The sequence below is a fragment of the Opitutus sp. genome (assembly GCA_024998815.1).
Taxonomy (GTDB): Bacteria; Verrucomicrobiota; Verrucomicrobiia; order Opitutales; family Opitutaceae; genus Rariglobus.
This window is the reverse complement of sequence record JACEUQ010000002.1, coordinates 1,205,524-1,318,058: the sequence shown is the minus strand read 5'-3', so window position 1 is coordinate 1,318,058 and position 112,535 is coordinate 1,205,524. Positions and strand designations below refer to the sequence as shown.

The 112,535-nt window shown below is 61.4% G+C and carries 116 protein-coding genes (2 of these 116 only partly in view); 45 read left to right on the top strand and 71 right to left on the bottom strand.

Going from position 1 to position 112,535, the window contains the following annotated elements; all coding sequences use genetic code 11:
• The 4 genes from H2170_13605 to H2170_13590 all read right to left on the bottom strand — a co-directional run.
• Positions 1–308 carry the 5' portion of a low molecular weight protein arginine phosphatase gene (locus tag H2170_13605; protein MCS6301109.1) on the bottom strand. Its footprint begins 181 nt before the window's first position, so only the first 308 of its 489 coding nucleotides appear in the window; its start codon is at positions 306–308; the stop codon falls past the left edge of the window.
• A 55-nt stretch (positions 309–363) separates the two neighbouring features.
• On the bottom strand, positions 364–1,020 hold the full coding sequence (locus tag H2170_13600) for a hypothetical protein (protein ID MCS6301108.1): 657 nt from the start codon (positions 1,018–1,020) through the stop codon (positions 364–366).
• Positions 1,017–2,324, bottom strand: a complete 1,308-nt coding sequence (gene purD, locus H2170_13595; GenBank protein MCS6301107.1) for a phosphoribosylamine--glycine ligase — start codon at positions 2,322–2,324, stop codon at positions 1,017–1,019. The genes H2170_13600 and purD overlap by 4 nt, the downstream gene beginning before the upstream one ends.
• Positions 2,325–2,480: 156 nt before the next feature.
• A complete protein-coding gene (locus H2170_13590; protein ID MCS6301106.1) occupies positions 2,481–3,365 on the bottom strand; it encodes a hypothetical protein in 885 nt (294 codons plus the stop codon).
• Between the two features lie 267 nt (positions 3,366–3,632).
• Here H2170_13590 and H2170_13585 point away from each other — a divergent pair, with 267 nt between their 5' ends.
• Positions 3,633–4,424: a phosphate ABC transporter substrate-binding protein gene (locus H2170_13585; protein MCS6301105.1), complete on the top strand. Its 792-nt coding sequence runs from the start codon at positions 3,633–3,635 to the stop codon at positions 4,422–4,424.
• A gap of 24 nt (positions 4,425–4,448) precedes the next feature.
• Complete coding sequence (locus H2170_13580; GenBank protein ID MCS6301104.1) at positions 4,449–6,209, top strand: hypothetical protein; 1,761 nt, start codon at positions 4,449–4,451, stop codon at positions 6,207–6,209.
• A gap of 418 nt (positions 6,210–6,627) precedes the next feature.
• On the opposite strand, the gene H2170_13575 is transcribed toward H2170_13580, so the two are convergent.
• Both H2170_13575 and efp read right to left on the bottom strand, forming a co-directional pair.
• The gene (locus H2170_13575) at positions 6,628–6,816 is read right to left on the bottom strand and encodes a hypothetical protein (protein ID MCS6301103.1); all 189 of its coding nucleotides are present in this window, start codon (positions 6,814–6,816) and stop codon (positions 6,628–6,630) included.
• Between the two features lie 421 nt (positions 6,817–7,237).
• The gene (gene efp, locus H2170_13570; protein MCS6301102.1) at positions 7,238–7,795 is read right to left on the bottom strand and encodes an elongation factor P; all 558 of its coding nucleotides are present in this window, start codon (positions 7,793–7,795) and stop codon (positions 7,238–7,240) included.
• Positions 7,796–7,946: 151 nt separating this feature from the next.
• On the opposite strand from efp, the gene H2170_13565 reads away from it, so the two are divergent.
• Both H2170_13565 and lpxA read left to right on the top strand, forming a co-directional pair.
• Positions 7,947–9,275 carry a bifunctional UDP-3-O-[3-hydroxymyristoyl] N-acetylglucosamine deacetylase/3-hydroxyacyl-ACP dehydratase gene (locus tag H2170_13565; GenBank protein ID MCS6301101.1) on the top strand — a complete coding sequence of 443 codons (1,329 nt, stop codon included), beginning with the start codon at positions 7,947–7,949 and terminating at the stop codon, positions 9,273–9,275.
• Between the two features lie 50 nt (positions 9,276–9,325).
• Entirely contained in the window at positions 9,326–10,114 is a 789-nt protein-coding gene (lpxA, locus tag H2170_13560) for an acyl-ACP--UDP-N-acetylglucosamine O-acyltransferase (GenBank protein ID MCS6301100.1), read from the top strand.
• A gap of 258 nt (positions 10,115–10,372) precedes the next feature.
• Here the strand turns inward: lpxA and hisI are convergent, their stop codons facing one another.
• Both hisI and H2170_13550 read right to left on the bottom strand, forming a co-directional pair.
• Positions 10,373–10,831: a phosphoribosyl-AMP cyclohydrolase gene (gene hisI, locus H2170_13555; protein MCS6301099.1), complete on the bottom strand. Its 459-nt coding sequence runs from the start codon at positions 10,829–10,831 to the stop codon at positions 10,373–10,375.
• Between the two features lie 69 nt (positions 10,832–10,900).
• The gene (locus H2170_13550; protein ID MCS6301098.1) at positions 10,901–11,206 is read right to left on the bottom strand and encodes a DUF971 domain-containing protein; all 306 of its coding nucleotides are present in this window, start codon (positions 11,204–11,206) and stop codon (positions 10,901–10,903) included.
• Between the two features lie 91 nt (positions 11,207–11,297).
• Here H2170_13550 and H2170_13545 point away from each other — a divergent pair, with 91 nt between their 5' ends.
• Positions 11,298–11,600, top strand: coding sequence for a Dabb family protein (locus H2170_13545; GenBank protein ID MCS6301097.1), 303 nt, complete (start codon positions 11,298–11,300; stop codon positions 11,598–11,600).
• A gap of 65 nt (positions 11,601–11,665) precedes the next feature.
• Here H2170_13545 and hisF read toward each other — a convergent pair whose 3' ends face one another.
• The 5 genes from hisF to rplU all read right to left on the bottom strand — a co-directional run bounded on the left by hisF (position 11,666) and on the right by rplU (position 15,505).
• Positions 11,666–12,427 (bottom strand): imidazole glycerol phosphate synthase subunit HisF, encoded by a 762-nt coding sequence (gene hisF / locus H2170_13540; GenBank protein ID MCS6301096.1) that lies wholly within the window; start codon positions 12,425–12,427, stop codon positions 11,666–11,668.
• Positions 12,428–12,546: 119 nt separating this feature from the next.
• The gene (locus H2170_13535) at positions 12,547–14,289 is read right to left on the bottom strand and encodes a hypothetical protein (protein MCS6301095.1); all 1,743 of its coding nucleotides are present in this window, start codon (positions 14,287–14,289) and stop codon (positions 12,547–12,549) included.
• Between the two features lie 219 nt (positions 14,290–14,508).
• Complete coding sequence (locus H2170_13530; protein ID MCS6301094.1) at positions 14,509–14,817, bottom strand: hypothetical protein; 309 nt, start codon at positions 14,815–14,817, stop codon at positions 14,509–14,511.
• A gap of 100 nt (positions 14,818–14,917) precedes the next feature.
• Complete coding sequence (gene rpmA / locus H2170_13525) at positions 14,918–15,157, bottom strand: 50S ribosomal protein L27 (GenBank protein MCS6301093.1); 240 nt, start codon at positions 15,155–15,157, stop codon at positions 14,918–14,920.
• A 33-nt stretch (positions 15,158–15,190) separates the two neighbouring features.
• Positions 15,191–15,505: a 50S ribosomal protein L21 gene (rplU, locus tag H2170_13520; GenBank protein MCS6301092.1), complete on the bottom strand. Its 315-nt coding sequence runs from the start codon at positions 15,503–15,505 to the stop codon at positions 15,191–15,193.
• A 304-nt stretch (positions 15,506–15,809) separates the two neighbouring features.
• Between rplU and H2170_13515 the strand changes: the two genes are divergently transcribed.
• A complete protein-coding gene (locus tag H2170_13515) occupies positions 15,810–16,064 on the top strand; it encodes a hypothetical protein (GenBank protein ID MCS6301091.1) in 255 nt (84 codons plus the stop codon).
• Positions 16,065–16,138: 74 nt separating this feature from the next.
• Here H2170_13515 and H2170_13510 read toward each other — a convergent pair whose 3' ends face one another.
• The 15 genes from H2170_13510 to H2170_13440 form a co-directional block, all read right to left on the bottom strand.
• Positions 16,139–18,484, bottom strand: a complete 2,346-nt coding sequence (locus H2170_13510) for a molybdopterin oxidoreductase family protein (GenBank protein MCS6301090.1) — start codon at positions 18,482–18,484, stop codon at positions 16,139–16,141.
• A 107-nt stretch (positions 18,485–18,591) separates the two neighbouring features.
• On the bottom strand, positions 18,592–19,368 hold the full coding sequence (gene hisA / locus H2170_13505) for a phosphoribosylformimino-5-aminoimidazole carboxamide ribotide isomerase (protein ID MCS6301089.1): 777 nt from the start codon (positions 19,366–19,368) through the stop codon (positions 18,592–18,594).
• Positions 19,369–19,445: 77 nt separating this feature from the next.
• Entirely contained in the window at positions 19,446–21,146 is a 1,701-nt protein-coding gene (locus tag H2170_13500; protein ID MCS6301088.1) for a dimethyl sulfoxide reductase anchor subunit, read from the bottom strand.
• 53 nt (positions 21,147–21,199) lie between these two features.
• Positions 21,200–22,930: a sulfite reductase subunit alpha gene (locus H2170_13495; protein ID MCS6301087.1), complete on the bottom strand. Its 1,731-nt coding sequence runs from the start codon at positions 22,928–22,930 to the stop codon at positions 21,200–21,202.
• 150 nt (positions 22,931–23,080) lie between these two features.
• Complete coding sequence (locus tag H2170_13490) at positions 23,081–24,814, bottom strand: NirA family protein (protein ID MCS6301086.1); 1,734 nt, start codon at positions 24,812–24,814, stop codon at positions 23,081–23,083.
• A gap of 193 nt (positions 24,815–25,007) precedes the next feature.
• Positions 25,008–26,690, bottom strand: coding sequence for a bifunctional protein-serine/threonine kinase/phosphatase (locus H2170_13485; GenBank protein MCS6301085.1), 1,683 nt, complete (start codon positions 26,688–26,690; stop codon positions 25,008–25,010).
• 149 nt (positions 26,691–26,839) lie between these two features.
• Positions 26,840–28,045, bottom strand: coding sequence for a NarK/NasA family nitrate transporter (locus H2170_13480; protein MCS6301084.1), 1,206 nt, complete (start codon positions 28,043–28,045; stop codon positions 26,840–26,842).
• Positions 28,046–28,188: 143 nt separating this feature from the next.
• Positions 28,189–28,632: a cyanase gene (gene cynS / locus H2170_13475; GenBank protein MCS6301083.1), complete on the bottom strand. Its 444-nt coding sequence runs from the start codon at positions 28,630–28,632 to the stop codon at positions 28,189–28,191.
• 174 nt (positions 28,633–28,806) lie between these two features.
• Positions 28,807–30,450, bottom strand: a complete 1,644-nt coding sequence (locus H2170_13470; GenBank protein MCS6301082.1) for an alginate export family protein — start codon at positions 30,448–30,450, stop codon at positions 28,807–28,809.
• Between the two features lie 59 nt (positions 30,451–30,509).
• Positions 30,510–31,331 carry an ABC transporter ATP-binding protein gene (locus H2170_13465; protein ID MCS6301081.1) on the bottom strand — a complete coding sequence of 274 codons (822 nt, stop codon included), beginning with the start codon at positions 31,329–31,331 and terminating at the stop codon, positions 30,510–30,512.
• A 15-nt stretch (positions 31,332–31,346) separates the two neighbouring features.
• Complete coding sequence (locus H2170_13460; protein ID MCS6301080.1) at positions 31,347–32,237, bottom strand: ABC transporter ATP-binding protein; 891 nt, start codon at positions 32,235–32,237, stop codon at positions 31,347–31,349.
• A gap of 6 nt (positions 32,238–32,243) precedes the next feature.
• Positions 32,244–32,891 carry a nitrate ABC transporter permease gene (gene ntrB, locus H2170_13455; GenBank protein ID MCS6301079.1) on the bottom strand — a complete coding sequence of 216 codons (648 nt, stop codon included), beginning with the start codon at positions 32,889–32,891 and terminating at the stop codon, positions 32,244–32,246.
• Positions 32,892–33,226: 335 nt separating this feature from the next.
• On the bottom strand, positions 33,227–33,481 hold the full coding sequence (locus tag H2170_13450; GenBank protein MCS6301078.1) for a hypothetical protein: 255 nt from the start codon (positions 33,479–33,481) through the stop codon (positions 33,227–33,229).
• Between the two features lie 30 nt (positions 33,482–33,511).
• A complete protein-coding gene (locus H2170_13445; GenBank protein MCS6301077.1) occupies positions 33,512–34,801 on the bottom strand; it encodes an ABC transporter substrate-binding protein in 1,290 nt (429 codons plus the stop codon).
• Between the two features lie 15 nt (positions 34,802–34,816).
• A complete protein-coding gene (locus H2170_13440; protein ID MCS6301076.1) occupies positions 34,817–35,872 on the bottom strand; it encodes an ABC transporter substrate-binding protein in 1,056 nt (351 codons plus the stop codon).
• A gap of 30 nt (positions 35,873–35,902) precedes the next feature.
• On the opposite strand from H2170_13440, the gene H2170_13435 reads away from it, so the two are divergent.
• Complete coding sequence (locus tag H2170_13435) at positions 35,903–36,904, top strand: LysR family transcriptional regulator (protein ID MCS6301075.1); 1,002 nt, start codon at positions 35,903–35,905, stop codon at positions 36,902–36,904.
• Positions 36,905–36,984: 80 nt separating this feature from the next.
• Here the strand turns inward: H2170_13435 and H2170_13430 are convergent, their stop codons facing one another.
• The 4 genes from H2170_13430 to glmS form a co-directional block, all read right to left on the bottom strand.
• Positions 36,985–37,725 carry a hypothetical protein gene (locus tag H2170_13430; protein MCS6301074.1) on the bottom strand — a complete coding sequence of 247 codons (741 nt, stop codon included), beginning with the start codon at positions 37,723–37,725 and terminating at the stop codon, positions 36,985–36,987.
• Positions 37,701–37,907 (bottom strand): hypothetical protein, encoded by a 207-nt coding sequence (locus H2170_13425; GenBank protein ID MCS6301073.1) that lies wholly within the window; start codon positions 37,905–37,907, stop codon positions 37,701–37,703. Before H2170_13425 ends, H2170_13430 begins: the two co-directional genes overlap by 25 nt.
• A gap of 303 nt (positions 37,908–38,210) precedes the next feature.
• Positions 38,211–39,713 carry an anthranilate synthase component I gene (trpE, locus tag H2170_13420; protein ID MCS6301072.1) on the bottom strand — a complete coding sequence of 501 codons (1,503 nt, stop codon included), beginning with the start codon at positions 39,711–39,713 and terminating at the stop codon, positions 38,211–38,213.
• 165 nt (positions 39,714–39,878) lie between these two features.
• Positions 39,879–41,732 (bottom strand): glutamine--fructose-6-phosphate transaminase (isomerizing), encoded by a 1,854-nt coding sequence (glmS, locus tag H2170_13415; GenBank protein MCS6301071.1) that lies wholly within the window; start codon positions 41,730–41,732, stop codon positions 39,879–39,881.
• A 119-nt stretch (positions 41,733–41,851) separates the two neighbouring features.
• Here glmS and H2170_13410 point away from each other — a divergent pair, with 119 nt between their 5' ends.
• Positions 41,852–43,138, top strand: a complete 1,287-nt coding sequence (locus H2170_13410; GenBank protein MCS6301070.1) for a glucose-1-phosphate adenylyltransferase — start codon at positions 41,852–41,854, stop codon at positions 43,136–43,138.
• A 308-nt stretch (positions 43,139–43,446) separates the two neighbouring features.
• Here the strand turns inward: H2170_13410 and H2170_13405 are convergent, their stop codons facing one another.
• Complete coding sequence (locus H2170_13405) at positions 43,447–44,385, bottom strand: serine acetyltransferase (protein MCS6301069.1); 939 nt, start codon at positions 44,383–44,385, stop codon at positions 43,447–43,449.
• Positions 44,386–44,489: 104 nt separating this feature from the next.
• On the opposite strand from H2170_13405, the gene H2170_13400 reads away from it, so the two are divergent.
• The 5 genes from H2170_13400 to H2170_13380 all read left to right on the top strand — a co-directional run bounded on the left by H2170_13400 (position 44,490) and on the right by H2170_13380 (position 50,574).
• Positions 44,490–44,810 (top strand): hypothetical protein, encoded by a 321-nt coding sequence (locus H2170_13400; protein MCS6301068.1) that lies wholly within the window; start codon positions 44,490–44,492, stop codon positions 44,808–44,810.
• A 61-nt stretch (positions 44,811–44,871) separates the two neighbouring features.
• The gene (locus H2170_13395; GenBank protein ID MCS6301067.1) at positions 44,872–45,768 is read left to right on the top strand and encodes a helix-turn-helix domain-containing protein; all 897 of its coding nucleotides are present in this window, start codon (positions 44,872–44,874) and stop codon (positions 45,766–45,768) included.
• Positions 45,769–45,866: 98 nt separating this feature from the next.
• A complete protein-coding gene (locus H2170_13390) occupies positions 45,867–47,345 on the top strand; it encodes a carbohydrate kinase (GenBank protein MCS6301066.1) in 1,479 nt (492 codons plus the stop codon).
• Between the two features lie 209 nt (positions 47,346–47,554).
• The gene (gene xylA / locus H2170_13385; protein MCS6301065.1) at positions 47,555–48,898 is read left to right on the top strand and encodes a xylose isomerase; all 1,344 of its coding nucleotides are present in this window, start codon (positions 47,555–47,557) and stop codon (positions 48,896–48,898) included.
• Between the two features lie 419 nt (positions 48,899–49,317).
• The gene (locus tag H2170_13380; GenBank protein MCS6301064.1) at positions 49,318–50,574 is read left to right on the top strand and encodes a sodium/solute symporter; all 1,257 of its coding nucleotides are present in this window, start codon (positions 49,318–49,320) and stop codon (positions 50,572–50,574) included.
• A 740-nt stretch (positions 50,575–51,314) separates the two neighbouring features.
• Here the strand turns inward: H2170_13380 and H2170_13375 are convergent.
• A complete protein-coding gene (locus H2170_13375; GenBank protein MCS6301063.1) occupies positions 51,315–53,063 on the bottom strand; it encodes an Rne/Rng family ribonuclease in 1,749 nt (582 codons plus the stop codon).
• Between the two features lie 102 nt (positions 53,064–53,165).
• Positions 53,166–54,401: a rod shape-determining protein RodA gene (locus H2170_13370; protein ID MCS6301062.1), complete on the bottom strand. Its 1,236-nt coding sequence runs from the start codon at positions 54,399–54,401 to the stop codon at positions 53,166–53,168.
• Between the two features lie 191 nt (positions 54,402–54,592).
• Between H2170_13370 and H2170_13365 the strand changes: the two genes are divergently transcribed.
• Positions 54,593–55,498, top strand: a complete 906-nt coding sequence (locus tag H2170_13365; GenBank protein MCS6301061.1) for a PocR ligand-binding domain-containing protein — start codon at positions 54,593–54,595, stop codon at positions 55,496–55,498.
• Between the two features lie 84 nt (positions 55,499–55,582).
• Here H2170_13365 and H2170_13360 read toward each other — a convergent pair whose 3' ends face one another.
• Positions 55,583–56,002, bottom strand: a complete 420-nt coding sequence (locus H2170_13360; GenBank protein MCS6301060.1) for a hypothetical protein — start codon at positions 56,000–56,002, stop codon at positions 55,583–55,585.
• Positions 56,003–56,224: 222 nt separating this feature from the next.
• On the opposite strand from H2170_13360, the gene H2170_13355 reads away from it, so the two are divergent.
• From H2170_13355 to H2170_13320, 8 genes are all read left to right on the top strand, one after another.
• Positions 56,225–56,539: a hypothetical protein gene (locus tag H2170_13355; protein ID MCS6301059.1), complete on the top strand. Its 315-nt coding sequence runs from the start codon at positions 56,225–56,227 to the stop codon at positions 56,537–56,539.
• 18 nt (positions 56,540–56,557) lie between these two features.
• Positions 56,558–58,867: a cytochrome-c oxidase, cbb3-type subunit I gene (gene ccoN / locus H2170_13350; protein MCS6301058.1), complete on the top strand. Its 2,310-nt coding sequence runs from the start codon at positions 56,558–56,560 to the stop codon at positions 58,865–58,867.
• A gap of 24 nt (positions 58,868–58,891) precedes the next feature.
• Positions 58,892–59,077, top strand: coding sequence for a hypothetical protein (locus H2170_13345; protein ID MCS6301057.1), 186 nt, complete (start codon positions 58,892–58,894; stop codon positions 59,075–59,077).
• Positions 59,064–59,609, top strand: coding sequence for a c-type cytochrome (locus H2170_13340; GenBank protein MCS6301056.1), 546 nt, complete (start codon positions 59,064–59,066; stop codon positions 59,607–59,609). Before H2170_13345 ends, H2170_13340 begins: the two co-directional genes overlap by 14 nt.
• A 99-nt stretch (positions 59,610–59,708) precedes the next feature.
• Positions 59,709–61,145 (top strand): cytochrome c oxidase accessory protein CcoG, encoded by a 1,437-nt coding sequence (ccoG, locus tag H2170_13335; protein MCS6301055.1) that lies wholly within the window; start codon positions 59,709–59,711, stop codon positions 61,143–61,145.
• 9 nt (positions 61,146–61,154) lie between these two features.
• A complete protein-coding gene (locus tag H2170_13330; GenBank protein ID MCS6301054.1) occupies positions 61,155–61,313 on the top strand; it encodes a hypothetical protein in 159 nt (52 codons plus the stop codon).
• 3 nt (positions 61,314–61,316) lie between these two features.
• A complete protein-coding gene (locus H2170_13325; protein MCS6301053.1) occupies positions 61,317–61,991 on the top strand; it encodes a sulfite exporter TauE/SafE family protein in 675 nt (224 codons plus the stop codon).
• The gene (locus H2170_13320; protein MCS6301052.1) at positions 61,982–64,483 is read left to right on the top strand and encodes a heavy metal translocating P-type ATPase metal-binding domain-containing protein; all 2,502 of its coding nucleotides are present in this window, start codon (positions 61,982–61,984) and stop codon (positions 64,481–64,483) included. The genes H2170_13325 and H2170_13320 overlap by 10 nt, the downstream gene beginning before the upstream one ends.
• A gap of 45 nt (positions 64,484–64,528) precedes the next feature.
• Here H2170_13320 and H2170_13315 read toward each other — a convergent pair whose 3' ends face one another.
• The 3 genes from H2170_13315 to H2170_13305 all read right to left on the bottom strand — a co-directional run bounded on the left by H2170_13315 (position 64,529) and on the right by H2170_13305 (position 67,418).
• Entirely contained in the window at positions 64,529–65,809 is a 1,281-nt protein-coding gene (locus tag H2170_13315) for a glutamate-5-semialdehyde dehydrogenase (protein ID MCS6301051.1), read from the bottom strand.
• Between the two features lie 134 nt (positions 65,810–65,943).
• A complete protein-coding gene (locus H2170_13310) occupies positions 65,944–66,957 on the bottom strand; it encodes an adenosine kinase (protein MCS6301050.1) in 1,014 nt (337 codons plus the stop codon).
• Positions 66,958–67,034: 77 nt separating this feature from the next.
• Positions 67,035–67,418 carry a hypothetical protein gene (locus H2170_13305; protein MCS6301049.1) on the bottom strand — a complete coding sequence of 128 codons (384 nt, stop codon included), beginning with the start codon at positions 67,416–67,418 and terminating at the stop codon, positions 67,035–67,037.
• Positions 67,419–67,572: 154 nt separating this feature from the next.
• On the opposite strand from H2170_13305, the gene rny reads away from it, so the two are divergent.
• Together rny and queF are read left to right on the top strand one after the other, a co-directional pair.
• Entirely contained in the window at positions 67,573–69,132 is a 1,560-nt protein-coding gene (gene rny / locus H2170_13300) for a ribonuclease Y (protein ID MCS6301048.1), read from the top strand.
• A 121-nt stretch (positions 69,133–69,253) separates the two neighbouring features.
• Entirely contained in the window at positions 69,254–69,622 is a 369-nt protein-coding gene (gene queF / locus H2170_13295) for an NADPH-dependent 7-cyano-7-deazaguanine reductase QueF (protein MCS6301047.1), read from the top strand.
• A 68-nt stretch (positions 69,623–69,690) separates the two neighbouring features.
• Here queF and H2170_13290 read toward each other — a convergent pair whose 3' ends face one another.
• Positions 69,691–70,452: a hypothetical protein gene (locus H2170_13290; GenBank protein ID MCS6301046.1), complete on the bottom strand. Its 762-nt coding sequence runs from the start codon at positions 70,450–70,452 to the stop codon at positions 69,691–69,693.
• A gap of 62 nt (positions 70,453–70,514) precedes the next feature.
• Positions 70,515–71,288, bottom strand: coding sequence for a histidinol-phosphatase (gene hisN, locus H2170_13285; protein ID MCS6301045.1), 774 nt, complete (start codon positions 71,286–71,288; stop codon positions 70,515–70,517).
• Between the two features lie 98 nt (positions 71,289–71,386).
• Between hisN and H2170_13280 the strand changes: the two genes are divergently transcribed.
• Genes H2170_13280 through H2170_13270 form a run of 3 tightly spaced genes read left to right on the top strand, consistent with a single transcriptional unit; the run spans position 71,387 to position 74,445 of the window.
• Entirely contained in the window at positions 71,387–72,061 is a 675-nt protein-coding gene (locus tag H2170_13280; GenBank protein MCS6301044.1) for a 3'-5' exonuclease, read from the top strand.
• A 9-nt stretch (positions 72,062–72,070) separates the two neighbouring features.
• Positions 72,071–72,814 (top strand): glycerophosphodiester phosphodiesterase, encoded by a 744-nt coding sequence (locus tag H2170_13275; GenBank protein MCS6301043.1) that lies wholly within the window; start codon positions 72,071–72,073, stop codon positions 72,812–72,814.
• Positions 72,815–72,816: 2 nt separating this feature from the next.
• Positions 72,817–74,445, top strand: coding sequence for a glycerol-3-phosphate dehydrogenase/oxidase (locus H2170_13270; protein MCS6301042.1), 1,629 nt, complete (start codon positions 72,817–72,819; stop codon positions 74,443–74,445).
• Positions 74,446–74,495: 50 nt separating this feature from the next.
• Here the strand turns inward: H2170_13270 and H2170_13265 are convergent, their stop codons facing one another.
• On the bottom strand, positions 74,496–75,143 hold the full coding sequence (locus H2170_13265; GenBank protein MCS6301041.1) for an HAD-IA family hydrolase: 648 nt from the start codon (positions 75,141–75,143) through the stop codon (positions 74,496–74,498).
• Positions 75,144–75,281: 138 nt separating this feature from the next.
• Between H2170_13265 and pepF the strand changes: the two genes are divergently transcribed.
• Positions 75,282–77,129, top strand: a complete 1,848-nt coding sequence (pepF, locus tag H2170_13260; GenBank protein ID MCS6301040.1) for an oligoendopeptidase F — start codon at positions 75,282–75,284, stop codon at positions 77,127–77,129.
• 87 nt (positions 77,130–77,216) lie between these two features.
• The gene (locus tag H2170_13255; protein ID MCS6301039.1) at positions 77,217–77,954 is read left to right on the top strand and encodes a hypothetical protein; all 738 of its coding nucleotides are present in this window, start codon (positions 77,217–77,219) and stop codon (positions 77,952–77,954) included.
• A gap of 184 nt (positions 77,955–78,138) precedes the next feature.
• On the opposite strand, the gene H2170_13250 is transcribed toward H2170_13255, so the two are convergent.
• From H2170_13250 to H2170_13120, 27 genes are all read right to left on the bottom strand, one after another.
• Complete coding sequence (locus H2170_13250; GenBank protein MCS6301038.1) at positions 78,139–78,678, bottom strand: hypothetical protein; 540 nt, start codon at positions 78,676–78,678, stop codon at positions 78,139–78,141.
• A complete protein-coding gene (locus H2170_13245; GenBank protein ID MCS6301037.1) occupies positions 78,675–79,091 on the bottom strand; it encodes a hypothetical protein in 417 nt (138 codons plus the stop codon). The genes H2170_13250 and H2170_13245 overlap by 4 nt, the downstream gene beginning before the upstream one ends.
• Positions 79,088–80,206, bottom strand: a complete 1,119-nt coding sequence (locus tag H2170_13240) for a hypothetical protein (GenBank protein ID MCS6301036.1) — start codon at positions 80,204–80,206, stop codon at positions 79,088–79,090. Before H2170_13240 ends, H2170_13245 begins: the two co-directional genes overlap by 4 nt.
• A 27-nt stretch (positions 80,207–80,233) precedes the next feature.
• Positions 80,234–83,092: a hypothetical protein gene (locus H2170_13235; protein MCS6301035.1), complete on the bottom strand. Its 2,859-nt coding sequence runs from the start codon at positions 83,090–83,092 to the stop codon at positions 80,234–80,236.
• Positions 83,093–83,148: 56 nt separating this feature from the next.
• The gene (locus H2170_13230; GenBank protein ID MCS6301034.1) at positions 83,149–83,361 is read right to left on the bottom strand and encodes a hypothetical protein; all 213 of its coding nucleotides are present in this window, start codon (positions 83,359–83,361) and stop codon (positions 83,149–83,151) included.
• Positions 83,343–83,789, bottom strand: a complete 447-nt coding sequence (locus H2170_13225) for a C40 family peptidase (GenBank protein ID MCS6301033.1) — start codon at positions 83,787–83,789, stop codon at positions 83,343–83,345. The genes H2170_13230 and H2170_13225 overlap by 19 nt, the downstream gene beginning before the upstream one ends.
• A 32-nt stretch (positions 83,790–83,821) precedes the next feature.
• Positions 83,822–85,894, bottom strand: coding sequence for a phage BR0599 family protein (locus tag H2170_13220; GenBank protein MCS6301032.1), 2,073 nt, complete (start codon positions 85,892–85,894; stop codon positions 83,822–83,824).
• Positions 85,895–85,922: 28 nt separating this feature from the next.
• The gene (locus tag H2170_13215; protein MCS6301031.1) at positions 85,923–88,475 is read right to left on the bottom strand and encodes a hypothetical protein; all 2,553 of its coding nucleotides are present in this window, start codon (positions 88,473–88,475) and stop codon (positions 85,923–85,925) included.
• 339 nt (positions 88,476–88,814) lie between these two features.
• Entirely contained in the window at positions 88,815–89,246 is a 432-nt protein-coding gene (locus H2170_13210) for a hypothetical protein (GenBank protein MCS6301030.1), read from the bottom strand.
• 60 nt (positions 89,247–89,306) lie between these two features.
• Complete coding sequence (locus H2170_13205) at positions 89,307–90,119, bottom strand: hypothetical protein (GenBank protein MCS6301029.1); 813 nt, start codon at positions 90,117–90,119, stop codon at positions 89,307–89,309.
• Positions 90,120–90,154: 35 nt separating this feature from the next.
• Positions 90,155–90,604 carry a hypothetical protein gene (locus H2170_13200; GenBank protein ID MCS6301028.1) on the bottom strand — a complete coding sequence of 150 codons (450 nt, stop codon included), beginning with the start codon at positions 90,602–90,604 and terminating at the stop codon, positions 90,155–90,157.
• A 10-nt stretch (positions 90,605–90,614) separates the two neighbouring features.
• Positions 90,615–91,190 (bottom strand): hypothetical protein, encoded by a 576-nt coding sequence (locus H2170_13195; GenBank protein ID MCS6301027.1) that lies wholly within the window; start codon positions 91,188–91,190, stop codon positions 90,615–90,617.
• 133 nt (positions 91,191–91,323) lie between these two features.
• Positions 91,324–92,526, bottom strand: coding sequence for a hypothetical protein (locus H2170_13190; protein ID MCS6301026.1), 1,203 nt, complete (start codon positions 92,524–92,526; stop codon positions 91,324–91,326).
• A gap of 2 nt (positions 92,527–92,528) precedes the next feature.
• Entirely contained in the window at positions 92,529–92,978 is a 450-nt protein-coding gene (locus tag H2170_13185) for a hypothetical protein (protein MCS6301025.1), read from the bottom strand.
• 78 nt (positions 92,979–93,056) lie between these two features.
• Positions 93,057–93,986 (bottom strand): hypothetical protein, encoded by a 930-nt coding sequence (locus H2170_13180; protein ID MCS6301024.1) that lies wholly within the window; start codon positions 93,984–93,986, stop codon positions 93,057–93,059.
• Positions 93,987–94,003: 17 nt separating this feature from the next.
• A complete protein-coding gene (locus H2170_13175; protein MCS6301023.1) occupies positions 94,004–94,399 on the bottom strand; it encodes a hypothetical protein in 396 nt (131 codons plus the stop codon).
• Between the two features lie 34 nt (positions 94,400–94,433).
• On the bottom strand, positions 94,434–95,444 hold the full coding sequence (locus H2170_13170; protein ID MCS6301022.1) for a hypothetical protein: 1,011 nt from the start codon (positions 95,442–95,444) through the stop codon (positions 94,434–94,436).
• Positions 95,445–95,447: 3 nt separating this feature from the next.
• Positions 95,448–96,929, bottom strand: coding sequence for a DUF935 family protein (locus tag H2170_13165; protein ID MCS6301021.1), 1,482 nt, complete (start codon positions 96,927–96,929; stop codon positions 95,448–95,450).
• A gap of 122 nt (positions 96,930–97,051) precedes the next feature.
• A complete protein-coding gene (locus tag H2170_13160) occupies positions 97,052–98,488 on the bottom strand; it encodes a hypothetical protein (GenBank protein MCS6301020.1) in 1,437 nt (478 codons plus the stop codon).
• Positions 98,488–99,039 (bottom strand): DUF3486 family protein, encoded by a 552-nt coding sequence (locus H2170_13155; protein MCS6301019.1) that lies wholly within the window; start codon positions 99,037–99,039, stop codon positions 98,488–98,490. The genes H2170_13160 and H2170_13155 overlap by 1 nt, the downstream gene beginning before the upstream one ends.
• Positions 99,040–99,457: 418 nt before the next feature.
• Positions 99,458–99,712 carry a hypothetical protein gene (locus H2170_13150; GenBank protein ID MCS6301018.1) on the bottom strand — a complete coding sequence of 85 codons (255 nt, stop codon included), beginning with the start codon at positions 99,710–99,712 and terminating at the stop codon, positions 99,458–99,460.
• A gap of 2 nt (positions 99,713–99,714) precedes the next feature.
• The gene (locus H2170_13145; GenBank protein ID MCS6301017.1) at positions 99,715–100,164 is read right to left on the bottom strand and encodes a hypothetical protein; all 450 of its coding nucleotides are present in this window, start codon (positions 100,162–100,164) and stop codon (positions 99,715–99,717) included.
• Positions 100,161–100,532 carry a hypothetical protein gene (locus H2170_13140; GenBank protein ID MCS6301016.1) on the bottom strand — a complete coding sequence of 124 codons (372 nt, stop codon included), beginning with the start codon at positions 100,530–100,532 and terminating at the stop codon, positions 100,161–100,163. Before H2170_13140 ends, H2170_13145 begins: the two co-directional genes overlap by 4 nt.
• Positions 100,533–100,638: 106 nt before the next feature.
• Positions 100,639–100,938, bottom strand: a complete 300-nt coding sequence (locus H2170_13135) for a hypothetical protein (protein ID MCS6301015.1) — start codon at positions 100,936–100,938, stop codon at positions 100,639–100,641.
• Positions 100,939–100,941: 3 nt separating this feature from the next.
• Complete coding sequence (locus H2170_13130; GenBank protein MCS6301014.1) at positions 100,942–101,199, bottom strand: hypothetical protein; 258 nt, start codon at positions 101,197–101,199, stop codon at positions 100,942–100,944.
• 9 nt (positions 101,200–101,208) lie between these two features.
• On the bottom strand, positions 101,209–101,430 hold the full coding sequence (locus H2170_13125; protein ID MCS6301013.1) for a hypothetical protein: 222 nt from the start codon (positions 101,428–101,430) through the stop codon (positions 101,209–101,211).
• 60 nt (positions 101,431–101,490) lie between these two features.
• Positions 101,491–101,820 (bottom strand): hypothetical protein, encoded by a 330-nt coding sequence (locus tag H2170_13120; protein MCS6301012.1) that lies wholly within the window; start codon positions 101,818–101,820, stop codon positions 101,491–101,493.
• A gap of 71 nt (positions 101,821–101,891) precedes the next feature.
• On the opposite strand from H2170_13120, the gene H2170_13115 reads away from it, so the two are divergent.
• Positions 101,892–102,305: a hypothetical protein gene (locus tag H2170_13115; GenBank protein MCS6301011.1), complete on the top strand. Its 414-nt coding sequence runs from the start codon at positions 101,892–101,894 to the stop codon at positions 102,303–102,305.
• A 311-nt stretch (positions 102,306–102,616) separates the two neighbouring features.
• Here H2170_13115 and H2170_13110 read toward each other — a convergent pair whose 3' ends face one another.
• Together H2170_13110 and H2170_13105 are read right to left on the bottom strand one after the other, a co-directional pair.
• Entirely contained in the window at positions 102,617–102,964 is a 348-nt protein-coding gene (locus H2170_13110; GenBank protein ID MCS6301010.1) for a hypothetical protein, read from the bottom strand.
• Between the two features lie 212 nt (positions 102,965–103,176).
• Complete coding sequence (locus H2170_13105; protein MCS6301009.1) at positions 103,177–103,842, bottom strand: hypothetical protein; 666 nt, start codon at positions 103,840–103,842, stop codon at positions 103,177–103,179.
• A 29-nt stretch (positions 103,843–103,871) separates the two neighbouring features.
• On the opposite strand from H2170_13105, the gene H2170_13100 reads away from it, so the two are divergent.
• The 15 genes from H2170_13100 to H2170_13030 all read left to right on the top strand — a co-directional run.
• A complete protein-coding gene (locus H2170_13100) occupies positions 103,872–104,081 on the top strand; it encodes a hypothetical protein (GenBank protein ID MCS6301008.1) in 210 nt (69 codons plus the stop codon).
• 49 nt (positions 104,082–104,130) lie between these two features.
• On the top strand, positions 104,131–104,859 hold the full coding sequence (locus tag H2170_13095) for a hypothetical protein (GenBank protein MCS6301007.1): 729 nt from the start codon (positions 104,131–104,133) through the stop codon (positions 104,857–104,859).
• Positions 104,860–104,864: 5 nt separating this feature from the next.
• Positions 104,865–105,074, top strand: coding sequence for a hypothetical protein (locus H2170_13090; GenBank protein ID MCS6301006.1), 210 nt, complete (start codon positions 104,865–104,867; stop codon positions 105,072–105,074).
• Between the two features lie 3 nt (positions 105,075–105,077).
• Entirely contained in the window at positions 105,078–105,446 is a 369-nt protein-coding gene (locus H2170_13085; protein MCS6301005.1) for a hypothetical protein, read from the top strand.
• The gene (locus H2170_13080; GenBank protein ID MCS6301004.1) at positions 105,443–105,676 is read left to right on the top strand and encodes a hypothetical protein; all 234 of its coding nucleotides are present in this window, start codon (positions 105,443–105,445) and stop codon (positions 105,674–105,676) included. Before H2170_13085 ends, H2170_13080 begins: the two co-directional genes overlap by 4 nt.
• Positions 105,677–105,805: 129 nt before the next feature.
• On the top strand, positions 105,806–106,537 hold the full coding sequence (locus tag H2170_13075; GenBank protein ID MCS6301003.1) for a hypothetical protein: 732 nt from the start codon (positions 105,806–105,808) through the stop codon (positions 106,535–106,537).
• A gap of 60 nt (positions 106,538–106,597) precedes the next feature.
• Complete coding sequence (locus H2170_13070; protein ID MCS6301002.1) at positions 106,598–108,775, top strand: hypothetical protein; 2,178 nt, start codon at positions 106,598–106,600, stop codon at positions 108,773–108,775.
• A gap of 104 nt (positions 108,776–108,879) precedes the next feature.
• Entirely contained in the window at positions 108,880–110,046 is a 1,167-nt protein-coding gene (locus H2170_13065) for an AAA family ATPase (protein ID MCS6301001.1), read from the top strand.
• 4 nt (positions 110,047–110,050) lie between these two features.
• A complete protein-coding gene (locus tag H2170_13060) occupies positions 110,051–110,383 on the top strand; it encodes a hypothetical protein (protein MCS6301000.1) in 333 nt (110 codons plus the stop codon).
• Positions 110,380–110,526 carry a hypothetical protein gene (locus tag H2170_13055; protein MCS6300999.1) on the top strand — a complete coding sequence of 49 codons (147 nt, stop codon included), beginning with the start codon at positions 110,380–110,382 and terminating at the stop codon, positions 110,524–110,526. Before H2170_13060 ends, H2170_13055 begins: the two co-directional genes overlap by 4 nt.
• Positions 110,523–110,756, top strand: coding sequence for a hypothetical protein (locus tag H2170_13050; GenBank protein ID MCS6300998.1), 234 nt, complete (start codon positions 110,523–110,525; stop codon positions 110,754–110,756). Before H2170_13055 ends, H2170_13050 begins: the two co-directional genes overlap by 4 nt.
• Before the next feature lie 19 nt (positions 110,757–110,775).
• Positions 110,776–111,312, top strand: coding sequence for a host-nuclease inhibitor Gam family protein (locus H2170_13045; protein MCS6300997.1), 537 nt, complete (start codon positions 110,776–110,778; stop codon positions 111,310–111,312).
• 235 nt (positions 111,313–111,547) lie between these two features.
• Positions 111,548–111,910, top strand: coding sequence for an ASCH domain-containing protein (locus H2170_13040; protein MCS6300996.1), 363 nt, complete (start codon positions 111,548–111,550; stop codon positions 111,908–111,910).
• Between the two features lie 18 nt (positions 111,911–111,928).
• Positions 111,929–112,399, top strand: a complete 471-nt coding sequence (locus H2170_13035) for a hypothetical protein (protein MCS6300995.1) — start codon at positions 111,929–111,931, stop codon at positions 112,397–112,399.
• Positions 112,400–112,401: 2 nt separating this feature from the next.
• Positions 112,402–112,535 carry the 5' end (the start) of a hypothetical protein gene (locus H2170_13030; protein MCS6300994.1) on the top strand. It continues 250 nt past the right edge of the window, so only the first 134 of its 384 coding nucleotides appear in the window; it begins with the start codon at positions 112,402–112,404; its stop codon lies beyond the right edge, outside the window.

The window sequence follows — 112,535 nt, the reverse complement described above, 5'->3', positions numbered from 1 at the left end:
ATGGTGACTTGGATCATCGCCCGGTGGCTTTCGGTCATGCAAAGGATCGCCACGGCCTCGTTGATCAACTCGCGGGTGAGCGGCTGGCTCTGGTGGTTTTTGATGTCCATGCCCACTTTTTTCAGTGCGGTCACGGAGTTGGTGGAGACGGGCTCGCCGGAGCGGGCCGCTACGCCTGCGGAGACCACTTTCCACGATTTAAGCGGCTCGGGCTGGGCGCTGAGCGCGTGGCGCAAGAGCGCCTCGGCCATCGGGCTGCGGCAGATGTTGGCAGTGCAAACGGTGACGATGGTTCCGGGGGTGGCCATACGAAAGGTGAGTTGAGGGGATAGCGTTGGGTTTGAAAGGCAATCCCCGGTTTGGCTAGAGCTTCTTTAAAGCAACCAAGCCGAGGTAGATGTGCACGGCGCGTAAAAGCACCGCATCGGTTGCGGCGGCGGGTTCGAGCGGGGTGACTTTGTCGCCGGGTTGCTCGCTGGGGGATTTCTTCACCGCCATCCTCGGCTCGCCGCTGTGTTCGCGCATCAGTGCGCTCTCATCGTAGCGTTTTTTGTCGAGCCGGTCGGCGAGGAGTTTTTCGGGAGTCGTGCCGCTGGCTAGCGCGGCGAGGGCGAGTTGGGCCGCCTCGGCAGTGGTGTTGACCCCGAGGTCGGTTTTGAAGTCCGGTGCGGTGCGGCCAAGCGTGAGACAACGCGGTAATTGCGTCAGTCGGGTTCTCAGCGCGGGTGCGGTTTCGGGTTCGACGAGCGCGAGGATGAGCCGGTGCGAAGTGGCGCCAGCGGGCTTAATCGCGGTGAGCAGGGCGTTGGCCGCGTCGGCATCGGCCGGGGTGATGTGGCGCAGGTCGATGACCACGGCCGGGGTGTCCACAGGGATGGGGGCGGACTCAAGCTGGGCGGTGGGGCGCAGGTAGAGCAGTCCGGGCGCGAGCTCGGGAGCGGCCGTTGCTCGCGCGCACAGGGTGAGCACGCACAGGACGATGGCGGCTAACTTGGGGTGGCTGCCGCAGCGCAGGTTCATCGGCGGTTAAGCTGTTTGGCGCCGATGTCGCGGCGGTAAACTTTGCTCGTGCACTGGATCTGTTCGCACACGGCATACGCCGCATCAGCGGCGGCGCGCAAGGTGGGCGCGAGCGCGGTGACGCCGAGCACCCGGCCGCCGGCGGTGACCACCTGGCCCGCGGGGTTTCTGGCTGTGCCGGCGTGGATAATCTGCACGTTATCCGGCAGCTTTGCCGGGAATTCGATGGCGTCGCCCTTCGCGTAAGCATCCGGGTAACCCTTGGCGGCGATGACCACGCAGATGGCGTGACCCGGTTTGGTTGCAACGGGCATGCCGGCGAGTTTGCCCAGGGCGGCGGCCCAGAGCAGGGCGAGCACGTCGGTGTCCAGGCGCGGGAGCACGACCTGCGTCTCCGGGTCACCGAAGCGGGTGTTGTACTCCAGTACGCTCGGCCCGTTCGGGGTGAGCATGATGCCGATGAACAGCGTGCCGCGGAAATCGATGCCCTCGTCGGCGATGGCGTTGACGGAGGGGCGCACGATCTCGTTTTCGATCTGGGCGAGCAGCGCGGGGGTGACGACATCGGCGGGCGAGTAGGTGCCCATGCCGCCGGTATTCGGGCCGGTGTCGCCGTCACCGATGCGTTTGTGGTCCTGCGAGGTGGGCAGGATAACGTAGTCGCGGCCCGAGGTGACCACGAGGATGGAGGTCTCTTCGCCGGTGAGGCAGTCCTCGACGAGGATCTGGCTGCCGGCGGCGCCGAATTTGTTGCCCGCGAGCATATCGATGGCGGCGGCCTCAGCTTCGGCCAGGGTTTGGGCGACGATCACGCCTTTGCCGGCGGCGAGTCCGTCGGCCTTAATGACGATCGGTGCGCGGCGCGAGCGTAGGTAGGCGAGTGCCGGCTCGATCTCGGTGAAAATCCCGCAGGCGGCCGTGGGGATGCCGTACTTAAGCAGAATCTGTTTGGTGAATACCTTGGACGCTTCGAGGCGGGCGCCGTCGGCCTTCGGGCCGTAGGCGGGTATGCCGACTTGGGCCAACGCATCGACTAGGCCGAGAGAAAGCGGGACTTCGGGGCCGACGATGACGAAGTCGATTTTCTCGCGCTGAGCCAGCGCGACGAGGCCGGCGATATCGTCGGCGGCAACCGGGAAAACGGGGACCTCGGCGGCGATGCCGGCGTTGCCCGGGGCGACGATCACGCGCGGGCAGGCCGGGGAGGCGAGGACGGTTTTGACCAGCGTGTGCTCGCGGCCACCGGCGCCGACGATGAGTACGTTTTTAGGAAGGGGGGAGGAGGCGGGAGACGCGGAAGACACGCTGGAAAAGAGAACGAGTCGGCTTAAGAGAACGAGAACGAATTTTCCCCCGGCCCCTGTCCCACGCGGGATCGAGCGGATTTTGGGGCGCAAAAAAGCCCCCGCCGGGGTTGCCGGAGGGGGCGGGTGAACCCGTGAAGGGTTAACGCGTGCGGTTTAGGCGCGGCGGGCTTGGGCGCGGCGGGCTTTAACCGCTTCGTCGGCTTTACGGTCGAGCCAGCGGATGAATGCGAAACGCGGGACCGGGCTGTTGAACTCGGTAGGGCAAACGCTTTGGCCGTGTTTGTAAAGGGTCTCGGGGTCGACATAGGTGCCGAGAGCGAAGTCCACCAGAGGAAGGCCGAAAATGCCCGAGATGCCCTCGTTGCAGCGGATGTCGGCGTGGTGGCGCAGGTGGAACGCATAGGCTTTGCGCCACATGCGGCCAAAGCGGGGGTGGGCGATGAGGCGGTCCCAGGTGTCTTGCGGCCAGTGTTCGACGGCGTGGACCAGCTCGTAGAGCGCGAGTGAGAAGGTGACCGCGATGTAGCCCGCCAGCATGACCGGAGCGTTGGGCAGCAGCCACTGGCCGAGGATCAAAAGCGGGGTGATGCCCATGGAGAACAGGGTCAGGGTGTACCAGGGGAAGTAGGAGGCCTCGTGCTGTTTTTCCACCTCGATGGGGAAGGTGTTGCGGGCGATCGGCTCGTTGTCGATCAGGCCGGGGACGTCCTCGTTGGTTTGTTTGGAACGGTGGTAGCCGATGTGGGTAAGCGCGTGGTGCAGCGTGTGCTGCTTGTAGTAATAGCTCAGAAAGGGGATGAGCGGGGAGTGCAGGACGTAGCGGTGGAAAAAGTACTCGAAGACCCCTGCCACCGCGTGCACGGCTGCAAAGCAGAGGAAAAAAGCCATGCCACCAGCAGCCAGTTGCTTCTGCCAGACGCTGGGGGCGACCCACGCCAGGATCGTCAAAATGCCGGTCAGCGTTACGCTGATCGTGAAGATGAAGAGCAGCGGGGAGAATTTCTCCTCGTGTTTACCGCCGATGGTTGGGTCTGACATGGTGAGAGTGGGATTGGGTTCGGGGGTGGCGTGGGCGGAGAAAGTAAAAGTGCATCAGCAAAATATGCGCCCGCCGAGCGTATTTTCGGGGATTAACCCCATTGCAGGATTCCGGTGCGCGAGTGCGCGCTCATGCCTAGCGGCAGCGTGGCGCGACTCCGCATTGGGCCGCTGAAGAATTTCGAATTTCGCCTAAAGTTAATCAATCCCGTGCCGATTAATGACACAGCAACCTCTTTTTGCGCAACTCCCCAACAACCCCTAATCATGTTCATTAAAAAAGCTTCCTGTGTCCGTTCTCTTGTTCTCCTGAGTTCTGTTGTGTTAACAACGACCCATAGTTGGGCCGCCTTCACAGCGCGCGGCTCCGATAGCACCATCGAGGTCGTCAAAGCCTTGGCGGCGTCCTATAAAACCAAAGCTGGGGTGGATATCCAGGTAGAGGGCGGCGGTTCGGGTGCTGGTGCCAAGGCCTTGATCGCGGGCGAAGTCCAGTTGGCGTTTTTGAGCCGCGGGCTCGATGCGAAGGAAAAAGACGGCGGTCTGCAGGGCGCCGCGTATGCCTCGGATGCCGTCGTGGTGATTGTTCACAAAACCAACCCGGTCGCGGATTTCACGATCGCTGACTTGAAGGACTATTTCACCGGCACCAAAACAGAATGGGCCGGCGGCCTTCCGGTGGTGCTTTACAACCGCAATGCGGACTCGGGCACGCGGGAGATTTTTCAGGAAAAAGTCCTCGGCAAGGGCGTTGCTTTTGCGGCGACGGCGGCAATCAAACACGATGGGGTGTTGTTGAGCGCGGTCGCCAAGCTGCCCGGCTCGCTGGCCTATGATGGTTTCGGTCACGCCGACCCAAAACTTGTCAAGCTATTGAGCGTCAGTGGGATCGCGCCAACGCCCGAGACCATACGCGGTGGGACTTACCCGTTGACGCGTACGCCCACGCTAGCGACCAAGGGTGAGGCGACGGGTGAGGCCAAGGGCTTCATCGACTATGTGTTGAGTGCCGAGGGACAAGCGGTGGTGACCTCCCATGGCCTATTGGCTGTGAAATAAGGCGGTGGAATCACCTAAAGTGCTATGAAATCGATTAAATGGACGATTCGGACGCGGCTGATCACCGGTTGCGTCCTGTTACTCGCGGTCATCGCCGCTGCCTGCTCCTACGGGGTGCAGCTCATGACCAAAGCCCAACAGAGTACCAGCGCTATCGCTGAGAATAATGGAGCCAATATTAAGCTCATGAGGGCCGCGCAAAAAGGTTTGTTTGCGACTGAGGTAGGCCGGCGAGATTTCCTCCTGAATAAACAGCAGTCCTCGGTTGAGGGTGTCCATAAAGGGCTGAAGCTGGTTCGCGAGGAACTCGGGCAATATATCGAGAAACACGCCGATCAGCAGGCCGTGGCGCAGAGCGCAAAGGATGCTCTGAGTTGCGTCGACCGTTACGAAAAGGCGTTTGGTCGGTTGGTGGAACTCATGACCCAGCGCGGTCTTACCCCGGCAGACGGTCTGGAGGGCCAGATGCGCAAAGCAGCGCATACCGTGGAAACCCTCACCAATGAACAGGGCTTGGCCGAGCTATCCGTGTTGCTGCTGACGTGTCGCCGTAACGAGAAAGATTACCTCATGCGACTCGATCCTAAATATGTCGCGGCAAATGCCAAAGTCATCGAGGAGTTTGCGGGCCAAATGAAGCAGTTTTCGCTGTCGACCGATGTTCAAGCCAAGGTCAATGCAGCGTTTAAGACTTATTTCACCAGCCTGCAGGCAATGGCGGCCGTGGATGCGTCGATTCAGCAGACGGTCGCCGAAACCGTGGTCGTCGCGACGGACTATAATAAGGCCATTGAGTCGATGAATGAGGCGGCGATGGCGACTATTCATGAAGCAGAGTCTAATTCAATAAAATCGGCGGAGAAAGGTCGTTTGGCCATGCTGGTGTTACTCGGTTTAGGTTCAGGCCTAGGCCTCGTCGTGGGCGTGGTTTTAGTCCGTTCCATCTGCCCTGCGCTCGAAGCAACGGTGCGCTCACTGCAAGCCGTGTCCCTGCAGACCAAAGTGGTGGCGGACAGTATCTCCCATTCCAGCCAAAGTTTGGCAGAAGGAGCCAGCGAGCAGGCGGCCTCGGTGGAAGAGACCAGTGCGTCGTTGGAGGAAATGTCGAGCATGACCAAGCGCAATGCCGAGGCCGCGAAAAACGCACAAAAAGTGGCCGGTCAGGCCCGGGGTATCGCGGAGAAGGGATCCGTCGGTATGCAGCACATGACCACCGCGATGGAGGGCATCAAGACGTCCAGCTCCGAAATCGCCAAGATCATCAAGACGATCGATGAGATCGCATTCCAGACCAATATCTTAGCCCTGAATGCCGCCGTCGAAGCGGCGCGGGCAGGGGAGGCGGGGGCTGGGTTTGCGGTGGTGGCCGACGAGGTCCGCTCCTTGGCCCAACGTTCCGCCGCGGCAGCCAAGGAAACTGCCGGTAAAATCGAGACGGCCATGGCGAAGAGCGAGGAAGGGGCACGGGCCAATGCCGAGGTGTCGACCTTGCTCAGTGAAATTGTGGACCAAGTCCGTAGTATGGACACCTTGGTCGGGGAGATTGCCACCGCCTCCAATGAACAGTCGCAGGGTATCGAGCAGTTGAACTCGGCTGTTTCGCAAATCGACAAGGTGACGCAGAGTAATGCCGCCGTTGCCGAGGAATCGGCCACTTCGGCCAATGAGTTGATCGTCCAATACGGACATCTCGTGGTGCAGGTGGACACCCTCAGCATCATGGTGGGTGTGAAACCGCAGAGCGCCACGGACACCCCGCAGGGCGACACCGTCAAGGGCGCGTGATACCGATCGGGATCTGACTGTGTCACGGGGCGAACCTCGTGACACGGCCCCCGTGTGACCCACCGCGCGGCCACAAGACGCAGCCGCTTAATTCCGACTACCCTATTTCAGCTTCGGACTGAAGTTGACCCTTAAGACCAACGAACAGGGTTAGCTTACCCTCAAAGGCCGGGTCCAGTCCCAGTTCGTGGCGCTCGGGACCGATATCGATACTACCTCCGGCCGATCCTGCGCGACGAGTGCGCCTCCTTTGATCGCCCACGGCCCCACTTGGTTCACCGCGGCCGACCCGGTTTGTAGCAACACCGGCAACAAACGCCCGCCGATGGCAGTGATTTCGCTTAATACGGGAACGTGGAATGCGCCGATTGAGTTGGGCGCTGCAAGGCCGTCCCATTCGCCCATCCACTTGGCAGAATCAAACTCGGATAGGCCGGTAGGCGGAGAATTCGGATTTGCCGGGTTCACGGCGAATGCGGCTGCTTGGCGTAAACGGATGTCGCGCACCGCGAAGCTGCCCGCCGTCGGCCCCGAGATTGGCCAGCGCGTAGGTACCGTCAAAAAGCGCCACACCCGGGTCGCTGGCGGAGCCGATGGAGGTTTCCATCCACGGCTAGGGCAGGGGAGTGGACGGCTTGAGTGCTGAATCCGCGGAAGCGAGCGCGGTGGAGGCCAGCAGGCCGAGGCACGCGACCGAGATGCCGCGTGCCGCGTGCCGAGTGAGCGAGCGCGCAGGCCAAATGGGAGCCTACGCCGCTTCCTTTTCTGACTAACAGGTTCGCGCTAACAAAGTGGATACGGGGGCGGAAGTGCATGGGCGGTTCGGCCTGCACTGACACCGCACGTGCCGATTGGTATCGCCGAACGGGGGCGCTTTTTTGGGGCGAGGCGCCCGGTCGGTGCGTTCCGGGCGGCGTTCACTTGGGCGCACGGGGGATACCCGCAGCACCGCATGCGGCGGCTGGCGCTGGGCACAAAAAAACCCGCGATACACGATCGCGGGTTTTGATTTTCCAGGGCTTCTGAAATCAGGCGCGGCCCATATAGGTGCCGTCGGCAGTGCTGATGCGGATGATTTCGCCTTCCTTGATGAAGAGCGGCACGTTGACCACCAGGCCGGTTTCGAGGGTGGCGGGCTTTTGCACGTTGGAGGCGGTGTCGCCCTTGATGCCATCGGAACTCTCGGTGACTTTCAAGTTAACCGAGGAGGGCAGTTCAATGGTGAGGGGTTTCTCGTCGACAAACAGCACGTCCACTTTGCCGTTGGCGGTGAGATAGTTTTTCGATTCGCCGATGAGGGTCTCGGGCAGTTCGATCGTTTCGAAGGACTCCGGATCCATGAACGCGTAGGTGCCGCGGTCGACGTAGCTGAACTCGAGGGTCTTCTTCTCGGTGGGCAACACTTCGATGGTGTCGGTGGAGGCGAAGCGCTGGTCGAGCGCCTTGCCGTAGCGCAAATTGCGCATTTTGACCTGAACGAAGGCGCGCAGGTTGCCCGGCGTACGGTGCATCGTTTCCATCACCAGATGGGGTTCACCGTTGAACTTGATAACTTGTCCTTTGCGAATGTCGTTGGCTGCGGGCATGACGAGGTGGGCGGATTTGAGTTGTAGAAAGGTTAGGTGGTAACGCTGCGTGCGCAGGGGTGTCAAGTGCGCGGAAACCGGACTCCGCCTAGAGTGACTCGGCGCTTGCACTGGCTGCCCCGTGTTTGGCAGGGTGTCGGATTAAATCTTTATGAAACAACGCACGCTCGCGCGCGCCGTGTCCGTCCAAGGCAATGGACTGCACACCGGCAACCCCGTCACCCTGACCCTGAAGCCCGCCCCTGTGGGCCATGGCATCGTGTTTAAGCGCATGGACCTCAGTGGTCAGCCTGAGATCAAACCCCGTATCGATCTCATCGGCGATCTCGTCCGCAACACCACCGTTCAGGATGGTCACACCAAAATCCACCTCGTCGAGCACGTGCTGAGCGCTCTGAGCGGTTGCGGCGTGGATAATGTGCTCGTTGAAATCGATTCATCCGAACCCCCGATCATGGATGGCTCGGCCAAGCCTTTTGTTAATCTCATCCTCGAGGGCGAACCAGTTGAGCAGGACAAGGACCGCGAGTATTTCGTTTTGGAGGAGGCTGTATCGGTCACTCGGGGCAACTCCTCGGTCATCGCGCTGCCTTGCGATGAGTTCAAGATCACCTGCACTTCGGCCGATGATCGGGGGATCCACACGCAGCATCTCACGCTCACGATCGACCCCGATGTTTACCTGACCCAGTTGGCAGCTTCGCGTACCTTCGTCGTTTACGAGGACATCGAGGAACTGCTTAAGTTGGGTAAGATCAAGGGTGGTTCACTGGACTGCGCCGTGGTCATCAAGGGCGACAAAATTCTCTCCAAGGAGGGCCTGCGTTTTAAGGACGAGTTCGTGCGTCACAAGATTCTCGATATCATCGGCGACATCGTGCTGCTGGGCATGCCGCTCAAGGCGCACATCATCGCCACGCGCCCCGGCCACGCCATCAACGCGGAACTCACCAAGCTGCTCTTCGCCAAGCTCGAAGAGAAGCGCAAGGGCCCCAAGAAAAAGCCGCGCCCGTCCAAGGTGCTGCCCTCCGAGACTGAGCTCGATATCCGCCGCATCCTCGACACGTTGCCGCACCGTTATCCGTTTGTGATGATCGACCGCGTGGTCGAGTTCATCGGTGAGGACGAGCTAGTCGCGATCAAGAACGTGACCATCAATGAGCCGTTCTTCCAGGGCCACTTTCCCGGCAATCCGGTGATGCCCGGCGTGCTGCAACTGGAGTCCATGGCGCAGGCCGCCGGCATCCTCATGCTTCGCCGTGGTAGTAGTGAGGGAAAGACCTCGTTGTTCATGAGCGCCGACCGGGTGAAATTCCGTAAACCGGTGCGTCCTGGCGACCAGATCATCATCAACGCCAAGCTGACCAAGTCGCGCGGCGCTAAACTCGCCCAAGCTGAGTGCAACTGCACCGTTAACGGTACGGTCGTTTCCTCGGCTGAGCTGATGTTCGCCATCATCGATTCCAGCGAGGTGGATTAAGTCCTCCGCACTTTCGCGTCCGCCTGACCGACCTTCGTTGCGTTTCCCCCATGTCGTCGAAAATCCATCCCTCCGCCATCATTGAGTCATCAGCCGAACTCGGCGCCGATGTCGAGATCGGCCCCTTCGCTTACGTCGGGGCTGGTGTGCGGCTTGGTGCGGGCACCCGGTTGCACCACCACGCCTCGGTCGAGGGCAACACCGTTCTAGGCGAAGCGTGTGAGATTTTCCCCTACGCCAACATAGGCGGTAAAACGCAGGACTTGAAACACAAGGGTGGCAACCCCGGCGTGCGCATCGGCGCGCGTAACGTGTTTCGCGAATACTTCACTGTCCACGCCGCCACCAACGACGGCGACTTCACCACGGTGGGAAACGATAACACCTTCCTCGCCTACGGGCACATCGCTCACGATTGCGTGCTTGGCAGTCACATCGTGGCGAGTAACGGCATGATGCTGGCCGGTCATGTGGTGATCGAGGATCATGTGGTGATCGGCGGCTATGGCGGCGTGCACCAGTTCTGCCGTATCGGCGCGCATGCCATGCTTTCGGCCACGGCTAAGCTGGTGCAGGATCTGCCGCCTTTTTTCATCGCCGACGGTACGCCGGCGGTGGCGCGAGCCTTCAACAAGGTCGGGCTTGAGCGCCGTGGCTACTCGGCGGAACAACTCGAACGCGTGAAGCAAATCTACCGCGTGTTGTACCGCGATGGACTCAACCGCAGCCAGGCTCTGGAGAAGCTTCGCGGGCACGCCAACGCCGAGACTGCCGAGTTTAAGCTGCTGCTGGAGTTCGCAGCCAAGAGCGAACGCGGCATCGTCCCGGGTGCCGCCTGAGTGTTTCCCTCGATTGGCCCTGTTTGGGCCGGACATAAAAAAGGCCCGACAACTGAGTCGGGCCTTTTTTTCGGACTTTGGAAGCCGGGAGCTTAGGGTTCCAGTTGGGGTTTACGGTATCCTTGAGCTCACGCTCAAGGCCACACGCTTCGCGAACACACTCCTCGTGGCCCTGAGCGTGAGCTCAGGGTGTTTGCCCAAAGGTATCAGCGCCCCAGAAACCAGGTGAGTTGAGCTCATCTTGAGCACGAATTGGTATCACTTCTTTTTGTAGACCACCGCCGGATCAAAGAGCGGCTCGGAGTTGAACGTGAGTTTGAAGCTGGTGCCGGCGGCCGCTGCATCGAGGCAGTCGAGCTTACGGTAAAAGCAGCTCTTGTAACCGTTGTGGCAGGACGCGTTGGCCGAACCGCTTTGTTCAACTTTGATCAAGACCACGTCCTGGTCGCAGTCGGTGTAGAGCTCTTTAACCCACTGAACGTTGCCGGACTCCTCGCCTTTGCACCAAAGCTTGTTGCGGGAGCGGCTCCAGTAGGTGGCTTTTTTGGTCGTGAGCGTGTGTGCGAACGACTCGGCGTTCATGAAGGCGAACATCAGCACCTGGCCTGTGCTGATATCTTGGGTGATGCAGGGAATGAGTCCGTCGGAACCGAATTTAGGCTGCAGGACGGCGCCGAGTTCGATCTCGGAGGAGGTGGTGCGGGCTGGAAGTGCCATGTTTTTTAAAGTAGCGAGTGGTGAGTAGCGGGTAGCGAGTAGGGCGAGCGTGGCGTCTGAGCGTGCTGCCTATCGATGTCGTTTGGCCAGTTTCAGCAGGTAGTCGTAGCTGTAGAGGCCGGTGCGGTGGCCGTCGCTGAAATCGAAGCGGAGGGCATAATTGCCCACCTGTTCCCACCCCGTGACGGTGACGCCCGGGAAGTGCTTCGGGCCATCGCCACCGTACTTGTTACCGAGGATATCGCGTTCGCCGATGTTCTGCGCGCTAGGCGAGGCCGCACGCAGGGATTCCATTGGATAATAGGACTCCGTTTGGTCGGCCCACAGAATGGCGACCTCGTTGCCGATGAGTTGGATGTTGGCGGGAGTTTGCACGGTGCGAAGGGGCAACGTGCCGGCCGATCAGGTCGGGGTAAATCAATTTTTGCTCGCCCTGATTGCGTGCAAACCCTGCTTTGGCCGGATTATGTTCGTCCACACGGTTATTTTTTACCTGCGCCCGGATCTCTCCGAAGCGCAAAAACAGGAGTTTCGCAGCGAAGGCCTGGAGTCGCTCCGGCAGATCAAAGCGGTGCAGCAACTTCACGTGGGTGCGCCCGCCGCCATTCCGCCTCGGCCGGTTGTTGATCTGAGTTTCAGCTTCGCGATCACCGCGCTTTTTGCCGATGTAGCGGGCCACAACGCCTATCAATTCGATCCCTTGCACTTGGCCTTTTTGGCCCGTTTCAAGGGTTACTGGACGCGGGTTCAGATCTACGACGCGGAGTAAGCCGCGCACCTGAGCATTAGCTCAACTCGCACTGCCCGGACCGGGAGTGCGGTGGGGCTTCCGGGTTAGCGGCGCACCGGAATGTTGCGGGTGGCGAGGTGGTCTTTGACTTGCGACATCGTCAGTGTGCCGAAGTGAAACAAGCTGGCGGCCAGCACGGCGCTGGCGTGCCCTTCGATGATCGCATCGGCAAAATGGGAGAGCTCGCCGGCTCCACCGCTGGCGATTACGGGAACACTCACCGCGTCGCTGACGCCGCGGGTCAGTGCGCAGTCATAGCCGATCTTGGTGCCGTCGCGATCCATGCTGGTGAGCAGGATTTCACCCGCGCCGAGTTCCACCGCCTGCCGGGCCCAGCCGATGGCGTCGAGTTCGGTGGGATTGCGTCCTCCGTGGGTGAATACACGCCACGATTTGCCGTCGGGTTCGCGGCGCGCATCGATGGCGACCACGATGCATTGGGCCCCGAAGCGGTTCGAGGCGGCGGCGATCAACTGCGGGTCTTTGATGGCTGAGGTGTTGAGCGAGACCTTGTCTGCGCCGGCTTTGAGCATGCGCTCGATGTCTTCGATGGAGCGCAGTCCGCCGCCAACGGTGAGGGGCATGAAGCATTGGGCCGCAGTGCGGGCAACGACGTCGTGCATGATGCCACGGCCGTCGCTGGAAGCGGTGATGTCCAGGAAGACCAGTTCGTCGGCACCCTGGGCGTCGTAGGCCTTGGCTGACTCGACGGGATCACCGGCGTCACGCAGTTCCTGGAATTTCACGCCCTTGACGACCCGACCGTTGGTCACATCGAGGCAGGGGATGATTCGGCGGGAGAGCATCGGTTAAAGCAGTAAAGTTGCGTTATGAAAAATGCCGAATGGCGCCTGCTCCAGCGAATGGGAAAGTTATTCGTTGGTGGGGAGACGTCATTCGGCATTCCTGCGCGAGGGCGCTGGGATCAGTTTTCCGTGTGGGCGATGTGGGGATCGAAGTTGACGATCAAGCGATAGCTCTGGCCCGGGCGCATGACTAGCGGGTGGTCGCGCACGAGGTGCTGCAGGTAGTGGATCTTGCCGTAGTTGGTGCGGTAGGTCGGGTCGTTGGTGACGACCTCGGTGTCCTGCCAGACGCCTTGGAAGTCGTCTTTTTGCACGGTGCAGCGGTGGCCTTCAGCCCCGAGTGCGATGGCGCTGCCGACGTGGTACTTGGAGTGCGGCGCGGCAATGGCCAGCATGTAGCGGAACTTGGTCAGCTCGACCTGCTGCTTCACCGTGTAGGTGAACTCAGCGCTGATCTTCGAGCCGGAGAAATTCCACTGAACTTTCACGGTGCCCAGACCCTTGAGGATTTCCTCCTTGGTGTTGATCAGGTCGGGCTGCTCGTAGCGGAAGTAGAAGCTGTTGCGCTGGCCGAGGCCGGTGACGCAGTTTTTCCCGTAGAAGGCCGGAAGCGTGACCTGCTCGACACCACCAACATTGAAGGTGAGCTCGGGGATCATCACTGGCATGTAAACGTTGTTGGGCCAGTCGAACACGCCGGGGCAGTGAGGGAAGGTCAACGAATCGCTCGTGAGGCTGGTGCCGGAGCTGATGAGCGGGATTTGCGCATGCAGGCCGCTCTCGGCGTCGCGGTAAAGGAACAGGCCCTGTTCCTTGCGGTTGGATTTGTCGAAGATGACGAAACGGCCGACGGTGCGGGCGGTGTCAATCTTGGGTCCACCGACAGGCATCTGCACGGCCTTGGCGAGGCGGGCCCATTGGCACAGGTAACGGGCGGCGTCGAAGTTGGCCATGCGGGTCGTGTGGTGACCGTAGGCGGTGCGTTCCTCGTCGCGCAGATCAACAAACCCGTGCTCTTGGTCGAGGTAGGTTTGGTAGAAAAATACAAAGAGGCGGCGGAGCAGATCGAAATACTTCTGCTTCTGGTCTTCGAGGATCCAGCCGTCGCGCAGTCCTTGAAGGACCAGGCTGATGCAATGCATCTGGCCGTAGGCGCCAGCGGCGCGACCGAAGGCCCAGCCCAGACCGTCCTGGCGGACGAGGTCGGGCATGATCTTCAGGTACTTCTCGGCGTAGGTACGCAGGGTGGGCAGCTTGCGGTCACGCACGCCGCTGTTGGCATGGAGCTGCAAAGCGGAGCGGACGAACACAAAGGTCATCACGCCATAAAGATTGAAGTTACCGCCCAAGCCCTCGGTGGAGTCATCGAAGAATCCGGTGGAGCTGGTCTGGTTGATACGATCAACCATGCGCTCGATGAGGCGGGAGGTTTCGTCCTTTTTGGAGAGGCCGAAGGAGTAGCGGGCGACCGCCTTGGCAACGTTGAACGCCTGCCAATGATTGTCGTGGTCGCTGCGGTGCAGGAGTTGCTTGTCGATGCGCACCTGGGTCTCTTCGACGAGGCGCTCCCAGACGGGGTTGCGCTCCTTGGACGGACCAAAGCACAGGAGGCCGAGGGCGGCGTAAGCGAGGCCGTTCTCGGTGGCTGGTTCAGTGAACATCTGCGCTGTCACGCAGCGGGCGGTCAGGTCCACGAGATCGTAGCCCTTGAGCGTGGTTTCACCGGTGGCGCGGTAATATTCACCCAGTGTGTAGGCAACGTGACCGGGTTCGTCGGCACGGGGCTCCTCGCCGGGAGCGGGCAGAATGCTGCCGTCGGGTTGGATGGAATCCAAGTTGTGGCCGAGAATCGATCGGGCCATGTCGAGACATTGCTCGGAAAAACTATGCATGCGTGGTGGTGTGTCTGCCTGAGTCTGTCGTGCGCACCGGGCGAACGACGAAAAAGTTAGAATGTTCCGGCTTTGGTCCGGAGGCGCAAGAGGGAATTTCCTCGTTTTTGAAGTTCAGGCGTTGGCGGTATCGTCTTACCGCATGATATGAGCCATTCCTGTATCCGAATTAGCGGACTCGGGGTCGTGTCAGCGGTATCGCAGCCACCAAACGCCCACGATCAGGAGTGCAAACAGGGCGAAGGCCCCGAGGAAAAGGAGCAGGCAGCCCCTGCGAATGTCGGCGGGCTGCTGCCGTTCTTTTCCGGCGTAACGCTCGATGAGCGCATCGGCGTCAATCGGCTCGTTTACCTCGGGCGTTGTCCGCTGCCATGGGGTCGGACGCGTCGCGACGTTTTCCGTTGGTGCGGTTTCCTGGGCGATTTCCGCTTCGATCCAAGCCAGGTGTTCGCGCAGGATGATCTGCTGGCGCTGAAGGTTTCGGAGGCGCTCGCTCATGGTTTCGTTCTAAAGCGGGGGCTGATCGGCGAGAGGGCAAAACAAAAAAGCGCCGGGGCTTTGGAGCCACGGCGCTGGATGAAAGCGAAAACGAACGACCTTAGACGATGTTCACCTTGCGGTGGATCTTATCGAATTCGACCTTGCCGTCGGTGAGGGCAAACAAGGTCCAGTCGCGGCCGATACCGACATTCTTGCCAGCGTGCAGCTTGCTGCCGCGCTGACGGACGATGATGTTACCGGCGATGACGGCCTGGCCGCCAAACTTCTTTACGCCGAGACGTTTTGAATGGCTCTCGCGACCGTTGGACGTGGAACCTGCACCTTTTTTATGCGCCATGGAATAGTTTCTCCTTTAAGAGTTAATGAATGATTAGGCCTTGATGGTTTCGATCTTGATGACCGAAAGCTCTTGGCGGTGGCCGCGCTTCTTTTCGTGGCCCTTACGCTTCTTCTTTTTGAAGACGATGACTTTTTTGCCGCGCTTGTTTTCGAGGACCTTGGCGGTGACGGTTGCGCCTGCGAGGGTCGGGGTGCCGATTTTGAAGTCAGCGCCTTCACCGAAGGAGAGCACGTCGGTGATTTCGACGGTGGAACCGGCTTCCGTGTTAGGGTAACGGTTTACGATGAGAATGTCTCCTTCGGAAACAGCGAACTGCTGGCCTTGGGTTTTGATGGTCGCTTTCATAAATAAAACGGCGAACTAAGAGGTTTTGGGTGGTCTCATGCAAGGAGATATTTGGGGAAATTATTGTTCCTGTCGGTTGTGGTTTTTTGGAGGGGTTCACGTTGCCCTCATTCAGGTGGTGTTTTCCGCGTCCGTTGCTCGGGGACTTTAGGCCCCTGAGCAGGGGCTCTTCAACCTGCGGGCTCCTTCCCGCAGTATGCCGCAGGGGCAAAACAGGGGCACATTCACGGTTCAGCTTAACCCGGAAATTCCAGCTCGCCGTTGAGCGGGTTACTGCCGACGCTCATCGCTTTCATTTACACCTATGTCCACTCCAACCAACTACCGCACACTAGCCGAATTCTATATTCGCGGCCTCACCGAGGGCTTCGTCACCGCCGCCGAGGTGATTAAATGGGCCGACGAGGTGATCGTCGCCGAACCCAAGACCGCCGACTGGATGCTCGATATCTCCACCTCGAGTGAAGACGACCGCATGGGCGTGTTGCACCACCTGCACGCCGTCGAAGGCGTGGTCGATCAGGTTGCACTCGCCGCCTTGATCGCCGCGCGCAGCTAAAGTAGCGCTCCGCAAACTGACCGCTGTTTTGAGAGAGGGCAGACTGGAAGTCCGCGCTACTTTTGAGGCGGGGTTTAGGCTAAGGAAATCTGCACCGCGCAGGCCTTGTACGAAGGCTGCCGCGAGTGCGGGTCGAAGGCCGGAAATGTGAGCCGGTTAACTGCGTCAAAATGCATCGGCATGAACAGTTGGCCGGGCTGTAGCGTGCCGGTAACCACGGCAAAGGCGGCCGCTTCACCGCGCCGTGACGAGACAATCACGGGTGCGTTGGCTGCGATGCCGAGGCGGTCCGCATCGGCGGGGCTAATTTCCACGTAGAGGGAGGTCGGCGCGAGTTTGCGCAGGACGTCACTTTTGTTGGTGCGCGAACCGGTGTGCCACTGGGCCGAGGACCCCCGGCCGGTGTTGAGCAAAAACGGATACGCGGCATCCGGTAGCTCGGGCATGGGGCGCGGCTCGTCGAAGAGGAAAATCGCGCGCTGGTCGGCGGTGAAGAATTTACCGTCGGCGAAGAGGCGACGCTGGCGTTGAGCTGGGAGCTGGAAGCTAGGAGCTGGAAGCTGCGAGCTAGGAGCTGAGAGCTGGAAGCTAGGAGCTGGAAGCTGCGAGCTAGGAGCTGAGAGCTGGGAGCTATTAGCTATTAGCTCTGAGCTCGCCGCTTCCGCAAACGGCCACTGGATGCCGCCTTCGGCTTGTATGTGGTCGTAGCCTTCGATGCCGGTGAACTCGCAGGGTTGCCCCCGGGAGAGTTCGCGCAGCAGGCGAAAGGTCGCCTCGGGCGACTCCCAGCGGCGGAACAGCTCGCCGCAGCCCCAGGCCTCCGCCACGAGCTTGAAAATCGCGAAATCCGAGAGCGCCAGGCCGGGCGCGCGAGAGACTTTGCGCGCCACCCCGAGACGGCGCTCGCTGTTAATGAACACGCCGTCTTTTTCACCCCAGCCGGCGGCGGGTAGCACCAGGTCGGCCATCTGCGCGGTCTCGGTGGTGCCGTACATATCCTGCACCACCAGAAAATCGAGTTTGGCGCGGAGTTCGGGGAAACGCTTTTGGTTGATCCACGAGTGGGCGGTGTTGGTGGCGATCACCCATAGGCCTTTGATCGCGCCGGTGTCGATGCCGTCGATGATCTGGTCGTAAGCCCAGCTTTTGCCCGACGGGATCACGGCGGGATCGATACCCAAAACACCGGCGACATGGGAGCGGTGCGCGGCGTTGGCGAAATCGTAGCCGCCGAGCAGCGAGCTGGCGTTGCCAAATAAACGCGAACCCATGGCGTTGCACTGGCCGGTGATCGAATTGGCGCCGGTGCCGGGGCGGCCGATGTTCCCGGTCATCAGCGCGAGGTTGATGATCGCCTGGGCGGTGCGCGTGGATTCGTGGCCTTGGTTCACGCCCATGGTCCACCAGAACGAAACGCGTTTGCGGGTGGCGATGATCTCGACGATGCGGTGCAGCGTGGCGACGGGTAGGCCGGTGGCGGCGGCGACGCGCTCGGGAGTAAAGGCGGCGACGAAGGCGGCGAACTCGTCGTAGTTGCGCGTGTGGGCGTCGATGAACTCGCGTTTCACTGCGCCGCGCTCGATCAGCAGGTGAGCCAACCCGTAAAGGAGCGTGAGGTCGCTTTTGGGCAGGAGTGGGACGTGGAGCGTGGCGGCGATGGCGGTCTCGGTGCGGCGCGGGTCGACGACGACAATCTCGGGCGCGTTTTTGTTCATCATCACCCGCTGCCACATGATCGGGTGGGCGATGCAGGGGTTGGCGCCGATGAAAATGAGCGCGTCGCTTTCCTCAAAATCGGCGTAGGTGAACGGCGGCGCGTCGAAGCCAAACGACTGTTTGTAGGCAACGTGTGAGGTGGCCATGCACTGGCGCGTATTGGAGTCGATGTGCAGCATGCCCATGCCGAACTTGGCCAGCGCGCCGAGCAGCGCCATCTCCTCCATCACGATCTGGCCGGTGGAGAGAAACGACAGGCTGTGCGGGCCGTGGGCGGCCTGGATACCCTTGAAGTTTTTGACGAAGGCGGCGAGGGCGGTTTCCCACGAGACCGGCTCCAGTTGGCCGGTGGCGGTGTTGCGCAGCAGCGGAGTTTTGAGGCGGTCGGACGCGGCGAGCGGGGTGAGGGCTTCCCAGCCCTTGGGGCAGGCCATGCCGAGGTTAACGGGATAAGCGGGGTCAGGGCTGAGGTTAATCGCCTGGCCATCGGCGTCGCGGTGGACGGTGAGCGAGCAACCGGTGCTGCAAAATCCGCAGATCGAGCGCGTGGTGGAGGTGGGCGCGAGACGGCTGGGGATTTGCGCCAATCCGAGGCCGTGGTCGGCAGGGTGGCGCACCAATTCACTGGTCATCGGGCCCGTGCGCGCGCGCAGTTGGATGAGAGCGGGATCAAGCGAGGCGCGGAGCGATGAAAGGGTGGGCATGGGGTCGGGCGTAAAAGCGTAACGAGTACGAATAGTAAGCAAAGCGACTGCCAGTGGCAGCCGGTTAACTCGAATGCGGGTGAATCGTTTTTAGGGAATGGATGAGTTTATTTTGTGGCTGAGCGCTGATTCCACGCCACCAGATCGGCATAACGCACGCCGGTGCCGCCGAACAAGTCGAGGGCGCTGCCCACCGTGATGTCCACATGGCCTTGGCTGAGCGTTTCGACTAGGCTGACGTCTTCCATGTTGGCGACGCCACCGGCGTAGGTCATTGGACAACCGCCCCAAGCGCCGAGGTGGGTGACCAACTCTTGGTCGATGCCGCCGCACAAGCCTTCTACGTCGGCGGCGTGGATGAGGAACTCGGCGCAGTTACCCGCCAGCCGGTCGAGGGTGGCGGGGGAGATGTCGAGGTCGGTGAGGGTTTGCCAGCGGTTCATGGCGACGGTCCAGCCGCTCGCGGTACGGCGGCAACTGAGGTCGATCACGAGGCGGTTTTGGCCGATGCGTTCGACGAGGGCGGCGAGGCGGTCGGGCAAAAAACGGCCCTCAGCGGAAAACAGCCACGAGGTGACGATCACGTGGCTGGCACCGGCAGCGAGCCAGTCGGCGGCGTTGTCGATCGTGATGCCGCCGCCCAGTTGCAGTCCGCCCGGCCAGGCGGCGAGGGCGTCGCGGGCGGGTTGGTCGTTGCCACTGCCGAGTTTGATCACGTGGCCGCCGGTGAGTTGATCGGCGCGGTAGCGAGAGGCAAAGGCGGCGGGGGCTTCGTCGCTGACGAAGTTTTCACGCGGGCCCGGGCCGTCGTCGCGGAGGGTGCCGCCGACGATTTGTTTCACTTTGCCATCGTGGAGATCGATGCAGGGCCGGAACTGGGTCATGTGACGTGGGTAGCTGCCGAGCGCCGTGTGGCAATTTTTAATCAGCGTGGCGGCCGGTTCGTGGGCGGCAGGCCGGCTTAACTGGCGGGCACGCCGGGCATTTTCGGGGAATCGACGGCACGGAAAAACAGCGTACGTTCGAGGATTTCACCGATGCCGAACAGGATCACGGCGGCGGCCGGGGGTAACATAAAAAAGCCGGCGAAGGCCAAACCGGCCACTGCAAGGCGTGCAAGCACCAGCGGGCTGAGCAGGCCGCGTTGTAGACGGGCCGAGGTGCTGGTGCCGCGCAGCGTCGAGAGTTCGAGCGCGAGTTTGGCGACAAGCACCACCGCTGCGAGGGGCGCGGAAAACGGGATCAGCGCGGCGATCGCGACGGTGCCGCCCATGCGGCCGAGGGTTTGGGAAAGACGCCAAAATTGGCGGCGGGTGTCGGTGTAGATCATCGCTGAACAGAATACGCCGAGGCCGGCGATAACGAGGCCGCCAATAGGCGCGAGTTCGATGCCGCCTTGGAGCAGGGGCGGTAGCGGAGGGGCGTATTTAGCGAGCAAACCTGCTGCCACCTCGCTGGTGAGAAGTGCGGCGGCTAGCAGAGGGAAGGCCATGCCAAGGAGCACGGCTTCGCGGCTCAGCCACGAGGTACGCAGACCGAGGAAGATACGCCATGCGCGCAGCGGTTGCCCGAGGTGGGCGATGCTGGCAACCAGACCGGTGGAGTATAGGCCGAGCCCGAGCAGAGTTAGGAGCTGGAAGCTAGGAGCTAGGAGCTGGGAGCTGAGCAGCAGGCCGATGCCGAGCTGGGTCAGGACGAGTAAAAGTACGAGAGCGTAGTGCGCGTGTTGCGGGCGCAATGTGTGGGTGTCGGCGGCGTACAGGCCGGCGGGCAACGGTTTTTTGGATACGTAACGGGTGGTTGGCCGGGTGTAGGCAGAGTCGGTGCCGCTGAACGCGGTGAGGGCGGGGTTGGGGCTATGGGATTTGTGCTCTGCGCTTTGGGATTTGGAGTCGGCGTTTTGTGATTTGGGATTTGCGATCGGCGAGGCCGTGACCGCGACGGTGACAATCGAGATCGCTTGGGTGGGGCAGGCTTGGGCGCAGGCGGGGGCTTCGCCGGCGGCGAGGCGGCCGTGGCACATGTCGCATTTACGCACGATGCCGAGGCGTTCGTTGAACTTGGGCACGTCGTACGGGCACTTCAGCACGCAGTAGCTGCAACCGATGCACTGGTCGTCGAGGTGGACAACGATTCCGGTGATCGGGTCTTTTTCATAGGCCACCACCGGGCAACCGTTGAGGCAGGCGGGGTCTTCGCAGTGGTGGCAGGCGGTGGTGACCGTCTGCGCGAAGGGTGCGGCGCAGGAGGCAGAGCCGAGCTGGAGCTCAGCGTTCCGTTCGGAGGCGTGGCTGTCGGAGGTTCTGTGAAGGGGGCCGGCGGTCCCAGCGAGGGCTGCGAGCGAGTCGCGCCCGTAAACCAGGCCGACGTCGCGCCAGGTTTCCTCGTCGTCGAGGCCGTTGAGCGAATGGCAGCCGGAGACGCACGCTTTGCAACCCGTGCAGGAGTCGAGGTCGACCTGAAAGGCGTACTGTTCGCCGGGGCCGGGAGCGGAGAGCGGGATGAGTTGGGCACCTAGGGACGTTCGTGAACCGGGGGCATGCGGCGCGTTATCCGCAGCCGCATGGGCGGCGGCAAAGCGCGCGACGGGGGTATCGAGACGGCGTTGCGACTCGATGAGTTCGTCGATGAGCGTGCGGACGGGGTCGGGCGAGGCAGGCATTGGGGAATAGATCCTATGTGGGTTTGGACTATATAGGACCCAACCGAGGTGAATTAGTAAACATCGCGCTGGTAGCGCTTGGCGGCTTTGAGCGCCTGGATGTAAGCGGCCGCTTGTTCGGCGGATTTACCGCCGGCGATTTCGACGACTTTATGAAGGGCGGCGTCGACGTCCTTGGCCATGCGGCTGGCGTCGCCGCACACGTAGAAATACGCACCCTGTTCCAGCCATGCGTAGAGCTCGGTGGCGGCTGCGACCATACGCGTTTGCACGTAAATTTTTTCCGCCTGATCGCGGGAGAAGGCGACGTCGAGGCGGTTCAAAATACCGGCGGCCTGCAGTGCTTCGAGTTCCTCGCGATAGAGGAAGTCCGAGGCGGCTTTTTGGTCGCCGAAGAACAGCCAGTTTTTACCCGGCGACTGGGTCGCGGCGCGTTCTTCCAAAAAGGCGCGGAATGGCGCGATACCCGTGCCGGGCCCGACCATGATCATGGGCGCAGCGGGGTCGGCCGGCGGACGGAAGGCTTTGTTGCTGTGGACGAAAACTCCGGCGGTGCCGTGGGCGAGGGCGCGCTCGGCGAGGAAGGTCGAGCACACGCCTTTGCGGGCGACACCGCCCACCTCGTAGCGCACCGCCCCTACCGTCAGGTGCACCTGCCCAGGATGCGCCTTGGGGGAGGAGGAAATCGAGTAAAGCCGCGGTTGAAGCTTTCGGAAACAACTCACCCATTGTGTTAGTTGTTTCTCGGGGGAGAGGGGGGCAAAACGCAGGGCGTCGAGCACGTGGTGGAGGGGGGCGCGGGCTTCGGTGGGGATCGCGAGGGCGTCGAGTAGCGCGGGGGCGGGTTTGCCGAGGTCGTAGTGTTGCGTGAGCGCTTTGCGTAGGGGCATATCACCTTCGGGGGTTGGCACGGCTTCTTCGCCGTCACAGCCGAGCGCCGTAATCACCGCCGTAACCAGCTCGGGACAGTTTTGCGCAATCACCCCGAGCGCATCTCCAGCTTCATAGCTCAAACCGGAACCGTTGAGGTCAAACTCAACGTGGTTAACTTCCTTGGCTGAGCCGGGGGCGTTGAGGTTGCGCACGGTGAGCACCGGCGCAGGGAAGGGGTTTTTCTTGGAAAAACCCGTTTCAGCTTCGTCGCCGTGAGCTGCGGTTGGAGGACTGACTCCGGCACTGGGCGTTGAGGCGGTCGGCGCCGCCGAACTGAACGAACCGAGCGCGGTGTCGAGCCAGCCGATGAACGCGGCTTCGTAATCAACGTCGCAGTCCACTCGTGAGCTAACACGTTTGGCTCCGAGTTTTTCGAGGTGGAGGTCGAAGTCTTTGCCGGCTTGGCAGAACAGCGTGTAGTTGGTGTCACCGAGCGAGCACACGCTGAAGTTCACCGAGGCGAGCTGCGCGGAGGGCGCGGCGGCGAGGAGGGCGGAGTGGAGCGCCTTGGCGTTGTCGGGTGGTTCACCTTCGCCGTACGTGCTAGTGATGAGCAGCAGGTTGCTGTGGGCGGGCAACTGCTCGACGGTGACCGCCGCGAGGTCGAGAATCGTCGCCGCGAAACCGCGTTTGCCGGCTTCTTTGGCGGCTTGTTTAGCGAGGCTTTCGGAGGTGCCGGTTTGGCTGCCGAAGAGGATTGTCAGCGGGGCCAGAGCTAGGAGCTGAGAGCTAGGAGCTGCGAGCTGGGAGCCGGGGGCGCGGCTGAAAATGCCGGCGAGGAAGCCGTTGAGCCAGGCGCGTTGCTCGGAGGTGAAGGGGGCGGATTCGGGAATGAGAGGGACGGTGCTCATGTGGGCGGGAGGCGGAGGCGGAACGGTCGGAGGACGGATGGCGGAAGGCAGAGGTCAGAAGTCAGAGATCAGAGGGCGGAGGGCTCAGGAGAGACGCTCGGAGGACGGAATGCGGAGGGAGAACGAGTCGGAGGGACGCGGGGGGCGGGCTTAGGCGTTGATGAGCTCTTGCAGCTCTTTGACACTGTGGCGGCGGCTCCACTCGACGAAGGTTTCGCCGCTGGTTTTGCGGGCTTGATAGGTGCGCAGGATTTTCGCGGTCAGCGCGTTGACCTCATCGGCCCGGACTCCGCGAAACACTTCGCGGGCGATGCCTTGCTCCAGGTCGAGCCCGCCTCCGAGAACAATATGGAAACCGTCGGTGCCGTCGGGTTGTTTGGCTCCGATGTAGCCGATGTCGCCGCAGTAATGTTGGGCGCAGGAGTGCGCGCAGCCGGTGAAGTGCAGGTTGACGGGCTGCTCGACCCCCAGACCGGATTTTTCGAGGTATTTGCCGAGGTGCGCGGCGGCACCTTTGGTGTCGGCGGCGGCGTATTTGCAGCCGCGACTGCCGGTGCAGGCCACGATGCCGCTGGTGGTGCTCGACGCCTCGGTGGTGAAACCGAGGTTTTGCAACTGGCGGCAGGCCGAGGTGACCAGCGCGTTGGGCACGTGGGGAATGATCACGTTTTGCCAGATGGTCAGGCGTAGTTCGCCTTTGCCAAAGTTGGCGGCGAGGGACGCCAGGCTGTGCATTTGTTTGGACGACATGCGCCCGATGGGGATGCCGACGCCGATCGAGGTGAGCCCCGCTTGAGCTTGTTTGAAGGGACCGATCCAGCCGTGTTTGATGAGCGGTTGGCGCGGTTCGCAGGCGGCCAAGGGAACGCGCACGAGCGGGAAGGAGAGTTTCTTCTGCGTCTCGTCGAGGAAGCGCTCAAAGCCCCATTTATCCAGGAGGTACTTGAGGCGGGCCTTTTTGCGGTTGGTGCGGTCGCCGTTTTCGGCAAATACACGGACCATCGCGGCGGACACGGCGGTGGCTTCGGTGGGTTTGATCAGCAGGCCGGTGTCGCGGGCGAAATCCTGGTGGCCGGTGATGCCGCCCAGTTGCACGCGGAAATAGATGCCAGGGGCGGGGGCGGAGGCGCTGGAGTTGGGAGCGGCGGAGGCAGACTGGAAGTCTGCGCTACTTTTTTCGGAGACGCGGGTGGCGATGAAGGCGATGTCGTTGGTGTCGGCGGCGACGGTGAGGCCGCCGCCGTTGTCGAAGGCGATGTTGAACTTGCGCGGCAGCCCGTAGCAGTCGCGGTGGTTCATGATGTAGTGGTGCACGGCCTTGGCGTAGGGGCGCACGTCGAGCAATTCCTTGGGGTCAAAACCGCTGTTGGGCGAGGCGGTGACGTTGCGGATGTTGTCGGCGCCGGCGCCTTGCGAGGTCAGGCCGAGTTCACGCACACGGGTAAGGACGGTCACCAGGTCGCGCGGGCGCAGTTCGCGCAGCTGCAGGTTACCGCGCGTGGTGAGGTCGACGTGACCATTGCCCACGTCGGCGGCGAGTTCGGCCAGGCCGTGGAATTGGTGGGCGCTGATTTCGCAGGCGGGAACCCGCAGGCGAATCATAAAACTGTCCTGCGCCGGGGCGACGTAGAACAGGCCGTGGGTTTTAAACCGGTACATGTTCTCCGCATCGGGGAACTTGTCGGCGGCGGAGTGAGCGAGTAGGCGCTCCCAGGCATCGAGCGGGTTCTCGTCGTGTTTCCATTTTTCCTCTTTGCAGAGGTCGGCGAGCGCGGTGCCGTGCACGGTGGGTTCGGCGACAGGGGCTGGTACGGATGCGGACGACACGGAGGGCACCCCGCCCGATGACATCGGGAATTGGCCGGAGGCGGCGACGCCGGCCATGAAGCCTTGCAGGTATTCCTTCTGGTCAGGCCGGAAGGCGGCGGGCTCGCCGATGGGTGAAGAGGGGGAATGCAGTGTGGTGCTCACGGGTACGATGTAGGCTTTTTAATTAGCAACTCGGGTGCCATGAGCACTGCCTGAATGCATGAATGCTTTGAATTATATTGGGTTTAAACATTAAAATTACTCATGATTATCTGCTGTGGAAATGAACCCATAGTTGGATGAAATTGAGCAACAGAAGTAGCGCGCAGAGGGTTTTATAGACACGCAGGGGGTTGCGAACCAGCAGCGGGGCGTTGGCGGGATGGAACGGTGCGATTGACTGGGGGTTGGCCAGGTCGTGGGCGAATTCGGAGTAATGCGAGTAGCGTTCTTCGGGGCTGGCGGCGAGGGCGCGCAGGACCAGTGAATCAAGCCAAGCTGGCACCGCCGGATTGAGGGCCGAGGGCGGCTTGGGTTGGGTGGCGAACGACGGGGTTTGGAAGCGCTCGATTTCGCCGTAAGGCAAGCGGCAGGTAAGACTTTCGTATGCGGTCGCCCCGATGGCGTACATTTCGGTGCGTTCGCTGACGGGCGCGTTGGCAAAGCGTTCGGGGGCGAGGTAACTGGACGTGCCGGCGCGAGTGGTCACGGCGTAGAGTTCGGCCGCTATGCCGAGGTCGATGAGGCGGAAATCCCAAGTCGCCGAGGGTTCGGGCGAGCGCAGGACGAGGATGTTTTCCGGTTTGATATCACCGTGGGCGAGGTCGAGGCGCACGAGGTGTTGGGCGGCGCGGGCGAGAAAGGCGCCGAGTTCAACCGCACGTTCCACGGGCAGGGGGCCGGCGCGTAACAGGGTGCGCAGGGTGGGGGCCTCGATGTAGTCCTGCACATAATAGCGCAGGATTGGGGTGGCGGGAACGCGCGAGGGCACAAACTCGGGGCCGAGCAAGCGCGCGGCTTGCCAGGCTTCGCGCAGAAAGCCGTCGGTGCGCGTTTCGTCGTCGGCGGCCTCGGTCGGCGGGAATTTGAGCACGATGCGGTCGGCGGTCGTATCGGCGGGTTGGGCCAACCAGACTCGGCGGGAGTCGTCGAGCGGGCTGAGCAGCGTGCCGTCGGGAAAGGTGTCGCCGGCCTTGAGCGGGGGCGCAATTTCGAGGGTTTGGCCGGGAGTAGCCGAATCGTCGCGTCCACTCACTTCGAGCACCACAGCGGTGGCGTCGTCGGGTTGGCTGCGCTCTTCGTTAATTGGCAGTTCGGGGTCCTGGGCAGAGGTAACCAGGGAGCGTGCGGTGGCACCTTGATCGAGTTGTTGGCTAAGGCGGGTATCGCCGAGCGGGACCGCGACTCCATCGGAGCAGAGAATCAGAGAGTCGCCTATCTCTAGATCGAGTTCGTGGAACCACGGGTTGGAATCGGCGTTGAGGCCGAGGGCTTGGGTGAGCGCATTTTCCTGCCCGCGCAGGCCGGAGAGATGCAGTTCGGAGAGGCGGGCAAGACGACCGGCCCGGCGCAGGTAAATCGGTGAATCACCTAGGGCGGCGAGGTAGGCACGCGCTCCTACGATTAAGACTACGGCGAGGGTGGAAACGAGTTCGGTGCTCTCGAAGCGGGCGAGGCTTTCTTGGTAGAGCTGGCGATTGAGGCGCAGGATGAATTCCTGCAGCGCGCGGCGCGGGCTCCATGCGGGGGTGCGCGCCGAGCAGTAATCAGCGAGCATCTCCACCGCGCGGCGGGCGGCCTCGCCTCCGGCGCGTGCCGAGCCCACGCCGTCGGCGAGGACCGCAAGCACAGACTCGTCTTTAAACGTCCGATACAGGCAGGCGTCCTGATTGGCGCGGGTGGGCGAACCGGGGGCGGAGTGGGCGGTGATTTGGAGTTGGAGGCGGGGCACGGGAGACGTTTTCTAATCGAGGAAAACGGATTTTTAACCGCTAATGGCCGCTAATGAACGCTAATCTGAACATAGTTCCTGTTCGGAATTAGCGTCTATTAGCGGCCATTAGCGGTTAAAAATCCGGGGTGTGGGTGTTACGGGTTGGCTCAGATGCGTGCGGCGGCGGTTGCGCCCCAGGTGGTGCGCCAACGCACTTTGACTAGTTTCAGGCCCAAGAGAGCCACGATGCACAGGGCTGCAAAAAACAGGATGCCTGTGGTGTAGGTCCCTGTGTGTTGCTTTGAGGCACCAAAAAGCATGCCGAGCAGGAAGCCGCCGAGACCGCCGCCGCAACCGACCAGACCGGTCATCACCGAAATGTCCTTGGCGAAGCGCTGCGGCAGGAGCTGGAACACCGAACCGTTGCACATGCCAAAAGCACCCGAGGCCACAAAGAAGCCTGCACCGCACATCCAGAGGTTGCTCGACAGGGCAGCGAATACGAGGGCTACAGCGGCGATGGAGTAAAAAATGGTGAGGGCGCGGATGCCGCCGAGCTTGTCCGCCAGCGCTCCGCCACCGGGGCGACCGAGGGCACCGACCAGGGTGCAAAAGGCGGCCATTTCACCGGCGTGAATCGGGGAGAGGTGGAACTCGTCGCGGAAGTAGATGGCAAACGCGGTGGCGAGGCCGACGAACCCACCGAAGCTGATGGTGTAAAACAGGCAGAACCAGTGGGAGTCGCGTTGGCCGAGTAGGCGGGCGTAGTCGGAGAGTTTTTTCTTCTTCACTTCACCGGGGGGCTCCTTGGAGAAAATCACGTAAAGGATGAACGCCAGAATCAGCGGAATGAGGGCGGCGCCGAAAACCGCTTTCCATCCCCAGGCGGCGGCGATGCGCGGCGCGGCAAGGTGATCGATGACCACCCCAATGTTACCTGCACCGGCGAGTCCCAACACCATGCCCTGCATGTGGGGTGGGTACCAGCGACCGGATTGCGGAAGCGCGACTGCGAAGCTGGCTCCAGCGACACCGAGCACCACGCCCAGTAAGAGGGCCTGATTGAGGGTGTGAATACCGGTCTGCCATGCGATCGCCAGACCTGCAATGACGACGAGTTGGGCAACAATGCCGGTGCGTTTGGCACCGATACGGTCCACCATCATCGATAAAACGATGCGTAAAAAAGCACCGGCGAGAATTGGGGTGGAGACCATCAGGAACTTGTCCTGAGCATCGAGGCCAAGGTCGGGCGCGATGTAGGCACCGAGCGCGCCGAGGAGCGTCCATACCATAAAGCTGACGTCGAAATAGAGAAACGACGTGAAGAGCGTGGGCCAGTGACCGACGGAGCGGAGTTGAGCGAATTTCATGCTTAGGAGTACATGCTTGAGCAGCTTTCATGCACAGTCGGGGTCCAAAGCCTGAATTATGAATAAAATTTATGGGTTGGTTTGATTAAAGGAATTCATGGGTGCGGGGCGCTTTGAGGGAGCGAGGACGATGCGGACTGCGCTCACCAGGTTTTGTATCCCAAAAACTTGCCGCACATTTCAATTTTGACGCGGTCGCCCTTGGGATCTGCCACGCGGTCCACCGACATGGTGAAGTCGATGGCACTCATGATTCCTGGACCGAACTTTTCCTCGATGAGGGCCTTCAACGTGGGGCCGTAAACGTAGATGATTTCCTGGAAACGGTATTGGAGCGGCTCCTTGGTGACGGAGGCGGCGGCTTCGCCCTTGTTGCAGTACTCGGTGAGGGCTTCGGCGATGTCGGGCCCGAGTTCGAGGGCGGCGGCGAGGCGGGCGGCGGCGTCGGGCGGCAGGGCGTTTTCGCCCAGGCAGGCTGAGGTGGTGTAGACCTCGGATAGGCCGGCGGCGTTGGCGAGGGCGGCCCAGGTGAGTTGTTTGGACTTTTTGGCGACGAGGATGGCGGCGGTGAGCGCGGTTTTGGTCATGGTGTTTGAGGGGAAAACGTGGCGGGGGCGGAGGGAGTGAGGGGTTGACCGCGAAGTTCGCGTAGAGGCGCGAAGGGCGGAATGGGGCTTTAAAAATAGGCGTAAAAAAGCGGCGTGACGTCCGGTGAAGGGCTGTCACGCCGCTGCGTTCAGGTTTACCGAGCTGGGACGAACTCAGAGGTTCAGGGTGACTTGGATGTAGGCGTAGTTGGCGTCATCGGAGCCGCCGTTGTTGGCCCACGTTTGTTTGATGTAGTCGCCGTGGAAGTAGTGGCTGACGTTGGCCTCGATGTTCAGGTAGGGCACCGGTGTGTAGCTGATGATTAAGTCAACTTCCTTACCGAGACTATTACTGAAGCTGGAATTGATGCCGTAGGAGCCATTATTATTAGCGGTCGTAAAGCCGGAGCCGTCGGGGTTGATGGTCTGATTTCCGCCGACACGAGCAACGCCGCCGACGTTGTACCAATAATCGTTGGTGGTATCGAGACGCTGGAGATGGCCTTCAATCGCCACACGAAGTTTCGGGGTCGGTTTGGCTTCGAGCGCCAGGCGTAGATCGTGCAAGTTTTGCAGGCTGTTCAGGTCGGAGTAACCGTAGAAGAAGTGCGTGGTGGCGAACTGATTCTGGAAGGTATTCGATTCGCCGTCTTTGGCGTTCTTGTCACCGGAGGCGTAGCTGTACATGAGCGAGAGGCGCGGCTGCCAAGCGAGATCATACCAAGTGTAGCCAATCTGACCGATGGCCGAGTAGGCGTCTTGGTCGAGTTCCCTAGCGGAACGATGAGCTGCTGCGTTGTTAACGACAGTCACCGCGGCACCGGTGGTTGCGTTGCGGTTGTTGATGGTGCCGAACTGATACATGCCCTCGCCGCTGTAGTCCCAAGGATTAGAGGTGTTGGGTTTTGACTTCACCCGCAATCCCACGGTGTAGAGATCCTGAATGGGCGGGTTACGGAATGGAGCCGCGATGCCACCCCAGTCTTCGTCAAGGCTGCCGGCCTCGACGTTGCGGTTGAGCAAGTAGGTTTCAACGATGTGGTTCTTACTGACGACCGGAATGGTGGTCAGATTAAAGTACGCACCGGAGAACTTATCGTTGTCGTAGTGTGATTTATCGAACGCACCGTTGTCGTGGTAAACGACGCTGCCAGTGAACAAGTCGACTCCACCCAGCGAATTTTGGTACCGGCCCTTGGCTGCGTCAAAACTACGGCCGTTGTTATTCCAGAGGAAATTACCGATCTGGCGCTGGTCGCCGTAAACGAGTTCCTGACGGCCGATCTTGGCGGAGACGGGGTATTCCTTGTGGTTGCCGACCGCTACGTAGGCCTGATGGAGGCTGAGATCGCGGTTGTTTTCCTGCTCACCTTTGCCTGCCAGGACGCCAGGGACCGAGTTGCTAGTATTAGGGTTGGTGGTGCCGTTGTTGCCGCGTTCGTCATCGAAGGAGGCGCTGGAGCGGCCCTGAACAAACACCTGATACCATTTATCGGTGTAACCGATGCGGGGCATGATCCGCAGCAGCGAGTAGTTGTTATTGTTGTCGGTGAGGTCTTTGTTGGCGGCAGGTGTTTCACCGGCGCGGAAGTCGTTGTTCTGGCCGCCTGAGGTGAAGCTGGCGTTGTCCTTGTTTTCAAAGCGTCCGCGGATGTTCACGCCGATGTCCCACTGGTTCATGTAGGGATTGGCGCCACGGAGGTTGAAGTTGGTCATGCCCGGGTACGCGGGCGGGGGTGGCGGGTAGAACTGCGCGGAGGCGGAGGCGGCCGCGACGACGAAGCCGAGGCTGGCGAGGGAGGTGTGGAGGCGATTCATGGTGGATGTGGTGCGGTTGTTTGTCTGGTTGAGGCGGACGGCTGGGCGGAAAGTGGGTCTCAGTGGTGAGTCGCGAGGGCGGGCTGGCCGGCTTGGCCGGGGCGGTGGTGCGAGCGTTCGTTGAGGAAGGTGAGCAAATACTCGCGCAGGCGGTAATACTCCGGGTCTTCCAGCAGCTGCTTGCGGGTGCGGGGACGCGGGAAGTTAACCTCCAAAATGTCGCCCACGGTGGCTTCGGGGCCGTCGGTCATCATCACCACGCGGTCGGAAAGGTAGAGTGCCTCATCGACGTCGTGGGTGACCATCAGCGCTGTTTTCTGGTCGCGCTGCCACAGGTTGAGCAACACGTCCTGCAACTCGTATTTGGTTAACGAATCCAACATGCCGAACGGCTCGTCGAGCAGCAGCATCTTGGGCGAGAGTGCAAACGCGCGGGCGATGCCGCAGCGCTGGCGCATGCCTTGCGAGATCTCGCCGGGGCGCTTGTGCATCGAGTCGGCCAGGCCGACCAGCGACAGGTAGTATTCGGCGATCTGCGTGCGTTCGAGTTTCGAGGCGGTGTAGTACACCTGATCGATTCCGAGCATGACGTTTTCAAACGCGGTGAACCAGGGCAGCAGGCAGGGCGCTTGAAATACCACGCCTCGGTCAGGGCCGGCGCCGACCACTTCTTTACCTGCGAGAACAATGACCCCGCTGGTCACGTCGCTTAGGCCGGCGATCATGGACAACACGGTGGATTTACCGCAGCCGGAGTGGCCGATGAGGGTGATGAACTCGCCCTTCTTCACTCCGAGATCAAAATCGCGCACGACGGTGAGCGGGCCCTTGGGCGTGGGGAAGGTTTTAACGAGTTGGGAGATTTCGAGGAATTTACTCATGGTGCGTGGCGGCGCTTAGGAGACGCTGACGGTCTCGTCTTTTTCCTCGTTGAGGCGGCGGGGCGGACGGTTGACACGCGGGGCATCAAGGTTTTCGGGGAGGATGTTGGGCAAAATAAGTTTGCGGGTGACGGCGGTCTGGCGGGCGGCGTTGAAGCCGAGTAGCTGGTTGGTGACCAAGGCGCGCAGGCGCTTGAACTCGGGATCGTGGTTGAGGCCGGTGCGGTTGCGCGGACGGGACAAGTTAACCGGTACGGATTCTCCCAGCGTTGCGCCCGGCCCGATGGTGAGCGGGATGATGCGGTCGGCCAACAGCAGGGCTTCGTCCACCGAGTTGGTGATGAGCACCACGGTTTTTTTGTCGGCCTGCCAGATGCTGGCGATTTCGTCCTGCAAAGTGGCGCGGCTGAGCGCGTCGAGGGCACCGAGGGGTTCATCCAACAAAAGGATACGCGGGTCGATGGCCAGAGTGCGCGCCACCGAGACGCGCTGGCGCATGCCGCCGGAGAGCTGCTTGGGCAGGCGGTCTTTGGCGTGGCTGAGTTTGACCATCGCGATGTACTTATCGACGTGGGCCTGGCGCTTGGCGGCGTCCCAGCTGGGGAAAACCTGGTCCACGGCGATGGCGATGTTTTCGTAAACGGTGAGCCAGGGCAGCAGGCTGTAGTTTTGGAAAACAAGGCCGCGGTCGGGACCGGGTCCGGTGACGACTTTGCCTTCGAGGGTGACCTCGCCGGAGTCGGGTTTGGTCAAACCGGCGATCATCGAAATGAGCGTGGTTTTACCCTGGCCGGAGTAGCCGACGATGGCGACGAATTCACCCTCGGCGATCGACAGGTTGACGTTCGAGAGAACGCTGTGGCCGTCGAAGGACTTGGAGACGTTTTTGAGTTCGAGGAAAGCCATGACGGGTTAGCTGATGGCCTTAAAGCGGGCTTCGATCAGCGACATGAGGCGGTCCAAGATGAGGCCGACGACGCCGATAACGAGGATCGAGAAGATGATGTGTTCGTAGATCAGGGCGTTGTACTCCTGCCAGAGGAAGCCGCCTGCGCCGGGACGACCGGTGAGCATTTCGGCGGCGACAATCGCCAGCCAGCAGATGCCTAAGCTCAGGCGGAAGCCGGTGAACATGTAGGGAAGGGTGGCGGGAATGAGGATCTTGGTGAGCATCTTCCAGCGCGAGAGCTTCAGGACGCGGCCGACGTTTAGGTAATCCTGCGGCACGGCACGCACACCGACAGCGGTGTTGAGCACGGTCGGCCACATGCCGCACAGGGCGATGGTGAACAGCGCGGCGTAGGTGCCGGCTTCAGGACCAGCGCGCATGAACAAAATCAAACCTAGGGGTAACCAAGCCAGAGGGGAAACCGGGCGCAGCACTTGGATGAGCGGGTCGAACATTTTGGTAAACGTGGGCGACAGGCCGAGGAAGAAACCGATGGGTACGCCGATCAGCAGAGCGATCGCATAGCCCTTGGAAACGAGCACCAGAGAGTACCACGTAAAGCGCAGGATGCCTTGGTCCATTTCGCCGCGTTTGGCAAAAGGCTCTTTCATGTAGGGAAGGCTGGAGATCCACGTTTCGGCGACGTTGGGCAGATCAGGGATCAGGCCGACGCGTGTTTCCTCGTAGGAATCCTTAACCGCCGCCCAAACCGCAGGCGGCAGGCTGGTAGCTGTGGCTGCTTCGATTTGTTTGTTTTTCAACTGGGCAGCTACCGCGTTCCACTGGGCGGTACCCTCGGGTAGGGCAACGACGAGCGCGCTCAGATTCTCGTGGCTGATGCTGTCGCTGAGCTTGAAGACCTTGCGGCCGGCCAAGCCGTGCCAAGTGAGGAGCACGATGACCGCGCCGATAATGGGCAGGATCAACCAGTCGAATTTAAATTTGTTCATAAGGGAGGTGTAGAGCGGAGGGTGTCGACCCGAGTGGAAGCGGAGGCGAGCAGGACAACGAGAATAGCGAAAAGGAGTGAGGATGCGGATTTAACAACAACGAGGCGGGTGATGTGGCCTTGGGCCCAGTGGTCGCCCTGATTAAGGGCGACTTGTACGAGTCCGACAGCGACCCCGAGTCTCGCCGCCCGCTTCCACACAGCTGGCTCGCGCAGGGCGCGGGCGTAACAGCCGATCAGAGAAGCATGCACGACGAGAACGGGGCGCGGATAGTGAACGGCTTAGCCCTTGAGGTTTTTGACTGCAAAACCCTTGGCGTAGGCCTCGGGATTGGCCGGATCGTAAACGACGCCGTCGAACAGGGTCTCGGGGGTGTTATCGAGGCCACCGTGGGTGACGCCGATTTCCTTCATCGCCTCTTCGTAGATGTCGTTACGGAGAACCTTTTTGTTGATCGCGGCGTAGTCGGGGGCACCGGTGACCATGCCCCAGCGGCGGAACTGCGAGAGGAACCACGAGCCGTGTTTGGGCTGCGGGTAGTTGCAGTTGCGCTTGCTGAAGTGCATGGGGAACGCATCGGTGACCTTGCGGCCGTCACCGTAATCGAGTTCGCCCATAAGACGGGCGAGAATGATTTCGGGAGCGCAGTTGATGTAAGTCGGTTTGGAGACGATCTGGCACTGCTCGGCGCGGTTGGCCATGTCGTCGAGCCAGACGGAGGCCTCATGAAGGGCTTTGAGGACGGCCTTGACGGTCTTGGGGTTCTTGTTGGCGAACTCTTCGGTGAAGGCGCAAACCTTCTCGGGGTGGTCCTTCCAGATGTCCTGAGTGGTGATGGCGCTGTAGCCGATTTTGTCGGCGATGGCACGGGATCCCCAAGGCTCGCCGACGCAGTAGCCGTCCATTTTGCCAATCTTCATGTTGGCCACCATCTGAGGGGGCGGAACAACGATGAGGTTAACATCCTTGTCAGGGTGGATGCCACCGGCGGCGAGGTAGTAGCGCAGCCACATGTTGTGGGTGCCGGGAGGGAAGGTCATCGCGAAGGTCATGGGCTCGCCGAGGCTGTTGGCCGCATCGACGAAGGGCTTGAGGGCCTTCGGGTCGGCACCGACTTTGCCCTTCAACTCGTTTTTCATCGTGATGGCCTGGCCGTTGCGGTTGAGCACCCAGGGGATGATCATCGGTTTCTTAGGCGAGCCGGCTGGGCCCATGGTCGAGGCGAAGGGCATGCCGTAAAGCATGTGCGTGGCCTGGATCGAGCCGCTGGAGAGATTGTCGCGGATGGCGGCCCAATTGGCGCCCTTGGTCACCGTGGAGTTGATACCGTATTTTTTGAACAGGCCCTTTTCGTGGGCGATGACGATGGGCGAGCAGTCGGTGAGGGCGATCATGCCGAAATTGATGTTCGGCGATTCGGGGGCCTCGGAGGCCCCCACATCGGGAGCAGACCAGCCCTTGGGCAGGTTCGAGAGCAATGCGGCGGCACCGAGGCCCTTGGCGGCCGTGGTGAAGAAGGCGCGGCGGTTAAGGCGGCCTAGGTTGAGGGAATCAGGCGTGGATGAACTCATGTGTTGATGTCGATTTCAGGCGGTTTGCAGTGCGAGATGGTGAAGGTCGGAACGGAAAGTTTTTTGGCCCAAGTTGGCCGGAATCGTCACGCCGGCGGGCAGGAAGCGATTGCGTTTGAATCCCTCAATGAGCCAGGCGGCCTTGGCGGCGGTGGGGTCGTTGGCGCCGTTACGGTGGAAATGGATAAAGTCATCTGCGGGAAATGAGGTTTTGTGGCCGGCGTCAAAGGGGCCGACCAAACTCGACTGGATCACGCGTGATGGAACGTTGAGGTATTCCTTGCGGGCGAGCAGGTCGCAGAGCTCGGGGCGGAAGTCGGTGCGGTCGCAGAGTTCGGCGGCTTCACCTAGTGCAGAAATCAAGGCGAGGTGTTCGTCAGCGCGGGTGTGGGCAAAATCGCTCAGCACCATCAGGACCTTCTCTGCATGCTCGGGTGCGCGGGTGAGGCTGGGATCGGGGCACCAGCCGATGTTTTCGCGCACGGCGAGGGAGTTCCATGGGTCGCCCACGCAGTAACCGTCGATGGTGCCGGCGGCCAAATTGCGGAAGAGTTGGGGAGGGGGGACGACGACAATGCGCACGTCTTTTTCGGGATCGCTGCCGCCGCTGCGCAGCCAATCGCAAAGCTGGATACGCTGGGCGGAGTGGGCAAAAACGACACCGAAGACATAGGTGCGCTCATGGCGGGAGCGGATGATTTCATCGCGCAGGGTAGCGGCGTTGCGCACGCCTCGGCGCCAGAGTTCTTCCGAGAGGGTGATGCAGTTGCCGTTGGTGTTGAGGACGAAGGCAGTCAGGCACTCGGTAGGCAGGCAATTGATCCCGAGCGGGGTGCTGATGAGCATCGCGCCGAGGGCATGGGCTGCATCCAGTTCCTGGTGGATCACTTTATCGCGGATCGTCGCCCAGCCCACTTCGCGGCTGAGGGTGACGGACAGCCCGTGTTTCTTGAAAAGCCCGTGTTCCTGAGCCACGATGATGGGCGCGGCATCGTTAAGCGCGATGAAGCCGATGCGCAGCGCGGCGTGCGCTGAGGCGGGTCGGAGGTTTTTTCGGCTAGGCGAAGGCATCGGTGGATGACCGATACTTTAGCTGATGACATGCCAAGTTTGGGGGATGGCCTAAGAAATGCTTCTGTTTGTTTTAATGAAAATAGTGAAAGCGAGTCATGTATGAGCACAATCGATAGCCGGCAGATATTGGCCTTTGTCACCTTGGCGCGCCGGGGGAGTTTCACCTTGGCGGCCAAGGATCTCTTCCTGACCCAGTCGGCGGTGAGTCATACGATCAAGACGCTCGAACGGGATACCGGCGTGCGTCTTTTTGATCGGGTGGGAAAACGGGTGCATCTGACGCAGGGCGGCGAGCAGTTAATGCCCCATGCTGAGCGTATCCTGCGGGAGATGCAGGATGCGCGCACCGCCCTCGCAGAATTGCAAAACTGGGGGCAGGGGCGCCTGCGTGTGGGCGCCAGCACGACGGCCTGTCACCACATTCTGCCTACGGTGTTGCGCGAATTTAAGCAGAGTTTCCCCAACTGCGTCATCAAAATCGAGTCGGGCGATCACCCTCGGCAAATGGAGCTGTTGCGCAGCAACCAGGTGGATATCGCTCTCACCTTGGAGTCTGAGTCTAACGCGGCGGATTTGAGTTTTCGGCCGTTATTTGACGACGAGCTGAAGTTTTTGGTTTCGCCGATGCACCCGTGGGCGGCCAAGCGGCGCGCCCCCGCCGAGGAAATCGGCGTGGAGAGCCTGATTCTTTACAACAAGAACAGTTACACCTTCCGGTTGGTGGATAAATATTTCCGCGACGAGGGTATTGAGCTCAAAAACGTGATCGAGCTGGGCAGTATGGAGGCGATCAAGGAGCTGGTGAAGATTGGCATGGGGGCCGGGGTGCTGGCGCCGTGGATCGCCCGCGATGAGTTGGCCAAGGGCGTGTTGGTGTCGGTGCCACTGGGGAAGCGTAAGCTCAAGCGCCGCTGGGGCGTGTCGTTTCTCAAGGGGCGCAAATTACCGCTGGCCGAGGAAACCTTCGCGGGTCTGTGCGAGGCGGTTACGGAAAACTTCGGGCAGGTGGAGGAGCGGGGCGGGGCGTAACGCGCCGTCGCGTTGCAGTCGTGTTGATGCAGGGGCGCGGCAGCACCCGGCCGAGCTGGTAATGGGTGCTGGCGCGCCCGTTACCGGGCGGACATGGCCCGCATGCGCGCCTTAAAAAAAGTTCGACTGGGAATTGGACCTGAAACGGTGCAGACGGCCGCCGAAATCTCACAGGCCACGCTTGCGATGTGGGCGAGTGGATCGCCCCGAAGTAACCCCAGAACGAGCGAGGCGGAAAACGCATCGCCGGCTCCCACCGTGTCGCAGACCTTAACTTTAAAGCCGGGTTGGCGCACGGTCTGGGTTGCGGTGACGATCAGTGCGCCCTCGGGACCGAGGGTGAGGACGACGACCTCGAGTTGATAACAAATGAGAAGTTCACGCAGCGCCGTTTCCGGCTCAATGGTGCCGCCGCAGGCGATGCCGCACGCATTCATGACAGTGGTGAATTCGTCGTCGCTGAACTTGAGCACCGAGGCCAATTCAATCGCTTCACGCAGCAGCGCATCGGTGAAGTAAGGGCGTCGCAGGTTGACGTCGAGCAGGCGAAGCACGCCTTGATCCTTGGCACTGCGCACGGCGCGCAGAATCGTTGCGCGTGAGCATTCGTTGCGCAGGGCAAGGGTGCCAAAGTAAACCGCGTCGCCGCAGTCCAGCCTCGGTAAATAAGCTTCAAGCGCCGGACTCCAGCCGATGTGGTCCCACGCCACGTCGCTTGGAACATCAAAGGTGGGTTTGCCCTCAGCATCGAGCACGACGCCCACGGTGCTGGTGGGGAATTCATTCAGGTGTTGAATCAGCGAAGTACGGACCCGAGGCACTCCAGATGGGCTCGGGCTGCAGCCCCACGGGTGTCTTTACCTACCGCACTAACCAAGGCGACTTCACACCCGAGTAGTGCGACATGACAGGCGAAGGTCGCGGGGGCCCCACCGAGGCGCGGGCCTTCGGGAAAGAGATTCCAGAGTATTTGCCCGAACGCTAGAATGGTGGGTTCAGCCATAGGTTTAAGCTGCAGGTAGGGTTTGGAGCGCCATAAACGATAATCTGAGGCTGATGGACGATTTTTCGGACACCGGCATGGGGTAGTTTGTATATCGACTCATTCGCGCCAAAATGAAGAGGCCGATGCAGGGAAATCCGGTGAATTTCCGTTTTTTTCGGGCCGTGCAGTGGAGGCACGGGAAATCGGATGGGTTTGGGGTAACCACCGTGCGCTCACGCGCAAGGCCACGGGGCAGGTGGCCCGGCGCGCGGGCTTGAGACGCTCCGGAGGCCTCAGCTTGAGCGCGAATGAGTGTACGCCTCAGAACTGCTCGGCCATAGCCACCGCTTTGAACAGGGCGGATGCCTTGTTGACGGTTTCCTGGTATTCGGAGGTCGGTACGGAGTCGGCCACTACGCCGGCACCGGCTTGGATGTGAATGAGTCCGTCTTTGATCAGCGAGGTGCGCAGCATGATGCAGGTGTCGCTGTTGCCGTCGTAGCCGAAGTAGCCGAGGGCACCGGCATAAAAGCCGCGCTGGGAGGGCTCGTTTTGGGCAATCAGCTGCATGGCGCGGATCTTGGGCGCACCGCTCACCGTGCCGGCGGGGAACGTGGCCCGCAGCAGGTCGTAGGCAGTCTTGTCTTTGGCGATTTTGCCTTCGACCTGGGAGACGATGTGCATGACGTGCGAATAGCGCTCGATGACCATCATCTCGGGCACGGTTACGCTGCCAAATTCGCATACCCGACCGATGTCGTTGCGAGCGAGGTCAACCAACATGAGGTGCTCGGCGCGCTCCTTCTCGTCGGCGAGCAGGTCTTTCTCCAGCGCAAGATCGTCGGCGTGGGTGACGCCGCGTTTACGCGTACCGGCGATAGGGCGGATCTCCACGAGACCGTCGGTCAAACGCACGTGGACTTCGGGCGAGGCCCCAACGATAGCGAAATCCTCGGTCTCGAGGATAAACATGTAGGGCGACGGGTTCACCGTGCGCAGGGCACGGTAAAGATCGAGCGGGGTTTTGCTGAAGGGCTGGGTGAAGCGCTGCGAGGGGACGATCTGGATGATGTCGCCGGAGCGGATGAACTCCTTGGTGCCTTCGACCACAGCTTCGAAGGCGGCTTGGGTGAAATTCCCTGGAGGCACGGCGACTGGACCGGTTTCAACGAGCGGGGCGGGGGCGAGTGAACGAGGCTCGCGCAACAGCGCATAGAGCGACTCGAGTTCCGCTACGGCGGCGTCGTAAGCGGCGGCGGGATCGGCCGCGGTGCGTAGGTGGGCGTTGACGCACAGGCGCAGCGTTTGTTTGGCGCGGTCGAAAATCAGCAGCGAGTCCGACAGCATGAAATAGATCAGGGGCATGCCGAGTTCGTCCTTGGCGGCTGCGGGCACGCTGGCCTCGATGCGGGTGACGTACTCGTAGCCGATAAAACCCACGGCGCCACCGGTGAAGCGGGGCAGGCCGGGCAGGCTCACGGGGTGGTGGCCGGCCATCTCGGCCTCGATTAACTTCAGTGGGTCGGGCGGGGTGGGGACGGTCTCGGTGCGAGCGGGTTGGCCTGCTTGAGCCGGGGTGCGGATCTCGGTGGTCAGCGGCCCGCAGGCGAAGATCTTGCGCGGGCGGCAGCCGATGAAGCTGTAACGCGAGAGTTGTTCGCCGCCCTCGACTGATTCCAGTAGGTAGGACGGCCCGGAGGCCTTGAGCTTGGCGTAGGCTGAAACGGGCGTCTCGAAGTCCGCCATGAGGTCGGCGTAAACCGGGATAACGTTACCTTGGGTGGCGAGTCTGAGGAAATCCTCGCGGCGTGGGAAGATGTTCATGCGGTTTGAGTTAGAGAATCAGCAATCAGCGGTCAGCAGGCAGATGGAAGCGGGCGTAAATTGGATTTCAAAGGTGATCTCAGCGGAGGACATCAGATGAACGTTTGCCGGGTGGCTGGCGTACGGGGATCTGACTGCTAACCTCTGATTTCTAACCTCTCGAATTTATTCCACGGTGACGGATTTCGCGAGGTTGCGGGGTTTGTCCACGTCGCAGCCGCGCTCGCAGGCGATGTAGTAACTCAGGAGTTGTACTGGAATCGTGGCGACGATCGGCAGCACAGCTTCGTGGCACTCGGGGATGGTGATGATCTCGTCGGCCAGGCCTTCGGGCAGTTCGCAGCCCTCGGTGATGATGGCAATGACCGGACCCTTGCGCGCTTTTACCTCCTGCATCGAGGAGACGACTTTGTTGAAGATCTCGCCCTTGGGGGCGAAGAACACGCTTGGGCACTGCTCGTTGATGAGCGCGATGGGGCCGTGTTTCATCTCGGCCGCAGGGTAACCCTCAGCGTGGATGTAGGAGATTTCCTTTAATTTGAGCGCGCCTTCGAGGGCGATGGGGAAGAGCGATAGGCGGCCCAAGAACAGCATGTCGTTGTACTTTGCCAGGCGCTTGGCGATGGCCTTGATGTGGCCGGCTTGTTCGAGGGCCTTGCGCACCAGGTCGGGGGCTTTTTTGAGGGCGGCGACGTATTCAACGCCGTCAGCGAAACTCATGTCGCGCATGCGGGCCACGTGCAGGGCGAGCATCGCGCCGATGAGCAGCTGCGAGGTGAACGCCTTGGTGGAGGCGACGCCGATCTCGGGGCCGACGTGCTGGTAGATGCCGCCATCGGCCTCGCGGGCGATGGTCGAACCAACCGTGTTGTTAATCGCCAAAACCTTGTAGCCCTTGCGTTGCGCTTCACGCAGCGCGCCAAGCGTGTCGATGGTCTCGCCGGATTGGCTCATCACAAAGAAGAGCGGGTTGCCGGAAAGAGGCGCGTTGCGGTAGCGGAATTCGGACGCGTAATCGACCTCGACGGGAACGCGGGCGAACCGCTCGATCAGGTGCTCGGCAACCAAGCAGGAATGCCACGCCGTGCCGCAGCCGAGGAAGGCAAAGCGGTCGATTTGGCGGAAGTCGACCGGACCTAGATTGAGGCCGCCGAACTTGGCGGTGGAGCCGTCTTCGGAGAAGCGCCCGCGCATCGAGTTTTCCAGAGCGGCGGGTTGCTCGAAAATTTCCTTCTCCATGAAGTGGGCGTAGCCGTTGATGTCGGCGGCATCGATGGCCCAGGTGACCTTGTCGACCACCGGAGAGACGTCCTCCATGTCGAGGTTGGAGATGGAGAACTGCTTGGCGGTGACGTGCACGACCTCGCCGTCCTTGAGGTAAACGACGTTCTGGGTGCGGCTGACCAACGCGGAGACGTCGGAGGCGAGGATGTATTCGTTATCACCTACGCCGAGTATGAGCGGCGAGCCCTTGCGGGCGGCTACCAGCTCGCCGACGTAATCGTTACAAAGGACGGATATGCCGTAGGTGCCCTCGACATGGCGGAGGGTTTTGCGCACGGCGTGCAAGAAACGGCTCTCGCCGGCGGGAGCGACCGGCTCCTTGGCATAGTGGTAGGCGACCAAATTGGAGAGCACTTCAGTGTCGGTCTCCGAGGAAAAGGTGAAGCCTTTGGAGAGGAGAAATTTCTTAATCGCCGAGTAGTTTTCGATCACGCCGTTGTGCACGAGGGCGATCATGCCGTCGCTGCTCAGGTGGGGGTGGGCGTTGGCCTCGGTGACTCCACCGTGGGTGGCCCAGCGGGTGTGGGCGATGCCGGTGGTGCCGGAAAAACGGTGCTTGGCCGACTCCTTAACGAGGTTGTCCACTCGCCCGACTTTGCGAGCGATGAACAAGCGCCCGTCTTGCTGCACGGCGAGGCCGGCGGAATCATAGCCGCGGTACTCGAGGCGTTTGAGGCCTTCGAGGAGAATGGGGGATGCCTTTTGACGGCCAACGTAGCCTACGATTCCACACATAAATTTTTTAAAGGTTTAAGCTCGCGAATTTACGCGGTCGTTCAAGCGTGGGGCAAGGTTATACCCAGATCCCTTAACCCTATAGTTCTCTGTAACCCTAGTTCTCGATTCCCACTCATATGAGCATGCAGAAAAAAGTCTTGGCGGTAGTCATGGGCGGCGGACGCGGTTCGCGCCTCTATCCGTTGACCATGGAGCGGTGCAAACCGGCTGTCCCTCTCGCGGGCAAGTATCGCCTCGTCGATATCCCGATCAGCAACTGCATTAACTCCGATATCAATCGGATCTTTCTGCTCACGCAGTTCCATACCGCCTCGCTCCATCGCCACACCCAGAGCACCTACAATTTCGATCCGTTCGGTGGCGGTTTTGTTGATATCCTCTCGGCCGAGCAGACCGAGAAAAACACAAATTGGTACCAAGGCACGGCGGACGCCGTACGTCGTAATCTTCAGCATTTTCGCAGCTTCCCGCATGATTTGGTGCTGATCCTTTCGGGCGACCAGCTGTACCGGATGGATTTCCGCAAAATCATCGCCGACCACATCGCCAGCAAGGCGGACGTGAGCATCGCGGCGATTCCATTCCCCGTGTCGAAAGTCGAAGGGTTGGGGTTGATGGAGGTTAACGACGACCTGTCGGTTAAACGCTTCGTCGAGAAGCCCAAGGATCCGGCCGTCATTCAGGGGCTTACCCTCAGTCCGAAACTGGAGTCCACCTTGCACTCCACCACGGGCGAGAAGCACTGCCTGGCCTCCATGGGCATCTACGTTTTCAATCGTCAGGTGTTGGCCGACGCGCTCGACAGCAACATGACCGACTTCGGCAAAGAAGTTATCCCGTCGCTGCTGGGCAAGAAGCGCCTCTTTGCCCATATTTTCGAAGGTTACTGGGAGGATATCGGCACCGTGAAGGCCTTCTTCGACACCAACCTCGCGTTGTCCGATCCACTGCCGCCCTTCAATTTCTTTGATCCGACCGCGCCGATCTACACCCAGGATCGTTACCTGCCGGCCTCGAAGCTCAACAAGTGCGCCATTGACCACGCGGTCATTGGCGACGGTTCGATCATCACCGATTGCTCGATCAAACGCTGCGTGCTCGGGATCCGCTCTTATGTGGGTGAAGGTAGCAAGCTTTCCGAGGTCGTGATGATGGGCGCGGACTACTACGAAACACCTGAGCAGCAGGAGGCAAACGCAGCACGCGGTGTGTTCAGCATCGGCGTCGGTCGCAACTGCGAGATCGAGCACACGATCATCGATAAAAACGCTCGTATTGGCGACAACGTGAAGCTCTCCGCCGCGGGTAAGGCCGACGGTGAATACGCCCACGGGATTATCGTGCGCGACGGCGTGCTCGTCGTGCCCAAGGGCGCGATTATCCCCAGCGGCGCGGTGGTCTGAGCGGGTTGAATTACTCGGCTGGAGCGGGAGACTTGGGCGCAAGCCGAGGTTTCCTGCTCCAGCCTTTTTTGTGCCGCCGTCTCGAAGGCCGCGCGTACATGGGTACTCCGCGTTTATGCGGTCGATAGCGGCAGGTTTATACGAGTTCGCGTTTAAAATGAGCTGCACGCAATCGGTACGTGGTGCAGCAGCTACCGTTGGCTAAACACCTTGAGCTCACGCTCAAGGCCACGGGGAGTGTGTTCACGAAGGGTGTGGCCTTGAGCATGAGCTCAAGTATGCCGTCTCAACTTGAACGCTAATGGGTGTTAGATCGAGCAGTCCCAAGCTTGCATCTCGGCGGAACTCGAAGATTCGAAGGCCTTTTCGGTTTTGCGCCGGGAGCGGATCACCAGGCTCTCATTCTTAAAGTAGGCGATGCTGCTAGCGGGGACGGGCTCCATGATCCAGACGTTGGCACCGACAATCGAGTTGGAACCGATGCGGGTGTTGCCGCCCAAAATCGTTGCATGGGCGTAGATGGTCACATGGTCCTCAATGTCGGGGTGACGTTTCACGCCCTTGATGGGGTTGCCATCGTTGTCGACCTCGAAGGACTTCGCGCCGAGGGTCACGCCTTGGTAAATTTTAACGTGATTGCCGATGGTGGCCGTCTCGCCGATGACCACGCCGGTGCAGTGGTCGATGAAAAAGTGGGTGCCGATCTGGGCGCCGGGATGGATGTCGGTGCCAGTGCGTTCGTGGGCATATTCGGTGAGCATGCGCGGCAAAATGGGCACGCCGAGTTGATAGAGAACATGGGCGATGCGCTGGAGCGAAATGACCAGCACGCAGGGGTAGGCCAGGATGATTTCCTCGATGCTGCGGGCGGCGGGGTCGCCGGCGTAGGCGGCCTGCACGTCGGTCTGCACGATCCCGCGAACATAGGGCAGGCGGCTGAGCAGTTGCATGGACACCGTGGCGGCGCGGTCGGCGGGTGCAGGGTCGTGGGCGTGGCGCAGCGCCTTCTCGATGTTGTCGGCCAGTCGGGTCTGGATCGATACAAGCCGCGCCGAGGTGATGGCGGGGACATCCTTTTTGCTCACCGGTTGCTGCTCGAAGAATCCAGGGAAGAGCAGGTGCATGAAGTCGGTGGCGAGCCGGTCAACCGAGTCCTGGGACGGCAGGTTGATACCGTCGAGGTGGTTGATGCCGCCTTCGGTTTCGTAAGAGGCGAGTAGCGCGTGGGTGATGTCGGCCAACGTCATGGTTGGCGCACACTCCACGCGGGGCTTCACGGGGTCAAATGCAGATGCGTTAACGGCCGCAGGAAGATGTTGCCAAGTCCACGCTGTGGGCTCGCGATCAGCGCATGTTCACCGCCGCCAAGGACGCCGTCGCCAGCCAGGCCGCCCGCACGTTTGTTAACGGCCAGATCGCGCGCTACGGCCAGGTGCGGGAGCTCAAAATCGACTCGCGCGCCAAAACCGTGGCGGTTGTCTGTGAGCTGATCGGCGAGAGCGAGCCGGTCCATGTGCGCGTCGACAGCTACCGACTCGTCAGTGAGAACGGGCAGTATTTTGTGGAGGTTTTAACCTGCTCGTGTTCGCGACCCTGGCTGCACAATTTGCTGTTCGATCACGCCTGTGGCCGCCGGTGGGTGCTACCGTCGTGGGCGGCTAAGGTGTTGTGATCCGCAGGGCCGCCGTAACGCTTGCCCCCGTTGGTAATAAATCTCTTAGTGCTAACCCAACATGGCACTCCTCGCCCAAGGTCTCGATTATTTTGGTGCAGACGGGTTTCCGCTGACGGTGCGGCGGGTGAAAACCGAGCCGGGCGGACGGCCCTCGCACGCGTACGATGTCACCGAAATCGACCATTATCATGATTTCTGCGAGCTGGTGCTGGTGTTGAGCGGACGCGGGCTGCACGTGCTGGAGGGCGAGTCGTTTCCGGTGTCTGCGGGCAACGTATTTGTGGTTCAGGGACAGCAAGTGCACTGCTTCCGCGACCGGATTGATCTGGTGTTGATGAACGTCATGTATGACCCCGCGCGCCTGCCGCTGCCGGCCGGACTGCTGCGGCGACTCCCAGGTTACAGTGCGCTGTTTATGTTGGAGCCGAGCTTCCGCAGCGCGCACCAGTTTTCCAGCCGCCTGGACCTCGGTCGTGACGAACTGGGGATGGCCGAAGTGCTGGCTGAGCGCATGGAAAAAGAGTCGGCCGATGCTCGGCCCGGCCATGAGGCGGTGCTGCTGGGGTTGCTTGTCGAGCTGATGGTTTTTCTCTCCCGCCGCTATGGTGAAAGTGAAGTGCGCGAAAGCCGCGCCCTGCTGCAAATGGGCAAGTTGATCAGCGCCCTGGAGCAACGTTATCACGAGCCGTGGACGCTGGAGCAGTTGGCCCGTTTTGCCGGACATTCCCGCACCAGCTTGCTTCGCGTGTTCCGCCAAGCCACGGGTAAATCGCCCATCGATTACCTCATCGGTTTGCGCATCGAAGCCGCCAAGCGGCTCCTTCGTCAAAGCGAGCTGGGCATGACCGATATCGCCCTCGAAGTCGGCTTTGGCGACAGCAACTATTTCGCCCGCCAGTTTCGATTGATCGTCGGGCGGACCCCTACGGCCTTCCGCCGTAGCGAGCTGGTTTAACTTCAGTCCTTTTGTGCTAATGGCGCACAAAAATGGTCTTTTTGTTAAGGTGAACGGTCTTTGTGCCGTGATATGGTAGTCACACTCCAATCCCCACCATGTTTCTCCTCGGACTCGATCTCGGTAGTTCAGCAGTTAAAGCATCCCTTCTTGATGCCGCCACCGGTCGCGTGATCGCCGCCGCGCAGTCGCCGCAACAGGAGATGCCGATCTCGGCCCCGCGCCCGGGTTGGGCCGAGCAGGATCCGGCCCAGTGGTGGCAACACACCGCCCTCGCCATCCGCGCCGCCTGCGCCGGGCAGGACGTCTCCCAGATCGCCGCCATCGGCATCTCTTACCAGATGCACGGCCTGGTCACCCTCGATGAGCGCAACCAGCCGGTGCGCCCCGCCATCATTTGGTGCGACAGCCGCGCGGTGGAAATCGGCGCACAGGCCTTTGCCGAACTTGGCACCGACGCCTGCCTCGGGCGCCTGCTCAACTCCCCTGGAAATTTCACCGCCTCGAAGCTGCGCTGGGTTCAGCAGAACGAGCCGGAGAACTTCCGCCGTATCCGCAAGATCATGCTGCCGGGCGATTATCTCGCTCTGCGCCTGACCGGCGAAATCCAGACGACCGCCTCCGGCCTCTCCGAAGGCACGCTGTGGGATTTCTCGAAAAACGCCCCCGCCGAGTTCCTGCTCAAACACTGGGGCCTCGACCCCTCGCTGCTGCCCGCGCTCACACCCACTTTTGGCAAACAAGCCGGGGTGCTCGCCTCGGTCGCCGCCGAGCTCGGCCTGCCCGCCGGCATCCCGGTGGCTTTCCGAGCAGGCGACCAGCCCAACAACGCCTTCTCGCTCAACGTCCTCAACCCTGGCGAAATCGCCGCCACCGGCGGCACTTCGGGCGTGGTCTACGGCGTCACCGACCGTCTCGCCTACGACCCGCAGAGCCGCGTCAACGGTTTTGCCCACGTCAACCACACGGCTACCGACCCGCGCATCGGCGTGCTGCTCTGCATCAACGGCACGGGCATCCTCTACGCCTGGTTGCGCCGCACCCTTGGGGCCAATCTCTCGTATCCAGAACTCAACGCCCTGGCCGCCGCCGTTCCCGCCGGCAGCGAGGGCCTGAGCGTGTTGCCCTTTGGCAACGGTGCCGAGCGCATGCTGGGCAACCGCCGCATCGGTGCGCAGTGGCTCGGCCTCGACTTCCTGCGCCACACGCCGGGCCACCTGGCCCGCGCCGCCCAGGAGGGCATCGCCTTCTCATTTAGCCACGGCATCGCCGGTATGAAAGCCACTGGTTTGACCCCGAAGCGCCTGCGCGCCGGCGACGCCAATCTGTTTAAAAGCGCCGTGTTCCGCGATACCCTCGCGGCAACCCTCGGTGTAAGTATCGAGTTAATCCGCACTGACGGTGCTGCCGGTGCCGCTCGTGGCGCCGGGCTGGGGGCGGGCATCTACTCCACGCCGGCCGAGGCCTTCGCCGGCCTCGAAGTCATCACCACGATCGAGCCCAATCCCGAGCTGGTTGGCCCGTGCCAAGAGGCCGCCGCCCGCTGGGAAGCCGGCTTGGCCAAGGCCCTCGGCTAAAACGAGCTAAGAGCTAAGAGCTGAGAGCTAAGAGCTATGAGCCACGAGCTCCAAGCTCCAAGCTCCAAGCTCCAAGCTCCAAGCTCCAAGCTCCAAGCTCCAAGCTCCAAGCTCCAAGCTCCAAGCTCCAAGCTCCAAGCTCCAAGCTCCAAGCTCCCAACTCCCAGCTCCAAGCTCCTAGCTCACAAAAAATTTCCACCTAAATCCTCATGTCCATCGCCACCACCAAACTCACCCTCGGCTCCAAAGCCTATTTCCCTAACATCGGCCGTATCGCTTACGAAGGCCCCGAGAGCACCAACCCGCTCGCCTTCCGCTATTACGATGCCAGCCGCATCGTCGCCGGCCGTCCGCTGCAGGACTGGATGCGCTACGCCGTCTCCTACTGGCACAGCTTCTGTGGCAACGGCGCCGATCCGTTCGGTTCGCCCACTCGCCCGATGCCCTGGCTGAGCGCCGCCGACCCGGTGCAACGCGCCAAGGACAAGGCCGACGCCGCCTTCGAGTTCATCACCAAGCTCGGCGTTCCTTACTACTGCTTCCACGACACCGATATCGTCGACGAAGCCGGCACCTTGGCCGAGTCGGAAAAGCGCCTCGCCGCCATCACCGCCTACCTCAAGGAAAAGCAGGCCGCTTCCGGCGTGAAACTGCTCTGGGGCACCGCCAACTTGTTTAGCAACCCGCGCTACATGAACGGCGCCGGCACCAACCCCGAGTTCTCCATTCTGGCCCGCGCCGGCGGCCAGTTGAAGACCGCCATCGATTCCACCATCGCCCTCGGCGGCGAAGGCTACGTGTTCTGGGGCGGCCGCGAAGGTTACCTGTCGCTGCTCAACACCGACATGAAACGTGAGCGCGATCACCTCGCCCGCTTCCTCACCATTGGCCGCGACTACGCCCGCAGTCAGGGCTTCAAGGGTAAGTTCTTCATCGAGCCCAAGCCCTGCGAGCCCACCAAGCACCAGTACGACTTCGACGCGGCCACCGTGATCGGCTTCCTGCGCGAGTTTAACCTCCTCAACGACTTCGCCCTCAATATCGAGGTCAACCACGCCACCCTTGCCGGTCACACCTTCCCCCATGAGCTACAGGTTTCCGCCGACGCCGGCCTGCTCGGCAGCGTCGATGCAAACCGCGGCGACGTTCAAAACGGCTGGGACACCGACCAGTTTCCGATCGACCCGCTCGAGCTCACCGAGGCCATGATGGTCATCCTGAAGGCCGGCGGCTTCACCCACGGTGGCGTGAACTTCGACGCCAAGATCCGTCGTAACTCGACCGATCTCGACGACCTGTTCATCGCCCACGTTTCCGGCATGGACGCGTTTGCTCGCGCCGCTATTGCCGCCGAGAAGGTGCTCAACAAGTCGGAAATCCCCGGCCTGGTGAAAACCCGCTATGCTTCCTTCGACGCCGGCCAAGGCCAGGCTTACGAGCAGGGCAAGCTCTCGCTCACCGACCTGCACAAGATCGCCCACGAACAGGGCGAGGTCACCCCGAAGAGCGGCAAGCAGGAGCTCTTCGAGAGCATCTTGCTCCGCCACATCTAACGCGGAAGCGCTTTGAAGTAATACCCAGAATGGGGCCTCAGTCGCTTGCGGCTCCATTCCTGTTGTTTGCGTTATTTAAAGTACGGCCGGCCTAGTTCGCCGCCTGGCTCCTTCACTTTTACCACCTAGTAAGATTTTATGATTCCATCCATATTTCTCGCCGTCGCCACAGGCGCCAGCACTGCCGCCAACACAGGCGCGAGCGCTATTAACCTGACCAGCCTCGATTAGGCCATCGTGGCCGCCTTACGCTACAATCATTCTCGCAGTCGGCTTATTCGTCACACGCAATCACGAGACCAGTGAGTCCTACTTTCTGGCCGGTCGTTCGCTTCGCTGGCCGATGATCGGCTCTTCGCTATTTGCCGCCAACATCTCAGCCAAGAACTTTGTCGCTTTGGGCCGCATCCTTGGTGACGGTGCCCGTTTTTGGTCTGACCGACGGACTCAACCTATTCGGCATGCACTTCGGTGGTCAGACCGTGCTGATCTGGATTATCGGCTTGATGAACGCACTTTACACCATGAATGGAGGGCTCAAGGCCGAGGTTTACACCGCCTCGTTGCAATCCATCGTGCTGATCGTTGCCGGCTTTATTCTGCTCTGGAATGGCCTAGACGCGGTCGGCGGCTGGGAAGGCATGAAACACGGTCTGGACATCGCCCAGGCGAAGACCGTTCGTGATTACCTCAACATGATCCAGCCGGCTACCGATGCCTCGGTGCCCTGGTTCGGCATGATGACGGCCACCATGCTGGTGGGCTCGTTTTATTGGTCGATGGACCAAGTCTTGGTGCAACGTGTGTTCGCCGCCAAGAGCATCAATGAAGGCCGTTTGGGTGCGACCTTCTGTGGTTTCCTGAAACTGACCACGCCCTTTATTCTAGTGATGCTCGGCATCATCGCGTTGTCGCTTTACCATCAGGGCAAGCTGGCGATGCCCCTCGATGAGCACGGCTTGGCGATCAACGACGCGGCTTACCCGACCGTGCTGGGCGCGCTGATGCCCAAGGGGCTCTTGGGTCTGACCGTTGCCGGCATCGCCGCCGCGCTCATGGGCCACATTTCGGCCACCTACAACTCGATCTCCACCTTGGTGACGCGTGACCTCTATCTGAAGTTCAAGCCCAATGCCGATTCTGCCAGCCAGATCCGGGTGGGCCGCTGGGCGGTGTTGGTGGTCTTTATTCTCGGTGCGGCCTGGGCCCCACTGATCGGCAAAGCCAAGGCGATGTTCGACTACCTGCAAGCCGTGCAGTCGTATATGATGATTCCTTTCGCCGCGATTTTCTTTCTCGGCGTGTTTTGGAAGCGGATCACCACGGCCGGCGTACTGAGCTGCGTGGGCACCGCATTGGTGTCGTCCAGCCTCTTTATGTGGAACAGCGTGCAAATGGCTGAGGGCGGCGCGACCTTCATCCCCTTCATGGACAACCCCTACCTTAAGCCCTTCCTGCACACCGCGATGGTTTCCGGCGCGGTCTGCGTGGTGGTACTGGTGCTGGTGAGTCTCTTCACCAAGCAGGCCAGCGCAGAGCAATTGGCGACCACCACTATTCAGGGCGCGACCTTTGCCGAGGCCGACGAACAAGTCGCCTGGTATGCTAACTATAAACTCTGGTTGGCTCTCGCCATTGCCAGCGCGGCTGGCCTGTGGGCTTGGTTTAGCTTCTGATTTAAATGCAGACCTCCTGCTTCCCCACGTAAACGCAAGGCGGGATAATTCCGCGCATCGGACCAATCTTGCCGGTGGGGAGGCGGATTGGGACGATCAGCAATGAGCTAAAACAAGCGAGTGGTCCGCAAATTCAGTTGCCGGGGTTCATGCAAGCCCAGGCGGATGCGGCCAGTTGGTTGTTCAATAAATGACTCGAAGGCGTCGGTTCTCCGGCTCGGGTCTGTGGCGTCCTTCGGGTATCAGGGTTTTTCCATCTCGCAACCCGATGGAACAGTCGAGGCGCCCTACGGATTAACTTAGTCCGAGTTCCGCAGTTGGAGGGAAAGGCAAAAAAAGTTTCAGAGGAGAGGCGGTTTTTTGCGGCGAGGCCTTACGAGGGGAACGTAAGTTTTAGGGCGATGTAGTGCCGAACACCCCGTTGAGTTACGTAACTCATTAATTATCAATAAAATTGTTTCGCGAACTGCGGAGCTCGGGCTAGCAGGCGTAAACAGTCAAGGGACGGCGGTATCGCCAGGTGAAAACGCACCCAATATAGCGTGGTTCTTCAGCCCGCTTCGGTGGGTATTCATGGGGCGGCGGCTGGGGCCGTGGTACATGCCGTTTGGGGATTTGGGCACAAAAAAGCGCCGGCCATTTCAGGGCCGGCGCAGTGGGGGTGGGCTTTGTTAAACAAACAGGCTGGCGGGCGGTTGCGGCTTTATCACATCGCGACCCCGCACGCTTCGGTCTTCTGTTTAACGGTACTCTTCGCCCGTGACCGCGTTGATGATCTTGTAGTTTTCCAGGTGGTACGCCGGGTCTGCGCGGAAGGCCAACTTGACCCCGAAGAGGTTTTCCATGCGCACCAACAGGTCGGCGTCTTCACTGCGCAGGCGTTCCAGAATGCTCGGGTGCACCATCACGCGCAGGCTGTAATCCTTGCCGTCGTTGCGCCCGGTGAGACGACGGATGAGCGCGCTCAATCGGCGTTGCAGCTCCACCGACATGGTGGTTGCACTCTTCACGATGCCACGGCCTCGGCAATACGGGCAGTCGGTGTAAAGGTTGGACGAGAGCGACTCCTGCTGGCGCTGGCGGGTCATCTGCAAAATGCCCAGTTGGCTGATCGGCAGGATGTGGTTCTTGGCTTTGTCCGTCGACATGGCGTCGATCATCATGTCGTACACGCCATTGCGGTGGCGGCGTTCCTTCATGTCGATGAAGTCGATGATGATTAACCCGCCCAAGTTGCGCAGGCGGATCTGGCGGGCGGCTTCGACCGCAGCCTCCATGTTCACTGCGTAGATGACGTTTTTCTCGTCGCCGCCGCGGTTTTTGTGCGAACCGGTGTTCACGTCGATGGCGATGAGCGCCTCGGTTTCGTCGATCACGATCTCGCCGCCGGAGGGCAACGCCACCTTGCGCTGGAAGGTCTGCTCGATCTGGCGCTCGATGTTGAAGCGCTCGAAAATCGGAATGTTGTCCTTATAAAGGGCGATCTTGGAGCGGGAGCGTTTGGAAATTTGGCCGACCAAGTCCTGGGTGTGTTTGTGGCCAACCTCGTCGTCGATGAGCACGCGGTCGACCTCCTCGGTGAGGAAATCGCGCACGGTGCGCTCGACCAGATCGGGCTCCTGGTAGAGGCAAGCCGGGGCGCGGTCGGACTGCATCTTGTTCTGAATCTCCTCCCACTTCTTGAGCATGATGTGGAGGTCGCGAATGAAGTAGCGGGTCTTTTTACCCTCGCCGGCGGTGCGCACGATCACGCCCATGCCCTCGGGAATGGTTAACTCCTGGAGCATTTCCTTGAGCCGCACGCGCTCCTTGGGGTCTTCGATTTTGCGCGAAATGCCGCACTGTTCGGAGTACGGCATGAGCACCAGATAACGCCCGGGCAGGGCGAGGTTGGTGGTGGTGCGCGGACCCTTGGTGCCGATCGGGCCCTTGGTGACCTGGATGACGATCTCGCTGCCGGGCGGGTACATCGAAGGGATGTCCTTCACCGTGGGCTCGTTGGGGCGGGCGGGGGCGTCCTTGCGTTTGTTTACGCGCACGATCTCCACCGAGGAATCGGCGGCGGCCGGGAGCATGTCCCAATAGTGCAGGAACGCGTTTTTGTTGTAACCGATGTCGACGAAGGCGGCCTTGAGGCCGGAATCGAGGTTCTTGATCTTACCCTTGTAAATACCGCCGACCATGCGGCTGTCGGACTCGCGTTCGATTTCGAATTTTTCCAGCACGCCGTCGACCAGCAACGCGACACGCTTTTCGAGCGGTTCGGAGTTGATGATGAGTTCGCGGAAGGTGGTTTTTTCCTTCTTAAACACCTGGAGGATTTTCTCCAGCAGCGGGCGGTCCTTGGAGCGGGCTTTGGCGTCGGCCTTCAGCTCGTCGCGGTCGACGGGCTCGGGTTCGTGGATGGGGGGCGGGAGGGCGAGCTCCTCGTCATAATTGCGGTTCGGCTGGTCGCCGGAGGGTGTGGGTGAGGCGGGTTGATCGCTCATGGTGGTCGTTGTCCTGGTGGTGGTGGACGGTGGACCCGTGGGCCGAAGTTGCGGCGCAGGAAATTCCGGCAAAGCGGTCGTTATCGCAGGAAGGCTTCAGGTTCATGTGAAGTCCTTTCGGAAGCGATAGACGCTTTGGACCAGTCCTTGCAGCAAGCAGCAACTCAGCACAAAGGAGCCACCGTAACTGATAAAGGGAAGCGGTATGCCCGTAATGGGCACGAGTCCGATGGTCATCGCGATGTTAACAAACACGTGCACGGCGAAGAGCACCGTCACGCCTATGGCGATCAAGGTGCCGAACCGGTCTCGCGACAGGCCCGCAATGCGTATGCCGTTAAACATCACTATCCCAAACAAACCCAAAACTGTAACACTTCCCAAAAATCCTTTTTCCTCGGCAATCACCGAGGCGATAAAATCGTTGTGCGCCACGGCGCGTGGCAGGTAGCCCAATTGGGCCTGCGTCCCCTGAGTCCAGCCCTTGCCGGTCAGCCCGCCCGAGCCCACCGAAATGAGCGACTGGCGCTGGTTCCAGCCCACCCCGTTCGGGTCGATCTTGTCGGGCATGGCGAAGGAAATGATCCGGTTGCGCTGGTAATCGTGCAGCGGCAGCAGCGCGTGCGGTTCAAACTTTCCCTTGTCCGCGGAGAAAGAGAAGTTGTTGATTTCCATGAACTTGACGTAGCGGTAGCAGTCCCGGCTGATCAGGCTGACCAGGATCAGGAACGCACCCAAGGCCACCGCAAAAAAGCGGGTGGAAAGCTTGGAGACGTAGAGCATGGAGAAGATCACAGGGGGCAGCACGATAGCCGATTTAATGTCGGGCTGGAGCAGGATAAGGAAGATGGGTAAACCTGCCGCAAGCGCCAATTTACCCAAGGTGCCGAGGGAGCGGCCGAGGGTGCCGACTTTGGAGCGCACGAGGATTCCGGCGGTCATCAGCAGCACGGCCGCTTTGGTCGGTTCGGAGGGTTGCAGCGCGAAAAAACCCAGGTCCAGCCAGCGTTGGGCGCCATAGCGTTCCGTGCCGATTCCGGGGGTGAGGACCAGAAGTAGCGTGAGAATGCAGCCGAAGTAGAACCAGTGTGAGATGCTCAGCCACAGGCGGTAGTCGATCAAGGAGACGCCACTATAGACCAAGCCACCGAGGGCCAGCCAGACCAGTTGGGTCGTCCAGTTGTTTTGGGCGGTGGCCAGTTGTGCGCTGTAGATAAAGGCGACGCCGATCGCGCCGAGAGCCAGGAGCGCCAGTGGGGTGATCCAGTCGAAACGCGTCCGGGTCGTCGTTTTAAAGACGCCAAAGAGTTCGAGGGGAGGGCGGAAGCTGGCAGGCACAGGGTTGAACAAAGCGCCTGCGGAGTGGGGCGCAATCCTGCGTTGGCGAGGCGGCCAAGATTGGGCGAAGTCTGAGGTGGGTTAAGCGAAATGCGTAGGTGCTATTACTAAACGTGCATCTTTCGCTATGGGGTTGCTAACCCCTGTTTAGGGGTTGTGCAAAAAGCGCGCTCTCAATAGCAAAAACCACCATGTCGTCCGAACAAACGGCCCATAGCAGTCGAGTCCTCGTCGAGCAGCTCAAGCGCTCGCAGATCTATCGTGATTATGAGCAAGCCTTTCGCGATACAACCGGACTCCCGTTCCGGTTGCGCGCAGTCGAGGCGTTTGACCTCACGCATCGCGGCGATCCGAACGAAAACCCGTTCTGTGCGCTCATGTCGAAGAGCAATCAGAGCTGCTCGGCTTGCCTGATGTTGCAAAAGCGCGTCGAGGAGGAGGCCCGGTTGGAGCCCAAGACGCTGAAATGTTTTGCCGGCATGTGTGACTCGGCGGTGCCAGTGCGGGTGGGCGAAAACCTGATTGCGTTTCTGCAAACTGGACAGGTTTTGCTGCACAAGCCGTCTGCTGCGCAGTTCGCGCGCACGACGCGTGAAATCCTGAAGTTTGGGGCTGCGGTGGATTTGAAGCGGCTGGAGGAGGCTTATTTTCAGTCGCGGGTGCTCACCGCGAAGCAATACGAGGCGATCGTGCGCCTACTGGAGATTTTCGCGCAGCACCTGGCTTCACTCAGCAACCAGCTTTCGGTGCGTGAGGCTAATGCCGAGGCCCCGTCGATCAACCGGGCGCGCGCGTTTATCACGGAGCGTCACGCCGACGATCTATCGCTCGGCGACGTGGCTAAAGCCGTGAACATGAGTGCGTTTTATTTCTGCAAGATGTTCAAGCAGGCGACGGGCGTAACGTTCACCGAATACCTCGCGCGGGTACGGGTCGAGAAAGTTAAAAACCTTATGCTTAACCCCCATAAACGGATCAGTGAGGCGGCGTTCGAGGCGGGTTTCCAGTCACTCTCCCAGTTCAATCGGGTTTTCCGCAAGGTCGCCGGGGAGGCGCCTACCGCTTACCGCGATCGTCTGCATGCGGTGGCAGTTTAAGTGAGCGATATGGACCGCTTTAGTAGTGCGTCCCCTGCGACCGCCATTCACGCAACCGGGTGGCGGTGGCGTGTAGGGGCCCGCTCAAGCGGGAGGGCGCGGTTTGTTGCACTGACACAGGGCGCAAAACGTGGTGATTTCGCGCCGAGCAAGGCGGGTGAGCGTACGGCTAACCGCCTCGACATCGTCGCGCGTGATCGGGGTTTCGTCTGCGCATTGGGCCAGCGTGGTCTGCAAGGCGAGCGAGGCGGTCGCAAAATAGGCCACCATCGGGTTGTTTCCGCAGCGGCAGAAATCGGCCGGCAGTTTGGGCTGGCGTCGGCGCGGCGAGGTGGGCTTTTCCAGTTCTCGGAAGATTTGGTCGAGCGTGCGGTCCATCAAGTGGACCAGAGTGTCGGGGTGGCCGAGCGCGGAGGTCACGGGGGCAGCGCGCAGACGGGCAGCCCATCCCAGGTGAAGGGTGTGGCGGTGGGCCAAGAGGGCGCGGAGGCTGCGCTCGTTCATTACTCAATAGCATGCCAATCATTCCAATTCCGTGCATCGCACAGGTTGCTAAAGCATCCGCATCTTTTGCCCCCTTTGTTCACTGCCCGCAAAATATGCGTAGCCATGGCCAACTTGCGCGGAGTGGTCAGGCCGGAATGCCGGTAAGATCATTTCCACACGCCGTTTCTTCGCCGATTACGCCCGCTAACAGGTGCGTGTCATTCATCTTAAAACTCACTCATGTCCGTCGTCCCGCTCACCCTCACCGTCAGTCTTTGTTTGGTCTTCACCTTCGTGCTATTTTTTCTCCGCGAGCACGCGCGGGGGCGTTTCTCCAGTGCTGAGAGTGAGGCGTTGCTGCCGCTCGCCGATGAGACGCCGCGTTTGGCGCAGCGCTCTTCCGCAAGTGAGGCGAAAGCGGACGCAGCGTCAGGTACCCATTCGCACGGACCGAACCCTATTTGCCATGGCAATGGGAGCTGCTCGTCATGCCAGCGCCGCGCCGCCCGCCAGTCGGCCCAAGTCGCTGCAGCCGCCGTCTCACACCACGCTTAATCCTTCATTTTTCCATCCATGTCCGACCGCAAGATCACGATCGAATACAACGACCATGTCGTCCGCCAATTCCTGCTCGCCTGTATCCTTTGGGGTGCAGTGGGTATGTTGGTGGGTGTCGTGGTCGCTTCCCAACTCAACTTTTGGCGGCTCAATTTTGACCTGCCTTGGCTGACCTTCGGGCGCCTGCGCCCGCTCCACACCAACGCGGTCATCTTTGCCTTCGTGGGCAACATGATGTTCGCGGGCGTGTACTACTCCACCCAGCGCTTGGTAAAAGCGCGTCTGGCGAGTGATTTTCTCTCACAGCTCCATTTTTGGGGCTGGCAGCTCATCATTGTGGCGGCAGCGATCACGCTCCCGCTTGGGTTTTCCCGCGGCAAGGAGTACGCCGAGCTGATCTGGCCGATCAACATCGCCGTCGCCTTTATCTGGGTGGTCTTCGCGGTTAACTTTTTCTGGACGCTGGCCCGCCGACAGGAGCCGGCCCTGTACGTCGCAATCTGGTTCTACATTGGTACCATCATCACCGTGGCGATGCTCTACATCGTTAACCACCTTTCGATCCCGACCAGTTTGCTCCACTCGTATCCGGTTTTTGGCGGCGTTCAGGACGCCTTGGTTCAGTGGTGGTATGGGCACAACGCCGTGGCATTCTTCCTGACCACTCCGATTCTGGGCATCATGTATTACTTCGTGCCGAAGGCGGCCGAACGTCCCGTTTACAGCTACCGCCTCTCGGTCATTCATTTTTGGTCACTGGTCTTCGTTTACATCTGGGCTGGTCCCCACCACCTACTCAACACCGCCCTGCCTGGCTGGTTGCAGGCACTCGGTATGACGTTCTCGCTCATGCTGTGGGCTCCTTCCTGGGGCGGTATGCTCAACGGCCTGCTCACGCTGCGCGGCGCCTGGCACAAACTGCGCACCGATCCCGTGCTCAAGTTCTTCGCCGCCGCCGTCACCTTCTACGGCATGGCCACTTTCGAGGGGCCGCTGCTCTCCATCAAATCAGTTAACGCCCTCGCGCATTACACCGACTGGATTGTCGGCCATGTTCACGCCGGCGCGCTCGGCTGGAACGGCTTCATGGCCGCTGGTATGATCTACTGGCTCTTGCCCCGTCTCTGGAACAAGCCGCTCTACTCCACTGCCCTCGCCAACTTGCACTTCTGGCTCGGCACCTTCGGCATCCTGCTCTACGTCGCCGCCATGTGGACCTCGGGCATCACCCAGGGCCTCATGCTCAATGCCACGACTGAAAATGGCACGCTGCTGGCGTATCCCAACTTCCTCGACACGCTCAACGCTATCCGCCCGATGATGTTGTTCCGCGTGCTTGGCGGTGGCCTTTACCTCGTCGGCTGGCTGCTCCTTGCCTACAACGCCTACCGCACCCTGCGCGGCGCCAAGGCCGTCAACGGCACCATCGAGGTCTTCGTGGCCGACAAACCCGCTGAGGAGCGCCTCGGCTTGGGTGCGATGGTCATTAACCCTCCTGTGATCTTCTCCGTGTTCGGCACGGTCTTCGCCTGCGCCTGGATGTTTGGCGGAGACTTTCTCAAGCTCGCCGGCCTGTTCGGCACCGCCCTGGTCATTTTGCTGGCGTGGGTCCATTTCCGCACCCGCATCAGCCGCTGGGCAGCGTGGTATGACCGCCTGCTGCTCAATGCCCTGCCGTTCACGATCCTGACCTTCCTTGCGGTCGCCGCCGGCGGTTTGATCCAGATCATCCCCACCACCCTGGTTAACCGCGCCAGCAACGTGGAGGGCCGCCGCCAAATCCCCTACACCCCCTTGGAGCTAGCTGGCCGCGATATCTACATCAGCGAAGGCTGCTTTAACTGCCATTCGCAGATGATTCGTACCCTCGTTCCCGACGTGCTTCGCTACGGCGACTACTCCCGCCTCGGTGAGTCGATCTACGATCACCCTTTCCAGTGGGGATCCAAGCGCACCGGCCCCGACCTCGCTCGTGTCGGCGGCAAGTATCCAAATCTCTGGCACTACCGTCACATGAAGGACCCCCGCGATGTGTCGCCCGGCTCCAACATGCCCAACTACCCGTGGTTGTTCACCCAGGACACCGATGTTGCCGCCCTGCCTGCCAAACTCGCCGCGCAGCGCACACTCGGGGTTCCCTATCCTGAGTACAAAGGCGACGAGCTCACGGCTTTGGTCAACGCCCAGGCCAATGCCATCGCGGCTGACCTCAAAACTGCGGGTGCAAGCGTCGAGCCCGGCCGTGAGATCGTAGCGCTCATCGCCTACCTCCAAAAACTGGGTAAACACGAGGTGATCGCACCTCGCCTGCCGGTCGCCCCTTAAGCCGCCAACGCATCTCTCCACGCCATGTTTCACCGCATTTTCTTCGAAAACTGGGTCTCCTTGTTCCCCTTGGTGGCCCTTATCACCGCGCTCTCCATCTACGCCACGATCTTTTACCGCGCCTTGCGCATGAAGGCCCCGCAGATCGAGCACTTCGCACACCTCCCCTTCGAATCCGAAACCTCCGTTTCCGCCGATGAATCCAAATAAGCCGCACCAAGAGCCCGGTGAGGACCCGATCCGCCACCATGTGTTTGATGGCATCGCCGAATACGACCGACGCCTTCCCAACTGGTGGCTGGTGACCCTCTACGCAGGCATCGTCTTTGCAATCGTCTACTGGATGGCCACCGAACACTTCGGCCGCTCCACCAACGAATCCCGTCTGGATGCCGAAATGCAGCGCATCGAGGCCGAAAAACTCGCCGCCTCTGCCTCCGCGCTCGACGACGCCACCCTGTGGAAGATGAGCCGCAACCCCGTCTTCGTCGAAGCCGGCCGCGCCACCTTCCAGTCCACCTGCGCCAGTTGTCACCATGCCGCCCTCACCGGTGGCATCGGGCCCAATCTGGTCGACACCACCTGGATCCATGGCGGTAGCCCGATTAACCTGTTGAAAGTGGTCAACGAGGGTGTTGCCGCCAAGGGCATGCCTGCGTGGGGCCCCGTGCTCGGTGGCAAGAAGGTGTCGGAAGTCGTGGCGTTTGTCCTGAGTCACCACACCCCGCCCGCCACCCCATAACGGGCGGTTTTTCCGCCACTTCTAGGTGCTTCGCATCGGCGTAGTACCTAGATAGCGGAGGGCGCCATGTCAGCGCCTTCGATTTCGACCGTTTCCATTATGCAACCGCCCGCCGCTCCTCGCCCCAATCGTGATTTTGTTACCACCATCCGGGAGGATGGCTCGCGGCTGTTCCTGCACCCCGCCGACGCGCGTGGTCGCTGGACCACTGCTCGGCGCTGGTCGGCCTGGGTGCTGATCGTTGTTTACCTGCTGCTCCCGTGGATTCCGGTGGGCGGCCACCCCGCCGTGTTTTTGGACATCGCCGAACGCCGTTTCCACCTCTTCGGCTTCACCTTGGCGTTCCAAGACACGTGGCTGATGTTTTTCGGCATCACCGGACTGGGATTCTCTCTGTTTTTCATCACCTCGCTTCTGGGCCGAGTATGGTGCGGCTGGGCCTGTCCACAGACCGTTTTTTTGGAGCATGTTTATCGTCGCTTGGAGCGCTGGTTGGAGGGCGACGCCCAAGCTCGGCGCAAGCTCGATATCCAGCCGTGGACGCCGGCCAAGTTCATCCGCCGGGGCGGTAAACAAGTCCTGTTTTTCATCGTATCGGCGATGATCGCGCACCTGTTCCTCGCCTACTACGTGTCGCTCCCCCAACTCTGGTCGATGATGCACGCCAACCCCGGTGAACACTGGGCTTCGTTTGTTTTCGTCTTCGTCTTTACCAGCATCCTTTATTTCAACTTCGCCTGGTTCCGCGAACAACTCTGCATCGTCATCTGCCCCTATGGCCGCCTGCAATCGGTGCTGGTTGACGACCACACGCTCAACATCGGCTACGATGCGCAGCGCGGCGAACCACGTGGGAAAGTCGGCACGCCAGATGCCGGTGCGTGCGTCGACTGCAACCGTTGTGTGCAGGTTTGCCCCACGGGCATCGACATCCGCCAAGGTCTCCAGATCGAGTGCATCGCCTGCGCCGCCTGCGTTGATGCCTGCGACGAGGTCATGACCAAGGTGAAACGCCCGCGCGGCCTCATCCGCTACGATTCAGTGGCTGGCTTTGCCGGTGCGCGCACCCGTTGGCTGCGCCCCCGCACCGTATTCTACACCCTCTTGCTGGCGGTCGGCACTGCGGTGGCAACGTGGGCGCTCTCGACCGTGCGCCCCGCCAACCTCGCGATCACCCGGCTGCAAGGCGCGCCCTACTTCGTGACCGCCGAGGCCGTGCGTAACCAGTACCTTGTGCGCATCGTGAACAAACGCGATGTGCCTGTCCGTTTCGTGATCACGCTGCCGGGCGCACCAGCGGAGCTCGTTCGCACCGGCTTGGATGGCACCGTCGAGCTCGCCCCGCTGGCCGAAGAGGTCCGCCCGCTGATCGTGCAGATGCCCAGGAAAACCTACGCCGGCGAGTTTACCCTCAACGTACGCCTAGCCGACGATGCCGGCACTTTTACCGTGGAGCGCCCGGTGCGTTTCGTCGGGCCCGACCGTCAACTCCTCGACGCAGATTCGAATGTTAAAGCGCCAGGCGAAAACCCATAACCACACGCCATGTCCAATAAATCTGATGATGCAAAAGGTGGCGCCGGCATATGGATCGGCGTCGCCGTGATATTTGGACTAATGGCATTGGCTTGGGCGGCGATGTTCTTCTTCGCTACAAAACACCGCCCCTCGACCGTCCCTATCGAGCCGCGCTCCGAGCGTTAAGTCATGGAGTTCGCGGGTATTAGCACCCCGGCGGCCGCCTTTGTCGCGGGTCTGGTCACCAGCCTTCACTGCGCGGGCATGTGCGGCCCGCTGGCCTGCATGATGGCTCCGGCTAAGGACGACCCGTCCGATCCGTTCACGGTGGCCACGATTTACCATGTGGCACGCTTGGTCGGTTACACCACGCTCGGCGCTCTGGCCGGCGGACTGGGGCGCATGCCGCTGGCGTTTGCGGGAGACTGGGCCCTGCTACTGCTGCCGTGGACCCTCGTGCTGTTTTTCGTGGTAGTCGGACTTCGACTTGAAAAACACTTCCCCCGTTTCGCAGCGCTGACTCGGCTGCAATGGCGCTTGCAGGCGGCGCTCCGCGGCCGCTCCCGCCTGCGCGTGGCCGCTGTCATGGGATTTGCCACCCCGCTGCTGCCCTGCGGCCCGCTTTATTTCCTGCTGGCGATTAGTGCGTTCAGTGGAACGGCGCTTCGCGGCGCGGAGTTCATGCTGGCCTTCGGCCTGGGCACCGTACCGCTCCTGTGGATCGTTCAGGCCAACTACGGCCGCCTCCGCCTGAAACTATCGCCCGTCTGGCTGGCACGCCTTCAGGCCGGTCTCGCCCTGTTAACTGCGTTGGTCATCACGTGGCGCCTGAGCCGCGCGCCAGGAGGTTTCTTATGCAATTAAACACCCCCATTGAGGCTAATGTCCCAAGAGCGAAGTCAGCCCCGGTCGCTTCGTCAGCCAAGGCCAAGCCGACATGCCGTCATTGCGGCGCGCCCTCGCCTCAAGGGGAGTTTTGCTGCGCGGGCTGCGCCTATGTTTACCGACTCGTCCACGAGGCTGGGCTGGATGCGTATTACAAAATCAAGGACGAGGTGACCACACCCGCCGACACTTCGCTGCTGCAACCGCGCGACTACTCATGGCTGTCTGAGGCGCAGCAGGAGGCTGATACCAACGCGACCAACGGCCGCACGCCCAGTCTCGTGCTCGAAGTGCAGGGTATCTCCTGCGCCGGCTGTGTGTGGCTGATCGAAAAGGTATTTTCGAAGCAACCCGGAGCGGGGCGGATCGAGGTCAATGCGCAAACCGGGCAGATGCGTTGGACTTGGTCCAAAGGAGATTTTGACGCGGTTGAGTGCGCGCGGGAACTCCAGCGGTTTAACTACCTGGTCGGGGCGGCGGGGGTGATCGATGCCGAGCACGCCGAGAGCCGCGTGCTCATCCGGCGGGTGGGCCTCTGTACGGCCTTTGCGATGAACGTGATGCTTTTCGCCCTGCCGGCCTATTTCGGCATGGCGAGCACCGACGAGTACGCCGGTCTGTTCGCCACGCTGCAGCTGGCCTTTGCCACGCTCAGTTTACTGGCCGGTGGCGGGTACTTTGTGTCGAGGGCGTTGCGGGCGCTGCACGAGCGTGTGCTGCACATCGACCTGCCCATCGCGCTGGGCATCATCGGCTCCTACGCTGGTTCGCTCTATGGCTGGCTGAAGGGCGATGAGCTCTACGTGTATTTCGATTTTGTGAGCGCGTTCATCGTGCTGATGCTGGTGGGGCGCTGGGCGCAGGTTGTGGCTGTGGAGCGTAACCGCCGCCGTCTGCTCAGTCGCCAGCCGACCGCCCCCCGGGTACGGTTAATCACCGCCGAGGGAGTGGTGCGCGAGGTGGCGCCGGAGACTTTGCGCGAGGGGCAACGCTTTGAGGTGGCGATGGGCCGCATGGTTCCGGTTGAGGCGCGTTTGGAGACGGCCGAAGCAGTGCTCAGCCTGGCGTGGATCAATGGCGAGGCCGAGCCGCGCGGATTTCGCGCGGGGCAACGGGTGGCGGCGGGCGCGCAAAATATCGGGCGCAACAGTATTCAGTTGGTGGCGACCCAAGGTTGGGAAAAGTCGCTCCTGGCGGAGTTAATCAAGCCGATGCCACGCGCGGATTATCGGCATAAGCTGATCGAGACAGTGATTCGGTGTTATTTGGTCGCGGTGCTCGCCGTGGCTGTCTTGGCGGGTTTTTTCTGGGCATGGGCGACCGGTGATTGGTTGCATGCCGGAGCGGTGGTGACGGCGATCCTGGTGGTGTCGTGCCCGTGTGCACTGGGACTGGCTTACCCTCTGGCCGAAGAAGTGGCGACGGTGTCATTGCGGAAGCGCGGGGTGTTTGTGCGTGCGGCGGACCTGTGGCCAAGGTTGCGCCGGGTGCGCACCGTGGTTTTCGACAAGACCGGTACGCTCACCCTGGAGAATCCTGTTCTGCAAAATCCCGAGATGCTTGCTGGCCTGGACGCCGAGGCGCGGGCGGCGTTGTTGGGACTGGTGCGCGACAACCCGCATCCGGTGAGCTGCTCGTTGCACGAAGCGCTACTGGCTCGTGGAGGCGGCGAAGCGTTGGTCGGTGAAGTGATCGAGACGGTCGGCCAAGGAGTCCTCCTCGGCGACTGGACTTTAGGTCGCCCCGAGTGGCGCACCGCAGCCAACGTGCAAACGGTTAACTTCGAAGGTGGAAACCCAAAGTGTCACCTAATAGGTGACACTTTGGGTTTAGCGGTGGAGGGCGGTGGGACTGGTGGCGATAGGGTGTTGGCGCGTGGGGGTGGGGAAGTGGTGTTGGCTCGAGAGGGGCGGGTGGTGGCGCGGTTTGCGTTTGCGGATACAGCGCGGGCCGACGCCCGCGGGGAACTGGACGCACTCGCCCGGCGCGGGTTGCAGATCGTGGTTTTAAGTGGTGATCGCCGTGAAAAAGTCGCCGCGCTGATGCGCGAGTTGGGGCTGCCCGAGGCAAATGGTTACGCCGAACTTACCCCTCAGCAGAAGGCCGCGTGGTTCGCTGCGCACGATGATGCGCTGATGCTGGGTGACGGGGCCAACGATAGCCTGGCATTCGACCAGGCGCTGTGTCGGGGTACGCCGGTGGTGCACCGCGGCGTGCTGGAGCAGAGGGCGGACTTTTATTATCTCGGGCGCGGTATCGCCGGTATCCGCGCGTTGTTTGAGATTAACGACGCGCGGCACCGCACCCAGGTGGCGTTGTTGGTGTTTATGATCGCCTACAATCTGTTTGCCGTAGGCATGGCGGTGTCCGGGCATATGAACCCGCTCGTTGCTGCAATTCTGATGCCGGCCAGCTCGCTAGCCACCTTGGCCATGGTGGGCTGGGGCATGCGCGGGGCCTGGCGGCGCTGAGGAAGGCAGGCACGCCCGACAGCGTCCACGCCTTGCGAAGCTGGCTTAGGCCCGCACCTGGCCCGTACCATCGATCACGTATTTGTAGGTGCAGAGTTCGTTTAACCCCATCGGGCCGCGGGCGTGCAGGCGGTCGGTGCTGATGCCGATCTCCGCGCCGAAACCAAACTCAAAGCCGTCGTTGAAGCGCGTGCTGGCATTCCAGGTCACCACGGCGCTGTCGACCGCATCCTGAAAGCGGCGTGCCGTCGCCTCGTTTTGTGTGATGATCGCCTCGGTGTGGCCAGAACTGTCGCGATTGATGGTGGCAATGGCAGTCTCTAAGTCGGGCACGATGCGCACCGCCATAATCAGATCGAGGAACTCGGCGGTGTAATCAGCTTCGGTGGCGGCGGAGTGGGCGATGGCGGGCGATGCGCCGGCCAAAATGGCGGCGGCGGCAGGATCGACGCGAAGTTGCACGCCTTTGGCCAATAGCGCCGCGGCGAGGCGGGGAAGGAGCGTGGGCGCGGCGGCGGCGTGAACAAGCAGTTGTTCGGCGGCGTTGCACACGCCGGGGCGCTGGGTTTTGGCGTTAATCAGAATGGCTTCCGCGATGGACGGATCGGCGTCTAGGTCGGCGTATACAAAACACACACCCGTGTAGTGTTTGATGACCGGAATGGTGCTGTTCTGCGCGACGAAGCGGATCAGGCTCTCGCCGCCGCGTGGGATGATGCAGTGCACCAGCGTGTCGAGTTTGAGCAACGTGTTGAGGGCCGACCGGTCGGTGGTGGGGATGAGTTGCACGGCCTCGGCGGGCAGGCCGGTTTCGGCGAGCGCCTGCGTGATGAGCGCGGCGAAGGCGGTGTTGGTGTGGATAATCTCTTTGCCCCCGCGCAGGATGGCGGCGTTGCCCGACTTCAGGCAGAGGATGGCGCAGTCGATGGTCACGTTGGGACGCGCCTCGTAGATGATGCCGATCACGCCGATGGGCACGCGGCGCTTGCGAATTTGGATGCCGTTGGGGCGTGTCCACTCTTCAAGCACGGTGCCGACCGGGTCGGTGAGCGCGGCGACCTGGCGCACGGATTCGGCGAGGTGGTCGAGTCGGGCAGGCGTAAGTGTGAGTCGGTCGAGCTGTTGGGCGGGGAGCTGGTTGGCGCGGGCCTCGGCCAGATCGAGAGCGTTTGCGGCGAGGAGCGCGTCGGCGGAGGCTGGGATGAGCTCGGCGAGGCGCAGGAGCGCGGCGTCTTTGCGCGCCGACGGGGTCGTGGCGAGCACGAGCGAGGCGGCGCGGGCGCGCTGGGCAATGGAGGTGACGAGTTGGACGAGGTCGGCAGGCATGGCGTGGGCCGCGCGGGGCGCGGGAATGACCAATGACAAATGCCCACTGCCCAATGGCAAGCCTCGGAAGCAGTGCCACACATGCACCACGGTGAAGGCTGGCGCGCGCCGGTAGTGCGCGCGCCGCTTTTGGTTTAGTTGGCGAGGGTCCGGGCGTGGGTGTGGATCGCCGTCCACTGCGCGAGGGGGATGGCGGGGCCGAGGTGGCTCACGCACTCCGAACCTAGGCGCGAACCGAGCGCGCCGGAGGCGGGCAGACTCCAGTTTTTCAGATAACCGTAGAGAAATCCGGCGGCCCAGGCATCACCGGCGCCGGTCGTGTCGATGACCTGCGCTGCGGCGATTGGCGCGATCCGGTGCAGTTCGCTGCCGCGTGCCAACCAGGCACCATCTTTGCCCATTTTCACTGCGGCGGTTCCGCCGAATTGGGCGAGACGTTGCGCAAGTCCGGCGTAGTCGGTTGGGTCGGCGTGATCGGGGAAGAGCGCGTGGATTTCGTCCTCGTTGGCGAAAACCACGTCGATGCCGGTGCGCAGTTGGGCGAAAATCCAGTCGCGGGCGGCGTTAACCACCTCGAAGGAGGCGAGGTCGATGCTGAGCGTGCAACCGGCGGCGCGGGCGGCTGCCACCACGGCGTTGGCCAGTTCAGGGTTAAATAACAAGTACCCTTCAATGTGGGCGTGGCGGCAGCCTACGAAGTCGGCCGGGCTGATCTCACCGGGCCCCATCGTCATGGCGGCACCGAGGCACGTGCGCATGGTGCGTTGGCTGTCAGGCGTGATCAGGGAAACGCAGCGGGCGTTGGCCAAGTCGGCGTATTTGAAGCGCGTGCTGTCGCCGCCGGCTGCGCTGAAGTGGGTGCGGTAGGCGGTGGCCGTGGCGTCGTTGCCCAGTTTGCCCAAAAACGTGGTGCGCAGGCCGAGGCGGGCGGCACTCACGGCGGTGTTGCCGGCCGAGCCGCCTGCGACGGTGGCGGGAGTTTTCTCAAGCCGGACCACGATGGACTCCATTTCGACGGCGTCGACGAGGACCATGCCGCCTTTGACGCCCGTGAGCGTGCTAATGAAGCTCTCGGGGACTTGCGCCAGCAGGTCCATAATGGGTGAGCCGACACCAATGAGATCGAAGGAATGCGAGGAGGTGGTCATGAGTTTTTAAAATGAGCTGCGATGCGTGTGGGTGGGGCGGTTTCCGCGGTGGTTTGCGCGGGGCGGGGTGGTCGGGATTAGTTTGAAACAGTGATATTGGTGGCAAGCAGGGGCTCGTCATCGATCTCGATGAGGATCGAGTAGTCGCCGGGTTGGGGGAAGACGAGGTTGCGGATCTCGCTGATGAGGTTGATGCGATGGAGCGGTCCCTGGGATTCGAAGGTGCGGTCGATCAATGGCTTGGGGTTGGTGGCGTTGAGCCCCATGGCGATTTTGATCTTATGTTCGCCGGAGGGGACGTCGCTCAGGGTGAGAAACCAGACCATGAAGGGGTGGGCGAAGGGGAACTGGCGCCCGCGGATGTTGGAAAAGACCCCCAAAATGGTGTGTTTACCGGAGCCGGGATCGACGTGGACGCCATCACAGGTGAGCCAGGCAAGAACTTGGGGCTTGGAGCGCATTTAATAAATAAGCTCTCACCCTGCTGAAGATGGGGGGCGGGGCGCAAGCGGGTAAATCGCCCGTGGGTAGGTGGTCAGTGACGGCGAAGAATGTAGGTTGAAATTTGTCGGTGAGTCGCACTGGCTGCTTTTCTTGAATTTAGCCGTTACAGAAATTTCCCGTCTGTCTGTGGCTGCAATCGATCCCAAGTGGTGGGCGATATCGGCTGCACTCGCAGTGGGTGTAAGCTTGGGATTTCTGTCCGTTTGGTTGTCGACTCGGTATGTTCGTCAGGCGGCAGATAAAAGGGCGAAGGAGCTGCTTGAGGTCGCCAAGCGCGAGGCCGCAGTTGCCGCCAATGAAGTCCGGCAGCAGGCCGAAGAGGAAATTGCCTCCCGGCGTGCGGAAGTTAATCGTGAGTTCGACCGCCGAGAAATCGAGGGTGAGGTCAAACTGCGTGAGATCCGCTCCCATGAGGAATCCCTTGGGTTGCTCGACTATCAGCTCGAGCAAAAGGGCGAGCGCCTCGCCCGTGAGACCGCTGCCATTACCCAGGCCCGCGATGCCATGCGCACGTTGTCCAAGTCGGTGCGCAAGCGCCTTGAGGGTGTCTCCCAAATGGACGCCGAGGAGATCAAGCGTGCGCTACGTGAAGAGGTTCAGTTGGAGTGCCAAGACGAGTTGCGCGCCCTGCGCCACGAGATCATCGATCGCTCGGAACAGGATCTGAATACGCAGGCCCAACGCATTCTAGTGACCGCGATGCAGCGGTTGTCCTCCAAGCCGAATAACGACATCACCGCGACCATCGTCCAGTTGCCAAGTGAGGAGATGAAGGGTCGCATCATCGGGCGCGAGGGGCGCAACATCAAATCCTTCGAGGCCACCACTGGCGTGACGCTGCTCATCGACGAGTCGCCACAGATGGTGCTCATCTCGTCGTTTGACCCGGTGCGGCGTGAAGTCGCCCGCATTACCCTGGAGGGTTTGGTCAAGGACGGGCGCATTCACCCGGCGTCTATCGAAGATTTTTATCAGCGTGCGTTGGAGGACGTGGAGCTCAACGTGCAGCAATCGGGTGAGGATGCCGTGCAGCGTCTTGGCATCAACGGTCTGCACCCCGAGGTCATCAAGTTGCTCGGTCGCCTTAAGTACCGTTTCTCCTATACGCAAAACGCGCTCGATCACTCCATTGAGGTGGGCTTTCTGTGCTCGATGTTGGCCAGCGAAATCGGGCTTGATCCGAGCTTGGCCAAGCGCGCCGGCTTGTTGCATGACATTGGCAAGGCGGTCGAGGGCGACTATGAGGGCAGCCACGCTTCTGTCGGTGCAAGCTTTGTGAAGCGCTTTGGCGAGACCCCCATTGTCGTTAACGCCATCGCGGCACACCATGAAGAGGTTAAGCCGGAGACAGTTTATGCCGGGTTGGTTATTCTTGCCGACACGGTTTCGGCCGTGCGTCCGGGTGCGCGCGCTGAGTCGATGACCGGCTACATCCAGCGACTTGAGCGGCTGGAGAAACTCGCGGTTTCAGTAGAGGGCGTGCACCACGCCTACGCGATTCAGGCGGGCCGCGAGGTGCGCGTGGTGGTCAACCCCCAGAGTGTTACCGATGATCAGGCTCACGCCATCGCTAAGGAAATCCGTCTGCGTATCGAGACGCAGCTGCAGTACCCCAGTACGATCAAGGTCACGGTTATCCGCGAGGCGCGTTTCACCGAGACGGCGACCTGAGGCAGGGGCGGAGTTTTCCCGACGAAACGCCCTGGATTCGGTCATGGGGAAGTAAAGATTCCTGCGACTTGATGGTTTTTGGTTTTCCTTTTCGTGGGCTTCGTGTGTTTCGTGGTGCCAAATGGCTGATCCAAAAATCCTCGAAACCTTTCCCAATCCTGCGCCGCACCGTGATTTTACCATCGCGCACACGCACCATGAGTTCACCTCGGTGTGCCCAATGACCGGCCATCCAGATTTTGCCAGCATCACGGTGCGGTACGTGGCCGACAAAACCTGCGTCGAGCTCAAGTCGCTCAAGCTGTACTTCCACGCCTATCGCAACGAGGGAATCTTCTTTGAAGCTGCGACCAACAAGATCTGCGACGATCTGGGCCAAGCGCTCAAGCCGCGCTCATTGGTGATCATCGCCGACTTCAAGGCCCGCGGCGGTTTTTCATCCATCGTCACCGCTGAGTACAAAGCGCCCGCAAAAAAGGCCCGCCGTTAAGCGGACCTGTTGGTGCGGGGCTGTGATTCGGGGGGGGGGGGGGGGGAATGGCCGATACGGCCCCCTAATCACCATTTTTCTTTAGTGCGCAGGCTATCTGGCATGGCGATTTCCTGGACGAGTTGGTCGCCGCGGAAGACGCGTAGCCAGATGCCGTAGAGTCGCTCACCGGATTCACTGCGGCCCGTTTTACTCGATACGATGTTTCCGTTGTACGCCATTTTGACTGCTGCGATTGTTTCGGTGCGCAGGGTGATTTTGTTCAAGGCTTCGATTTTCTCGATAGGGGTTTTATAGGCTTTATTTTTCAAAACCAGTTTATCCTCCGCCACGCCCATGTTATCCACGGTTGCGAAGAGCCGATATTCCGCGCGAAGTTCGTCGATGGGTTTGGGCGTACGATTGGAAATCGTCAGCGCGTAACCCCAGTTTTCTTGGGTAATGGTTACCCCGTCTTTGACGGTGTCTCCTGTAGTGAGTTTGACGTCCTCGGATTTTTTGGTGGTCTTAAAATTGCCTCGGTTAAGCTCCAATTTGATGGCGTCGGGCTTGAGTGGTTTAGCGGCCTCTGCAGCTGCTAACGTGTCAGCCAGCACCAAGAGTTTGTCGTGGTCGGCCGTGATCAGGTTATCGAGGGGCAGGCTAAAAATCTGGCCGTCTTCACGTTTGATTTTCACCTTTCCAGTGTCCTTTTCGATGGCGAGTACGTCTGCCGTGAGGGTGCGGCCTTGTTTATCGGTCAGCGTCATCTTCTCGGCAGGGAGGCGGCTCGCACCGGCGAGGGCCAAAGTTAAGACCAAATAAATGGATGATTTTTTAATACAGTTCATGATGCCAGAGGGTGTTAATGCGTGAAATCGGGTGAGACAGTAAGCGCCTGTAGTGGTTCGACTCAGGCGGTGCGTGCTGCGAGTGCGGCGATCACCTGGGCGTGCAGGCCGGGTCCGGCGGCGACGGTGGACTCTGCGGGGTAGGCGGCGGCACCTTGCCAGTCGGTGATCACTCCGCCGGCACCGCGTATCACCGGGACCAATGCGGCGATGTCCCAAGGGTTCATGATCGGGTCCATGGCCACGTCAGCCCAACCCGCTGCCAGCAGCAGGTAACCGTAACAATCACCCCAGGTCCGCACCAAGCGGGCGCGTTGGGTTAATGCCTCGTAGGCGGCCCCGTTTTGATAGATGGCCGGGTTGAGCGGGTCGCTGGTGAGCAGCGTGGCCTCTTCGATGCGCGAGCAGGGCCGCACCGTCACCGGCCGCTCGTTAAGCGTGGTCACTTTGCCGTCGCCGATCATGAGTTGACTCAGAATGGGTTGGTGGATCGCTCCGAGCACGGGCTGGCCGTTATGGAGAAGGCCGATGAGCGTGCCCCACAGCGGCACTCCGGTGATGAACGCTTTGGTGCCATCAATCGGATCGAGCACCCAGACGAATTCGGCGTCGGCCCGGTCGTTACCGTGTTCCTCGCCGATGATCCCGTGGGCGGGAAACTTGGCGGCGATGAGCGTGCGCAGCAGTTCCTCGGCACCCCGGTCGGCGGCGGTCACGGGAGACTGATCGGATTTAAACTCAACGGCCAACGATGGGTTGGCGAAGAGCGGCCTGATTAATTCGCCGCTTTGCAGAGCGAGTTCTTTTAGAAACGAGCGGTAGGGCGTGAGATCCACAGGAGACATGTTTGCCCACGGAATACACGAAATACACGGAAAAATTTTGAGCTGAACTAGGTTTCGACTCCGTCCGTTCCGTATGTTCCGAGTGTTCCGTGTGCAACACCTGGACTGACCAACTCATTCACTTCGTCGATTTCGAGGGCAGCATTGCGTCTGGTATTCTCGAATACGGGGTGGTCACGTTGCGTGGCACGGAAGTGGTTTCCTCTCAAACGCGGCTGTGCCGGGCCATGGGCCGAATCCGCGCCGATGATGCGGCCATTCATGGCATCGATGCGGCAGCGGTCGCCCAACACGCTCCGTTCATCGAGGACTTTGAGGCTTTCGCGCAGTGGCGTGAAACAGGCCCGCTGGCGGCTCATTTCGCCAACGCGGAAAACACCCTCGTCAAATCCGCTTGGCCTTACCCGCGGACTTCACCCGATTTCGCCCGACCCGGTCAGGCGGTCACCGACTGGGGGCCGTGGATCGACACTGGGCGGCTTTACCCCCAGCTCTATCCTTCACTGGCATCGGCTAAACTGGCCGAGGTGGTGGCGGTGTTTGGGTTACAGGGGCAACTCGATGAGTTGGCCTCACTGCATTGTCCGCCTGACCGCCGGCGGTATCACGCGGCACTTTACGATGCGCTGGCGGGGGCTTTGCTGCTAACTCGACTGGCTGCGGAACCCTCTTTGGCCGGCCAGTCCTGCGCCTGGCTGCTGGAGATGAGCACGCTCGATGCGGATAAACGTGCGGCGTTGCGTCAGGGCGGACTTTTTGACTGATTTTTGTCCATGATACCCCCCGTCATCCTCGTTGCGCATCGCGGTGCTTCGCAGGAAGCCCCCGAAACCACCGTCGCCTCCGTGTCGCTCGGCTGGGCGCAACAGGCCGACGCCGTTGAGATCGACGTGCACCTGACGCGCGATGGGCAGGTGGTGGCGATCCATGATCCCACTTTGTTGCGCACCACCGGCCGGGACGCTCGGGTGGATGAGTTGACCTTGGCCGAAATCCAAAAACTGGATGCGGGAGTATGGAAAAGCGCGGCCTATCGCCACGAGCGAGTGCCGACCCTGGCCGAGGTGTTGGCAACCGTGCCCAGCGGGCGGCGGCTATACGTGGAGTTAAAGGCCGCCGAGGGGCTCGTGCCCGCTTTGCGACGTGCGATCGAGGCGGGGCCGGTTCCGCTGGAGCAAATCGTGTTGATCAGCTTCGAGGCGGCTACGCTGAGTGAAGCCAAGCGCGCGTTGCCCCTATGCCCTGCGTTTTTTTTGGCGGATACGCCGGATTCGGCTCCCGATAAACTCGCTGAGATGATTCGTTTTTGTCAGGCCGAGGGTTTTGCCGGACTCGATGTGAGCGCGGGATGGCCGATCAACAAGGCGCTGGTGCAACGGCTGCGCGAGGCGAAGTTGGAATTGCACGTGTGGACAGTGAACGACCCGCGCCGCGCCCGTGAGTTGGTCGACGCCGGGGTGGCGAGCATCACCACCGACAGGCCCGGTTGGTTAAGGGCGAAACTGGCCGGACTTTGAGTATGCAACGCGACGCCATGCTGGAGCGGTTGCGGGCGGGTGATGAGTTCGACGTTTTGGTGGTCGGCGGTGGTGCCACGGGGCTCGGCGCGGCGGTCGAGGCGGCCGCACGCGGGCATCGGGTGGCGCTCATTGAACGCGATGACTTTGCCAAAGGCACATCGAGTCGCTCGACCAAGTTGGTGCATGGCGGGGTGCGTTATCTTAAACAAGGGAACGTGGCGTTAGTGCGCACCGCGCTGCGTGAGCGCGGGCGCTTGCTGCGTAACGCGCCGCACCTCACGCGTAACCTGGCGTTCGTGATCCCAGCGTACACACGTTGGGACGGTTTTTTCTATGCCACGGGGCTCAAACTTTACGACTGGTTGGCGGGCGATTTGAGCCTGGGTGCTTCGCACCACATTGACCGTGCGAACGCGTTGCGGCTGTTGCCGACCGTGGTGCCGGCGGGGTTGGTTGGCGGGGTGGTTTATCACGACGGTCAGTTCGACGATGCGCGACTGGCCCTATCACTCGCGCAGACGGCGGCTGAACGAGGCGCGGTGGTGGTTAACTATTGTGCGTGCACCGGGTTCATTAAAGACGCGGGAGGGCTCATCGTGGGTGCCAAGGTGCGCGATTACGAAGCCGACGAGGCTGGTGTCGGTGCGGGCGCCTCTGCCGGCGAGTTCACGGTGCGGGCGAAGGTGGTGATCAACGCCACGGGTGTTTTTGTCGATGAACTGCGTCGGATCGAGGAGCCGAAGGTCGAGTCGCTGGTGACGGTGAGCCAAGGCATTCACGTGGTACTGCCGAAGCGGTTCTTGCCTGGAGCCGCGGCCCTGATGGTGCCGAAAACTGCGGATGGACGCGTGCTCTTTGCGGTGCCGTGGCACGATTGCGTGGTCGTGGGCACCACCGATACGCCGGTCGCGCAGGCAACGCCGGAGCCGCGGGCGCTCGATGAGGAGCGTGCCTTTGTGATGGAGCACGCCGGCAAATTCCTTACCGAGGCCCCCACTGCGGGCGACGTGCTCAGCGTGTTCGCCGGTCAACGGCCGCTGGTGCGGGCGGGAGGGCAGGGGCGTACGGCGTCGCTTTCGCGAGATCACACCTTGGTGGTGAGCGCAGGCGGGTTGGTCACGATTACCGGGGGGAAGTGGACGACTTATCGGCAAATGGGCGAAGAGGTCATCGACCGTGCGGAGGCGCTCGCCGATTTGCCGCGGCGTGTTGGCACGAGCCCGACCGTGGACTTGCGCATTCATGGCTGGCAGGAGGCTGGCGAGGGGGCGACGTCGCGGGAGGCGGCGATTGAGCCAATAAATGAACTCGGTTACGGCTGCTACGGCTCCGATACTCCGGCGATTCACGCGCTGGTGGCGCAGCGCCCCGAACTCGCCGCTGCGGTGCACCCGCTTCTGGCGTGCGTGCAAGCCGAGGTGGTTTGGCACGCGCGCAACGAGATGGCGCGCACGGTGGAGGACGTATTGGCGCGGCGGACGCGGGCGCTGTTGCTCAACGCCCGTGCTTCGATCGAAGCGGCACCTGTGGTTGCCCGGCTGCTGGCCGGTGAGCTCGGCCGCGACGAGGCTTGGCAGCGGTTGCAGGTCGAGGCCTATACGCGACTGGCGAGCGGCTACGTGTTTTGATGCAGGGCGCGGGTGCTCGCCCCGAGGCACGCTCGCGCCCTTTTTTGGGTTTAGGTGGAAAACTGGCGGGTGAGTGCGGCGAGGGAGGTGTCGGCCATCGACGTCAGTTGGAGCCAGGCGTGGGTAAATTCGCAGTGGCCGGTCGAGGGATTGGGGACGACGACAACGCGCAGGCCGGCGCGGTGGGCGGCAACGTGGCCAGGCACCGAGTCCTCAAACGCGAGCGCGGCACTCGGCTCGACGCTGAGTCCTTGGAGGGCGTGCAGATAAACGTCGGGCTCGGGTTTGCCGATGGTGACGTCGTCACGGCAGGCGATGAAATCGAAGTAGCCGCGCATGCCCCTGTGTTCGAGGTGACCTTCGACGTGGGCGTGCGTGGAGTTGGAGGCGAGGCCGATACGCAGACCGGCGGCGCGGGCTGCATTGAGCAGGTCGATCGTGCCCGGTAGAGGCGGTGCGGCGAGGGTGAGTTCGCGGGCGGTCTCGCGATAGCGTGTTTCCAGTGTGGCTCGGCTGATCTCGGGGCCGTAGGCCGACCAATAATCGTAGATGACGTCGGTATGTCCGACGATGTGGTGAAGCACAGCGCGGTCGCACGGCAGGCCGTCGACGGCGTGCATCTGCTCCCAGGCGTCGATGAGCACTGTTTCGGTGTCCACTAGAAGGCCGTCAAAATCAAAAATAAGGGCGCGGAGCATAGGTTAAAAAAAGACGGATTCTTTCTTGGCCGATGTCTCGACGCACGCGATGAAAAGATTCTTAGTCGCACGATGTTTGGCCTAACCCACCCCCGCGCAGCCCGACCGCTGTTATTTGCCACCGCCTCGTTTTTGCTCATGACCCAAGCCCTCGCCGCCACCAAGCCCGCTACGCGTAACCGCGCCGAAATCGACGCCGCCTATAAATGGGATTTTTCGCCTATCTACGCCGACTGGCCGGCGTGGGAGACCGGTATGAAAACCATGGAGGTTAAAATGGATGAGTTCGCCGCGCTTAAGGGCACGCTCAAGGACGGCCCCGCCGCCGTGCTCAAGGCCTACCGACTCTACGACGAAATCGGGATCATCCAGTATCGCGTTTATCGTTACCCGTCGCTCCAGCGCGACACCGACACGCGTAATCAAGATATCGCCGGTCGCTTGCAGCGAGTGCAGGCCCTCTTCGCCAAATTCGGCACCGCCACCGCCTGGTTCAACCCCGAGCTGCTCGCCGTGCCGGAGGCAATGATGCGCGGCTGGCTCGATGCCACGCCCGATTTATCGCCTTACCGGTTCACGATCCTCGACGCCTACCGCCAGCAGCAGCACGTGCTCGACGAGAAGGGGGAAAAGCTCCTCTCCTTCGCCACCCGCTTCTGCGAGACGCCCCAGTCGGTTTACTCCGAGCTGAGCACCTCTGACATTAAATTCCCCTCAGTCACGCTCTCCGACGGCCGTGCGGTGACACTTTCGCCCGGCGCTTATCAGTCGATTTTGGCGACCAACTACAATCAGGCTGATCGCGCCAAGGCTTTTGCGGCGTACCTGAAAACCTACGAGGCCACCAAGAATACCTACGCGGCGATTTATCGGGGCACCTTGGAGCGCGGCTGGTTTATGTCCCAAGCGCGCGCCTACCCCACGACGCTGGCGCGCGCCCTCGATGGCAACGCGATCCCGCAGGAGGTTTACACCACGTTGGTGGAAACCGTTCGCGCAGGCACCGCACCTTTGCAGCGTTATTTGAAACTCCGCCAAAAGCTCCTTGGGCTCGACAGCTATCACCTGTACGACGGGCAGATTCCTCTGGTTAAAGACGAGACGGTTTGGCCCTACGCTCCGGCGCGTGATCTGGTGCTGAAATCCATCGAGCCCCTCGGTACCGAATATCAGCAAAAGTACGCCGACCTGCTGGCGCGTAACCGCCTTGATGTGTACGAGAACGACGGCAAGCGCTCCGGTGCGTACAGTGCGGGCGTGTACGGTGTTGGACCCTACGTGTTGATGAACTACAACGACACGCTCGATGCGGTTTTTACCTTCGCCCACGAGATGGGGCATGCGATGCACACGCGCCTGTCCGAGGAGAATCAGCCCTTCGTCACCTCTGATTATACGATCTTCGTGGCGGAGGTTGCCTCGACCATCAACGAGCGCCTGTTGCTGGAAAAACTCCTGGCCGAAAGTGCCAACTCCAAGGAGCGGTTCCTCCTGCTGCAGCATGCCATCGATGCGATTGTGGGAACCTTCTATACTCAGGTGATGTTTGCGGATTTCGAGCTGCGCGCGCACACGCTCGCTGAGAAGGGGCAACCGCTGACCGCCGACGTGTTCAGCGCGCTCTACGGCGACCTGCTCAAGGCTTACTACGGTGATGCCGTCACACTTGATGAGCTCTACCGCTACACCTGGACGCGCATCCCGCATTTCTATAACTCGCCTTACTACGTTTACCAATACGCCACCTGCTTCGCCTCCTCGGCGCAGATCTACAAGGCGATGAACACGGGCACGGCCGACGAACGCGCCGGCGCGACCGCACGTTATCTCACGCTGCTCAAGAGCGGCGGCAACGACCACCCGATGGAACAGCTGCGCAAAGCCGGCGTCGACCTGTCTAAGCGCGAGACAGTTCAGGCGGTCATTGACCAGATGGACGAGTTGGTCACCCGGCTCGAAACCGAAGCCGCCAAGCTCACGCCTTGACTCGGGCGAAGACGTAAAGACGTGATTTGAATCCCGCCTTTACGGCCTACGCATGATCTGTTTCGGTGACCGTTTAATTTCAAAACCATGTCCATGACCCCGCATTCAGATTCCACTCCATCTTCAGGTGACGACCGCAATCTGGTCTCGATCGACGCGGCTTATATTGCCCCGACGTTCGAGGATCGGTTGCGCCTGTTTTGGGAGCAAAACTCGCGCACGGTACTGGCTGCTTGCGCTATCGTGCTGGTGGGGATTTTGGCCAAGGGCGGTTACGAGATCGTCTCCGCGCAACGCGAGAAAGCGATCGCGGCTGAGTACGCCAGCGCTACCAGCGATGCACAACTCAAGGCGTTTACCGCTTCGCATGCGGATCACGCGCTGGGTGGTTTGGCCGAGGTGCGACTGGCTGATCAGGCTTATGCTGCCGGTAATTACACTGATGCGCGTGCGTTTTATGGTAAGGCGGCGGGTATCCTGAAAGACACCACGTTTGGCCAGCGCGCTCGCCTCGGTGGAGCTATTTCTGCCGTGCAGGCGGGTTCGGCATCTGAGGGTGAGGCCGCGCTGAAGTTGATTACGGCCGATTTGGTTGTGGCCAAAATGGTTCGTGCTGAGGCTGCCTACCACCTGGCCACGCTGGCCGCTGTGAGTGGCAACAGCGCCGAGGCGATCCGCTACATCGAGCAAGTCGCCAGCATTGATCTGGAGGGTCAGTGGGCCGAGCGCGCCTCCCTGTTACGTGCGTCATTGCCTCAGGCCATCGTTGCGCAACCCGCTGCTGACGCCAAGTCGGATGCCGTTCCCTCGATTAGCTTTAAGTGACCGCTGGGTTTACGCACAAAAAAGGCCTGCCGATTCGGCAGGCCTTTGTAAACCGCCATCAGGTTTGACGAGTTTGGACAAAGGTTTGATGAATCAGGCCGTTTCATTCGCCTGATTCCGGTTCATCTACCCACGCACTGCGCTAGTCTTGCAGGGGTGATGCAAGGCCACTGCGGTCACGCGATCAGTTCGGGAAGAACCGCCACCGCGCCCAGAAATAGAGGCGTACGATCAGCCTGGGCACGCGAAGGTTAACAACGTCGCCCGTGAAAGATTCCGAGTTGAGGCAGAGCACTAGGGTTTTGCGGCCGTCAGGGTTTTTAACATGGCAACCGCTCACGGGTTCGCCGAGGCCCGCCTTTTCGTAGATAGTGCAGTCGCCCGCCTTAATGTAGCGCAGGCCGTGGCAATCGACGAACATGATCGAATGAGCACCGCCCTTGATGGTGCAGTCGCGCACGGCGTTGCAGCGGGCAAACACGCAGCCGATAAACGTAGCGTGCCTTGCGCCGAGGATGTCCACGCAATCCTCAACTCCACCCGACAACGTGCAGCTCTGAATAAGGGCGCTGGCCACGTTGCTTGAGAGCTTAAGCGCCTCGCTGCCCTTGCCGCCTATGAACGTGCAACGGGTTATCGCCTCGCCGTCCGAAACGCCATAAGCAGCGGTGTCAGCGATGCCCTTGGCGGGTGCGGAAAAGGTTCTGTTCTCCGTTGTGATCACTCGACTAAAGGGCGCGTTGGAGCGGTTGGCAGAAGCGCGATTAACTGCGCCACGGTCGGTAGCACTTCGGGCAGCGGGGCCGCGCTGGTGGAGTCGAGGTAGGCCCAGACTTGGGAGCGCCAGTTGCGCAGGGCGAGGGCCTCGGCAGCGAAACGCGGGTACGGATCGCCATCGTAGGTGCAGGCGCTCTTAAGGTCGTCGTAGCCCCATGCCTGAGCGTGGGCATCGAGGTGCATCTGCGTGGCGGCGATGTAGTCAGCGACCGTCAGTGCGGGCGGGACGTAGGGCTCGGGCGTATTGCCTGCCTCACACCATGCGACAAACTCGGAGTCTGTGCTGATGCAATGCCCGACAAGAATCCCGTTAATATATTTATCAAATGTTCCGCAGGCGTTTTGTTTGTATGTTTTCATAATTCACATCCGTTAAAATAAACAGTTGCAACACCCTGAAGCATTGAGGAATTGCCAATGGTTAGGCCTGTCGCTCCTGTCACAGATAGGTTGCAACCACTGGTGCTAGCAGCCATAAATGCAGGGGTGCCACCAGCGTTAGCAAGGTTGGCTTGTGAAGCAACAATACCAGTAAGAGATGAGCTACCTGTTGGTGCCACACGCGCAGGGACATGGAAAGGCACCCAAGCTCTGATTGCTGTTGAGGCATACGCCTGCCCTTGGTAGTTGTAATCAGCAAAACTAACTACGGGAAGATAACGCAGGCACAGGTTTTCTTCCACCCCGTATGGACGGTGCTCAAATTGCGGGGATGTAATGGTGCCAAGCTCCAACTGTACGCCGGTAATGGCGAAAATGTTTGCGGTGTTATCTAGGCAATTAACCTGATTTGAGGTGCCGTGAAAATTACCAGTCTGCCAAGCCCCAGCGGTAGTCTGGTACGTTGAACCAGCGATGAGGGCAAAGCCGACTTCTAATCCTCGCCCGTTAGTCCAATTCCAAGTTCCGGCCGTGGGCAAACCACCCGCCACCGTTACAGTCTTCAACTCCCAAGTGTTTGAATCGATAACGGTGTATTCCGCAATGTAGCTACGGTCAGCGATACTGTTTCGTAAAAACAAGCAATGGGTTCCGGTCTTTGTTGAGCGAACCCAGAAAGAGATGGTGAACGCTTTCCCGATGAGGTCTCGGACATTATAGCCTTCAATGGGCTGCGTCACAAAGCTGTACTGCCCTGCGGCAATTGAAGCATCAAGCGTGGTTACCGCAACCCGAAGGCTATTCTGAAACTCTTTGCTGGAAGGAACATCTGAGTTTTGGGTGATAGTCACTACGCCCTCGGTCAAACCAGCGTAAGACCATCTATCGAGGGTGAAGCCGTTTGCCGCCGCAAAGGTTGTTCCACGAATTGACCGATCCATCTTACCGTTGATTATGCGGTTTTTCATTCCGCGAATGTCGGCAAGGGCCGCGCCGTTGGTGCGCAGCTCATTGAGGAACGTGTTAAAGGCAGTTTTGAAAGCTGCCTGATTAAGTGCGCTGGTAAAATCTACATTGGGTGCAATTGTGAGCATGATATGGTTTGGTTAAAAGTGAGTGGCTCAGTAGCCTTGAATGGTGGCGTCGATGAGGGCGGCTACGCCCGTTCCTGATGTGTTAAAGGCGCGGACGAGCGGGCCTGCCTTAAGCTTGTCGAGAATCTGAATTGAGGCCGCGCCGTTGCCGTCCTGCTGAATCGTCAGGGAAATGTTTTTGATGACTTTGTAAGTCTTGGTCAGGGCCAAGCGCGTGCCGCCGCTCGCCAGCACAGCGTTGTTGATCGACTCGATAACGTCAGGGGCATCGACCACGACCGCGAATGCCGTCACCGTGCCTTGCGTCTGCGCTTCGCCCGTCGAGATGCGGAAATCGTAAATGGTGTTACCGGAAACCGTGACTTGGCCCGGCGATGCCTGCCAGTCGGGCACGTCCCAAAATGCGGACGCATCGTCGGTCCACATTGCTGCGTTCGCATCTACCGCCCACATGGATGCAGGGGAGTTTTCTCGGTATTCGATTTTCCACGGGTCGCCCGCAACCGTTGAGGTCAGGGTCATCGTCGAACCGGCCAAAGCCTGCGTGATCGTCACGCTGTCGATGTAGGTTGCGGCGGCATAGGTAAGCGCGGGCCACATTACGGCGGCACCATCGCCAGCCCACATCGGGGCCGTTTCGTCAGCGGCCCACATGGTCGTGATCGAGTTTGCGGCGAGGTTGTTCGAGCCGTCGATTGCGAACCCCGAGCGCGTGCCGGGCCAAAGAGCGGAGCGGCGGTCGAAGGTTTCCACCACGTTAGCGACAAGCGGGTCGCCAAGGTTGGTGACAATCACGGCAGCGTTGAGGCTTTCCGCCCCGGTGACATCCACCGCTTTGACGAGGAAGGTCGTCGATCCCTTGGGGATAATCGTCGGCTCGAACGGGTTGGTCGTGATGATGCCGGTATGCAGGTCGGTGGCATCGCTCCACTCTTGGCGTGTGCCGGGCTGGTAGCGCAGCCGGTAGCCCACCACCGACTTGTCATCGACAGCAGCCCATGAGAACCGGCCGCCTTCGACGGTGAAAGTGGTCACGTCGGCAGGCGCACCGGGGCGAAGTTTCCAAGCTAGATCAGGGCACAGCGTAGCGTCGTCGAGAGCGGCCTCAACGCCAGCGAATCCGATAGCTTGGAGGCGTAGCGTGACCGTCGCACCGGCAGCCGCGAGTGCGGGCAGGCGGCTGTGGCGGTAGGTGATGAGGTCCTCGTAACGGATCAGCCAGCATTCGTCGGCAGCGGCGAAGGATGCCGCCACCGTGCCGCCTTGGGCGCGGCGCACTTTGGCGTACCATTGGCCCGAGACGAGTCGCAGGGCGCGAACGGAGAGGATTTCGACGGTATTCGGGTTGTCGGCGCGGATGATCCAGAGCAAAAGCGTGTCGTCTTGCACCTCGTCCTCGGTGAGTGCGGTCGTGACGCGTTCGAGGTCGCCTGCGGTCGTTTCGGCATCAATGGCGATGCGCAGGGTTTCGCTGTTGTCGTCCGGTGTGCCGAGGTTTGCGGCGTAGGCTTGAGTCAGCGTGCCGCGCACGGCGAAGGTGCCCTGCGTGCCGAGCTCTTGCAGCTGGGTCGCATCGTCGCTGCGGTAAAACAGATTGAAGCCCAGCGTTGCGGCCACGCGGCGGGCGACGAGCGGGACAAGCAGGTAGCTTTCGCCAAAAAGATTGGCGGGCGGCATCGCGAAATAAAAACGCGGCAGGCGTTCCACGCCGTTGCCCGAGGTGATGATGCTCACGCCTGCCACCACGGGCACCGGCGTTGCCGTGATCCCTCGCTCGGCTTCGATTCTGAGGGTGACGCGCTCGCTGGGCGGGGCGGCTTCGGTGCGTTCGGTGACACGGCAAATCAAGTCCACGCCGAGTAGGTCGTGGGTGAATTTTAAAATGGTGCCGGTGGGGTAGGCCACGCCTTTAGGCGCGCGCACGACGAGCGTGGCGCTGAAACCCGGCTCGGCGGCGAGCTTGAGGTATTCGCTGGCGAGGGCGGCGATTTGGGCGCGGCGCGTGATGTGCGGGCGCTCAAAATTGGACTGGCGGGGCTCGCCGGTGATTTGGCGGTTATAGCCTGACGTGATCGTAAACGCGGAGTCTTTGTAGGCGTTCTCGGCATCCTGAAATTTGACTGCCAACTCGTTGAGGGTTTCGGCCCAGCCCTTGGAGGTGATCGATGGCTCTTCGAGGAGGTCGTCGGCGGTGAGGGTATTCGATGAGTTAAAGGTCGGCGCAGCCTCGCCGTGGAGGAAGCGGCCCGCCACGATCTTGGCGGCAGTATCGGCGCGGAACCAGCCGTCGAAATACCCGCGCAAATCATCTACCAAGGAACGCGCCGAGGCGGGGCGATCAAACACGGGGCTGATGTAGGTCGTCGACGCACGGGCAAGGAGCGCATCGGCGGTCGCCTGCCATGAGTCTAGGTCGAAGTCGGTGTCCGGCAGCCCGAGGCCGAACACGGGATGGGTCAGCAGTTCAGCGAGCACCGCCAAGGGGTTGGCTTGGCCATCGGCATCAAGCAGCGCGGCGGTGCCGGTCACGATGGACTGAACCGGCGTGCGGCGGACGATGCACGCGACCGAGGGACAAGAAACCTTTTCGCGGCCGAAGAGGAATTTCTTGAGGCTGAGAACCGCTTGGCGGCGGTAGGCCGGATGACCGCCCGTTGCCAAGTTGGCCTCGCCCGAGGCGTCGAGGGTTTGCGTTGCCGTTCCCCAATAAAGCCATGCCTCGCCGTAGCCGGTGACGGTGAGTTGCACGGGGTTCGGCTGGCCCGAGCGGTCAAGGCCGGTGCCGGAATCGGGCCAGACCTTTTTGCCGTCGACCAAAATGGCGACAAGGCGATCGATGGGGCCGGAACAAATCACCCCGGCGACATCGCCGAAGTAATCGTTCATGCCACCGCCTGCACCGCCGCCGCCTTTTGATGATGAGCCGCCCATAGTTTTAACGACTACTTTTTGCCGGGCCGTTGAGTTGGCGCGGGTTTGGTGAATTGGTTCGTGGCTGGCGTGATCCAGCGCAGCGCGACTTTGTTCGTGCCCATGACGAGCGGGATGGCGACGGCCTGTTGATTGGTCGCGACCTCGTTTTGCTGCACGTTGCCCGTGTCAGGCGTCGGGTTGGGTTTTTTAGATCCGCCAAAGCTCATGCGATGGGCCTCCAAGTGGCGGCGTGGCGGCTCGCCCAAGTGGCGTCGAGGCGCGGGGTGATGACCACGCCCATGTGGTTAATCGCGTGCACGATTTGGTCACCGGGCAGAAGGATCGCGAGGTGGTGAATCGTGCTGCCAAGGGTGAAGCCGAGCAGGTCGCCGGGTTCGAGCTGGGAACTTGGAGCTAGGAGCTGGAAGAGGGGGCTGGCATCGAGCCACGGCACCATGATCGAGGGCGCACCGCTGCGGGCGTGGCCGGGAGGGCCGTGGGGGACTTCGCCCAGATCGAGGCCAGCCGACTTGTAGAGTTCGGCAACGAGCAGGTGGCAGCACACGCCGCCACGCGGGCCGCGCTCGCAGGAGTTGGGCGCAAAAGGCGTGCCGCGCCACAGGAAGGCATTGGTGGTGAGTGCGTCGATGTTGAGGGTTTCGGGGCGCATGTCTGTTTAATGGGTCGTCAATTGTCCGGCGCTTACTTTTTGCCGCCACTTCCGGCGTCGCTGGAGAGTTTAAACAAGCTGGGGTTGCCGGTGGGCACGAAGGGGTGGCCGCCAAAATTGGCGTAATTATTAAACGTGCCCGCGCAGGTTTCTCGGCGGCCGTCGCAGCCGGGATAGATTAGGATGGCGGTGCCGTTGCTCGGGAACGGCGAAGGGTCGCCGGAAAGCGTGAGCACGCAGGAGCCGCCCACGACAGCGGTCGATGCGAGGATGGCGCGGAGATTACCCATGCCCGGATTTATATCGGCCCACCCACCTGCGAAAATATCGGCAGCGGTGAGCACGGCTCCGCCCGAGCGGGCGAGAGAGCCAATGGTGAAGGTGTACGGAAAACCTGCCGTGCCCACAGCGGTCAAAATTGCAGTGTGCACAAAAGTGGACTTACTCAGGCCGCAACCCATAGAAAATAGGCCGTGATTGCAGCCGGGCTGTAGGTAAAAACGCGGGGCTTTGCGGTCGAAGGCCGAACCGAGGGCGGTCGCCTTGGCGGAAATACGTTTGCCTTTAATCGAGGCTGAAACGACTTCGCCCGACCAAGCGGCCGTGAGATTGTACGCGATGCCGCCTATCAAAATAGCGCGATAGACCCTAAGAGTCAGCGGCACGTCCATTCGCAGAAGCGCGACATCGAGCAGCGGGGCGACATCAAGGCCGTCGCAGTCGATTGAAAGCTCGTCACGATCGAGGGCGAGGCCGGTCTTGATGTCGCCGTGGGTGATCCGCGTAAACGCAATCGTAGCGCCGCCTAAGACCGGATCAGCGTCATCGACATACAAATCGCGCTCATACGACGTGAAGAAATAGGGGATTGTCCCACCGGCTTCGTAGTTACGCTCGAACAGATAAATCCATGCGCGGGGCGTGAGGTTGCCGAGGGTCGTGCCGAGGGTTTCACCGGCGGGCAGTGCCAGCTCGGGGGGCAGCTCGCGCACGCGGAAGGAGGCCGTGGCGAGGCGGTCGGTGATCCATTCCAGCTCAAGTTTCGGGCTGTCGAAACGGGCCAGCAGCAGCGGCACGAGTGAGGTCGTGGCGGCAGGGCTCGCAGCGTTGCCCGAGGAAAGGAAGGAAATCGTGGGGCTGGCAATGGTCGTGAGCGGACCAACCCAGCCGGTGAGCTGGCCTTTTTGGACGAGGCCCAAGCGGTCACCAATCACGAGGCCAGTCGTGTCGGTGACGGTCGCGGTCGTGGCAGAGGCCGCAAGGTTGGAGGCGAGGACGGCGGCGGACTGCTGGCCCGAGGCCCAAAAAGACGCGCCCGCACCGTGGGCAGCGAAGAAGGCCAGCAGCTTGGAGGCACTCCAACCGTCGGCAGTGGAGGCCCACGCTGTTTGTTCGACCGTGCGGGCAACGGCCGCAGCGCGGGCGACGTCGGAGGTCTGGCGGCCGAAGCCGATTTCGTCGCGGGCGATGCGCAGGGTGTAGCCGGTGCGCGGGCCGTCCCAATGGGTTAAAAATGGAAACAGGCGGGGGGCGGTGCCGTAGCCACTCGGCAACGGGCCTGCGGGCGCGGTGTAGGCTGCGGGCGTGATCGCCCAGATCGCAGGTGAATTTTCGACGAGGGCCACGTCGAAGGAGCAAAAGCCGTCGGTGATCCAGCGTAGGTCGCGGCTTTCCAAATAGCCGACGACGAGCGGGACAAGGGTGTCGTTGGCCGAGGGCGTGGGGCTGGAGGGCTCGGTGTCGCCCGTTTGGTAAATGCGCGGCGTTCCACCGGCAGCCGGGAACACGGCCTTGAGTCCGCCGGTGATGTCAGCCGAAGCACGGGCGGACCATGCGCAAGCGGCAGGCCAGAGCGGGGCGCATACCGGCTCATTTTGGTGCGCTCGGAGTCCGGCTGCCAGTTGGCGAGCATCGGTGCCGCTCACCTTGATCTGATAACGCAGGCGCAGGCGGAGGGTTTCACCGTGAGCGCGGCGGGCTTCGCGGTCGGTCAGGCCCGACTCCTGAGCGGTGAGGAGCGAGGCCGTCGCCTTGATCGGCGTGCCCCAGTCGGGCAGGTCGTCGAGCAGGTAGAGGCTCTGGGAATTGTAGGTGAGCGGGATCATGCGGAGCTATGAGCTGGGAGCTTCGAAGTTAGCCGTTGCCGGTGATCGTGTGGATATTGCGGGACACGATATCGAGGATGTGGGCTTGGCCTTCTTGGCTGGCGGCCCACTGCTGCGGGGTCATGTAGCCCATGAGGCCGATGTTGATCTGCGTGTTGCCGCCTGCCTGCACGGGCGATGTAGCCCCACTGCTGACTGTGTTTGTCGCCAACTGGCCGGGGTTAAAGTTACCCGCATTCATTTGCTTTAGCAGCGGCTCGTATTTGGCCGTGGCCTGAGCTGTCATCATGAATTCGCCGTTTGATGCCCTAATAAACACATCATCGCTGGTACCGGTGCCGGGCCCTGAGATTCGACCGCCTTCGGCAAAACCGGCGACACTGCTAATGATCGCGGCTTTAGAGGCGGCCGCGCCGGTGACTGCTGCGCCGCCCATGGTTGCGATACTCGCTGCGGTTGCCGCTGGAGCCCACATTGCCAAGGTTGCCGAGGTGACGGGCAGGAGCGCTGCAAGCTGAGCGGCGCGGATGGCATTACCAAATACCGCCATGACGATTTGCTGGGTGATCCACTGGGCGGCCATCCTCACAAATGCCCCAATGATTGAATCAACGATGGACTGGCCGATGTTAGCCAGCGCCTGCCCCCAAGTCATTGTTTGATTGATCAGTCCTTGCAGGCTTGAGCCGATGCCGTTCTCCAAGCCCTGGGCAACGGACAAGACGGCAACCGACGCCCGACCGGCGGCATCAGGGATGCTGTTAAGGTATTCCACGGCTCCTTGGGTCGCGCCGGTGCCTATAGACTTAGCCTGCGCGTTGATGCTTGATATGTTGTTCTCGCCAGCCTTGGCATTGAGTCCAGAGACCTCGGAGTCAATTTGACCACGGCGAACATCGGTCGCTGATTCCCGCTCTTTATTGAGCAGGTCGATCCGCTCTTTGATGAAGCGGTTTTGTTCCGCATACAGAGCGATCTCACCTTTGCGCTTGGTCTCATTAAGAGCGAGCGGATCATTTTTAAGATTAGAAATCGCGGCATCCCCAGTGGCGATCCTGCGAGCGGCCGCGAGTTGCTCTTCTTTTAGCTTTAGCTCTTTGGCGTCTGCTATGGCTTTAGCAGCCTTCTCGGCGAGTGCCTTGTCGGCTTCAGCTTGGGCGTTTTTCGTGGCAACAATGTCGGCGTCGATCGCGGCAAGCTGGGTGGTGAGAGCCAGCCGGTCCTTGGCCGCCTGCACCGATTGATCTTCGGCGGCCGGCATCTGCATGATCACGCGGTGGCGGGCGTCTTCAGCCAGGGCAAGCTGGGTGGCGAGGTCGAGTTGCTTGGTTTGCGCAGCGTCAATGGCGGCATCGAGCTTTGCCTGTTCGGCGAGGATCGGGGCCTTGGCCTCGGCGAGTGCCTTGGCGGCTTCGGCAGCATCCAGCGTCGCCTTTTTAGTGGCGGCGAGCGTGGCGAGTTCAGCGCGGGCGGCGAGGATCGGAGCGTTGGAAAGCTGGTTGGCCTGCGACTCGGCGCGAAGTTTGCCCCGATTTTCCTCTAGCAGTTCGGGGGCTACCCGACGGGAGGACTGAGTGGCGCGAAGGATCTCGGCTTCGGTCTTAACCGGCTTGAGTGGTTGGGCGGCGAGGGCTTCGAGGGCAGATCGTGCCGCAGGTGCTGGGGGCTGATTTACTTTGGCGTAGGCCCCGGCACGGCCACGGGGCCCGGTGATGGGGTCGCCCGGAAGAACAATGCCCACCAGACCGGCCTTAAAAATGGTCCAGCGTTGGTCCAGCTCTTCGAGCTTCTGGTTGGCAGCAGCCAGCTTTTTAACCATCGCATCGTCGAGGACACGCCCCGCCTCCGTCATCGCGGAGGTGGTTTTTTCCAGCCCAGCCGCGCCTAGTTCTTTGAGTGCGGCGAGGAGCTTGCCTGTACCCCGCCCAAGGATGGCTGTGGCGGCGGCCGCAGCTTCGGCACTGCCTGCATGCGCCGCCAAGGCGGCACCAACGCGGGCCAGTGCTTCGTCGGGAGCGAGCCCACGAAGCGTTTCAACCGACAGACCCAGCGATGAAAACGCCGTGATGAGCGGCTGACTCCCGGAGGCCGCCCCTGCCAGTGCCAGGCTGAGGCGTTGCATTGTCTGCGCGACTTGCGGGGCCTTGATACCGGCGTCGCCGAAATGGGCGTTGAGAGCCTGTAAATTGGAGGCAGACACACCGAGCTGCTCGGAGACATCCTGGAGGTTATCGGCGAACTGGAGCGAGGCGTGAAACTGGTTGGCGGCATAAGCGGCAGCTGTGAGCCCCACGCCCACGGCGGCAGCGGAGCCGTTGAGCATGTTCATCGCCGTTCCCACGACAGGGATGGACTTAAACACATCGCCCACAGCCTCGCTGACCTTACCCATGCCGCCAATGCTGGCGAGCTGACTACGCACCAGCCCGAGGTTCTTTTCGACCTTCTGCAAGGCTTCGGCACCCCCTGTGCCAAGGGTGCGCAGTTGCACGATATTCTTGGCAAACTGAGACTCCATGGCACGCAGTTGCTCCAGCTGCGTGGCGACGCCGATCTTGATTTGGAGGTCTACTTGGCTCATGGTGTGGGAATGAAGGCGCTGCTAATCCTGTTTTTTTTCGGGGGGATTATAGCGTCGTTGATGGTGCGTGATGTGCTGCCGGTGATGCTGGCCTGCGGCCTGTGCCTGGCGGTGCTTTGGGTGGGAGATAAGGCGACCGCCAAACAGCGGCGTGCGGAGTGTGAGCGGGTGCGGGCTTCGCAGGGACTTGGACCTAGCGGGTTGAACTAGAGGCTTCAGCGCTGAACTGTTCGGCTAGCTTCGTGGCCCCATCGCCGCCGTTGAAACCGTGGTTCACGCAGAGCAGCAGCTGCAGGTTTTGTTCAGCCCGGAGGCGATGATGTTCGGCAAGGATCGCCATCAGATGATCGGGGCAGAGGTCGAGGACTCGCTCGCGGCATCCACCTTCGACTCCGAGGGCGCAGGCACGGGCAACAAGGCGGGCAAGTTCATCCCAGCCGAGACCGCGATCACGCTCAGGATCTGAACCTCTTGAATGAAGGGCATGAGCAGGGCGGCGAGCCGGGGATCGCCCTTCGCGATCTCGGTCGCCGCTGGAAAATTTAGCTCGATGATCTTCTTGTGCAGTTCGCCAAACGCGGCCGGTGTGAGCGTATCGACCCAGTCGGCGCTCTTACCCGTGGCCAAAACAACCAGCCCGACGCCATCGGTGGCAGCGAGTTTTTGGGCGAACAGATAGAGGTTGCGAATCGAGAGGCGCCCGAGGGCGAGCTGTTCGTGGGTGCCGTCGGTCTTCGCGACGGTGAAGGGCGTGTGGTTGAGCAGGGACATGGTGGATGGGTTGCGCCCCACGGTTTATTCGCGGGGCGCAGTTGGGTTGAGTTCCTCGGCTTAGCTGCGGACGAAGAGGCTGCCCGAGACGTCGAGGATCGTGACCATGAGGCTCACTTCAGCGGCGCTCTTGCCGTCCTGCGCATTCAGGCCGTTGCCGTCGAGGATGACCTCGCAGTTGAAGTCGACATAATCGAGGAACACTTTGTTGGTGCTGTCGCGGTCGAAGAAGGCCAAGCGGCCGTAACCACGGCGGATGGCCGTCTGCATCGGGTTGAGCTGAGTCATCGCCAAGTTCGACGGATCGGCGGTGATGGCCGAGGCGGTGATCGTGGGCGTGCGGCTCACCGCTTGCGACGTGAGGAAACGCACGCGGCCAAGGTCGCGGTCCACCACGAAGTCGGTGTTTTCCGTGAGGGTCGTGATGGTCAACGCGGTGACGTTACGCACCGAGACGCCGCCTGCAGTGCGCAGCTGGTACCAGCGACCGATCACGGCGGGGGCGACGCTGAAGTCGAGCGGCTGACCGGCGGTGGCGGTCAGGGCGGCTTGTAAGAAGTCGCCGACGATGTTGGCGTTAAAAGCGTAGGCCAGCTTGTAGGGGTCGGCCTCGTTGCTCTTCAACTTAAACGACAGCTTGGTGAGGGTGGGCTCGTTGGAGATCTGGCGACGGATGCCGCGTACGGAGACGATGCGACCCTCGGTTTCGACGGTGGAGTCGACATCGACGACGGTCATGTTACCGAAATCGCGGAACGGGAAGGAAACACCGCCAGCGAGGGCAGCGGAGGTGGCATTTTCCGCGAAGGCGAACTCGGCGGTGGTGCCGATTACCATGCTGCGGATGTTTTGGAGGTTGGAATTAACGGCCATTGGAGGAGGTGTGCTTTAGGTTTGGTTTTTGCTAATCAGACGGAAAAGGGGAGGACGGTGCGCACGAGCAGGTGATGCACGACGACGCCGTCGGGCGCGTCGGTGGCGAGCTCGTGCCCGGTCACACGGATGAGGGGCGTGGAGCGCTGGCCGAAGGCGACGGGCTGGTTGTGGAGGGCGGCGATGGCGGTGGAGACGGCGTCGAGGGTATTGCGGTCGGTCTTGAGCAGCGGGGCGTGGATAACGGCAACGGTGAGCTCTTCCTGGAAGACGAGGGGCATGGGCTGGCTCCAGCCGGCTTGATCGAGGTTTTGAGCGGTGCCGCGTGCGGTGGTGACTACGATGCCGAAGCCGATGTTGAGCAGGGTGGTTTCGATCTGCTGCGGCAGGTCGCCGAGCTTTTCGGTGAGGATCGTGTCGGTCGGGAAAGCGACGGCAAGCAGCGCGGCGAGGCGGGACTGGAGATCGATGAAGGCGTTGGGCATTTTTAAAAAATCAGCGCTGGCGCTGGACGAAGGAGCGTGCGGCGGTGAGGACGGCTTGGCTGGTGAGTGCGGGCGGTGGCAGGGCCGAAGGATCGGCCTTCACCGTGACCGAGCGCACGAGCTTGTAGAAATTGACGAGCTTCCCGCCTTCTTCGCGGCCAAGCAGGAGCGTGCCGCGTTTGGAGCGGTACGGGAACAGCCCCTCGATTAATCCCGACGACGGGCGCACGCCGTAGGCTTCGGCACGCAGGGGAATGGCGAGGAACTTTTTCTCCTTGGGCCGGATGGTGCCGCCGTAGACTTGGGTGCGGATGCGCGGATCGGCGATCGTGACGGTCGCCGAGTCATCGGTGGCAAAGGCGAAGGCGGTGGCCTTGCGGATCTGCGCCCAGAAGTGCTGGCGCTTCCAGCCCCTGCGGTTGGGTTTTTCGGCATCCGCGATCTTGAACCATTCGCGGTATTCCTTTTCCACGGTGCGACCGAGGACGGACATGAGCGGGCGGCGTTGGCCGGGGCCGAGCGTGGTGGTGAGGCCACGCAGGAGCTGCGAGGCCTCGTCGGTGACGACTTTGACTTCGACGCTCATGGGCGGGCCTCCTGCTTTGCGGTTGCAATGGGCGTGCAGGCGGGTTGCTTGGCAGGTGCGCAGTCTGAGACGTGCAGGACGTAAAGCCTGGGGTGAAACGACATCGGGCACTGGCTGGCATGGGAGGCTCTCTTCACGGGGTGCCTCCTTCTTTTTTTACGTAGAGCGTGTGCAGGCGCATGTTGCCGGTGATGGGGGCGGGCTTCCAGGTGACCATGGCGAGTCTCCCGGCCAATTTTTTTTCAAAGATGAGGTCACCGGGTTGGTTGCCCGTGCGCACGACATCGGGCTCGCGCCACACGTGGGGGATGAGCTGGTAGTCTATGAGTGTGAGGGGGCGTTGGTCGCCTTGCGCTTCGCCCGCGCCATGCCGCGCCTGAGCATGGCGCAGGTGGTCGGCGTCGAGGTTGAGGACGGCTTCAGGGCGCAGTTCTACGCCGGCGGCGGCTGCTTGGGCGCGGGCTGCAGCGGTTGTCGTGCCGAGGTCGATGGACCACTTGACCCCAGGATCTGCGAGGGCGGCTTCGTAGAGCTTTACGATACGCTGGCCTTGCCAGACGACTTTACCGTCGCGCCCCACATCGACTTGGTCGCCGAAGAGCTGCTTAAAGCCTTCCATGACGGCAGGGGTGGCCTTGGGGATCGAGGCTTCTAGGGCGTGGTTGAAATCGAGATCCGGCGGGCGCACCAAGTCATCGGGGCCGAGCAGGCCCATGGCTTCGGCCTCGTCGCGGGCGATGTCTTCCAAGCCCATGCCACTGCCAAAGTCGAAGGGCGGCCACGGGCGGCCAAAGCGGCTGATCTTGGTCCATAACGGATCATCCTTGAGCGCAACCATACGACCGCCGAAAAACTCGCCTCCAGCCTCAGCCCAGCGCTCGGCCCAATCGCGCGGATCTTCACGGTCTTCGATGCGCACGAGTTCCTGCGCGGGGAAAGCGTCCAGGATGGCGGGGGCATTGCCGGCATCCCAGCGTGCGTATTCTAAGGCATCTTCGGTCTGGAAGTCGTAGATGGTTTCTAGGCGGCGGCGGCTCACGAGGTCGGTCAATTCACCGCTGTCGCCCTCGGGCGCACCAAGGGCCTGGCGGATCGTGGCGACGAATTTAGACCGGTCCATCGTGGTGGTGCCGGATTGGTCGAGGGCTTGGCGAATGCCGTCCTGAAGGAGCGCGATCGTACGGGCCTGTTCCACTCCAGCGCTGAAGAATGCGCGGTCACGGTGTCCGAGCTGCAGCTGAGCCCACTCAGCCGAGCGCAGCGGCGAGGCGACCGGAGTCTTGGACTCCAGACGACGCACGGCGGCGGGCAGCGGTTGAGTGGTGAGGGTGGGCATGATCAGAGGCCAGCTTGCTGGCTGCGGGTGGTGGTGCGTTCGCGGCCCGACCAGCTTGGGGAGGGCGTGCTGGTGGCCTCGGTGGTGGGTACGGCCGGGGTGACGACGAAGAACTTGCCAGAGGCAACGTCGCGCAGGAGCGCGAGGGCGTTGGCGTTGGCCGAGCGGCGATCCTCAGTGAGGAGCGACGACACGGGCAGGCGCGTGGCCAATTCGAAGCGGATGCGGGTGATGGCCGGGCCGAGAAGCTCGTCGGGGATCGTCTCACCGCTGCCCAGGGTATTGCCCGCACAGCCGCGCACGTAGCCGCGCACCTCGCGCACGATTTGCGAGGTGATCTCGGGCAGCGGGTTGATCTGCCCCGAGCCGAGGGCTGCGGTTTTAAGCGCAGTTAGCTCCGGGCCAGAGAGCTTGGTGAGGACGTTGGCCTCGGTGAGTGTGATCCAGGACATGGGTTTTCGAAGGGTCGTGAGTTCTAGGGAGCCGCCCCGCTGGTGCGGGGAGGCTCGAAGAAACCACCACGCGGGGCTTTAGGTTGGCGTGAGGCGGCGGGCGCTGATCGTGCTGGTCACGCGGATGTCGCGGGCCCAGTCGAGGGCGAGGATGTCCGAGCGGTTGCTCTCGGAGCGGTACTTGCGCACCGAGTCGATGCCTGCGCCGGGCGTGACGAAGGTTTTGGCAAACGATGCGTCGAACTGGTCGGGGTTGGGCGAGGAGTAGAACACCCACACGTTGCTCGCGAGCATGTTGGCGGTGGCCTTCGTGGTGCCGGGCTTGTTGCTATCGCGGATCGCGGTGGTGACACCGACCTTGATCGCGGGGTTGAGCAGGATGCCAGCGGCAGCATCAGAACTCACGTTGACGGCAGCAGCGTTGGGGAAGCGGCCGAGGACGGCGTTGCTGTTGCGGAACCAGCGCCAAGCGGTGAGGCCGAACACGATGTGGGTCGGGAACTGGCCGATGTCGTCGGCGATGTTCTGGATCTGCGTGTCGAGGTCGGAGACCGGATTGCCGGAAGCAGGAACCGACCAAGCCGGGGTCGCATCGGCCGAGCGGGCGGCGTTAAGCGCGGTGACCACATCGTTGATGTGCGAGACGGCAGCACTGGTGAGCAGCGTCTTGGTCTTGGCGCTCTCCAGCAGAGCTTCGAGACCGCCAGCCGCTTTGCGCTCGTGGTCGTCGATGCCGATTTCAAGTGCCTGCGGTAGGCAGCTGTAGTCGCGATCGGTGGCGAGGAACTCCAGGCGCTTGGCGGTGCCGCCGATGGCGCGGGCCGTTTGCACAGTCTGGAAAGCGTTCTTGTCGGAGAACTCCTTGTACTTACCCGTGGCGCTGGCGACCTGGGTAAAGGGCGCGAGCCACTGGATGATGGGATCTTGGGCGGCGACGATCTCGGGGAAAATGCCGCGAGCGTAGTCGGTGAGGGTCGAAAGGACCGTGGAGGAGGCGAGTTGAGACATGGTGGTGAGTTCTGGGGTTAAGCGAGGGCGACGGTATCCAGGAGGATCGCGTCGATGAGTTCGTTGGCCGCACCGGCTTCGAGGGCGCGGGCGACTTGTACGCGGGCGGTGCCGGTGCCTTGGTCGAGGCCGACAGTGCCATCGGCGCGGAGGGTCAAGAACGAGCCCACCACGATGGAGCCGGGGACGGAGTTGAGCTTGACCTTGGCGATTTCGCCGGAGCCGGAGAGCAGCACGGCGCTGCGGCCAACATTAGCGAAGCCGCCGTCGAGGATCACGCCGAGGGGGAGCTGGCCGGTGGCAGCGCTGACAAGCTGGCCGGAGGCCTGGACAAAAAAGCCGCGCGAGAGGCTTTGATCTTGGGCACCATTGCTGATCGACAGAATGGGGACATCAAATACGAGTTTAGACATGGTAGGATTACGGGTTGGTGGTTAACGGAAAAGTTTACTCGACGAAGAGGGCGGGCTGCGCGGCGCGCACGGCGTGGAAGGCCACGTCGTAGGAGCAACGGTTGGCGATCTGGTGCTCGCCAATCGCCTTGCGGCGCTTTTCGCCCAGGTCGCCGGTATCATCTGCGCCGGGGGTGAAGCTCGGGGCTTGCTTGCCGTTGCGATTATGCACGGGGGCGTAGCCGCTGCCCTGCTTGCCGAGGGCCGCGATGAAGGCGAGGCCCTCGGTGCGATTCTTGGTGAGCAGCGCGGTAGCGGCCGTGCGGGCCTCGCCCTGAAGACCGGCGCGGTCGAGATCGTGACCGATCAGCTCGGTCTCAAGCGCGGTGATGCGATTGTGGGCGGTGCCGAGCGCGGTTTTGCGGCTCTCGACTTCGTTCATCTGGCTGGTGATGGCGGCTTGGATGGCCTCATCGGTGGAGTCGGGCGGGAGCCCGAGTTGGGTGAGCAGTGCTGCTTTGTAGTCCATGGTATGGGAGGATTCAGGGGAAAGGCGGTTGGAAATGGGCACCATGCCCTTGAGGCGGGGATCGTTGGTGAGTGCGCCGCGCAGGAGCGCCACGGGGGTGACGCGTGCGCCGGGCGTGTAGTTGCCGGGGGCGAAGCCGAGCACGGGGCTAAACAAGCGGTAATCGCCTCCCTCCAGTGCGGCCTTGCCCGAGGCGGAAAACTTAACCCGGCCCCACAGGCCGTCATCGCGGGCGGCGACTTCCTCAATCCAGCCGGCAGCGCGCGTGGATTTGTCGGTGTCGTGGGAGAAATGATCAAAGTCGACAAGCAGGCCGGGGAAATTAACGGCGGCAGCGCTCTCGCGGAAGCGGGCGGCGAGCCCATCGGCAGCAGCGCGGTCGAGGACCTGCACGATGGCGACCTCGCGGCCGCCCGGCAGCTGCATGGGGGCGGGCTGTTCGCCGTAGGGCGCGAGGTGCACCCAGCCGTCGGCAGGGAGCGTGAACGCGGTGTCGCCGGAGCGGTTGAGCGTGATGGGCAGGCAGGTGGTGTGCATGGGTTATCGGTTTGGGGTTGAGGTGGCCTCTGCGCCCGCGCCGCCCAGCGCCGTGCCGAGGATTTCTTCAAAAACCTTGGTGGTGGCGCTGTCGGCTCCCTGCTTCTTGACGAGCGAGGGCAGTTGCGTGCGGATCTCGGCTGCGGCAGCGCGGAAGGCAGCGTCGTCCTCTTTGGCCAGCGCGTCCTGGAGCGCGGCGCGCAGTGGGGCGAGGTCGGCTTGGATGGCCTTGGTGAGTTTGTCGAGGGAGGCGCGGCGCAGGGTCTCAGCATCGGCAGAGGCCGAGGAGGCGCGGTTAAAGGCAGCGCCACCACCGAAGCCTTGCGCGGCGGGCACGGGAGCGGCGGTAAGTTTTAAGCCGGTCTTTTCGGAGAGCTCGGCGGCATCTAGGCGGAAACCCGCCTGCGTGGCTTTGACGGCGTGATCAAGCAGTTGGCCCACGTCGGTCTGGTCCTTGGCGGCGAGTTCAAAATAAGCGAGCGGGCGCACCCCGGAGGCAAGGCCGAGGATCGAACGGTCGAGCTGGCGCTGAAAGATTTCGCTGATCTCACCGGCTTCGGCCTGGGCGAGCTCGGCAAACGTGTCGGCATGCACCTCGCTCTGGCCGCCACCGAGACCAGTGGGGCCGTTGAGCATGGTAAGCTTGCCGCTGGTGCCAGCGAGCACGAGCTGGGCGTCCTGGTAATCGAGGTGCTGCTGAAACGGGTTCACCCCGCGCGCCCCGCTGGTGACGGTCTGGATCTTGGCCCCATTGGGCAGGGCACCGCGCATGTCACCCACGACGGCCTCGGCGAGGGCTTGATACTCGGCCTCCTTTTCAGGCGGCACCTGCGCGGGCATTTCCACGAAAAGCGGGTCGATGCCGTACACTTCGATGAAGGCGTCCCAGTCTTTCTGCGAAAGATTTTTGCGCAAAAAGCAGATCAGGCCGATCTCGTTGATCGGGTCCTCGACCTCACGGATGAGGAAGTGCGCAGGGTCGATGGGCGTGCCGCTCACGGTGCCGCTCCCGGCTTTCTCGTTATAGACCCACGGGCCGTAGACGGTATCGCGAGCGAGGAACCACTGCTCGACCGGCTCCAGCCGCACCAGGGCGGCGGCGGGGTTGTCGCCCTCGTAGCGCCGCTCTAGGTGAGCGTAGCCACGAAACGAGGCGAGGCCGAGGAAGCGAATGGCCTCACGCAGATTTTCGATGCGGTCGTAGGCGGCGCGGAGTTTGGCGGCCTGAGCGGCGGCGGCGGGCGACTCGTCCACAGTCTTAATGTCCCAGTCGAGTTTGCCCAGGGCAGAGAGCCGCAGGTGTTTGAGCGCACGCAGGGTGGCCTCGCGCTTTTCGATGAAGCGGTAAGTCCACTGGAGTTCGGCGTAGGCCCCGCGCTCGCCCTCTTCGAGCAGCGACACGGCGCGCTGGAATGTCAGCGAACGAAGCGGGTTAAATTGGGCACGCCACTTGGCAGCGACCTTGAGTTGGCGGGTAATGCTCATGAGCGGACCCCCAGAACCCGCGCTGCAATGCCGCTGCAATTTGATGCAAGACGGGTATCGGCCCCAAAACGGGTCAAGGTAGCACCCCAGGGCTTAAAACGGCTTAAAACGCGGGTTTTCATTTAGGCGATCAGTTGACGGTCACGGCGGGCGGCGAGGGCTCGGGCAGCCCGGTGTGGTTGGAAGCGGCGGAATGAGCCGGGGGTGGCGGGCGACTTTCCGGCATGCAGGGCGAGCGCCCACGCCCAGAACTCGTCGGCGTGGCCGCCGTCGGTGCGTTCGGCGAGGAAGCGGATATTGCCCGCTGCCGTGGTCTCTTTGCGAATGGCGCGGAAGGCGGCGACGACCTGTTTGTCGTCGGGGATGCGGGCGCTCTTGTCCTCGGCGGCAGCACGGGCGGGATAGGCCAGCTCCTCTTTGACCGGGCCGGTGAAGGTCACTGCCTCGACCTTGTAGTCGCCGAAGCGCTTCTGCGCACGCTCGACGAGCTGGCGGCCGATGCCGGTGTTGTCGATGCAGGCGCGGCGCAGCATGGGCAAGGCGAGCAGCTCGTAGAGAGCGGCCTCCTGCGACTCGAAGGTCGCATTTTGAAGGCGCACCAGTTTGCGGGTGAGGTTCATCCCGCCCACGCGCTCGTTGACCCAGAAGCAGGTCAAGTCCTTCACTCGGCCAATGTCGCCGCCGAGGTAGAGCTCGTTTTTGCAGGCGGCGAGTTGCGCGAGGGTGTACTCCCACTTTTCATCGGCCTTGTACTTGATGCCGTCGATGAGTTCGTAGGTGAGGAACGCGCCCGCATCATCGGCAGGGATACACATGTACTCCTGCAGGAACGATTCCTCGTCGGTGCAGCCGGAGCGGATAAAATCGTAGTAAGCGGCCTCGTCCATGTCCTGCCGGGGATCGTCGGGCGGGAGCTTGGCTTGCAGCTTGGCGAGGAAGCCGGCGTCGAGCGCGTCTTTGAGGGTGACCGTGTGCAGGGAGAAACCCTTGGGGTTGCCCTTGTGCTTAATCTCCTGGACGAGCTGGTTGAAGAAATTGGCCGAGCCACGGTGCGTGCTGATGATTTCCATCGAGCCGCCCCACGTGATACCGGGATAGGCGATCGCGTAGAGCTTGCGCGGATCGGGGTGCAGGGCGAACTCGTCGAGAATACGGTCGCCGCGTTTCCCCGCCTGCGCGTCGGGGTTGGACGACATCGAATTGATCCGGGCCCCGCTGGCGAACTGGAGCACGTAAGCGCTGATGGCGCGCTCGGGGTCGATCACCTGCGAGCCGAGATCCTGCGCCGCCGTGTTAAGAATACCGGCAAAGCTATTGCAGTCCTCCTTAAACAGACGGGCCTGCAAGTCGTCGCGGCTGCTGATCCATGCGTCTTGGCGCGCACCCTCGCCGCTTTTTTCGCGGACGAGCCGGTAGGCAGACGACCAGGACAAGCCGATCTGGCGGCTCTTTTCCATCAGCTTGAGGCGCGACCCGTCTTTGATCCAGCGGGCTTGGTAGCCGAGGAAGAAGGCGGAGGCGTCCGCTGGCTTGGCCTTGGATTTGACGGGGCGGGCCATTAGAGGAGGCGGAGCTGTTCTTCGATCAGCTCCAGCGTGGTCTTGTTGAGGCCGCCCTTGCTCTTAGCCTTTTCCAGCGAAGCGCGCGCGGCGCTGATCTTGTCCTCGTACTGGCGCAGCTTTAAATTGAGGGAGCTTTCGTTGAGGGTCACCTCGCGCTCTTTGAGGCGGAGCTTGGCGCTGTCGCCGATGATGCCAGCGAGGGTGGCGAGGGCGTTGACGTCGGCCCCTTGGGTGCGGGCCATGATGTAGGCGCGCTCCTGGATGAGCGCGAGGGTGGCTGCGTCATAGTTGCCTTGGGCTTTGGACTCGGCTTTGACCTGCTCGGCAAACTGGCGGGCGGTGGCCGCATTCTGCGACCAGCTGTGGATGCTGTACCAGTTGCACAAGGCACCATCGGAGACAGTTACGCCGTGCTCGGCTTTGAGCCAGGCGGCGACGTCCTTGTAACTCTCGTTGGCCTCACCGAGCCGACGCGCCACCTCGGCGCGGATCTCGGGGGCGAGACCGGCTACCTTGGAGTCGGAGCGGGGCTTTTTGATGGAAGGCATGGAGGAGGAGGGCAGCGGGCAGATGTCAGAGGGCAGCGGTCAGAGATCAGATGTCAGAGGGCAGATGTCGGAGGGCGGAGGGGAGAGGGCTGAGGTCAGGTGGCAGAAGTCAGATCTCTGATTTCTGACGTCTGATCGAAAAAGGGGCAGTCGGGCGGCAGCTTGGGTATCGCTTTCGCGGGTCAAGAAACGGGAGCCCGCGCCGGTATGACGACGGAACCGTCCGACTGTTGAGGCCCTGCGCATGGCGTCGCAGGGAGGTGGGGATCACGCCCGGCCGGGACTACGGAGCGATGCGAGGCGCGAGAGCGGTTTTCTCCGTCTGCGGCGGCACGGGTCGTGAAAATGATGTTGAGAATGGCCACGCCGGTGATCGCTGGGCCGCCGAAGCAGGCAAGGTCGATGGGCGCGGTGCGGATCATTTCTTGAGCACGAGCTCTCCGGTGGTGGTGATCGTCCACTGGCGCAGGGTACGGTCATCGGCATCGAGCGGGTTGGCGGTGTATGCCGCCAGCTGGTGATCGCGCAGCCAGGACAGCTCATCGGCGATATCGCCCAAGGTGGTGGCGGGGAGCTTGAGTTTGACCAGCTCCAGCAGGCCGCCGGGCGTGAGACCGCTACCGTAGGCAGCCAGCTCGGCGAGGATCGTGCGACGGATGACGAGGGGGGACATGTTTAGATTTGCTGAGCGTTGCGGATGAGCTGGAGAATTTCTTGCGGCATCCCGGCGACCGCGTCGCGGAGCCCGTCGATGCGTTCATTGATGCGGTCGGTGCGGGCCTCGGCGTTGGTGTTGTAGGCGTTGACCTGGCGCGCCAGTGACCCGAGGTCGGCTTCGAAGCGTTTGGCGAAGGCTTCCAGGGCAAGGCGGGCTTCTTCTTTCTCCCGGTTCATGCGCCCGTGGGCCTGCTTCATTTCTTTTTCGAACTCCGCGTGTTCGACGTAGCGCACATGCCCTTTGATGATCAGGGGCTGGGGCGTCTCGGCTTTGGGCTCACGCAGGGTTTTAATCCCGACCATGAGACCCACCACGCCACCTCCGCTCACGACGAGGTACATCCCCACCTCCAGCCAGGAGGCGAGAACGGCAGGCGGAGGCGTGGATTCGGCGAGGAGGGAAATCATGGAGCTGGGAGGCTAAGGGTGGGACTCAGCCGGCTTAGGCGGTGGGAGCGGGGCTGGTCGGTGCTGTGGCGGGTGACGGCACCACGCCGCCGGACGGGAAATGTTTTTCTAAGGAGCTCCTGCCACCAACGGTGGTGCGCTTCGGTCTCATGCTTTCGAGCCAGGGCATCGGGAAACAGCCCCGTTGCGCGAGGGGCAGCGACCAAGGCTTCGGCCGCATCAACCCGGTCGAGCAGGCACTGAATGCGTGCCTCGTAGTGCTCGGAATCGAAGAGCACGAAGGCTTTGTAATGACCGATTTGGTAGGCCATCACTGCGATGATCACGAGGAGCACGCCGATGGTTATGAGGAGGATTTCGATGAGCATGGAAAATTAGTGGGAGTCGGCGCGGTTACGGATTTGGGCGAGCGCGGCGGCAGTGTTTAAAAGTTCGGTTTCGAGGTCCTGGTAGGCGGCGGCGCTGTGCCAGACTTCATCCACCTGTGGGGTGTAAATCCCCGCCTGGCTGTGCACCGGTTGCCCCGCCGACAGCTGGAGCACTCGTGGCTGGTAGAGCTGCCACGATGCCTTGGGCGCGGAGGACGCGGTCGCGCAGCCGGTCAGCAGCGCGGTTGTTATCATCACCGCCAAAATGGCGTAGGCTGTTGATTTCAAATTCATCGGCGGCGATGTCGGCTTCGATGCGGCGTTGGAGGTCGTACTGCGCACTCACCACCTTGAGCTGAAGCCAGAGACGCAGGGCCTCAGCTAGGGCGGTGAGCAGCGCGAGCATGGGTTAAACGACCGGAGGGACGGGCGCGGGCACCTCGGTGAAGTCCACATAGAAGACTTGTCCCGCCTGGAACTTCCCGATCAGCGCCGGGTTGGCGATGGTCAGCTTGAGTTCAGCACACGGGCTGAACTTGGCGTAGGTGTTATCCTCGTCGGAGCCATCCTCGGGATAGCCGGAGCATTTGCTTACTCCGTGGAAATGCAGGGTCTCCTGTGCGGGAGAGTCCTTGATGACAGAGCCGATTCTAAGTTTTGCGCGCATGGGAGTAGATTAGGCCGACGGGGTGGTGACCGGGGCCGTGGTGGCAACGGCCTGGGCTTTCTTGGCGGCCTGGAACTCGTCGACCGCACCCCACAGAGCGCCAATGGCACTGACGATGGCAGGGATGACGATGGAGAGCGTCTCACCTGAGAGGAGGCCTTTGCCGACCAGGACACCGCCACCAAAGGTCATGGCGTGGCGAATGAGGGAGAGGATGGTGTCTTTTTGCATAGTAGTGAGTAGCGAGTAGCGGGTAGTGAGTAGCCGGATTCGGAGTTAGGATCGGTCCGATCAAAGCATGGAGCCCGAGGGCTTGGTGATGGGGGCGAGACGCTCGCAGACGTAGTCGCAGCCGAACTTTTCGCAGGCGGCACCGTGGGCAGGTGTGTGGGCACCGGCCGGGGTCTTGGGCAGGCCTTGCTGGCCGATCTGCGGGTTGAGCGGGGCGGAGGAGGCGGGCTTGATCACTACCAGGAGGGCCCCGGTAATCCGGTCCCACATGGCGGGCGTGGCGGTTATCGTTCCGGCCTGCCCCGCACCGAAGACAACGTCGAGCTGCACGAGCCCGTCTTTGCGACGGACGGGATTCGTGAAGCCGAAGATTTGAATGGAGCGGTTCATGCGTGGGGCTCCTGGTCCGGGATCGGTGCGCCTTGCGGCGACACCCGAGCCCGTGCAGTTTCGTGGGTTGTATGACTACCACTCCGAAAATTAACGGGGGGGCCACCGGCCTGCCCTTCACACTCGATCTCGACCGGCTGTTCGGCGACTTGCCCTCCTTGCACCTGCCGGATTTTAAGCTGCCTACTATTATTTCCCCCGGCGAGATCGCGGCTGAAACTTTGCGCAGCGAGATCAACTCCATCGCCACCCGTGCCGGTGATCAGTTTCACGTATTGGCCACGCTTCAGGGGGGGGCTTTTGTGGCTGGTGAAATCGCCGTTCTCGATGGTGGCTTGATTGCTTTTCGAGGGCATCACATGGGGCAAGCTGCCACCATGCTGTTGCACCATACCCAAGTGAATGTGACCGTGGTCACACTGCCCCGAGTTCCCACGGAGAGCCGCAAGATCACCGGCTTCGGGGGCCAAACCGCGCAGGGATGAGGTGGGATAGTGCGAGTGAATCACGCGCACACTCCCTCACGCCCCGCGCTTGTGCGGCGGGGCGATTGCTGCTGGGTTGAACTGATCGGGTGAGCGGGCACGAATTGAAGAGCCCCCACCTTAAACGAACTCGCGCCGGAGCGCTTCCCTGCCATTCAGCCGGTTCAATCAAATCTCCACAAAATTGGAAAAGTCCGCTAAATGGACTTTTGATTTGGTGGAAATTTGCCCCGCTTTACCTAGGTAACTGGGCACAAAAAAGCCCCGCTCGGGTGGTAGCGGGGCGATAGAGGCGACGTTAAATCGAGCGGTTAATCAGCCTGGAATCCCATACGGCCAAACCGCGCTAGTCGCTTCGCCGATTGTTTGTCGAAAATCTCGATGCTCTTAGAATCAGGATTCGCATCCCAGACATAGCCAGCAAACAGGGTCGCCAACTGTTGTTTCCCAGCTGCATCAACTGTGATCCACTCTATCGGATCGATCCAAACTTTGCTTAGTTTCACATCGATTTTCACCACTCCATCAGCTTGCAACTGCACCACGATTGCCCGCTGTTTATCGTTGAGTAAAGTAGTGGCGTGCAGGGATGGAGACCCGCTTGCCAGAGTGAAAAATACGATAGACCAGACTAGAGCTACCAGGTGGTTAGTTTTCATGTTAATTGGAAAAACAAAGTGTCGTTTTAAAATCTACCGTTCGGCCATGCTAAACTGTATCCGTGCCACCTGCTGCGAAGCCCAAACGAAAAAGACCCGATGCCGATGGGCAATTGGTGTTTCGTTTCAACGTGGAGAAGGAAACCGAGATCGCCGAGTTGCAGGCAGAGGTTAAGCGGCTGCGGTATGAGTTGGATTTTGTGAACCACACACTAGGCCGACTTTGCCGTCGTGCGGTTGGCTCGGGCACGGGCTAAATATATCGCCTGCACCTCGGCCTCGGATTGCGCTAGGAACGCATCGGCTTCGGCGGCTACAGCCGACTTGGTTTGCGCAAAACTGGCCTGCGCTTGTTGCTCCATGACAACCCGGTAAATCTCTACATCGGCGAGCTTTCTGAGGGCATCGCACGCTTGGCTGATCGCCTCGGCACCACGCTGACGCTTGGCCCCGAAGATACGGAGCATTTCACGGAAATCCTTAGCGGCCTCGGCGTCGGCAAAGGTCGGCTTGGCCTTGATGCAGCAATCTACCACCGCCTCAGTTGCCTTGAAGTGCATGAGTGCCAGATGCGCTTGGGCGAGCAGGTGCAACGCCGTGGGGGGAATGTCCTCATGCAGGCCTGATGCTGGGCGCTGTGCGGGTGCTGGCGCTGGCGCTGGCGCTGTCGGCTTGATCCCCGCAGCCGCCTCCGCCGACTCCAATTTCCGCCACGCTTTTTCCGAGATGCGATGCCGTCCCGATCTATAGGCGTAAAACATGTCTTTGGAGATGCCGATACGAGCGGGAAGTTCATCCAGATTGACACCTAGATGCAGGGCTAGTTTCTCGGAAATATCGGAAAAGTTCGCGTGTTTATCGGATTTATCTTGATTCATATCTGATTTCTCGGATTGTTGTCTACGTTATGAAAACAACGACTCACCAACCAATACAAATCCGTAAGGCGGGTAACCCATTGACCCGCTTTCCGATGATGTGTGCGGCGGCCCAGTCCTTTGGCATCCACCGCAACACGCTTTCGCGGGTGCTCAAGGGGCAGTTCCCCGACCACGGCAACTACGCCGCCCGCTACCAGGAGTTCGTCGAGGCCAACAAACACCACCTCGCCGCCTGACCACAAAAAAGCCCCCGGTAACAGCCGGGGGCACAAAACAAATAAGAAGATGACAACCACGATCCCCACCGACCCGAAAGTCAATGCCGCAACGCTCACGAGCTTTGCGTTGAACAATACCGCTATCCGTGGCGGCACCCTAAATTCTGCCCCTGTCTTTGTGGCCAAAGACATTTTCTCAAGTCTGGGCATTGCATGGAAAGGAACCGATAGCCTCGGGTTTTTGGATGACGATGAGTCCGTTACTACCGGAGTCATCGACTCACTTGGACGGACCCAGCAGATGGTGTTACTCACCGAGTCTGGGCTATACGCCACGATCTTCCAAAGTCGCAAGGCTGAGGCACGATCCTTCCGCAAGTGGGTAACGAGCGAGGTGCTGCCGACGATCCGCAAGCAAGGTGGCTATGTGGTGGGTGGGAGTGGCGAGGAGCGGATAGAACGTCTGCGCGGGTTGCTGACGGTGGAGCGGGCGATGCTGCGACTGAGCGCCCGCAAGGCCGCGCTGCTCTCGGGCGAGCCAATGCCCGAGCGGACCAAGCCGGTGCACGATGCGGCGACGCCCATGGGCGAACTCGCCGACAGCGTATCGATCCACGAATGGCTGCGCGAGCAGGGTATGCGGGGTGAAACGCGTATCGCCGCCCAGCGACTCGCTCGCCGCTTGCGGGTGCTGGGGCGCCCCTTGGGCAAAGAGAAGAGTGGCCACGCCCTCGTGCTGACCGCCCTGCCTGCCGACCTCGCCACAGTGATTTCCCAAAGCGACTTCGCCGCCTGAATGCCATGAATTCCGCCGAAATTAACAGCATCTTCAACCGCCTCATGGGTCTGACTCCTGATAGGCAGACCGCTGTGTTGTTCATGACCATCGGGGCTACCCAGGCGACCATCGAGGGCAACCCCAAGGCAAAGCTGAGCGAGTATTTCCGTCTGCTCGAACACTTTGTCTCCGGCGTAGAGCGCACCCAAGCCGCCAAAAAAGCTGCCGCCTGATTCATGTCCATCGAGCAGCTCCAGTTCTTCTCAAGCTTAGACTTTCCCGGTCGCTCAACGCTGCTGCTGCGTGAGATCGGCGAAAAGATCGGCTGCTCGGTGCGCCACCTCTGCACCCAAGTCGAGGAGGGCAAGCTGGTCGTGATCAATATCGCGACGTTCAAAACCAACCGCCTCGCCGCCCGCGTTCCCATCGAGTGCTACCGCGACTACGTGCTCAACAACCTGAGCGGCCCCGTCGATCTGCGGATGAAGTTTTTGGCCACCATGCCCGAGGCTACCCGCCAGCAGCTGTTTATCGAGGTTGCCCGCTCTTTCCCCGCCGCCGCCCGCAAGGGCCTGATGCACTCCCTCAACGAAGCCCTCCGATGAACACTCCTTCCTCCACCACCTGCCCTCCTCTGCTCGTTCCCCTCGGCCACGGTAGTGTCGTGCGCCTGGTCGTGACTCCCAGCCAATCGTTCTGGCAGTGCGTCCTGTGGTTTCATGAGACCGCCTGTTTGCGGAATCTCGACCGAGATACCGCCCCGTCACGCGAAGACTTGATCGATGATCTGAACGCCCATCCCGGCCTGTGGGTATGCATCGGCCAAAATCGCTAATTTCCCCGCCAAACCATGACCACCGAAACCCTCCACGATTGCCCAGACTGCGGGCGCAAAAACTTTAGCTCACGTGGCATCAAATCGCACGTGTGCAGACCCGAAAAAACCACAGCAACCACCACTCCCATGCCTAAAAAAGAAACACACCAACTCGTCCCCGTCATCGGCTCATTCACGAGTCTCGAACTCACTGGCACGCCCACGGGCGGCGGTGATGCCGCTATCGGCCAAAAACTGACCGAACTCTACAACGATGCGCAGGCCGCCGAGCTCGCGATCCTCCGCTTCGGCGCAGCCTTCTGGGCGGTCGAGCAGGGAATTAAATCCACACGTGGTTTTAATTCTCCCAAGGCGGGTGCTGGGGCCTATGGTTTCAATAACTGGTTAGCGGACCACGCTCCTGAAGTTGCGATTACCACCGCACGCCGTTACCGCGACATCGCGGAGGCCACTGCCCGGAAGTTCCAGATCGCTGACCCCGTACGGGTGTTTTCCCTTCCCGCCTCGGAACTCGATCAAGCCGATCAAGATAAGCGGGCTGCGGTCGTGGACTTTATCGCGAATAAGTCGATGCGCGGCTTACAGTTAGAATTAGGCATCATCACGCCCAAACTGGGCGGAGCACGCACGCCGGGCGAAAAGATTGCCTTGCCGGTCCTCACTGCCGAGCAGCTCGCCAATCAGACCAGCGACGAAGTGGGTCAGGCGATCGAACGGATCGAGTCGCTGCTGATCCAGCAAAACGTGCTCCAGCACATGATCCTCCGCCCTGAATTTATCCGGGGTGTCGTCGAGGCGCTTAATGGCATCGCGACCAGGGTCGAGAAGGCCGCCAAACCGCTTCTGCTGACTGCCTGATCTGCGGCTTTTTTTACCTGCCTCTCTCCGACACCCCTAGCCCTTCAACCTGCCTCTGCCATGGTCGCTGATCTCTCCCTGCACACCGCCTGCAACAGCCTTGCCACCGTCCCGGTATTTGCCGTGCCGATGGCGGAGATGGAGGAGTTTACGGCCATTGCGGAGGTGTGGCGCACGGAGATGCTGTACACCCTGCGGGTGCTGGAGCGGTTGCATGAGCTCATCCCGAACGTTGGCAAAATGGCGGCGCTCGCGGAGGTGGCCAATTTGCACCGGCATGCGCTGCGGGGGCTTTCGGAGGTGTCGCTTGATCGCAAATACAAGGCGTATCTGGCCGGTGGCTGGCGCTCGCTGATCAAGGGTTACAAGGCGCAGAGTAAACAGCCAGCGGAGTTCGCACAGGAGGTGCGTCGTCGGTGTGAGCTTAACCACCGATCGCAGACGGAAGCGCTGGAACAATTGCGCGAGGCCTGGACACGGGGCGAGGTTGTGCCCGGCTGGGGGACGTGGATGGAACTCTATCTGGTCCGCTTCCCCGGTGCACCGTTACCCAAGGCATGGCCACGTGGATTTTATCCCCAGGGTTGGAGTCCGCGCAACTTACTCCGCTACGGCCCAAGCAAGGGGACCCGGTCACTGCTACAGCGTGGGGTTGCCGCCTCCAAAAAACACTTTCCCTGTGTGAAGCGCGACCCTTCGCAGTTACGCCCGCTGGAGTTGATCACGTTCGACGACTTTGAATTAGACTGCTACTGCATATTCCCGCCCAGCGCCGGTCATAAGGGCCAGATCGGGCGCATGGCTGGGCTGCTCGCAAAGGATGTAGGCACCCGAAAGAATCTGGTGTGGGGTCTGGGGCAGCGTTTGGAGCGCGAGGAGAAGCAGGCTGATGGCACAGTTAAAACAATCCGTACCGGCATCGCCCGCATCGACGTTCAGCTGCTGCTCTATTCTCTTTTCGAGAAGTACGGTCTGCCCGACTACCCGGTAACCATTTTGTGCGAAAACGCGGCGGCTTCGATTTCACCAGAGATGCAGTTGTGCATCGAGACGCTGTTTGAGGGTCGCGTTAAAATCGAGCGCACGGGGCTGATCGACAACAAGACGCTGACCAATGGGTTTGCCCAGGGCGGCGGTAAGCCATGGGAAAAGGGCTGGATCGAGAGCACGTTTAACCAGCTCTGGAACATGCTCGGCTCAATGAAGGGCTATAAGGGCAGCAACGAGCGGCTGAATGGGCCGGCTGAGTTGGAGAAGAAGTTGCAGTATACGCGCATGTTGATCGGCGTGGGTGAGCGCTCGCTCAACTTGCCACCCGAGGCCGTAGCACGCCTACGCCTGCCGTTCTCCTCACCCGATGAGGCCGTGGCAGCGTTCGAGGGCGTGATCGCACTTTCCGAACAGCGCACGAATCACAATTACATCGGGTTCCGCCGAGTTACCGAGTTTTTATTAGCAGAGGGTGAGGCTCCAGTTCCCTACGAGGCACTGGCTACTTTGCAGCCGGAGCAGTTCGGCGCAGTGGTGCCAGTCGAGCGCATGGAGAGCGTGGCAGAACGTTGGTCGGCCCTCTGCGTAGGGGTTAAATTTTCAGTGATCCCGCCCGTGGTGCTCGCGCTGCTGTTACTCACGCCCAAGCGGGTGACCTACCGTAACCACCAGGTCGCTTTTATCCATGATCGCACGGGCTATACCTACCTTGATGCTTCCGGCGATGTGCTGCGGGATCTGGCCGATGGCACGGAGCTGCTGGCCTATCTTAACCCAGCCACGCCTGAAATAATCCAAGTGGTGGCGACGGCAACGGGTCGCCATCTGGGGCAGCTGGTCCGGCTCGGCGGGACCAAGGGCGCAGTCGACATCCGCAACAAGGAGAAACTCAGTGAGGCGGCGGCACTCACGGCGACGGTCTTTAACCGGGCAGTAGGCGAACTGCGCGAGCGGCACGCTGGTGAGGATGCCGAACTCAAGGCCGACCGGGAGCACAACGATGCGATCATCGCCGCACATAAGATCGAGACGGCCGGGCTGACCAAGGCCGAGCGGATCGGCATGGCAGCGGGCGAAGTCGCCCAGCAGCAGGCCCAGCGTTTTTCCCAGGAAAAGGGCCTGCAACGGGCCAGTGACGAATCGGCCAGCCTGATCGACGAGCCGACCCCAGCCACCACCAGCACCACCCGCGCTCCGGCGATGAAGCCGCACAGCGTCACCCACCTTCCCAGCGAAGACCTCCTCTGAGGTTTTAGAGAACTAAAAAAACGCCTGCCACCGGCCGTTAGCGCGACCGGCGGCAGGCTCACCACAACGACAGCATAATCAGCAAAGAAAACACCTCATCCATCATGGCTATTAACGACACAACTCCCGCCGCACCGGCCCCGCAAGACGAACCCGCAGGCGGCAACGGCAACAACGCTCGCGCGTCCTGGAACATTTCCTTGGACGATCTCCAGAAGAACATTTCCCACGCCGCCGCCGAGGCGCAGGAGCTCCTCTCGTGGTGCTTCCTGTGGTGCATCGACGATATGCACCCGGTCTCGCTCGCCGAATTCGCGCTCCAGGTGCACTCGGACAAGACGACGATTTCCCGCATCATCCGGGGCACCTACATCCACCCGGAAACCAAGGTGCGCCTGCCGATCGGCGACAAGTTGGTGAAGGCGATGCGGACTTTCCGCGAGCTCTGCACCGAGGGTGCGCGGACGGCGCGTAAGGACTTCGTGCTGACGCCCACCGCGCGGCGGATGTTCACCGCCTGCGATCTGGCGCGTGAGTCGCGCTCGCCGGTGTTTTTAATCGGGCCGTCGCATATTGGGAAAACGTGGTCGCTGATCGAGTACAAGGAGCGCAACAACCATGGGCATACGGTCTACGTGCGCATGGCGGCGGCGTCCGGTTTGATGGGTATGGTGCGGGCGATCGCGGAGTCGCTGGGGATTTCGGATAAATCGGCTACCCCGGCGTTGGTGGGGCGGATAAAAACGGCGCTCAAAAAGCGGCCCAACACGCTGCTCATTTTCGACGAGCTCCACCAGCTGATGTACACGTACCGCAAGCAGAGCTTTTTTGCCTGCTTGGAGGTGCTGCGCGAAATCTATGACCACACCGAGGTGGGGATCGTGCTGTGCGGCACCGAGCTGCTGTTCAAGTCGATCAAGGATAACCGGAGCGATCTCGAACAGCTACTGCGCCGGGGCGTGCACCGGGTAGTTTTACCGGACCAGCCGAGTCGGGGCGATGTGGCGGCGATTTGCGAGCACCTCGGGCTCGACATGCCCGAGAAGGGTTTCTCCGTCACGGTCAAGGTGGGCGGGGTGAGCTTTACCGATGAGCCCTACGCCATCCTGAAGCAGATCGGCAAGGAGGAGGGGTTGAAGGCGATCACCGAGCGGCTGCGCTACGCGGCGAAGTTCGCGAAGAAGGGCGAGGAGTCGATCGCGTGGAGCCACTTCGTGCGCGCCCACCTGACGATCCGCCAGAACGCCACCAACGAGAACGACTGGAACTGAAGCCATGAGCCACAAAATCACCGATCGTCCGCTCAAGCGGGCCCGCAATGGCCATGGCTACCTCAGCATCTGCGACTACGTGGGTCGCTACCGCCGCCCGCGTACCTCGCTCACCAAAGGGGTGTCTCGACAGGTGCGTATCGATGGCTACGGCAACCCGACCGCCTTTTGGGTCGCCTCGATCATGGCGGCCGGCGTGGTGCGTGTGATCCAGTTTTCCATCCGTAAAAATGGCGAGGCCGGAGCCAAGCAACTGGCCACCCAATGCCGCCAGCGCTGGCTGGTTGAGTTGGGTGTGCTACGGCCCGAAGCCGTCGAGCTGAAGGAGGCTGCATGAACTACCACACCCACGCGCACCTGCCCTTGGACGACCGCCGCACGCCGTTTGCAGCGGCTTTGCAGACCCGCCGCCTGGCACTCGCAGCCATCACGGCGACAGGCCTAGTTCTGCTGATCCAACTCGCTGCCGTTCTCACATGAAAACGGACACGCCCACGATCACCTACCGCATCAGCGGAATCCTGCCCGGCCGCGATGTCATCCTGGAGAGCATCGGCGGTGACGAGATCGGCCGCTACACGCACCGGCTCGAATACCAGCCACGGCCGGATCCGGCGACGGCTCTCAGCTACCGCGCGGCCATCGCCGCAGCGTGCCACCAATACGGGGCCCCGATCATCGGTGCCCGTCACCTTTCAGAAACCAATTAAAACGCAGTTTTTATCCACTATGTCTACCGCTACCCAATCCAAATCATCCCGCATCCGCCTCACACGGCCCGTCGTCGATTCGCGCGCCGCCGCTGAATCTATTCTCGGTCAGATCACCGCCGCCAAGGCCGAGCAAAACGGCCTGCGCGCCGCGCTCGATTGCGAGCTTACCGCCGTCCGCCAACGCTTCGAAGGCGATATCGATTCGCTGGGCAAGGACATCGAGCAAAAGACCGGTCTTCTTCAGCAGTGGGCCGAGGCCTCGCCTGAAGAGTTTCCGGCGGGCAAGAAGTCCATCGAGTTTTTGCACGGGCGGATCGGTTTCCGCACCGGAACCCCGAAGCTCAAGACGCTCGCGGGGTGGACGTGGGATAAAGTCAAAGGCGTGCTCGATTCGACCTTCGTTCGTACCAAGAGCGAAACGGACAAGGAACTGCTCCTCGCCGCGTACTCGCGCGGAGAGATTACGGCTGCGGTGCTGCGCACGGCGGGTGTGCAGGTTGTCCAGGATGAAGCGTTTTTCGTCGAGCCGAAGATCGAGGAGGGGGCGGTATGAGCGAGCCTAAGGCCAACTTCCCAAAGGGGAAAACGGTTGATACCATCCCGTCTACAAAGGCGCTTTGCTGCTTCAAAGAACCTGAAGCAGTCATCACGATCACTCACAAAGATGGGGCTTTAAACGTGAAAGTGAATTTCACGCCATCGGCTCCTTCGACTGGCGAGTTACATCCGGCGCACGCAGGTGCGGTCGCTATGATCCGGGCGTTTACCGAAAAGCAGAAGGAGGGTGCATGAAAAACCACGTGATCATGTTCGCGGCGGAGTTTGCCCCCGCCATCCTGGCTAAGACTAAGAAGCAGACGATACGCCGTGATCGGAAAGCCGTGATCTACGTCGGCGATTGTTTGGAACTGCGTCAGTGGGAGGCTCAAGCCTACCGCTCGAAGCAAGTGGGGATCGACGCGGTGCTGTGCACCAAAGCAGCACCGATCGAGGTCACCGAGGAGGGCGCGAAGGTCGCCGGAAATACGCAGAACCTGCTCGGGCTGGAACTGCTGGCGCGTGAGGACGGTTTTACCAGCTGGGCCGCAATGCAGGACTGGTTCCGGGCCAACTACGGGCTCCCGTTTAAGGGGATCCTGATCGGCTGGTAGTTTTTAAAAACGAACACGATGAATCCCGCCCAGCAGAGCCTGTATTTCCGTGAGTGGGGCGCGTGCCGTAAGGCGCTCGCCGAGCTGGGGCGTGCCCATGATGACGCGGTGCGCAAGGTGTTGCAGAAAGAGGCGCTGGGCGGGGCGGTGAAGTCGTCGAAGGTGCTGACAAATGGTGAACTGACCAAGGTGCTGGCGAAGTTCCGCACCTGGTCGGAGCCGGGTAATCTGAAGGCTCAGATGCACGCCGAGGAGGAGCCGGAGCAGCGGATCGCTGCTTACCGAGCTCGCGTGGAGGTGCTCGCACCGTTGTGCGGCATCAAGGACGGACGGCGTGGGGTCGAGGGTTACTACTGGAAATTTTTGGCGAACAAGAAGCTCTGCCAGCTGGGCGCGGACACGTTGCGCAAGCTGGTTTTCGTAATGGAAAAGCGCGCCAAGGAGCTGGCCGCCAAGGCCGAGGCTGGGGATGACGGCGATCCATTTTAAGGATGAGCGCGCCCACTATCACTGCCGCCGATGTAAAGCGCTTGGTCGAGGTGCTCGACGGCGCGACCGGCTGGATGATCGCTGCCGAGGTCGCGGTGGCGTTATGGTCGCGGGACAGCGAGGCCAATAAGCGCCG

Coding starts and splice junctions, on each gene's coding strand:
- H2170_13600 (MCS6301108.1), bottom strand. CDS start 1,020: ATGAACCTGCGCTGCGGCAGCCACCCCAAGTTAGCCGCCATCGTCCTG.
- H2170_13590 (MCS6301106.1), bottom strand. CDS start 3,365: ATGTCAGACCCAACCATCGGCGGTAAACACGAGGAGAAATTCTCCCCG.
- H2170_13585 (MCS6301105.1), top strand. CDS start 3,633: ATGTTCATTAAAAAAGCTTCCTGTGTCCGTTCTCTTGTTCTCCTGAGT.
- H2170_13580 (MCS6301104.1), top strand. CDS start 4,449: ATGAAATCGATTAAATGGACGATTCGGACGCGGCTGATCACCGGTTGC.
- H2170_13575 (MCS6301103.1), bottom strand. CDS start 6,816: ATGGAAACCTCCATCGGCTCCGCCAGCGACCCGGGTGTGGCGCTTTTT.
- efp (MCS6301102.1), bottom strand. CDS start 7,795: ATGCCCGCAGCCAACGACATTCGCAAAGGACAAGTTATCAAGTTCAAC.
- H2170_13565 (MCS6301101.1), top strand. CDS start 7,947: ATGAAACAACGCACGCTCGCGCGCGCCGTGTCCGTCCAAGGCAATGGA.
- lpxA (MCS6301100.1), top strand. CDS start 9,326: ATGTCGTCGAAAATCCATCCCTCCGCCATCATTGAGTCATCAGCCGAA.
- hisI (MCS6301099.1), bottom strand. CDS start 10,831: ATGGCACTTCCAGCCCGCACCACCTCCTCCGAGATCGAACTCGGCGCC.
- H2170_13545 (MCS6301097.1), top strand. CDS start 11,298: ATGTTCGTCCACACGGTTATTTTTTACCTGCGCCCGGATCTCTCCGAA.
- hisF (MCS6301096.1), bottom strand. CDS start 12,427: ATGCTCTCCCGCCGAATCATCCCCTGCCTCGATGTGACCAACGGTCGG.
- H2170_13535 (MCS6301095.1), bottom strand. CDS start 14,289: ATGGCCCGATCGATTCTCGGCCACAACTTGGATTCCATCCAACCCGAC.
- H2170_13530 (MCS6301094.1), bottom strand. CDS start 14,817: ATGAGCGAGCGCCTCCGAAACCTTCAGCGCCAGCAGATCATCCTGCGC.
- rpmA (MCS6301093.1), bottom strand. CDS start 15,157: ATGGCGCATAAAAAAGGTGCAGGTTCCACGTCCAACGGTCGCGAGAGC.
- rplU (MCS6301092.1), bottom strand. CDS start 15,505: ATGAAAGCGACCATCAAAACCCAAGGCCAGCAGTTCGCTGTTTCCGAA.
- H2170_13515 (MCS6301091.1), top strand. CDS start 15,810: ATGTCCACTCCAACCAACTACCGCACACTAGCCGAATTCTATATTCGC.
- H2170_13510 (MCS6301090.1), bottom strand. CDS start 18,484: ATGCCCACCCTTTCATCGCTCCGCGCCTCGCTTGATCCCGCTCTCATC.
- hisA (MCS6301089.1), bottom strand. CDS start 19,368: ATGACCCAGTTCCGGCCCTGCATCGATCTCCACGATGGCAAAGTGAAA.
- H2170_13500 (MCS6301088.1), bottom strand. CDS start 21,146: ATGCCTGCCTCGCCCGACCCCGTCCGCACGCTCATCGACGAACTCATC.
- H2170_13495 (MCS6301087.1), bottom strand. CDS start 22,930: ATGAGCACCGTCCCTCTCATTCCCGAATCCGCCCCCTTCACCTCCGAG.
- H2170_13490 (MCS6301086.1), bottom strand. CDS start 24,814: ATGGCCGGCGTCGCCGCCTCCGGCCAATTCCCGATGTCATCGGGCGGG.
- H2170_13480 (MCS6301084.1), bottom strand. CDS start 28,045: ATGAAATTCGCTCAACTCCGCTCCGTCGGTCACTGGCCCACGCTCTTC.
- cynS (MCS6301083.1), bottom strand. CDS start 28,632: ATGACCAAAACCGCGCTCACCGCCGCCATCCTCGTCGCCAAAAAGTCC.
- H2170_13470 (MCS6301082.1), bottom strand. CDS start 30,450: ATGAATCGCCTCCACACCTCCCTCGCCAGCCTCGGCTTCGTCGTCGCG.
- H2170_13465 (MCS6301081.1), bottom strand. CDS start 31,331: ATGAGTAAATTCCTCGAAATCTCCCAACTCGTTAAAACCTTCCCCACG.
- H2170_13460 (MCS6301080.1), bottom strand. CDS start 32,237: ATGGCTTTCCTCGAACTCAAAAACGTCTCCAAGTCCTTCGACGGCCAC.
- ntrB (MCS6301079.1), bottom strand. CDS start 32,891: ATGAAAGAGCCTTTTGCCAAACGCGGCGAAATGGACCAAGGCATCCTG.
- H2170_13445 (MCS6301077.1), bottom strand. CDS start 34,801: ATGAGTTCATCCACGCCTGATTCCCTCAACCTAGGCCGCCTTAACCGC.
- H2170_13440 (MCS6301076.1), bottom strand. CDS start 35,872: ATGCCTTCGCCTAGCCGAAAAAACCTCCGACCCGCCTCAGCGCACGCC.
- H2170_13435 (MCS6301075.1), top strand. CDS start 35,903: ATGCCAAGTTTGGGGGATGGCCTAAGAAATGCTTCTGTTTGTTTTAAT.
- H2170_13425 (MCS6301073.1), bottom strand. CDS start 37,907: ATGGCTGAACCCACCATTCTAGCGTTCGGGCAAATACTCTGGAATCTC.
- trpE (MCS6301072.1), bottom strand. CDS start 39,713: ATGAACATCTTCCCACGCCGCGAGGATTTCCTCAGACTCGCCACCCAA.
- glmS (MCS6301071.1), bottom strand. CDS start 41,732: ATGTGTGGAATCGTAGGCTACGTTGGCCGTCAAAAGGCATCCCCCATT.
- H2170_13410 (MCS6301070.1), top strand. CDS start 41,852: ATGAGCATGCAGAAAAAAGTCTTGGCGGTAGTCATGGGCGGCGGACGC.
- H2170_13405 (MCS6301069.1), bottom strand. CDS start 44,385: ATGACGTTGGCCGACATCACCCACGCGCTACTCGCCTCTTACGAAACC.
- H2170_13400 (MCS6301068.1), top strand. CDS start 44,490: ATGTTCACCGCCGCCAAGGACGCCGTCGCCAGCCAGGCCGCCCGCACG.
- H2170_13395 (MCS6301067.1), top strand. CDS start 44,872: ATGGCACTCCTCGCCCAAGGTCTCGATTATTTTGGTGCAGACGGGTTT.
- H2170_13390 (MCS6301066.1), top strand. CDS start 45,867: ATGTTTCTCCTCGGACTCGATCTCGGTAGTTCAGCAGTTAAAGCATCC.
- xylA (MCS6301065.1), top strand. CDS start 47,555: ATGTCCATCGCCACCACCAAACTCACCCTCGGCTCCAAAGCCTATTTC.
- H2170_13375 (MCS6301063.1), bottom strand. CDS start 53,063: ATGAGCGATCAACCCGCCTCACCCACACCCTCCGGCGACCAGCCGAAC.
- H2170_13365 (MCS6301061.1), top strand. CDS start 54,593: ATGTCGTCCGAACAAACGGCCCATAGCAGTCGAGTCCTCGTCGAGCAG.
- H2170_13360 (MCS6301060.1), bottom strand. CDS start 56,002: ATGAACGAGCGCAGCCTCCGCGCCCTCTTGGCCCACCGCCACACCCTT.
- H2170_13355 (MCS6301059.1), top strand. CDS start 56,225: ATGTCCGTCGTCCCGCTCACCCTCACCGTCAGTCTTTGTTTGGTCTTC.
- ccoN (MCS6301058.1), top strand. CDS start 56,558: ATGTCCGACCGCAAGATCACGATCGAATACAACGACCATGTCGTCCGC.
- H2170_13345 (MCS6301057.1), top strand. CDS start 58,892: ATGTTTCACCGCATTTTCTTCGAAAACTGGGTCTCCTTGTTCCCCTTG.
- H2170_13340 (MCS6301056.1), top strand. CDS start 59,064: ATGAATCCAAATAAGCCGCACCAAGAGCCCGGTGAGGACCCGATCCGC.
- ccoG (MCS6301055.1), top strand. CDS start 59,709: ATGCAACCGCCCGCCGCTCCTCGCCCCAATCGTGATTTTGTTACCACC.
- H2170_13330 (MCS6301054.1), top strand. CDS start 61,155: ATGTCCAATAAATCTGATGATGCAAAAGGTGGCGCCGGCATATGGATC.
- H2170_13325 (MCS6301053.1), top strand. CDS start 61,317: ATGGAGTTCGCGGGTATTAGCACCCCGGCGGCCGCCTTTGTCGCGGGT.
- H2170_13320 (MCS6301052.1), top strand. CDS start 61,982: ATGCAATTAAACACCCCCATTGAGGCTAATGTCCCAAGAGCGAAGTCA.
- H2170_13315 (MCS6301051.1), bottom strand. CDS start 65,809: ATGCCTGCCGACCTCGTCCAACTCGTCACCTCCATTGCCCAGCGCGCC.
- H2170_13310 (MCS6301050.1), bottom strand. CDS start 66,957: ATGACCACCTCCTCGCATTCCTTCGATCTCATTGGTGTCGGCTCACCC.
- H2170_13305 (MCS6301049.1), bottom strand. CDS start 67,418: ATGCGCTCCAAGCCCCAAGTTCTTGCCTGGCTCACCTGTGATGGCGTC.
- queF (MCS6301047.1), top strand. CDS start 69,254: ATGGCTGATCCAAAAATCCTCGAAACCTTTCCCAATCCTGCGCCGCAC.
- H2170_13290 (MCS6301046.1), bottom strand. CDS start 70,452: ATGAACTGTATTAAAAAATCATCCATTTATTTGGTCTTAACTTTGGCC.
- H2170_13275 (MCS6301043.1), top strand. CDS start 72,071: ATGATACCCCCCGTCATCCTCGTTGCGCATCGCGGTGCTTCGCAGGAA.
- H2170_13270 (MCS6301042.1), top strand. CDS start 72,817: ATGCAACGCGACGCCATGCTGGAGCGGTTGCGGGCGGGTGATGAGTTC.
- H2170_13265 (MCS6301041.1), bottom strand. CDS start 75,143: ATGCTCCGCGCCCTTATTTTTGATTTTGACGGCCTTCTAGTGGACACC.
- pepF (MCS6301040.1), top strand. CDS start 75,282: ATGACCCAAGCCCTCGCCGCCACCAAGCCCGCTACGCGTAACCGCGCC.
- H2170_13255 (MCS6301039.1), top strand. CDS start 77,217: ATGTCCATGACCCCGCATTCAGATTCCACTCCATCTTCAGGTGACGAC.
- H2170_13245 (MCS6301037.1), bottom strand. CDS start 79,091: ATGAAAACATACAAACAAAACGCCTGCGGAACATTTGATAAATATATT.
- H2170_13240 (MCS6301036.1), bottom strand. CDS start 80,206: ATGCTCACAATTGCACCCAATGTAGATTTTACCAGCGCACTTAATCAG.
- H2170_13235 (MCS6301035.1), bottom strand. CDS start 83,092: ATGAACGATTACTTCGGCGATGTCGCCGGGGTGATTTGTTCCGGCCCC.
- H2170_13225 (MCS6301033.1), bottom strand. CDS start 83,789: ATGCGCCCCGAAACCCTCAACATCGACGCACTCACCACCAATGCCTTC.
- H2170_13220 (MCS6301032.1), bottom strand. CDS start 85,894: ATGATCCCGCTCACCTACAATTCCCAGAGCCTCTACCTGCTCGACGAC.
- H2170_13215 (MCS6301031.1), bottom strand. CDS start 88,475: ATGAGCCAAGTAGACCTCCAAATCAAGATCGGCGTCGCCACGCAGCTG.
- H2170_13210 (MCS6301030.1), bottom strand. CDS start 89,246: ATGTCCCTGCTCAACCACACGCCCTTCACCGTCGCGAAGACCGACGGC.
- H2170_13205 (MCS6301029.1), bottom strand. CDS start 90,119: ATGGCCGTTAATTCCAACCTCCAAAACATCCGCAGCATGGTAATCGGC.
- H2170_13200 (MCS6301028.1), bottom strand. CDS start 90,604: ATGCCCAACGCCTTCATCGATCTCCAGTCCCGCCTCGCCGCGCTGCTT.
- H2170_13195 (MCS6301027.1), bottom strand. CDS start 91,190: ATGAGCGTCGAAGTCAAAGTCGTCACCGACGAGGCCTCGCAGCTCCTG.
- H2170_13190 (MCS6301026.1), bottom strand. CDS start 92,526: ATGCCCACCCTCACCACTCAACCGCTGCCCGCCGCCGTGCGTCGTCTG.
- H2170_13185 (MCS6301025.1), bottom strand. CDS start 92,978: ATGTCCTGGATCACACTCACCGAGGCCAACGTCCTCACCAAGCTCTCT.
- H2170_13180 (MCS6301024.1), bottom strand. CDS start 93,986: ATGTCTCAACTCGCCTCCTCCACGGTCCTTTCGACCCTCACCGACTAC.
- H2170_13175 (MCS6301023.1), bottom strand. CDS start 94,399: ATGTCTAAACTCGTATTTGATGTCCCCATTCTGTCGATCAGCAATGGT.
- H2170_13170 (MCS6301022.1), bottom strand. CDS start 95,444: ATGCACACCACCTGCCTGCCCATCACGCTCAACCGCTCCGGCGACACC.
- H2170_13165 (MCS6301021.1), bottom strand. CDS start 96,929: ATGAGCATTACCCGCCAACTCAAGGTCGCTGCCAAGTGGCGTGCCCAA.
- H2170_13160 (MCS6301020.1), bottom strand. CDS start 98,488: ATGGCCCGCCCCGTCAAATCCAAGGCCAAGCCAGCGGACGCCTCCGCC.
- H2170_13155 (MCS6301019.1), bottom strand. CDS start 99,039: ATGCCTTCCATCAAAAAGCCCCGCTCCGACTCCAAGGTAGCCGGTCTC.
- H2170_13150 (MCS6301018.1), bottom strand. CDS start 99,712: ATGTCCCCCCTCGTCATCCGTCGCACGATCCTCGCCGAGCTGGCTGCC.
- H2170_13145 (MCS6301017.1), bottom strand. CDS start 100,164: ATGATTTCCCTCCTCGCCGAATCCACGCCTCCGCCTGCCGTTCTCGCC.
- H2170_13140 (MCS6301016.1), bottom strand. CDS start 100,532: ATGCTCATCGAAATCCTCCTCATAACCATCGGCGTGCTCCTCGTGATC.
- H2170_13135 (MCS6301015.1), bottom strand. CDS start 100,938: ATGCTCGCGCTGCTCACCGCCCTAGCTGAGGCCCTGCGTCTCTGGCTT.
- H2170_13130 (MCS6301014.1), bottom strand. CDS start 101,199: ATGCGCGCAAAACTTAGAATCGGCTCTGTCATCAAGGACTCTCCCGCA.
- H2170_13125 (MCS6301013.1), bottom strand. CDS start 101,430: ATGCAAAAAGACACCATCCTCTCCCTCATTCGCCACGCCATGACCTTT.
- H2170_13120 (MCS6301012.1), bottom strand. CDS start 101,820: ATGAACCGCTCCATTCAAATCTTCGGCTTCACGAATCCCGTCCGTCGC.
- H2170_13115 (MCS6301011.1), top strand. CDS start 101,892: ATGACTACCACTCCGAAAATTAACGGGGGGGCCACCGGCCTGCCCTTC.
- H2170_13110 (MCS6301010.1), bottom strand. CDS start 102,964: ATGAAAACTAACCACCTGGTAGCTCTAGTCTGGTCTATCGTATTTTTC.
- H2170_13105 (MCS6301009.1), bottom strand. CDS start 103,842: ATGAATCAAGATAAATCCGATAAACACGCGAACTTTTCCGATATTTCC.
- H2170_13100 (MCS6301008.1), top strand. CDS start 103,872: ATGAAAACAACGACTCACCAACCAATACAAATCCGTAAGGCGGGTAAC.
- H2170_13095 (MCS6301007.1), top strand. CDS start 104,131: ATGACAACCACGATCCCCACCGACCCGAAAGTCAATGCCGCAACGCTC.
- H2170_13090 (MCS6301006.1), top strand. CDS start 104,865: ATGAATTCCGCCGAAATTAACAGCATCTTCAACCGCCTCATGGGTCTG.
- H2170_13085 (MCS6301005.1), top strand. CDS start 105,078: ATGTCCATCGAGCAGCTCCAGTTCTTCTCAAGCTTAGACTTTCCCGGT.
- H2170_13080 (MCS6301004.1), top strand. CDS start 105,443: ATGAACACTCCTTCCTCCACCACCTGCCCTCCTCTGCTCGTTCCCCTC.
- H2170_13075 (MCS6301003.1), top strand. CDS start 105,806: ATGCCTAAAAAAGAAACACACCAACTCGTCCCCGTCATCGGCTCATTC.
- H2170_13070 (MCS6301002.1), top strand. CDS start 106,598: ATGGTCGCTGATCTCTCCCTGCACACCGCCTGCAACAGCCTTGCCACC.
- H2170_13065 (MCS6301001.1), top strand. CDS start 108,880: ATGGCTATTAACGACACAACTCCCGCCGCACCGGCCCCGCAAGACGAA.
- H2170_13060 (MCS6301000.1), top strand. CDS start 110,051: ATGAGCCACAAAATCACCGATCGTCCGCTCAAGCGGGCCCGCAATGGC.
- H2170_13055 (MCS6300999.1), top strand. CDS start 110,380: ATGAACTACCACACCCACGCGCACCTGCCCTTGGACGACCGCCGCACG.
- H2170_13050 (MCS6300998.1), top strand. CDS start 110,523: ATGAAAACGGACACGCCCACGATCACCTACCGCATCAGCGGAATCCTG.
- H2170_13045 (MCS6300997.1), top strand. CDS start 110,776: ATGTCTACCGCTACCCAATCCAAATCATCCCGCATCCGCCTCACACGG.
- H2170_13040 (MCS6300996.1), top strand. CDS start 111,548: ATGAAAAACCACGTGATCATGTTCGCGGCGGAGTTTGCCCCCGCCATC.
- H2170_13035 (MCS6300995.1), top strand. CDS start 111,929: ATGAATCCCGCCCAGCAGAGCCTGTATTTCCGTGAGTGGGGCGCGTGC.